Consider the following 111672-nt stretch of genomic DNA (forward strand, 5'->3'; position numbering starts at 1 on the left):
GGGGCGGCGGGGCCCGGGGGGGGGGGGGGGGGGGGGGGGGGGGGGGGCGGGGGGGGGGGGCGCGGGGGGGCCCCCCCCCGCCGGGGGGGGGCCCCCCCCGGGGGGGGGGGGGGGCCCCCCCCCCCGGCCGGGGCGCTGGTGCGCGGGGACGGTCACCGCCCGGTCAGCCGGCAACGGCGGACCGGGCGGGAGCGTGTTCCCTGCGCGCGTCGACGGTGTGCCGGTGCGCGGGTTCGCGGGCCGCGTCGTAGGCCGGGATGACGGGCACCGACACCGCCGGCTCGGACGCCGGAAGCGTGAACCACACAACCTTGCCCGTGTCGCCGTCCGGGCGCACACCCCAGCTCTCGCTCACCGCGGCGACCATGGCGAGCCCGCGTCCGCAGGTGTCGGACTGTTCCGCGTCCTGCACCTCGGGAAGGCGGGGGTCGTGGTCGCGCACGGAGACCGTGAGGCGGTCGAGCAGCAGCTCGATCTCCACGGTGCACGTCTTGTCGGGCTCGGCGTGCCGGTGGACGTTGCTCAGCAGTTCCGTCACGCCGAGCGCCGCCCGGTCTATCAGGGCGTCCATATGCCAGTAGCGCAACTGCGCAGATACGATTCTGCGGACCTGGCCGATCCGCGACGGCAGGGCTTGGAGCTCCACCGTGCAATGCCTGCTTGGCTCGCTGATCACGGCTGCGACTCCCCGAATGAGGTCCGGAAGAAGACGGAGATCGGATCCAGCAGAGTGGCTGAGTGGAACGGCCGCCTGCTGAGGTGGCCGGCGGGCTGGTTCTTCAGCGTTATCGCCGGTAAACCCAGAGTGATGTGGGACCAGCGTGGCCCAGCGGGTCCCGTCCCGCAACTCGCGGCACGCTCAGCCCCCACGCCCCGCCGCTCTGCGCACGGCCTCGATGAACCGGCTCGCCGGGGGCGGACCCGACTCGCCCGGGGCGGGGTCGTGGTCGCCCAGGGTGAGGAGATAGCGGGTTCCGTTGACGTCGGCGAGCGCGCGGTCGTCGTGGGCGAACCAGGGCTTCGACGCGCGCACCGCCTGCACCGGGGCGCTGTCGATCTCGCTGCCGTAGCTGGTCAGCAACTCCAGCCTGCCGTCGCTGATCCGGACCTGACCGGCCCGGGTGAGCGAACGCAGCCGCTTCCCGATCCGCACACCCCTGGCCGTGAACTCCGGCTCCGCCATGATGTCCCGCCCCCTTGCGCGGTTCGGCTGTGCTCGTGATCCAGCGTCATGCCCGGCGTCGCGACCCCTGCCGGGAGCCGCCGGGTTCCCCTTTTGTCCAGTGTGCGTCCCGTCCGGGAAGGCCGCCCCGTGCGGTGCAGTCTGCCCGCACCCGGCGCCCAGCACCAGTGCGCGAGACGAGGCGGCGGGGCTGGTGGGAGCACTCGCCGGGATGCGCCCCCCGGGCCCCTGCGCCCGCTCGCTCCCCAGGGGTCCCTTTGAGGCGCTCAAAGATGCGTTTATGCAGGTGAGAAGCGTGCGGAAGGTGTTTATGATCGAGGTGTCCGACCGCGTGAACCGGCGTCGGCGCTATCCGAAGGAGCCCCGCCGTGAGCACCACTCACCAGGCACGGCCCGCCCGCCCCAGGGCCACGCTCGACGTCGACCACAGCGACCCCGAGTACCGGAAGTGGCTCAAAGAAGCCGTCCGCAAGGTGCAGGCGGACGCCAACCGCTCGGCCGACACGCATCTGCTGCGCTTCCCGCTGCCCGAGAGGTGGGGCATCGACCTCTACCTCAAGGACGAGTCCACGCACCCCACCGGCAGCCTCAAGCACCGCCTCGCCCGTTCCCTGTTCCTGTACGGACTGTGCAATGGCTGGATCCGGCCGGGCCGGCCGGTCATCGAGGCGTCCAGCGGCTCGACGGCCGTCTCCGAGGCGTACTTCGCCGGACTCGTCGGGGTGCCCTTCATCGCGGTGATGCCGCGTACGACGAGCGCCGAGAAGTGCCGGCTCATCGAGTTCCAGGGCGGGCGGTGCCACTTCGTGGACGACCCCCGCACCATGTACGAGGAGTCGGCCGCCCTCGCGGTGGAGACCGGCGGCCACTACATGGACCAGTTCACCTACGCGGAACGGGCCACGGACTGGCGCGGCAACAACAACATCGCCGAGTCCATCTTCCGCCAGCTGGAGCTTGAGCGGTTCCCGGAGCCGGCCTGGATCGTCGCCACGGCCGGCACCGGAGGCACCTCGGCGACCCTCGCCCGGTACGTGCACTACATGCAGTACGACACCCGCGTCTGCGTCGCCGACCCGGAGAACTCGTGCTTCTTCGAGGGCTGGACGACCGGCGACACCACCGTCACCACGGAGCACGGCTCGCGGATCGAGGGCATCGGCCGGCCGCGCATGGAGCCGAGCTTCGTGCCCGGGGCCGTCGACCGGATGATGAAGGTCCCGGACGCGGCGAGCGTCGCGGCCGTACGGGCGCTGGAGCGGGCCATAGGCCGCAAGGCGGGCGGCTCCACCGGCACCGGCCTGTGGAGCGCGCTGAAGATCGTCGCCGAGATGGTCGCCGACGGCCGCACGGGCAGCGTCGTGACCCTGATCTGCGACCCCGGGGACCGTTACCTCGACAAGTACTACTCCGACGCGTGGCTCGCCGGACAGGGGCTGGACATCGCGCCCTTCGCCGCGGTCATCGACAACCTGCTGGCCACGGGGGTCTGGACGGACTGAGACGCCCGGCCCCGGGGGCCGGGCGGTCCGCCTACGCGCGGGCCGACGCCAGCCGCCGGTCCAGGGTGGTCACCGCGTCGCGGAAGGCCCGGCCCAGCCCCGTCCTCGCCGTCCCCAGGGCGAACCGGAACAACGCCGTCCCGTCGGCGGCGAAGATCCACCGCACGCGGGTGCCCGTCCCGACCGGCGTCAGCCGCCACTCCTCGGCCAGGGCGAGGGCACCGGGCACGTTCGTCGCGTCGACCCGGTACGCGTACACCTCGTCCGGCCGCGCGGCCAGCACGGTCTCCTGGAAACGGGCCCCGCCCCGCAGACGTACCTCGCGGCCCGCGCCGTCGTCCGTCGGCCGGGCCGAGACCACCGCGGAGAACCACTCGGACCAGCCCGCCGTGTCCTCGGCCAGCGCCCGGAACAGCGCCCCGGGAGGCGCCGCCACCTCACGTGCGAACACCAGACGCACCGGAGCGGTCTCGGTGAAGTCGACTCCGACCGGGCGCAGACGGCGTGCCATGGACGAGACCCCCTCGCGGGGATGGACCCCGGGCGTAGGCGAGCATCACGGACGGGTGGAGCGGCGCTGCGGGACAGCACGGGAGCGCGGCCGCGTGCCGGACGCGGCGGGGAGCGCCACGATAGCCGCCGTCCCGTCAGATGTCTGTACCGTCCCCCGGCGCACCGGCCACCACCAGACGCCTGAGGTGCTCGGAAACCTCCGCGCGCGCCTCGGCGGGCAGCCCCGCGTCCGTCACCAGCGTGTCGACCTGCTCCAGCGCGGCGAACGAACTCAGCCCGACCGTGCCCCACTTGGTGTGGTCGGCGACCACCACGACCCGGCGCGCGGACTGCACGAGCCGCCGGTTGGTCTCCGCCTCCGCGAGGTTGGGCGTCGACAGGCCCGCCTCCACCGATATGCCGTGCACGCCGAGGAACAGGACGTCGAAGTGGAGCGCCCCGATGGCCTGATCGGCGACCGGCCCGACCAGCGAGTCGGACGGAGTGCGCACCCCGCCGGTCAGCACCACCGTGGCCGCGCCCTGCCGCTGGCCGGAGGTGCGCTGCGCCGCGTGGAAGACGTCGGCCACCCGCACCGAGTTCGTGACCACCGTCAGATCGGGGACGTCGAGCAGCCGATGGGCGAGCGCGTAGGTCGTCGTACCACCGGACAGGGCGATCGCGCTGCCCGGCGCGACCAGCTCGGCGGCGGCCCGCGCGATGTCCTCCTTGGCGGTCAGCTCCAAACCCGACTTGGCCTCGAACCCCGGCTCGTGCGTGCTCGCCTCGACGAGCGGCACCGCACCGCCGTGCACCTTCTCCACCGCGCCCTGACGGGCCAGGGCGTCGAGGTCACGACGGACCGTCATGTCGGAGACGCCGAGCTTGCGGGTCAGCTCGTTCACCCGGACACCGCCCCGGCGCCGCACCTCGTCCAGGATCAGAGCGCGCCGCTGCTCCGCGAGGAGGTTCTGATTCTCACTCACGTCCGCTCCGGTCCTTTCGCCGCAGGTCTCCGCACCGCCCTGCGCACCGGCCGTGACGAGGACGTTCTCCCCGTCCCCCGCGCGAAGGACGTCCCATCCTCGCACGTGGCGCCGCCCACCGCGCCACTGCCCGCGTCCCCGCCACACCCGTCCCGCGGCACCCTCCGTACGCGCCCGTCACACGTATCGGGGAGATTCGGCGGCTTCAGGTGTAGGCGCACCCCGGAAAGGAGATCCTGATCCTGCACATGACACGCGCCGAACGGGCATCCCCCGGGGGAAGAGCGGAACAGTGGAACGTGCGCGAGAGCAGATTCCCACGGGAGCGCCCGACGCCCCCGCACAGCGGTCCGGACGAGCCGGGGCCGCCCTCGAACTCCTGGTCCACGGGGTGGGGGGCACGACGCCCCAGGAGATGCTGGACGATCCGCGCACGGTCCGGATCACGGGTGACGAGACGGCCGCCGTCTACCGGCGCGCCGCCGACGCCGACGCCGAGCGCCGACCCGGCGAGCGCGGAGACGAACCCGTCCCCGAGGCCTACGTCTGGTGCAACCTCACCTCCGGCAACGGCTCCCGCGCCCTGTGGCTCCTCCTGCTCCCCTTCATGGTCGTCAACCTCGCCCACTGGATGCGCCCCACCACCCGCGGCCGGCCGCGCACGGTCCGGCTGTACGGGCTGCTGGTCCGCCTCACCGGACTCAGCCTCACCGTGCTCTTCGTCGCCGGGGCCTGCGAGGTCGCCCTCGATCTGACGGCCTGGCAGTGCGCCGGGGCCCGCGCCTGCGCCGAGAGCCACAGCTGGCTGGGATTCCTGTCACCGGACGTGTCCCACGACGGCTGGTGGAGCCAGCCCGGACGGCGCCTCGCCCTGGCGGGACTCGTGCCCACCGCGCTCACCGGCCTCCTCTGGTACCTGTCGCACCGCACCTGGAGCGCCTACGAGTCGCAGCAGCCCCCCACCGGGGACACCGGGCCCGACGAGGAGACCACCGGCACCGGCCTCGGGCGGCCCGGATTCTGGTACGGACGCAGGCTCGTCGCCCGGCTGCGCGCCGCGCACACCGCCGTGGGTTTCCTGACCGTCGCGGCCGCCGTCGGCACCTCCGCCGCCCGCTACGACCGCGCCCCCGGCGGACCCGCCGCCCTGCGGACGCTCGGCGCGCTGATCGAGGCGGCGCTCGTCACCGGCGTCCTGGCCGTGGTCTGGGTCGTCGGCCGACGCGGCCGCAGCGAGCACCTGATCGACCGGCACCTGGACCGCGGCACGGTCCGCCTGCTGCCCCTCGGCTCGCTCGCCCTGCTCGCGCTCACCCTGGTGTACGCCGGATGGTCACGGCCCGGCTGGCACTCGCACGAGCGGCTGCCCGGCGACATGACGTTCGGCGCCATCGCCCTGGTCCAGGGCCTCATCGTCGTCGCCCTCGCGGTGGTCGCCCACGTCCTGTACCGCACCCGCCCCGACCGGCGCACCGCGATGCGGGGCCTCGCCGGGCCCGCCGTCGCCATGCTGGCCTGCGCGCTGGGCGGAGTGATGTCCGGCGGCGTCGCCCAGCGCGTCGCCGACTGGCTGGGCGGCACCGGCGAGTCCCTGCTCGGCCCGCCCGTCCTGCTGATCTGGCAGTCGTCCGTGATCCCGCCCCTGCTGATCGTGCTCCTGTGCCTCGTCGCCTGGCTGGCCCTGCGCACCCGGATGCTGCGGCGCCGCGAGACGGCCGTGGTCGAACTCGACTACGCGGGGGAACCCGAGGACCTCGCCCGCACCCGCCGCATCGCCACCGTCCGCGCCATGGCCTCCCTCACCGACCGCGCCCCCCGCGTCGTCGGCGTCACCTCCGCCGTGACCCTGTTCCTCGGCGCCGGCGCACTCGTCGGCGCCCTCGTCACCGAGGAGGCACCGGACGACGCCGCGCGCGGCACGTACGCCTTCGTGCGGGGCTGCGCCGAGACCGCGCAGGCCCTCGGTTCCTGGCTGATCGGCCTCGGCTTCCTCCTCTTCGTCACCTGGGGGCGGCGCGCCTACAAGGACGCCTCGGCCCGCCGCACCATCGGCATCCTCTGGGACGTCGGCACCTTCTGGCCGCGCGCCGCCCACCCCTTCGCACCGCCCTGCTACGCCGAGCGCGCCGTCCCGGACCTGACCTGGCGCATGGCGACCTGGACGCACGCCACCGGCGGCCGGCTGGTGCTCTCCGGGCACTCCCAGGGCAGCGTGCTCGCGGCAGCAGCCGCCTGGCAGCTGAAGCCGTCCGTGCGCAAGAGGGTCGCGCTGCTGACCTACGGCTCCCCGCTCGAGCGGCTCTACGGACGCTGGTTCCCCGCCCACTTCGGCGAGGCCTCGCTCAGTTCCCTGCACCGCGAGGTGGACTGCTGGCGCAACCTCTACCGCGCCACCGACCCCATCGGCGGCCCCGTCCGGCTGCCCGGCGACTGCGGCCCCCAGGTCGACCGGGAGGCCCTCAAGGACCCCCTCGCCTACGGACGCACCGCCCTGCACCCGCTGCCCGCGCCGATCCTCGGACACAGCGACTACCAGGCGGACCCGGCCTTCGCCGAGGAACGCGCGCGGCTGCTGGCACGGCTGAGACCTGACGTACCCGGCCCGCGCGACGGCGCGCCCGGGGAGACCGGCGGGGAGCCTCAGGGGAGCTCCGGCAGGTCCTCCGGGTAGAGCAGCGTCAGGTCGTCCTTGTCCGGCTCGGCGAACTGGGCGACCCGGCCCGCGTGCCGCTCCACCATCGCCTCGAACGTCTGCCGCGCCGTACGGCCGTTGCCGAAGGCGGGGCCCTTGGGGATCGCAGTGAAGTACTTCAGCAGCGCCTCGGCGGCGCCCGGGGCGAGCCGGTACTCGTGCTCCTCGGCCTGCTGCTCCACGATCCGCAGCAGCTCCTCGGGGACGTAGTCGCTGAAGGTGATGGTCCGGGAGAACCGTGACGCGACACCGGGGTTGACCGACAGGAAGCGCTCCATCTCGGCCGTGTAACCGGCCACGATCACCACCACGGACTCCCGGTGGTCCTCCATCAGCTTCACGAGCGTGTCGATGGCCTCCCGCCCGAAGTCGCGGCCCGAGTCCTCCGGGGACAGCGCGTACGCCTCGTCGATGAACAGCACACCGCCCCGCGCCCGGTCGAACGCCTCCTGGGTGCGGATCGCCGTCGAACCGATGTGCTCGCCGACCAGGTCCACGCGGGACACCTCGACGAGATGGCCCTTGTCCAGCACACCGAGCGACGCAAGAATCTCCCCGTACAGCCGGGCGACCGTCGTCTTGCCCGTACCGGGGGAGCCGGTGAAGACCAGGTGTCGGCGGGCGGACGCCGCCTTGAGACCCGCCTGCTGCCGGCGGCGGCCCACCTCGATCATGTCGGTGAGCGCGCGCACCTCGCGCTTGACGCTCTCCAGGCCCACCAACGCGTCCAGTTCACCCAGGACTGCCGTGGACGTACGGTCCGGCCGGTCGGGACCGGGGGCGCTCACCTGCGGTTCCTGCTCGGTGCTGCGCTGGCCCGGGATCGCGCCCAGCAGCCCCGGGGAGCGGTTCGCGGTCTGCACGGCGGTCTCCGGCACCGGGGGCCGCAGCCCCGCGCTCTCGTCACCGGCGCAGTCCTCGACGACGGGACCCGCGCCCGGTTCCTGCCCGGCGGCGTCGGCGAACTCGTAGCCGCCGCGCGCGCAGCGCTCCGTACGGCACTTGCGCAGCGTCGTCCGGCAGCCGTCTATGACATGGAAGCCGTAGCCACCGCTGTCCGTGACCCGGCAGTGGTGGAAGCTGCCGCGGCCCCCGGCCGACACGTAGAACCCGGCCTCGGCGGGCGAGATGACCGTGCAGCGCTCGACGGTCGGATCCGCGCCCTTGGTGACGATGATCCCGGTCTGGACGCCGTCCACGGTGCAGCCCGACAGGGTCCCGCCGCTGCCGTGGTCGCGGAACCACGCGCCCGTGGCGGCGTCCCGGATCCGGCAGTCGTCGAGCTGAGCGGTGGCGCCGTCGCTCACCGACACCGCCGTGTTGCGCACCTGCGTCAGATCGCTGTCGACGACGTCCACCCGGGAGCCCCGGTCGAGGACGAACAGGGCGTCCGGCACGTCGTGCACCCGGCAGGAGTCGAGCACCGCCGTCGCGCCGTCGCTGACCCAGACGGCCGGGTAGTCGCCGGTGCTGTCGAAGATCTCGCACTGGTTGGCGTCCACGCGCGTGCCCGGGTCCCACACCGACAGGCCGTTGCGCCCGAACTGCCGCACCGTGGTGCGCGTCAGCGTGAGCACCGAGCGCGAGCGCAGGTCGACCGCGTTCTCCGGGATGTCGTGGATGCGGCAGTCGGCGAGCGTCAGCACCGCGTCCGTGTCGAGCGTGACGCCGTCGCCGGTCGTACGGTGCACGTCGCAGTCCGTGAGGTGCGCCGTGGCCCGCCCGGTGATCTGCACCCCGGAACCCTTGACCTCGTACATCTCGCAGCCGACCGCTTCCAGCGAGGCGTTCTCACCGGTCGCCGACAGCCCCGCCCCGGAGGCGTGGTGGATCCGGCAGCGCTCCAGGCGGGGACGGCCGCCGCCGCGCACGGCGACGCCGGACTGGCCCGCGGCGACGACCTCGCACTCCTCGAACACCCCGCCGCCGCCGTCCACTACGGCGATCCCGATGCCCGCCGGATTGTCGACGGTGCACCGGCGCACGGTCGGGCGCGCGCCGCCGCGCACCTCGATCCCCGCGGCGGAGCGCGTCACGATCCGCACGTCCATGAGCTCCGGGGTGCCCTCCTCGACGAGCAGCGCGGGCGCGGCCGCGTCCTGCCCCTCGATGTGCAGGTCCTGGATCACGGCCGACGCCCGCACGGTGAGCGGCACACCGTCGACGGGCGCGATGCGCACGGAGCCGGGGGAGCCCTCGGGCCCGCGCAACGTCACCGCGCGCAGCACCACGAGGTTCTCCCGGTAGGTGCCGGCGGCGACGGTGAGGACGTCGCCGTCGCCCGCCGCCTCCAGGGCGGCGGCCAGCGATGCGTACTCTCCTGTGCGGCGCCGCCACCGCGAGGTGCCGGTGTGCGTCACCTGGACCGTGCCCTGTGCCATGGCGCTGCTGTGCCCCCACCTCGTCGTACGCGGGTTCTCGCGGAAATGCCGAACACTTCGGCCGGTCCACCGTAGCGTGCGCGGGCGCGGCGAGTTGACCGGAGCGGGAAGGCGGTCAGCAGCCGGTGCCGGTCCTGCCCCAGTCCGGACCGGCCCGGTCCCATGCCTGGTCCCAACGGGCGTACCGGCGGCGGACCATGCGCCACAGGACGAGCCGTCTGCCGGCCTCGACGAGTCCCGCCGACAGCACGGCGGCGCCCGTCCCGGCCAGGACGGCGTGGGTCGTCGCGGTGGCCGCGTCCAGCGGGCGGCCGACTATGCGGCCGCGCCGGTCGGTCCACAGGGTGAAGTGGTCGCCAGGACGCGGGGACTTGAGGGCGGCCAGGACCGTGCCGTGCCGCGCGGTGCCGTCCGGAGCGGTCCAGTCGGCGAGGACGCGGCTGCGGGTGTCGCGCGTCGAGGCGCTCTCCGGATCGGGGTCCAGAGGACCGCCTCTCAGCTTTCTGACCACGGTCGCGGGCACTTTGTGGCGGCCCTGGCGCTGCTCGCGCACCGAGCGCTGCAGGACGTCCTGGGCGGCGCTCCCGACGACCGCGCCCAGCACGGGTGCGACGACGAGGACGAGCACCATCGTGACCAGCGCCAGCCATGCCTCGGCGAGATCCGTCGTACGGCGCAGCGGGTTGTGCCGCCAGCGCCACAGGCCCCCGATCGCTCCCACCGTCCCGCGCCCCCTTCCGGTCCGTGACAACCCGTCGCGTGCCGTCCGCGTACGGGTCCGGCGCGGAGGCGGGGAGTCACCCCCGAGCCCCCGCCGGTCTCTCATGAACTTCTCACAAGAGTGAAACGACTGTGCTCCCGGTCGGGGTTCCCCTCGTACGGGTCCGGTCACGTCACGTCCGGATCCGTCCCCTCGGTGAGGACCACGACGGGATCGCCGACGCGCACGGTGCCGGTGGACTCGGGCACCAGGTTCTGGCCGAAGACGAGCCCGCGGCCGATCCGGCGGTGTTCGGCGAGGGTGCGCAGCGGCTCCCGTCCGCGCTCGGCGCTGTCCTGGTCGGTGGTGGTAACGACGCAGCGTCCGGACGGTTTGGCGACCCGGAAGACGACCTCGCCGACGGCGATGCGCGACCACCGGTCCTCTTCCCAGGGGTCGCATCCCGCCACGACCAGGTTCGGCCGGAAGCGGTTCATGGGCAGCGGGCCCTCGTGGGCGTGATCGCCCCGCGCGATCAGGGCGTTGAGCGCGTCCAGCGAGGCGAGCGTGGTGACCAGCAGCGGGAAGCCGTCCGCGAAGGAGACGGTCTCGCCGGGGCGCGCGTACTCCGGGTCGACGGGCCGGCGCGTGGCGGGGTCGTCGAGGTGGGCGAGGCGCACCTCGGTCCCCAGATGGTCGCTGCACCAGGCGTGCGCTTCGGTACCGGCGAGGACCGCCTCCACCTTGGTGCCGAAGATGTCCACCGTCGTCGTGCCGGCTGGGTCCGGGACCGGGACGGTGACCGGCTCGCGGCCGGGCGCGGACAGACGGACGCCGCCGCCGGGCAGAAGCCCGGCGGCGGCCAGTGCGAGGCGCGGCTGCTCGCGCTGAGTGACGACCCTTCCCCCGTGGTCGATCAGCGTCCAGCGCCGGTCTCCTGACAGCCCCCAGGGCTCCACGGCGGCCTCCCGGGGCGCGTGGCCCCGGAACGCCTTGACCGGATGAACGTGTATGGAGCTCAGTTCCGCGTGACCCATGACGCCATGGTGCCAGCAGTCGCCGACATCCGGCGTGACAGGCGCTCAGTACCCCCGGTACTGCTGCCCGTTGTACGGATCCTGGTAGGGAGCCGGACCGGGGCGGGGAGCCGCGGGGCGCATCGCCTCGTAGCCCGTGCCGGTCGCCATCGGACGCTGCGGCTGCTGGACGCCCGGGTATCCGCGGGGGCCGGCCGCCTGCTGCGGGATGTACGGCGCGGCCTGCTGCAGCGGTGCGGGCTGCTGGGCCTGCGGATAACCGTAGACGGGGGAGTGGTGGGACGGACCGGCCGGCAGAGCGGGAAGTGCCGACGGGAGCGCGGGCAGATGGCTGCCCGTGTCATACACGGAGGGGACCCGGATCGGGGCGATCTGAGGAGTGCCCCGCTCGGCGACGAGCGAGTCGTAGATCGGGGTGTCCGGGAAGGACGGCGCGGAGTAGTAACCGCCGCCATAGGTGGAGCGGGGGGAGGTCATGGCCATAAGTTAAGCCCACGATGTGCTGGTTGGGGAGACCGATAAGAGGGTTGTTTTCCGTGTCGGCGGTGACGCCGAATCCCCAATGTGAGCGAACTCGGTGAAAAAGGGCAGCAGGCGCCGCTCCGATCGGGTAAAAGCCGAGTTCCTGAGGGGTTACCGGCGGTCGGCCGCGGATCTTCCCGCGCAGGTGGGTGGGTGTTCGCCGTCGCGGGGGAATAGGTTGGCCGCCAACGGAACCGGGCGGGTGTCTGGACGCGGCCCGGCGGGTGACATGCGATGGGGGCCGACATGCCAATGTCCAAGGGATCGAACGTTCCGGTGCCGACCGGCGGACTCCGCGTCGAACTGGGCTGGCGCTCGGGCCCGGGCGTGCCCGACGCGGACGCCTCGGCGCTGCTGCTGGTCTCCGGCAAGGTCCGCTCGGACGACGACTTCGTCTTCTACAACCAGCCCGCGCACACCTCCGGCGCGGTGCGCCACGACGGCAAGCGCGACGCGGGCGGTCAGGTGACGGACACGCTCTTCGTCGACCTCGCGCGCGTGGAGCCCGCGGTCGAGAGCGTCGTCCTGGCCGCCTCTTCGGACGGCGGCACCTTCGGACAGGTGCCGGGCCTGTACATCCGGGTCCTCGACGCGGCACAGGGCAGCGAGGTCGCCCGCTTCGACAGCGCCGACGCGAGCGTCGAGACCGCGTTCGTGCTCGGTGAGTTCTACCGCAGGCAGGGCGCCTGGAAGTTCCGTGCCGTCGGGCAGGGCTACAGCAGCGGCCTTGCGGGGCTCGCCACGGACTACGGGATCACGGTCGACGAACCGCAGGCCCCGCCCGCCGCACCCCCCGCGCCCGTGGCCGGCGGGTTCGGCCCGCCGCCCACCGTTCCGCCCGTCATGATGCCGCCCCCGGTGGCGCCCCCCGTCACCCTGCCGCCGCCCGTACCGGCCGCCCCGCCCGCCGTGTCCGTCCGCCTCACCAAGGTCACGCTCACCAAGGAGGCCCCCTCGGTCTCCCTGACCAAGCAGGGCGGCACCACCGGCGCCATGCGTGTGAACCTCAACTGGCAGGTGCGCAAGCAGTTCTCCGGATGGGGCAGCAAGCGGGGCCGCGCCGTCGCCCGGCACGCCGACCTCGACCTCGACCTGTGCGCGCTGTACGAGCTCTCCGACGGCCGCAAGGGTGTCGTCCAGGCCCTCGGCAACGCGTTCGGGGCGCTGCACCAGCCGCCGTTCATCCACCTCGACGGCGACGACCGCACCGGCTCGCTGGAGAGCGGCGAGAACCTCAGCATCAATCTCGACCACAAGCAGAGCCTCAGGCGCGTCCTCATCTTCGTGACCATCTACGAAGGGGCCCGCTCCTTCGCGGACCTGCACGCCACGGTCACCCTCCAGCCCGGCAACGGCGCCCCGATCGACTTCTCGCTCGACGAGTGCACGGTGCCCTCGACCGTGTGCGCGCTCGCCCTCATCACCAACAACGGCGGCGACCTGGTCGTCCAGCGCGAGGCCCGCTACCTCGTCCCCGCGCGCGGGGTGAGCCCCCAGCGCACCGTCGACCACGCCTACGGCTGGGGCATGAACTGGACCCCCGGCAGGAAGTGAGCCCTCAGCCCCGCTCCGGCGCGGGGTCCGCCGGCTCCGGACGCGCATAGGTTCGGCCCTTCCAGGCCGCACCGCGTCCCCGGTGGTGCAGCACGGCGGAATCGACCGTCATCAGGAGGTACAGGAACGCGGTGAACGGCAGCAGCGGGGCCAGGGCGAGCGGCTGCCGGTAGTACCGCAGCATCGGCAGATACGTCGCGGTCATCACCAGCCACGCGAGGCTCCCCGCCGCCGCGGCCGGGGCGCTGCCCGAGGCGAGGCCCGCGAAGAAGGCCACCGGCGGCACCAGATAGACCAGCGCCAGCCCGAGGACCGTACCGGCGAGCAGCACCGGACTGTGCCGCAGCTGGGCGTACGCGCTGCGCGAGACCATGCGCCACAGGTCGGGCAGCCCGGGGTAGGGGCGCACGCTGTCCACGCGCTCGGCGAGCCCCAGCCAGATGTGGCCCCCGGAGCGCTTCACCGCCCTCGCGAGCGCGACGTCGTCGATGACGGCCTGGCGGATGGCGTCCGGAATCCGCGCCCGCTCGGCGGCCTCCAGACGCAGCAGGACGCAACCGCCGGCCGCGGCGGCCGTCCGCGAGCCCCGTACGGCGATCCGGCGGAACGGGTACAGCTGCGCGAAGAAGTAGACGAACGCGGGCACGACCAGGCGCTCCCACGCGCTCGCCACCCTCAGCCGGGCCATCTGAGAGACCAGGTCGAAGCCGCCGTGGCGTGCCGACGCCACCAGCTCCCGCAGGCTGTCCGGTGCGTGGGCGATGTCCGCGTCCGTGAGCAGCAGGTACTCGGGCGCACGCGCGCGTGCCCGGGCGATGCCGTGGCGCACGGCCCAGAGCTTGCCCGTCCACCCCGCCGGGGGCTCCCCCGGAGTCGTGACGGTGAGCGGCAGCCCGCCGTGCCGCCCGGCCAGCTCGCGGGCGAGGTCACCGGTGCCGTCGGAGCTGCCGTCGTCGACCAGGAACACCTCGGCCCGCCCCGGGTAGTCCTGGGCGAGCAGCGAGGGCAGGCTGTCCGCCAGCACGGCGGCCTCGTCCCTGGCCGGCACCACCACGCAGACGGCGGGCCAGTCCTCCGGGTCACGGCGCGGCGGCAGCCGCAGATCCGTACGCCAGAAGAAGCCCTGGCACAGCAGCAGCCACAGCCAGGCGGCCAGTGATCCGACAGCGGTCCACACGACGGCGCTCACGCGGGGCAGTCTGCCTCACCGTGGCAGCCCACGAGGCCGATCGTCTAAGGTGACCGGGTGAAGATCGCGCTCATGGACTCAGGAATCGGCCTCCTCGCGGCGGCCGCCGCGGTGCGCCGGCTGCGGCCCGACGCCGATCTCATCCTCTCCTCGGACCCCGCCGGCATGCCCTGGGGGCCCCGTACGCCCGAGGACGTGACCCGGCGCGCGCTCGCCGTCGCCGAGGCCGCCGCACGATACCGGCCCGACGCGCTGATCGTCGCCTGCAACACCGCGTCCGTGCGCGCCCTGCCGGCCCTGCGCGCCCGCCTCGAACCGGACCTGCCCGTCATCGGTACGGTCCCGGCGATCAAGCCGGCCGCCGCCGGGGGCCGCCCCGTGGCGATCTGGGCCACGCCCGCCACCACGGGCAGCCCCTACCAGCGCGGACTCATCCGGGAGTTCGCCGACGGCGTGCCGGTCACCGAGGTCCCGTGCCCCGGGCTCGCCGACGCCGTGGAGCACGCGGACGAGGCGGCCGTCGACGCCGCCGTCGCCGCGGCAGCGGCCCGCACCCCCGCCGACGTGAGCACCGTCGTCCTGGGCTGCACCCACTACGAACTGGTCGCCGAGCGCATCCGCGCCGCCCTCCAGCGCCCCGACCGTCCACCGCTCGTGCTGCACGGCTCGGCCGGAGCGGTCGCCGCGCAGGCGCTGCGCCGGATCGGTGAACAGCCCGCCGTGGACGCACCCGCCGACGGCTCGCTCACGGTGCTGCTCGCCGGCCGCGAGACGGCGCTGCCGGCCGCCGCGCTGGCGTACGAAGAGGGCAGGCTGCTGCCGGCGGTCGCCCCCGTCCGCTGACCCGCGTCACGGCCGGACGCCGGCGGCCCCCTCGTCGGCCGGAAAGTGACACTCTGTGACGTCGTGCCCGCGCAGCGGAACCTGAGTACTCTCATGGGCATGAGGGACGACCCCCACGGCGCGCACGTGCCGCATCCCGAAATCTGGATCGGACGCGCCACCAACCGCGTCCAGTGGCTGCTGGCGCTCGCCGGTGCGGCCTGTCTGGCGCTCGGCATCAAGCTGGCCGTCGATTCCGCGTGGACGTCCGGTGTCGCCGCGCTCGCCATGTCCGTCGTCGGCTGCATCGCGGCCGGGCTCCTGGTGCTGTTCGGCACCCTCGCCTTCGTGCACGTCGCCGTGAGGGTCGACAAGGAGTCCTTGGAAGTGCGCTGCGGTCACATGGGACTGCCGCGTCGCCGCATCCCCCTGTCGAGCGTCGTCGGCGCCGAGTTCGCGCCCCGCGTCACGCCCCGTCAGTGGGGCGGCTGGGGCTACCGGTGGCGGCCCGAGAAGGGCACCGCCGTCATCGTCCGCCGGGGCGAGGGTCTGGTGCTGCGTCTGGGCGACGGCCACACCTTCACCATCACGGTGGACAACGCGGAGACGGCCGTACGGATCATCCGCGACCGGCTCCGCCCGGGCAGCGCGCCCGCCGCGCCCTGACCGGCCGCGTCCCTGATCTGTCGCAGTCCTGATAGGCCGCGTCCCTGATCTGTAGCGTCTCCGGCCCTCCGCGTGTCTGACCCGGCGTGCCCCCGGCCCGGCGCCCCGGTCCGCGCCCGCTCACCCGGGTTCGCCGGTGTGCGCGTCCCGCTCGTCCGCCAGCGGCCGGGCGGTGGCGAGGCCCGCCAGCAGGCCCGCGCCCGCGGTCACCGTGGTGAAGCTCAGCGCGTTGCCGACCGAGGCGACGGCGGCCAGTGCGGTCAGGGCCGCCCCCGCGGTCAGCGCGACGGGCGTGGAGCGCGGCGACCGCCACAGCGCGAACAGAACCCAGCAGAACACCGTTCCGAGCAGGACGGCGCCGACCAGGCCCTGCTCGGCCGCCTGTTGCAGCGGAGCGGAGTGCGGCCGGTGGTCGGGCAGGAGCGACTGGCCGGCCGTGGGGCTGAGCTCCCCGAACCGCCCCGGCCCCACTCCCAGCACCGCGTTGTGGTGGACCATGCGCAGCGCGTCGCGCCACAGCTGGATCCGGTGGCCGGTGAGCTGCCCCTCCAGCGACGCCGCCGGTCCGTCCGGCAGCGCGTCCTCGGCGATCGCCCACGTGGCCGCCGCCACCAGGACCGAGGCGGACGCGAGCCCCGCGATCCCCAGCGCGCGGTGGCGCACGTGGTCGGCGGCGAGGGAGCAGAGCAGCACCCCGGCGCACGCGGCGAATCCCGTGGTCGACCCCAGCAGGGCGCCGGCCACCGCGATGCCGATGGCCAGCAGCCGCAGCGCGAGCCGCAGCGTCGGCGGGCTTGCCGACCAGGCGGCACAGCACGCGGCGCCGGCGGACAGGGCGAGCAGCGCCGCGGTGGCACCGGTGTGGCCGAGGGGCGGCGCGAGCTGCGGGCCGAGGGCGGTGTGCGGGCCGGTGACGGCGAGACCGAGCCCGGCCAGGGCCCCGGCGCAGGGCGCTGCGACCGGCAGAAGCGCCCCGCAGACCCGGCCGGCCGCGTACCCGGCGGCCACCGCGAGCACCGCGAGGAGCATGCCCTCGGGGCGGCCCCCTCGGGTGGCCGCCGTGATCAGGGACCAGGCCGCGCAGGCGCCGAGCACGAGCACGCCGGTCACGTCCGAAACGCTCCGTCCGGCATCCTCGGCAGCCGATTCCACCGCAGGCGTCCTCCCCGTGGACCTCACCCCGTCGCCCCCCGACGTATGACGGACCTCGGCCGCCGTGGCCGCGTCGGACCGCACGTCAGAGGCTCGGGCACACGGTAACGGGTGATGCGCCGGTTTGTGGACGAGTTGCGCAGAAACGTTGCGGCAGATCGGGGTGCCCAGCCCAGCGGGCCGCGGGCGGCCCGCCGCGCACGGCCGCGCGGACCGTGCTGTCCGCGCCCAGGTCACGCGCCGTAGACTCCCCGGGTGACCGCCACCGCCACCTCCGTAGACGAGCCGGAACAGCTCGCCCCCCAGACGGCGCCCGCCTCCCGGGGGGTCCGGCTGGCGCGACGGCTGGCTCCGGCCGCCGCCGCGGCGCTCTCCGGAGTCCTGCTCTACGTCAGTTTTCCGCCACGCACCCTCTGGTGGCTCGCCCTGCCCGCCTTCGCCGCCCTCGGGTGGCTGCTGCACGGCCGCACCTGGAAGGCGGGCCTCGGGCTCGGCTACCTGTTCGGTCTGGGCTTCCTGCTGCCGCTGCTGGTGTGGACCGGCGTGGAGGTCGGTCCGGGGCCGTGGCTGGCCCTGGCCGCGGTCGAGGCCGTGTTCGTCGCCCTCGTCGCCGCGGGCGTCACGGCCGTCTCCCGGCTGCCCGGCGGGCCGCTGTGGGCGGCCGCCCTGTGGACCGCGGGCGAGGCGGCACGCGCGCGCGTGCCGTTCGGCGGCTTCCCCTGGGGGAAGATCGCCTTCGGGCAGGCCGACGGGGTCTTCCTCCCGCTCGCCGCTCTCGGCGGGACACCGGTCCTCGGCTTCGCGGTCGTGCTGTGCGGCTTCGGCCTGTGCGACGTGGTCCGCCTGGTCGTCGAGGGGCGCGGTGCCGGTGCTCTGAGGCGCCCGGCCGCCGTGGTGGCGGCGCTAGGCGTGGCCGTGCCGGTGCTGGGGGCGCTCGCCGCCCGCTCACTGGTCAGCGACGACGCCGAGGACGGCACGGCGACCGTCGCCGTCGTCCAGGGCAACGTCCCGCGCGCGGGGCTCGACTTCAACGCCCAGCGGCGTGCCGTGCTCGACTACCACGTGCGGGAGACCGAGCGGCTGGCGGCGAAGGTCGCCTCCGGTGACGTCCCCAGGCCCGACTTCGTGCTCTGGCCGGAGAACTCCTCGGACATCGACCCCTTCGCCAACCCCGACGCGCGCGCGGTGATCGACGCCGCTGCCAGGGCCGTCGGCGCCCCGATCTCGGTGGGCGGCGTCGTCGAGCGCGACGGCAGGCTCTACAACGAGCAGATCCTCTGGGACCCCGACAAGGGCGCCGTCGACACCTACGACAAGCGGCAGGTCCAGCCGTTCGGCGAGTACCTGCCGCTGCGTTCCCTCCTCGGCGCCGTCAACGAGAACTGGACGACCATGGTGCGCCAGGACTTCAGCCGCGGCACCGAGGCCGGGGTGTTCACCATGGACGGAACCAGGGTCGGGCTCGCCACCTGCTACGAGGCCGCCTTCGACTGGGCCGTGCGGGACACCGTCACCCACGGCGCGCAGATGATCTCGGTGCCCAGCAACAACGCCACCTTCGACCGCAGCGAGATGACCTACCAGCAGCTCGCGATGAGCCGCGTCCGCGCCGTGGAGCACAGCCGGACCGTCACCGTGCCGGTCACCAGCGGCGTCAGCGCCGTGATCATGCCGGACGGGAGGATCACGCAGCGTACGGGGATGTTCGTGGCCGGCTCCCTGGTCCAGAAGGTGCCGCTGCGCTCCTCGAAGACGCCCGCCACACGGATGGGGGTGCTGCCCGAGGCGGTCCTGGTGCTCGTCGCGGCGGGCGGCCTCGGCTGGGCCGTCGTGGCCCGTCGCCGTGTAACCCGCCGGCCGTCCGCCGGGGCCCCCGCGACGGGACCGTCCACGACGGCCCGCTGAACGACGGCCTGCGACTGAGGGCCTGCGACTGACGGCCTGCGACTGAGGGCCGGTGACCGGCGGCCGGGCTTTCCCACCGGTGGCGGGGTGAGACGACGGGACCGTTAGGGTCGGTCCATGGCCACTCCCGACTTCATCCGCACGATCCGGGCCTCGGCGGGGCATCAGCTGCTCTGGCTGCCCGGGGTCAGCGCCATCGTCCTCGACGACGACGGAAGAGTGCTGCTGGGGCGCCGTTCGGACAACCGCAGGTGGTCGGTGATCGGTGGCATCCCGGAGCCCGGGGAGCAGCCCGCGGCCTGCGCCGTGCGCGAGGTGTACGAGGAGACGGCCGTGCACTGCGTCGCCGAACGGGTCCTGCTCGTCCAGGCCCTGCAGCCGGTCACCTACGACAACGGCGACACCTGTCAGTACATGGACATCACCTTCCGGTGCAGGGCCACCGGTGGCGAGGCGCGCGTCAACGACGACGAGTCGCTGGAGGTGGGCTGGTTCGAGGTCGACGCACTGCCCGATCTGAACGAGTTCGGGCTGCACCGGATCAAGCTGGCCCTGTCCGACACACCCACGTGGTTCGACCCTATGAGCTGAGAAGCAAGTATGGGTGTCGGCCACATGGGTCGGGGCATGGTGGCTGCCTAGGGTCGGGACATGACCGCGTCCAGCCCTCTCCCGGGCCTCCCCGCCTCCGCACCCGATCTCGGCGGCCGCACCGCACTCGTCACCGGCGCCGCGGGCGGCATCGGCCGCGCCTGCGTCCTGCGGCTCGCCGCCGCGGGAGCCAAGGTGAGAGCGGTGGACCGGGACGCCGCCGGCCTGGAGACACTGGCCGACGAGGCCCGGTGCCTGCCGGGGGCCGTCGAGCCGCACGCCCTGGACCTCACCGACCTGGACGCGGCGGAACTGGCGGCGGCCGGGACCGACATCCTCGTGAACAACGCCGGGCTGCAGCTCGTGCGGCCCATCGAGGAGTTCCCGCCCGACGTCTTCCACACCGTGCTCACCGTGATGCTGGAAGCGCCGTTCCGGTTGATCCGAGGTGCTCTGCCGCACATGTACGGACAGGGCTGGGGCCGCATCGTCAACGTGTCGTCGGTCCACGGACTGCGCGCCTCGGCGTTCAAGTCCGCGTACGTGTCCGCCAAGCACGGGCTGGAGGGCCTCTCCAAGACCGCCGCGCTCGAGGGCGCGCCCCACGGAGTCACCTCGAACTGTGTGAACCCCGCCTATGTGCGCACCCCACTGGTCGAGAAGCAGCTCGCCGATCAGGCGAAGGCCCACGGAATCTCGCGGGAGCGGGTTCTCTCCGAGGTGCTGCTGCACGACAGCGCGGTCAAGCGGCTCATCGAGCCGGAGGAGGTCGCCGAGGCGGTGGCCTACCTGTGCAGCGCTCAGGCGTCCTTCGTCACCGGTACGTCGTTCGTGCTCGACGGCGGCTGGACCGCTCACTGAGGTGGTCATGCCATGAGTTGTCCACAGGGCTGGCGGGGGCGGTCGTGCGACAGGTAATCCTGTGACCATGTCCCGCGATCACGTGCAGCCCGCGCAGAGCCCCACCGCGACCGGCCCCGGCGGTCCGGCCGACGCCCTTGCCGGCAGCCCGGCAGAGGACCCGGCCGACGGCTCGTCCCGCGGTCCGGCGACGGGCAGCGCCGACGCGCCGTTCCTGGAGCTGCTGGCCCGGGGCGCCTCCGCCGACGCGTACGAGCAGCCGGTGCTGCTCGCGCGTCTCCAGGGCCGGCCGCCGCAGCGGATCGCCGCGCTCGAGGACGCCAAGCGGCTCGCCCTGCGGGTGCGCTCGGAGATGGAGGGCAGGCGGCGCAGGGAGGCCGAGCTGTCCGCGCTCTTCGAGACCGCGCACGATCTCGCGGGACTGCGCGACCTAGACGCCGTACTGCAGGCGATCGTCCAGCGGGCCCGCTCGCTGCTCGGCACCGATGTCGCCTACCTGACGCTGAACGACCCGGCGCGAGGCGACACGCACATGAGGGTCACCGAGGGCTCGGTCGCCGCGGGCTTCCAGCAGCTGCGGCTCGGCATGGGGGAGGGCCTGGGCGGACTCGTCGCCCAGACCGCCCGGCCCTACGTCACCGACGACTACTTCAAGGACGCCCGGTTCCAGCACACCGGCACCATCGACACCGGCGTACGGGACGAGGGCCTCGTCGCCATCCTCGGCGTCCCGCTCATGATCGGGCCCCAGGTCATCGGCGTGCTCTTCGCGGCTGACCGGCGCGCCCGGGTGTTCGAGCGGGAGCAGATCGCCCTGCTCGGCTCCTTCGCGGCCCTGGCCGCGGCCGCCATCGACACGGCGAACCTCCTCACCGAGACCCGCTCGGCCCTGGACCGGCTGGAGCGGGCCAACGAGATCATCCGCGACCGCAGCTCCGTCATCGAACGGGCCTCCGACGTGCACGACCGGCTCGCGGAACTCGTCCTGCGCGGCGGTGGGGTCCACGACGTCGCCGCCGCTGTCTCCGAGATCCTCGACGGCACCGTGCGGTTCACCGAGGCGGGCGCGGTCCCGGACGCGGCCCTGGAGGCGTCCCGGGCGGACGGCCACGCCGTCCGGCACGGCACCGAATGGGTGGCCGCCGTGACGGCAGGCGGTGAACTGCTCGGCGCGCTGGTGCTGCGCGGCCAGCCGGGGCTCGACCCCGTCGACCAGCGCACCCTGGAGCGCGCCGCCATGGTCACCTCCCTGCTGCTGCTCGCCAGACGCTCCGCCGCCGAGGCCGAGCAGCGCGTCCGCGGCGAGCTGCTGGACGACCTGCTCGACGCCCGCGACCGCGACCCCCGCCTGCTGCGCGAGCGCGCGGCCCGGCTGCACGCCGACCTCGACGCCACCCACGTCGTCCTGGCCGCACGCCTCGACGGCGGCGCGGCCGACGCCGACCAGGAGGCGGCCGCCCGGCGCCGGCTGTGGTCGGCCGCCTCCCACCTCGCCGCGACCCGGCACGGACTGGCGGCCGCCCGCGACGGCGGCACGGTCCTGCTGCTGCCCCTCGGCCCCCGCGACACCGCCACCGGCCTGGCCCTCCGCACCGCCGGACAGCTCGGCAAGGCCGTCCACGAGCCCGTCACCGTGGGCGCCTCCGCGCCCGTCGAGGACCTCGTCACGCGGCCGGACGCCGTGGCCGCGGCGTACACCGAGGGGCAGCGCTGCCTCGACGCGCTGCGGCTGCTCGGCCGGGCCGGGGACGGCGCCGCTGCGGAGGACTTCGGCTTCCTGGGGCTGCTGCTCGCCGGCGACCGGGACATCCCCGGCTTCGTCGAGCGCACCGTCGGCCAGGTGGTCGCCTACGACGAGCGGCGCGGCACCGAACTGGTGCGGACCCTCGACGCGTACTTCGCACAGGGCATGAGCCCGGTGCGCACCAAGGACGCGCTGCACGTCCACGTGAACACGGTCGCCCAGCGTCTGGAGCGGGTGGGGCGGCTGCTCGGCGACGACTGGCAGAGCCCGGCCCGTGCGCTGGAGATCCAGCTGGCCCTGCGCCTGCACCGGTTGTCCGCCGCCCCGCGCCGCTGACCCTCACGCCGCTGACCCGCGCGCCGCCGGCCCTCACGCCGCCGGCCCCCGCACGCATGGGCGTACGGGGGCCGGCGGTACGGGGCGGACCGGGCTCAGACGGTGTGCACGTCCGCCGGGCGGGCCCCGGCGGGCTCCGGTTCCGGCGTGGCGTCCACGTCGGCCAGGTCGCGGTGGCGCGTCTCCTTGGCGACACCCACCGCGATCAGCGTCAGCAGGGCCGCGGCGATCACGTACAGCGCGATCGGGGTGGAGCTGTCGTAGTCGGCCAGCAGCGCGGTCGCGATGAGCGGTGCGGGCGCCCCGGCCGCCACCGACGCGAACTGGGCACCGATGGACGCGCCCGAGTACCGCATCCGGGTCGAGAACATCTCGGAGAAGAACGCCGCCTGCGGGGCGTACATCGCGCCGTGCAGGACCAGGCCGACGGTGACGGCGAGGAGCAGGTTCCCGAAGGTCCCGGTGTCGATGAGCGAGAAGAACGGGAACATCCACAGGCCGACCCCGGCCGCGCCCAGCAGGTAGACGGGGCGGCGGCCGAGCCGGTCGGAGAGGGCGCCCCAGCCCGGGATGACCGCGAAGTGGACGGCGGAGGCGATGAGTACCGCGTTCAGCGCCGTCTGCTTGGAGACACCGGCCGACGTGGTCGCGTAGACGAGGATGAAGGCGGTGATCACGTAGTAGCTGATGTTCTCCGCCATGCGCGCGCCGATGGCGACCAGCACGTCCCGCCAGTGGTCCCGCAGGACGGAGACCAGCGGCAGCTTCTCCGCCGTCGCGCCGCTCGTCGCCCTGCGTGCCTCGGCCTGCGCCAGCGCCTGCTTGAACACGGGCGATTCGTCGACGGACAGACGAATCCACAGACCGACGACGACCAGGACGCCGGAGAGCAGGAACGGGATCCGCCAGCCCCACGCACCGAAGGCGTCGTCCGACAGCAGCGCGGTCAGCAGCGAGAGCACACCGGTGGCCAGGAGCTGGCCGGCGGGCGCCCCCGTCTGCGGCCACGACGCCCAGAACCCGCGCCGCTTCGCGTCCCCGTGCTCGGAGACCAGCAGCACGGCGCCGCCCCACTCACCGCCGAGCGCGAACCCCTGGATCAGTCGCAGCAGGGTCAGCAGTACGGGCGCGGCGGCGCCGACGGTCGCGTGGGTGGGCAGCAGGCCGATCGCGAACGTGGCGCCGCCCATCATCAGCAGGCTCAGCACGAGCAGCTTCTTGCGGCCGAGCCGGTCGCCGTAGTGGCCGAAGACCAGCGCTCCCAGCGGGCGGGCGGCGAACCCCACCGCGTACGTCAGGAAGGACAGCAGCGTTCCGACGAGCGGGTCGGAGTCCGGGAAGAACAGCTTGTTGAAGACGAGTGCGGCGGCGGAGCCGTACAGAAAGAAGTCGTACCACTCGATGGTGGTGCCGATGAGGGAGGCGGCGACGATGCGTTTGAGGCTGGCGGGTGTCGGGGGAGCGGATGCTGCTGAGGCCATGTGCGCCACTTCCTCGTGTGCGGTGGGGACGGGTACGTGTCGGCACACGGTAGGAAGCAGCAGGTCAGGGGCACATGTGGCGGGGCACCATAGTTCTGGGACTGGGTATGCGCGCCGCCACCATGCCGGACGGTCGGCCGAAAGCTGTGAGGCGGATATGGCTTGGCGGGTGGGTTCTCGCCCGTCGGGCGGCGCCCTAGACTGCGACCGCTCCGAAATCTGGCGATCTTTGGAGGGTGTGCAGGATGAACCGAGCTTTCATGACCGCGGTGGTGGCAGCGGCGTTGGTCGCGTCCGGGGTCGGCACCGCCTCCGCCTCCGATGCCCCACCGCGCACCACGCACGGTCCCTGCCAGTACACCCAGACCCCGGACGAGCCGGCGGCGCGGCCGGTTCCCCTGCCGCCCGACCCGCGGCACACCCCCAGTCGCGGCACGGTCGACATGGCTGTCCCGACCAGCCAGGGCCCGCTCCCCCTGCGGCTGGACCGGGCGAAGGCGCCCTGCACGGTCCAGAGTTTCCTGCACCTGGCGCGGCACCGGTTCTACGACCGTACGGTGTGCCATCGGCTGACGGCGTATCCGACGCTGAAGGTCCTGCAGTGCGGTGACCCGACCGGCACGGGCGAGGGCGGGCCGGGGTACAAGTACAAGGACGAGCTGCCGGTGGACCTGCCGCCGGCACCGAGCGATCCGACCGGCGTCCGCCGCCTTTACGGGCGCGGCCTGCTGGCGATGGCCAACGCCGGATCTGACACCAACGGTTCGCAGTTCTTCGTCGTCTACGGCGACTCCGCGCTGCGACCGAACTACACGGTGTTCGGCACGGTCGGTGCCACCGGTCTGAAGACGCTCGACAAGATCGCCGCCGGCGGTATCGAGCCGACCACGCAGGACCCGGCGCCCGTCGACGGCACGCCCCTGCGGCGGACCGAACTGCTCAGCGTCCGGCCGTCCTGCCGGCCCTGATCGCCGGCATGCGGACGGCGAGCATGGGAACGAGCGCCGAGGTGCCGACCGCCGTCCGTGGAAGCGACCTCGGGACATCCGCGGGAGAACCCCGCGTCGGCTGATGGTCCGGGCCCGGAAGCGAAACCGGAGCACCGCCCCGTTCTGGGCAACACGTCACCCGGTACGTCGAGGACGGTGACGTCAGCGATGCCGACAGCGGAGAGTAGGGCGGGACCGCCGGGACCTTCGGCGGTCCCGGTCATCGCGGAAGCGGGTGGGGCCGCGGACCACCGTCATGCGGGGCGCCCATTGCTGTTTCAGATGCGAAGGCGAGTGCTCATCACCCGTTCGAGTGAGGGAAGTTCGAGTTGATTCGCTGGTTCCGTGAGTGAACTACGACACAGCAGTTCCTGCGAAGGCGTAGACCACTCGTCGGCGTCTGCGGGAAAATGGCTGCTCACTGTGCGTTACCAGCCGGTAGGTGATGACTTCATACAAGATTGAAGTAACTCTGCATGGGATTCGCTTGCCCGCCCATGCGTGTACGCCCGTTCGGCCGGGTTGCATAGGCGTCGTCAGGGGGCTCCGCCGGTACGCGTATTCGTATCGCGGAGCCGTTCGTATCTGCCTCAATGAAGAGGATTCATGACCGACGATGCCCGTGCGGGCTCCAGCGGCAGCCCGGTGGCGGTCACTGCGGTGCTTCCGTTCCCACTGGAATTCGAGGCGCTCTACGTGAAGAACCAGGAGGACTACCGCCGGTTCGCGCGAGCCGTTCTCAAGGACCGGCAGACTGCTGAGGACGCCGTCCACCGGGCCTTCTTCGAGATCCTCGCGCACTGGCCGGCGCTCCTGGCAGCGGGCAACGTCCATCAGCAGACCTGGGCGATACTCCGACGCACCGTCATCTCCGAGAAGCTGACGAACTACCGGGACAACCTCGCCGAACTGACCGAGGACAGCGACGTGGCGCGCGCTCTGTGCGCACTGCCCTCACGGCAGTTCGACGTCACGGTCCTGCGCTACCTGTGTGGTTGCCCCACCCACGACATCGCCTGGTACCTCGGCGTGACGACCAGCACCGTCGACTACCACGGCCGGAAGGCCAAGGAGCGCCTGGAGCAGGCCATGCCCGCCCGTATACGAAGGAGCAAGTGACATGACTGCAACGAAGGGGTCTCCGTCGCACACCGAACAAGTGCTGGCCGCGGCGGGCCGACGCCTGCGCGCCCGGCAGCCCGCGTTCGACGTGGTCGCCGGGCTGCACCGTCTGGGCCGGGACGCCGGCTACATCCCCGTGGCGGACGCCATGCCATCGGTCTTCCAAGCCCTGCGCGATCTCGGAGAGTTCGTCAGCTGGAGCCTGGACCAGCCCGGAGCCGCCGGCCACGTCGAGCGGCTCGCCGTCGCGATCGGAGAGCCCCCCTACAAGCTGCTGACCCGCGACCAGGACACCCAGGAGATCGACCTGGACGGCGCGCACATCTTCGCCTGCATGCTCTACGTGGCCAGCCATCCGGAAAGCGCCCAGTTCTGGTGGGCGTTCGCCGCCGGTGCCGGCAGTGGTGCCAGTGCCTTCTGCCTTCATCTGCTGCACCACGGCCGCGGTGAGACCGCGGAGGCCCGGCACTGGCGCGAGGTCCTGCTGAACCTGATCGACCTGGACGACGACCCTGACGTGGAGAAGACGTTCGTCACCGCGGTCGCCAGCTTCGCGGCCTACACCGGAAGTCACCGGCCTCCGACACCCGTCACACCCGTCCTGAAGGCCGAAGTGCGCCGACTGGCCACCCGTGATGACGCGGACGACCGCCTCGTGTGCCGACCCGATGCCGGCCTCGCCCGGCGCCTTCAGGGCTGCGCCCGAACCCACTGACTCCCGCGCTGACTCCCGTACAGACGAAAAACCTGCCCGCAGTCCCGGTTCCCAGGCCACTGACCGCCGGCAGGCTCTCCCACACGCCCTTGAAGGACGTATGCACCGTGAAGCGTAACCGCCGACCCGCTGTCCCGGCTATGGACTCGCGCCGCAGGCGCCGCCGTCGTGAGGCCGCCACCTTCTCCCTGCTGCGTGGCCTGGCCTACGGCCTGGGCGCCGGAGCGGGCGGACTCTTCCTGCACTGGCTTCAGCAGTTCCTGTGAGTTCTCCGACCAAGGTGCCAGAGCCAGAGCCAGAGCCAGAGCGGGAGCCGGAGCACGGCGGTCCGGCGGTGACGGGGCCCGTTTACCCGGGCCCCGTCACCGCGTGCCGTCGCGGAACACGACGACCGGGCAGGAGGCGTGCTGGGCGCAGTGCTGGGCGACCGATCCCAGCATCAGCCCCGCGAAGCCGCCGAGGCCCCGGCTGCCGACGACGAGCAGGGACGCGCCGTGCGAGGCGTTGAGCAGCACACTGGCGGGGGTGCCGTAGCGCACGTCCGTACGCACCTCGGCCGACGGGTCCGGGCCCACGGCCTCCTCGACGGCCTGCTTGAGCTCCGCGCGGGCCCGGCCCTCCAGCGCCGCCTCGTCGCCGCTCGACGGGGGCAGCCAGCCGAGCGCGCCGTGGAACTGGGGGAAGTCCCAGGCGGTGACCGCCTCCACCACACCGCCGGTGAGTTCTCCCTGGCGGACGGCCCAGCGAAGGGCCTGCTTGGACGAGTCGGAACCGTCCACCCCGACCACGATGCGGCCCGGTTCCTCGCGCTGGTCGGCCATGGTTCCTCCTCGACTGGACGGCGGGGGACGACCGCGTGGGGCAGCGGCCCGCCGTCACGGACTCGGCTTCCAGCTTCCGGCCTGATCCGCCGTCCGCGCAGCCCGGGAGGTCCGGACGCCGTGAGCCGTCACCCGATGGCCGCAGCGCGCCGACGTGTGCCCTCCGGCCCGCCGTCGATCCGGCCCGCAGTCGATCCGGCCCGCCGCCGACCCGGCCCCGGCCGTGCGCGTCGGGTCCGCTCAGCCGATGCCGTCCAGGTCGTTCAGCTCCCGCCCGGTGACCACCGTGGACTCGATCCGGAGGAACACGTCGTCCCGGATCGGCATCCAGGACCGGGGGCCGGACCGCAGCAGTCGCTCGTGCTCCGCCGGATCGGTGACCACGGTCGCCTGCCCGGTGACGACCACGCTCCAGCCCGACCGGCGCGCGGTGTCGAACTCGTCCGCCTCGAAGGCGACCACGAAACCGTCGACCGCCTTGACGAGGTCGGACCCGGCCGAGGTCCGCACCAGTACGGACGCGTCCGCGTCCAGGGCGAAGTTCACCGGCAGCACCGCCGGAAGCGCCTGCCTCGTGTACACGACGCGGCCGACCGGAACGTCGGCCAGCAGGCGCAGGCACTCCTGTCGGTCCATCGGCCGAAGGCCGTCGTTCTGCTGCATCCCTCCATGGTCCCCCGTGTCCCCCGCACGCCGTTAGGGCCGGACGGCCCTCAGCGGTGTCCGAAGGTCCGCGTCCGAAGGTCCGCGAGCGGCGCCCGCGGAACACCGGGTCGGGCGGGCGGCCGGTAGGGCATCCTGGTGTGAGCGGGCCGGGGCCGACCGGCCCTGGTTTTCCGGCGGCGCTTGGGGAAGGGTCTCCCTCGTATGCCCCACACACAAGGAGCGACCGATGGCGGACCGTGAGCAGGCCGGACCCGACACCCCGATCCGGGTCTTCCTCCTCGACGACCACGAGGTGGTACGGCGAGGGGTGCACGACCTGCTGGACGACGAGACCGACATCACGGTGGTCGGCGAGGCCGCCACCGTGGAGCAGGCCCTGGTGCGCGTACCCGCCCTGCGGCCCGACGTCGCGGTGCTCGATGTCCGGCTGCCCGACGGCGACGGCGTGACCGTCTGCCGGGAACTGCGCTCGGCGCTCCCGGAGCTGGCCTGCCTGATGCTGACCTCGTTCGACGACGAGGAGGCGCTGCTGGACTCGATCATGGCGGGCGCCTCCGGCTACGTGCTGAAGCAGATCCAGGGCTCCGACCTGGTGTCGGCGGTGCGCACCGTGGCTCGCGGCCAGTCACTGCTCGACCCGACCGCCACCACCAAACTGATGGCCCGGCTGCGCGGCGGTGAGCAGCCGAAGGAGGAGGAGCCGGACGCCCTGCCCGGACTGACCGAACGGGAGCGGGAGATCCTCCTCCTGATCGGTGAGGGCCTGACCAACCGCCAGATCGGGCAGCGCCTCTACCTGGCCGAGAAGACGGTGAAGAACCACATCTCCCGCCTGCTCGCCAAGCTCGGCGTGGAGCGGCGTATCCAGGCCGCCGTCATCGCCACCCAGGCCCAGGACCGGCTGCGGGGCCGGACGCACTGATACACCGATCACCGATCAGATCACCGATCACGGGGACATCCGCGTCCTCCTCGTCCTCTCACTCCTCCCGGTGCCGCGGCCTGGACCCGGCTCCCGCTCCCACCGTGAAGGGCATGTGCCGCCGTCCTTTCCCAACAGCTAATCTGACTGCTTGAGCGAACCGCTCACGACATGGCACTTCAGACGGGCTCGGAGGATCAGCGGTGGCAGACTCCCAAGAGTCGGGGGAGGCGCAGGTGCGGCTGCCGCAGCTGCGGCTGGACGAGCTGCTGGAGGAGCTGCAGGCGCGCCTCGACGCGGCGCGCGGCACCCGGGACCGGGTGCACAGTCTGCTGGAGGCGGTCCTCGCCGTCGGCCGGGAGCTGAACCTGGAGCAGGCGCTGCGCCGGATCGTCGAGGCCGCCGCGGTCCTGGTCGACGCCGAATACGCGGCCCTGGGCGTGATCGGGCCGGACGGCAGGAGGCTCTCTGAATTCGTCACCGTCGGCATCGACGAGGCGGGGATCGCGGCGATCGGCCACTACCCCGAAGGGCACGGCATCCTGGGCGAGCTGATCCGGCATCCGGAGCCGTTGCGGCTCCCGAAGCTGTCGGAGCACCAGTCGTCCTACGGTTTCCCGGCCCACCACCCCCCGATGAACAGCTTCCTCGGCGTCCCGATCCGGGTGCGGGAGCAGGTCTTCGGCAACCTGTACCTGACCGAGAAGCGCGGCGGCCTGGCGTTCGACGAGGACGACGAGTCGGTCCTGTCCACGCTCGCGGTGGCGGCCGGAGTGGCGATCGACAACGCGCGGCTGTACGAGGAGTCGCGGCTGAGGGAGCGCTGGCTGGGGGCGAACGCGGAGATCACCCACACGCTGATGTCCGGCGCGGACCAGGCCGAGATCCTCCAGCTGATCGCCGAACGCGCGCAGGAGATCACCGGCTCCGCCCTCGCCGCGATGTCCACGCTCGTGAAGGGCACCGACACGCTCACCGTGGAACTGGCCATCGGCCGGCAGGCGCAGGCCCACCGCGGCCTGGTGCTGCCCGTGACGGGCTCCCTGACCGGGCAGGCGTTCACCGACGGCGCCCCGGTGACCAGCGTGGACATCGCCAACGACGACCGCGTGTCGGCCGGGCCGCCGCGGTTCGTCGGTCTCGGCCCCGCCGTCGCCGTGCCCATCGGCGCCGGCGACCGCATACGGGGAGTGGTCCTGCTCGCCCGGGAGACGGGCGCCAGGAACTTCTCCGAGAAGGAGGTCGACCCGCTCAAGACCTTCGCCGCGCAGGCGGCGCTGGCGATGGAGCTGGCCGACCGCCGGCAGGACGCGGAGCAGATCGCACTGCTGGAGGACCGGGACCGGATCGCCCGGGACCTGCACGACCTGGCCATCCAGCGGTTGTTCGCGACCGGCATGACCCTGCAGAGCGCCGGGCGGCTCATCGAGCACAGCGGGGCCAAGGAGCGGGTGCTGCGGGCCGTCGACGACCTGGACGAGACGATCAAGATCATCCGGTCGACGATCTTCGGCCTGCGCACCCGGGACGACGAGGCCGCCCCCGGACTGCGGGCGCGGGCGGTGCGGGTGATCGGGGAGGCCGCGCGGGTCATCGGGTTCGCGCCCAGTGTGCGGATGGAAGGGCTCCTGGACACGCATCTGTCCCAGGAGACCGCCGACCACGTGGTCGCGGTGCTGTCGGAGTCGCTGACGAACATCGCCCGGCACGCGCACGCCGGCCGGGTGGAGGTGGCGCTGGAGACCGACGGCAGGACCGTCCGGCTCGCGGTGACGGACGACGGCGTGGGCATCCCGGCCGAGGGCCGCCGCAGCGGCCTCGCCAACATGGCCGAGCGGGCCCGCGGCCTCGGCGGCGACATGGAGTGGAGCACACCGGACGGCGGGGGCACCAGACTCGTGTGGCACGCGCCGGTGACCGGGGCGGAGGCCCCGCCCGGCCGGTGACGTGCCTCAGGTTGTCCCTCCGGCCGTCCCTCAGGTCGTGCCTCCGGCCGTCCCCCCCCTCGGCGGGGGCGACAGCCGCGGAGCCGTGTCAGCGGCGGATGAGCCCCAGACCGGAGGCCGTGGCCACGGCGGCGGTACGGGAGTCGACGCCGAGTTTGGCGTACACGCGGGCCAGGTGCGACTTGACGGTGCCCTCGGTGAGGTGCAGCCGGGCGGCGACGGCCTGGTTGGACAGGCCCTCGGCGACCAGGGCGAGCACCTCCGTCTCCCGGCGGGTGAGCGTGGTCAGCGGGGTGCGCAGCCGGTTCATCAGCCGGTCGGCGACGGTGGGGGCGAGGGCGGCGCGGCCGGTGGCGGCGGTCCGTACGGCGGCCGCCAGATCCTCGGGCGGCGCGTCCTTGAGCAGATAGCCGGTGGCGCCCGCCTCGATGGCGGGCAGGGTGTCCGCGTCGGTGTCGTACGTGGTGACGATGAGCACCCGCGGGGCGCCGGGGCGCGCGGTGATCGCCGCGGTGGCCTCGGCACCGCCCATCCCCTTGCCGAACCGCAGGTCCATCAGCACGACGTCGATGTCGCCCTCGGCCGCGCGGGCGACGGCCTCCTCGGCTGTGACGGCCTCGGCCACCACCGCCAGGCCGGGCTCGGTCTCCAGTACGGCGCGCAGTCCGGCGCGCACCACCGGGTGGTCGTCGGCGAGCAGCAGTCGGACGGGGGTTCCGGTGTCGGTCACGGGCGGGCCTCGGGTCGGTCGTCGGCGGGCGGGGCGAGGGGGTGTCTGACAGACGAGCGGGGGAGAAGGAGCGTGCGTGCCGGGCGCCGCGACGCCGCGGGCATATGTCAGAGACCCCCCAGGGGGAGCCGGACGGCCAGCGTGGTGCCGTGGCCGGGAGCGGACTGAACGGTGAGCGTGCCGCCGAGCGCCTGCGCGCGTGCGCGCGCGGCGGCGAGCCCGAAGCCACCGCCGTCCGGGCCGGGGCTGGCCAGCAAGCCGGGGTCGAAGCCGCGGCCGTCGTCCACGACGTCCAGACGGACGGCCCGGCCGTCCGGGAAGCCGAGCGTGACGTCGGCCGTCGCGGCACCGGCGTGGCGGACCGTGTTGGACAGGGCGGACTGGGCGATGCGCAGCAGGGCGACCTCGTGACCCGTGGGCAGGGGCACGGCCGTGCCGGTGAGGCGGAAGCGGGCGGTCAGCGGATGCCGGGCGGAGACGGTGGTGCACAGGCGTTCCAGCGCGTCGGCCAGGGTGATGCCCTCCAGCGAGGGCGGGACGAGCGCCGCGACGAAGCGGCGGGCCTCGGCGAGATTGTCCACGGCGGACTGGCGCGCCTGCTCCACATGGCGGGCGGCGAGCTCCGGCCGGCCGGGCAGGGCGCGCTCGGCGGCGCGCAGCAGCAGCTGGATGCTGGTCAGCCCCTGGGCGAGGGTGTCGTGGATCTCGTGGGCCAGCCGCTCGCGTTCGGCCAGCACCCCGGCGGTGTGCTGGGCGGCCGCCAGATCGGCACGGGTGAGGGTCAGCTCCTCGATCAGTCTCCGGCGCCGCTCGCTCTCCCGGTACAGGGCCTGGTAGCCCCGGACCACCGCGACGGCCACCGCGGCGCCGAGTGCCGGGCCGACCGCGGTCGCCAGGGTGAGGGCGCCGCTGTGGGCGGCGAACGCGACGATCGCCGCGAGCGCCGTGGCGACGACGACGGCCGGACCGGTGCGGCGCGGGAGCAGATGGAGCTGGAGGAAGTACAGCGGGAACGCGATCCACACGCCGTCGGCGGTCAGGACCAGCAGCGCCAGCCAGACGACCCCCACGGCGGCCAGCCACACCGCCGCGGCCCGCCGGGAGACGTGGGTGCTGCGCATCGACGGGCCCGCGGCGTACACCAGTCCCAGTACGGCGGCCACCGCGACGACGGCCGGGGCGTGCGGCTCGCCGTCGGCGACGGCCCTCCCGGCGGCCAGCGCCAGCAGTCCGGCGACCAGCAGGTGCAGGCACCAGGCCAGCAGCCGGGTGGTGGGGACGGGGGAGGCGGGGGCGGTGGTGTTCACGGTGCTGTCCACCCTATGAGCCCGGCCCGTGCCGTGGCCTCCATCGAAAGTTACAAACCGTCCGCCCTCCTTCGTTCCCCGAGGTCAGGCCCTGTGCCGGATGCCCGGACGGGGTGCCTGGGGCGACGGTGGAGCCGTACCGCTTCCACCGTGTGAAAGGTCGGGCCCACCCCGTGTTCGTCGCCTGGAGAGACCTGAAGTTCGCCAAGGGGCGCTTCGCCCTGATGGGCGGCGTCATCGTGCTGATCACCCTGCTGGTCGGGCTGCTGTCCGGGCTGACCGCCGGGCTCGGCCGGGAGAACGTCTCCGCGATCACCGGCCTGGACGCCGACCGGATCTCCTTCGACCGGCCCAGCGGCGGGCAGAGCCTGTCGTACTCCACGTCCGTCGTCACCGAGGACCAGTGGCGGCGATGGGCTCGCACGCCCGGCGTCACCCGGGCCGAACCGCTGGGCATCGCCACCACCAAGGCCACCGCGGGCGACCACAGCGCCGGGGTCTCCGCGTTCGGCGTACGGCCCGGTTCCCCGCTGGCCCCGGACGGCGACCGGATCGACGACACCTCGGCCGTCCTGTCCACGGCGGCCGCCGACGAGCTCCGTCTGCGCGCCGGTGACACGTTCCTGATCGGCGGGCGGAAGCTGACCGTCGCCACCGTGAAAGGCGACGCCTCCTTCAGCCACACCCCGGTGATCTGGACCAGTCTGCGCACGTGGCAGCGGACCGCGCCCCCGGCGGCGGGCGCGGACGGGCCCACCGCCTCCGTCATCGCCCTGACCACCGCGTCAGGCGCCGACGTGGAGGCCGCCGACCGGGCGGCCGGCACCCGGACCGTCTCCCGGGACGACTCGCTGTCCGCGATCGGCTCCTACACCTCCGAGAACGGCTCCCTGCAGCTGATGCGCGCCTTCCTGTTCGCCATCTCCGCCCTGGTCGTCGGCGCCTTCTTCACCGTGTGGACCATCCAGCGCGGAGCGGACATCGCCGTGCTGAAGGCCCTCGGGGCCTCCACCGCCGCGCTGCTGCGCGACGCCCTCGGCCAGGCCGCCGTCCTGCTCACGGGCGGCACCCTCGTCGGTACGTCGCTCGCCGCGGGGATCGGCACCCTCGTCGGTGACTCCGTGCCCTTCCTCCTCGATCCCGCCACCGTCCTCGTCCCGGCCGCCGTGATGATCCTGCTCGGCGTGCTCGGGGCCGCGCTGTCGATCCGCCGGATCACCTCCGTCGACCCGCTGACCGCCCTGGGGAGCATCCGATGAGCCTCGAACTGAACGACGTCACCCTCACCTATCCCGACGGCGACGGGAGGCTGACCGCGCTGGACCGGGTCAGCCTGGACGTGCCCAGGGGGAGCCTGGCCGCCGTGATCGGCCCCTCCGGCTCCGGCAAGTCCAGCCTGCTCGCGGTCGCCGCCACGCTCGTCACACCCGACTCGGGCACGGTCACCGTCGACGGCGTGCGCACCACCGGCCTGAGCCGCGGCGAACTGACGAGGCTGCGCCGCCACCGGATCGGGATCGTCTTCCAGCAGCCCAACCTGCTGCCCTCGCTCACCGCGGCCGAACAGCTCCAGGTGATGGCGCGGATCGACGGCCGCGGCGCGGCCGGGGCCCGGCCGCGGGCGATGGAACTCCTGGACGCCGTGGGCCTCGCCGACCGCGCGGGGCGGCGCCCGCACCAGCTCTCCGGCGGCCAGCGGCAGCGTCTCAACATCGCCCGCGCGCTGATGAACGAACCGACCGTGCTCCTGGTCGACGAGCCGACCAGCGCCCTCGACCACGAGCGGGGCGCCGCCGTCATCGACCTGATCGCCCGGCTCACGCGCCGACAGGGCACCGCCACGGTCCTCGTCACCCATGATCGCGCCCACCTCGGCGTGACCGACCGGGTTTACGAGGTCCACGACGGGCGCCTCACCTCAGCCGAGGCCGACGCCGAGGCCGACGCCGAGGCCGCCGGCGCCGGTGAACCCGTGCGGTGAAGGCAGGTCAGCGGTGGGCGGGGCCGGCGCGTGAGGTCAGTGGCGGGCGGAGCCGGTCGGGTCCGCGCGGTGCCGGTCCAGCTCGCCGCGGATCTCCGCGGGAAGCCGGCCGGTGGTGCCCCAGTCGACGATCAGCTCCGCCACGTGGCGGAGCTTGATGCTGGTGCGCATGGACGTCTCCCGCATCAGGTCCCAGGCCTCGGCCGGGGTCATGCGGCCCACCGCGACGAGGACACCGCACGCCTGGTCGATCGTGGCGTTCGCGTCCACGGCCTGTTCCAGCCGGGACACCCGCTCCTGCAGCTGCTTGACCTGATCGCTCTCCGACTCCGGCCGCGCCGCGGGAGTACGACCTTCATTGACATGGCCCCACATGGCGACTCCTGAATGGCGGGTCGGTGTCCGGGACTGCTCTTCCCCCGCGTTACCGCTGCTAGCCGTCAAGCTGGACTATAAGGCTGGTTATCACCCTTTGCAGGGCATGGCTGGCCGCCTTCCGACGCCCGCCGGGTGTGTTTGGGCGCCGCCGCCCCGGCAACCCGGCAGGACGGCGGCGGCCTCCCGGCCCCGTCCACCGTCCCGAGACGCGGCGGCCCCGGCCCCGCACACACCCAGCGATGTGGAGCCGACGACCATGGCACGCTACGGCTACTTCCTGTCGAGTGAGGAGTTCACCCCGGCTGAGCTCCTGGACCAGGCCCGTGCGGCGGAACAGGCCGGCTTCGAGGCGCTCGCCATCTCCGACCACTTCCATCCGTGGAACGGGGAACAGGGGCAGAGTTCGTTCGTCTGGTCGATGATCGGCGCCCTGTCGCAGGTGACCTCCCTCCCGGTGACCACCTTCGTGACCTGCCCGACGGTACGGATGCACCCGGCCGTGAACGCGCAGGCGGCGGCGACCGCGGGCGTCCTCACCCAGGGGCGGTTCCGGTTCGGCATCGGCAGCGGGGAGGCCCTCAACGAGCACATCCTCGGCGACGCCTGGCCCACCGCGGACGTACGGCTGGACATGCTGGAGGAAGCGGTCCAGGTGATCCGCAACCTCTTCACGGGCGAGGAACTCACCCACCGGGGCCGCCACTACACGGTCGAGAACGCCAGGCTCTACACGCTGCCCGAGCAGCCGGTCCCGCTGTACGTCTCCGGCTTCGGCCCCAAGGCCGCCGCACTGGCCGGCCGCATCGGCGACGGCTTCGTCACCATGGCGCCGGACGAGGAGCTGGTGGGGCAGTTCCGCCGGGCGGGAGGCGGCCGGAAGCCGGTGCTGGGCGGACTCAAGGTGTGCTGGGGAACCGACCGGCAGCAGGCGGTCAAGACCGCGCACCGCCTGTGGCCCAACGAGCAGCTCCCCGGCGAGCTGGCGCAGGTCCTGCCCGTGCCCGCCCACTTCGAGCAGGCGTCGACGCTGGTGACGGAGGAGATGATCTCCGAGGGCGTGGTCTGCGGCGACGACGCGGCCGAACACACCGACGCCGTGGGCGCGTTCGCCCGGGCCGGCTTCGACGAGGTGTACGTCAACCAGATCGGACCCGACCAGCAGGGCTTCTTCGACTTCTACCGCAGTACGGTGCTGCCCCGGCTGCGGGAAGAGGACACGCCGTGAGGCGCACCTGACACGGGGCGCGCGTGCCCAACGACCCGGGACCCCGCTGAGGGGCCGACTGCTCGGGGCGTACCGCTCCGGGATCGCCGGACGTCGGCTGCGCCCCCCTGCGCAGCTCCGCCGGCCGCGCCGTCGGCAGCTCGGCCATGGATCTCACATCCCTCGGTACAGGAATGCCCGTTTCCCGTTCGGGTACGCGACGGGGGTTGCGCCCGGGGCGGCTCCCGCCCTGGGAGACCTGCCACCACTACCTGGGAAGCTGCCATGGACACACCCTCGAACACTCCCCGCGACAACACCCCGCCCGGGGCCGCGACGCCGGCCCAGGAGGCGCTGGACACGCTGGCCGCGAACACCGAGGACGCGGCGGCGCTGGCCACGCTGGCCGGCAGCCAGGTGCTGATCCCCGTGCCGGACGACGCCGTCGAGGAGGCGGAGGACTCGACCGCGGTGGCACTGCCCGTTCTGGAGCAGCCGAGCGGCGAGCAGGTGGTGCCGGTCTTCACCTCGGAGCTGGAGATGGCCGAGCTGCTGCCGTTCGTCTCCCGCTACCGGCTGGTTCCCCTGGGGGCGCTCGCGTCGCAGTGGCCCTCCGGTGACCTGTCGCTCACCATCGACGCCAGCTCGCCGCACGGTCTGACGCTCAACTCCGAGGGCGTAAGGACCCTGCTCGCGCGGCCCTGAGACGAACCAGCCGTTCGCGGTCCGGCCACCGGACGGGAAGGGACGCGTCCCGCCCCCGCGCCCGGCGGCCGGGCGCGTGAGCGGGCTCCGAGGATCCCGGGATCCGTGAACCGGCGCGGTCGACCCGTGAACGAGCCCTGCGGAACCTGGCGCGGGCGGTCAGCCGTCGCGAGCCCCGCGGAACCTCGCGCGGGCGGTCAGCCGTCGAGCATGCGGGCGAGCGCGGCGCGCTGCAGCGGCCGTACCTCGGCGTGCAGGTCGCGGCCCTTGCGGGTGAGTGCGACCCATACTCCGCGACGGTCCTCCTGGCAGACGGTGCGCTCCAGCAGACCGTCCTTCTCGAGCCGCCCGATGAGACGTGACAGGGCGCTCTGGCTCAGGTGGACCCGGTCGGCGATGTTCTGCACGCGGCACTGCTCGGCGGAGGACGTGATCTCGCCCGAGGCGAGGATGTCGAGCACCTCGAAGTCACTGGCGCCCAGGCCGTACGCGTGCAGGGCGCGGTCGATCTCGCACATCGTGCGCGCGTGCACGGAGAGGATGTCCCGCCACTGGTCCTCGAGGCGGGTGCCGGCCGTTTTCGCTGCCATGTCCTCACGGTAACAGAGATCGGGCCATTCGTTGACTGTGCAACTAGTTCCGTTGCAACCAGTGCGAGCCGGCCTCAGGCGCCCGCCCGGACGCCCCTCTCGCGCGTCCCGGCCGCCCCGTCCTCCGACGCTCCCGCCCGGACGGTCAGGATCGGAGAAGCCGGGTGCACGTCCCCGGGCTTAGCGTGAGAAACACCGACGGCGAACGTCGGCGCGGCGCGGCCCGGGCGCCGGGTAACGCCACCCCGCACCGGCCCCCGCCGGTCCACCACTGAGAACCCCACAGGAGTCGCCATGACCGCCGGCCTGCAGACCATCGTCTACCCCGTCAAGGACATCGCCCGGGCGAAGGCGCTGTTCACGGCCCTGCTCGGCGTGGAGCCCTACGCCGACGAGCCCTACTACGTCGGCTTCAAGGACGCCGGCCAGGACGTCGGCCTCGACCCCAACGGCCATTCCAAGGGGATGACCGGACCGGTGCCGTACTGGCACGTCACCGACCTCAAGGAGCGGCTGGCGAGCCTCGTCGACGCCGGGGCCGAGGTGCTTCAGGACGTCCAGGACGTGGGCGGCGGCCGGCTCATCGCCTCGGTCAAGGACGCGGACGGCAACCTCGTCGGCCTCGTCCAGGACCCCGCCTCCGCCTCCTGACCGCGCGCCCGGCGCTACCCTGTTGACCGGCCGCGATCGCGTGCCCATGACACGGTCGCGGACCGGCAGCAGACGGCCGTGGCGCCCGTAGGAGATGGACGTACATGACAGTCCCGCACCCGGAGCGGGCCGGGACACCGGTGTCGCCGGACGCGCCCGTGCCCGTCCGGCACCGGCCCCAGTGGCGCGGTCAGGCCCCGATCGTCGCCGTCGTCGCGCTCGGCGGCGCCCTCGGCGCCACGGCGCGGTACGGCGCCGCCCGGCTGTGGCCCGTCGAACCCGGCGGATTCCCCTGGACGACCCTGGGTGTCAACGCCGTCGGCTGCGCCGTGATCGGCGTCTTCATGGTCGTGATCACCGACGCGTGGGCGGCCCACCGGCTGGTGCGCCCCTTCTTCGGTACGGGCGTACTCGGAGGGTTCACCACGTTCTCCACGTACGCCGTCGACACCCAGCGGCTGCTCGACGCCGGGCACACCGGGAAGGCGCTCGGCTGTCTCGCCGGGACCGTGGCGGTGGCGCTCGCGGCGGTGTGGCTCGGAGCGACGGCGGCCCGGCGCGCACTGGCAGGGAGACGACGATGACGAGACGGACGGGCAGCGCCCTGAAACTGACGGTCTTCCTCTCGGAGAACGACACCTGGCACCACCGGCCGCTCTACACCGAGATCGTGCACCGGGCCCACCGGGCGGGTCTCGCGGGCGCCAGCGTCTTCCGGGGCATCGAGGGCTTCGGCGCCTCCGCCATGATCCACACCTCCCGGCTGCTCACGCTCAGCGAGGACCTTCCGGTGGCCGTGGTCGTCGTGGACACCGAGCAGCGCGTACGGGCCTTCCTGCCCGAGCTCGACGAGCTGGTCACCGACGGGCTCGTCACCCTCGAGGCGTGCGAGGCCGTCCGGTACACCCCCGGTGACGGCAGCCCGGGCGACGCGCCCGGGGAGGGTGAGAATTCGTCGTGAACTGGCTGCTGGTGATCGCCGGCGCGATGGTCGGCGCCCCGCTGCGCCATCTGACCGACCGCGCGGTGCAGAGGAGACACGACACGCTCTTCCCCTGGGGCACCTTCACGGTCAACGTCACGGGCAGTCTGATCCTCGGTCTGCTCACCGGCGCCGCGAGCGCACATGTCCAGCTGCTCCTCGGCACCGGTCTGTGCGGAGCGCTGAGCACCTACTCCACGTTCTCCTTCGAGACACTCAGGCTGGCCGAGGACGGGGCCGGGATCTACGCTCTCGCCAACGTGGCCGGGAGTGTGGCGGCGGGGCTCGGTGCCGCGTTCGCGGGGGTATGGGCCGCCGGAATGTTGTGGGCGTAGTCGCCGGACGTTCACCCGGACGTAGTAATACTGGCCCCGCGTCCGCGCCGGGCCCCGCACCCCGTGCCGGCCGCACCGGCCTCCCGTACGGGGGCCGCTCCGCAACCTGAGCAGAACTGGATCCCATGAGCGCCATCTCCGTCGGTCAGGCCGTCGTCCTCGGAGCCGTCGAGGGGGTGACCGAATTCCTTCCCGTGTCCTCCACCGGCCATCTCAAGATCGTCGAGGGCCTGATGGGCATTCCCGTGGACGACGACGCCGTCGTCGGCTTCTCGGCGGTCATCCAGGTCGGCGCCATCGCCGCCGTGCTCGTGTACTTCTTCAAGGACATCGTGCGGATCGTCTCGGCCTGGGGGCGTGGCCTCGCCCACCGCGAGGAGCGCTACCACCACGACTACAAGTTCGCCTGGTGGGTGATCTACGCGACGATCCCCATCGTGATCGTGGGACTCGCCGCGAAGCCGCTCATCGAGGGACCGCTGGCCTCGCTCTGGGTGGTCGCGGGCTCGCTGATCGTCGGCAGCGGGGTGATGTGGGCGGCGGACCAGATGGGCCGGCACAAGCGGGGGGAGGACGACACGACCTTCAAGGACGCGATGCTCGTCGGCGGCTCGCAGATCCTCGCCCTGCTCTTCCCCGGCTTCTCGCGCTCCGGCGCGACGATGTCCACCGCGCTGATGCTCGACCTGGACCGGGTCGCGGCCACCCGGCTCTCCTTCTTCCTCGGTATCCCCGCACTGACCGGCGCCGGGCTGTACGAGCTGAAGGACGCCCTGGGCACGGGCGCGGGCGCCGCCCCGCTCGTCGTGGGCACCCTGGTCTCCTTCGTGGTCGCCTACGCCTCGATCGCCTGGCTGCTGAAGTTCGTCGCCAAGCACTCCTTCAACGCGTTCGTCGTCTACCGCGTCGTCGTGGGACTGCTGCTGTTCGGCCTGCTCGGATCCGGTGTGATCGACTGACCCCGGCCCTTGACACGCAGGGCCAGCGCCACGGCCGCCGCGCCCAGCCCGCCCGCACCGCAGATCCACACCGCCTTGCGCCAGCCCCGTACGGGACCGGCCGCCGGTGCGGCGGACGCGGCCCGGGCGGCGGGTGGTCCGGCCTGGGCGGCGGGCGGCGCGGGCGGGGTGAGCGAGTCCACGGGGTCGACGTGCCCGGAGGCCGCGAAGCCCCAGTCGAGCAGGGCACGGGCCTCCTCGTACACGGCGTGGCCGCCCCCCGAGCGGGGATCGAGCACAGTGACGACGAGAGTCCGGTCGCCGCGCCGGGCGGCGGCCATCAGTGTGTTGCCCGCCCCGCTGGTGTAGCCGTTCTTGATGCCGATCAGACCGGGGTAGCGTGCGACGCCGTCGGCGCCGGTCAGCAGGCGGTTGGTGTTCTGGATCCGGATCGTCCGGCCGGGCGCCGCGGGGAACTCCGCGTCGACGGTGGCGCAGTAGCGCGCGAAGTCCGCGTTGCGCAGTCCCTCCCGGGCGAAGAGCGCGAGGTCGTACGCCGACGACACCTGACCGGGCGCGTCGTACCCGTCGGGCGAGACGACGTGGGTGTCGCGGGCGCCCAGGGAGTGCGCCTTCTCCTGCATCTCGCCCGCGGTGACGGTCCAGCCGCCGTTCATCGCGGCCAGGACGTGCACGGCGTCGTTGCCCGACTTGAGGAAGACCCCGCGCCACAGGTCGTCGGCACGGTAGCTCTCCCCCTCCACGACGCCCACCAGGCTGCTGCCGGCGCCGATGCCCGCCAGGTCCCCGGCCGTGACGGTGTGCCGGACGCCGCCGGGCAGCTTCGGGAGCAGGGTGAGGGCGAACAGCGTCTTCAGCGTGCTGGCGGGGGGCAGCTCGCGGTGCGCGTCGTGCGCGGCGAGCACCTCGCCGCTGTCCGCGTCGGCCACCAGCCACGACCGTGCGGAGACGCCCTCCGGGACGGCCGGTGCCCCGTCGTGGGGCCGCACCTGCGTCTCCGGTCCGTCCGGCGCGGCGGACGTGGCCGCCGGCTGGGGCGTGCCCGGCCCCGCGTCGGTGCGGGTGGCCGCGGATGCGGGCGCCAGTGCGAGGGTGCCGAGTACACAGAGAACGGAGCACGAGACGGCCGCACGCGAAGAGAGTCCGATGGTCATACTGCAAACGTAGGAACGGCCGCGCCGTACGCGGCTCTGCCAGGGCCGAGTCACGGGATCGAACACCCGGATGCCGCAGCAGGAGCGTGCCGTGGGCCTCTGAGCCGCGCGAGGGAGGGCGTCTGAGGGCCGGTGCCGGGCGGGGCGACGGCGCGCCGGAGCGCGTGTGCTGACGGGGCGTCGGGCCGGTGGCGCCGTTCAGCCGGTGGGCAGCGTCGGCTGGATCCGGCGGACGAAGGCCGCGTTGTCCGGGGTGGCGCGCATGCGCTCGAGGATCGTTTCGAGGTTGGCCTGCCCGTCCCGGCTCCGCAGGGCCCGGCGCAGTCCGCGTACGGCCGTCAACTCGGCCTCGTCCAGCAGCAGTTCCTCGCGGCGGGTGCCGGACGGGGTGATGTCCACCGCCGGGAAGACCCGGCGGGCGGCGAGGGCGCGGTCGAGGCGCAGCTCCATGTTGCCGGTGCCCTTGAGTTCCTCGAAGAACAGGTCGTCGGCGCGGGAGCCCGTCTCCACCAGGGTGGTGGCGAGGATGGTGAGCGAACCGCCCTCCTCGGCGAGGCGTGCGGCCCCGAAGAGCCGCTTGGGGCCCTGGAGCGCGCCCGCGTCGACGCCTCCGCTGAGGGTGCGGCCGCCGGCGGCGGCCGCGTTGTTGTGGGCGCGGCACAGCCGGGTGAGGGAGTCCATGAGGATGACCACGTCCTGGCCCTGCTCGACGAGCCGCTTGGCGCGTTCCACGACGAGTTCGGCGAGCGCGATGTGCTGTGCGGGGGCCTGGTCGAACGTCGAGGCGTACACCTCGCCGCGCACCGAGCGCCGCATGTCGGTCACCTCCTCGGGGCGCTCGTCGAGCAGCATCACCATCAGCCGGCACTCGGGATGGTTGCCGGCGACGGCCGCGGCGATCTGCTGGAGGAGCACGGTCTTGCCGGTCCTGGGCGGCGCCACGATCAGGCCGCGCTGGCCCTTGCCGACCGGCGCGATCAGGTCGATCAGCCGGGTCGTCAGCCCGCCCGCCGGGTGCTCCAGGCGCAGCCGCTCGCGCGGGTGCAGCGGGGTGAGGTCGCGGAAGTGCGGGCGGTGGCGCAGCGTTCCGGGGGCGCGGCCGCCGACGAGGAGGACGTCGGTGAGAGTGCGCTGCCCGCCGCGTTCGCCTTCCACGAGGTCGCCGCGGCGCAGGCCGTGACGGCGGATCAGGGCGGCGGGCACCTGGACGTCGGCCGGTGAGGGCAGGCAGTCGGACGCCCGGAGACGGCCCTGTCCGTCCGGCGCGATGTCCAGGACGCCGGCGACCCGGATCCGGGTCCGCTGCTGTACGGGAGGGTGTTCGAGTGTGGTGGTCATGGGAGGTCCTTTCACGGACGGGAGTCATGGGGGTGTCGGGAGGGGGTCACCGGGAAGGCGGCGTGTTCACGCCTTCGGGCGGCGGAGAGGACACACACGGGCGGTCACGGCGGAGGGGGTGACCCGAGGCCGTCTGCGCGGAATGTCGCTGGGAAGCTGCTGGACCGGTCACCGAGGACCTGGGCCGCAGCCGGAGAGGGGAAGTCCGCACCGGCGCCCACAACGGGGCGTACACGAATGCTGTCTGCACATTAGCACACCGCCGTGAGGCGCCCTCTCTCCGGCCGTTTCACCCGCTTCGGCGCACCGGGCGGAAAAGAATGCGGTGGGGGAGTGTCGATTCCGCGCGGACCCGTTCGTCGGTGAGGTGAAAGGCCCCCCGGACCGACACCCGGAGCACCGGGCACCGAGCACCTGTCATCAGGAGGAACCATGAAGTACATGCTGCTGGTCTGCGGCGACGACACCGCCGACGCCTCCGGCATGGCACCCGTCGGACCCTGGGCCGAGGAACACGGCGTCCGAAGCGGCGTCCGTCTGCACGGACACCGCCTCGCCCTCCCCGCCGACGCCGTCACCGTACGGGTGCGCGGCGGCGAGGTGCTGCGCACCGACGGGCCGTTCGCCGAGACCAAGGAGTACGTCGCCGGTTACGACGTCCTCGAGTGCGACAGCCTGGAGGAGGCGGTCGAGGCGGCCGCGAAGCACCCCGTTGCGGCCATCGGAGCCCTTGAGGTCCGCCCCTACTGGGAGGACGAGGACGTCGAGGGCGCCGTCCGCCGGGTCGACGCGGAACTCGGCCGGGCCGTCCAGGAGAGGGATCTCGACCGGATGACCGCGCTCTACACGCCCGACGCCGAGGTGTTCCACCCGATGAGCGGCTTCGGGCAGCGCGGCGCCGACGCACTCCGCAAGGCCCGGGAGTGGTGGTTCTCCACCGTGGACGGCCCCGTGCGGCGGGAGGTGCTCGACCTCCGTGTCCGCGTCGACGAGAGCGTCGCGTTCAGCCACGCGCTCGTCCGGACGCGCGCCACCCTCACCACCGGCGGGACGCTGGAGAGCGAACTGCGGGTGACCACCGGCTACCGCGCCGTCGGCGACCGGTGGCTGATCACCCACGAACACGCGTCGGTACCCTTCGACGCCGGCGTCGCGGGCGCCGGCACCCCCCAGGAGCGGTCATGAGGTACGTACTGTTCATCTGCACCCCCGTCGACGGCGAGGAGCTCAGCCCGGAAGAGATCGCCGAGGACCCCCGCTTCGCCTCGTACATCGACGAGGTGCGCGGCAGCGGGGTGGTGAAGGGCGGGGCGCGGCTGCGGCCGCACACCGACGCCACCACCGTGCGCGTCAAGGGCGACGAGGTTCTGCTCACCGACGGGCCGTTCGCCGAGTCCAAGGAGTACGTCGCGGGCTTCGACGTCATCGAGGTCGACGACCTGGACGCCGCGATCTCGCTCGCCTCGCGGCACCCCGCCGCACTGGGCGGCGGCTCGGTCGAGGTACGGCCGGTCTGGGAGTGAACCGGACGTGAACGAGGTCGAGGAGGCGGTCGCCGCCGCCTTCCGTGAGGAATGGGGCCAGGTCGTCGCCACCCTGATCAGGGTGACCGGCGACTGGGACCTCGCCGAGGAGTGCGCGCAGGACGCCTTCGCGCAGGCCCTCGACCGGTGGCGGCGTGACGGCGTGCCGCGCCGCCCCGGGGCCTGGCTGACGACGACCGCGCGCCACCGCGCCCTGGACGTGCTGCGGCGCGAGGCGGTGGGAGCGGAGAAGCTGCGGGAGGCGGCGGTGCTGGCACGCGACGAGGAACCCTTCGACCCCGAACGGGAGTACGACGCCGTCGACAGCGGAGTCGAGGACGACCGGCTGCGGCTCGTCTTCACCTGCTGCCACCCCGCACTGCCCGTCGAGGCACGCGTGGCGCTGACCCTGCGTACGCTCGCGGGGCTGACCACGGCAGAGATCGCCCGCGCCTTCCTCGTCCCCGAGGCGACGATGGCGCAGCGCCTGGTGCGGGCCAAGCGGAAGATCCGCAACGCCGGCATCCCCTACCGGGTGCCGCCGGCCCATCTGCTGCCCGAACGCACCACGGGTGTGCTCGGCGTGGTGTACCTCCTGTTCAACGAGGGGTACGCGGCGACGTCGGGCACCGGTCTGACACGCGCCGACCTGTGCGCGGAGGCCGTCCGGCTGGCCCGTGTCCTGGCCCGCCTCATGCCCGACGAGCCCGAGGTCCTCGGTCTGCTCGCCCTCCTGCTGCTGCACGACGCACGGCGCGGCTCCCGGACCGACGCGGCCGGCGAGCTGGTGACCCTGGAGGACCAGGACCGTACGGCCTGGGACCGGGCCGCGATCGACGAGGGCGCCCGCCTGCTGGAGACGGCACTGCGCCGCGGCCGCCCCGGCCCGTACCAGATCCAGGCCGCCATCTCGGCGTGCCACACGACCGCGGCCACGGCCGAGGAGACGGACTGGGCCGACGTCGCCGCGCTGTACGGGGAGCTGGCCCGGTATGTGCCGTCCGCGGTGGTGCGGTTGAACCGTGCGGTGGCGGTCGGCATGGCCGAGGGACCCGAGGCGGGACTGGCGCTGGTGGCGCGGCTGGAGGAGGAGGGCGAGCTGGACGGCTACCACCTGCTGCCCGCCACCCGCGCCGACCTGCTCCGCCGCCAGGGGCACCGGGCGGCGGCCGCGGAGGCGTACGCGAGGGCGCTGGACCTGGTGGAGAACGACGCGGAGCGGCGCTTTCTGGAGCGGCGGCTGGCCGAGTGCCGTGCGGCGTAGCACCCGGGCGGCCGCCCGGAGACCCGAGCGGCCGCCCGGGTGCTACGCCGCCGGCCTCCCGGCTAACCGTCGAGCTCGAAGATCCCGTACCCGAAGCCGCGGGCGGTGATCGTCGCACCGTCGGCACGCACCCCGCTGACCTCGTGCTCCCGTACGGCCCGGGTGTCGTCGAAGGGGCAACTCGCCCCCTCGCGCCCCGGGTTGACGACCACGAGGAAACGCCCGCCGCGTACGTACACGAACGGGTGACCCGCGTTGAGCACGTCCACGGAGCCGTGCGCCCCGAGCTCCGGGGTGCGGGCGCGCAGGGCGAGGAGACGCCGCACGAGGTGGAGGAGGGAGCCCTCGTCGGCGCGCTGGGCGGCGACGGTCGGGCGGTCGGGGGACGGGTCGACCGGGAGGTAGAGCCGCTCGGCCGGAGCGGTGGAGAATCCGGCGTTCGGGCTGTCGTCCCACTGCATCGGGGTGCGTGAGCCCGCCCGGTTGTAGCGCGGGCCGAGGACGCTGCCCTCCTTGTCGGGCAGCCCGTCGAGGTGGCGCATGCCGATCTCGTCGCCGTAGTAGATCGCGGGAAGAGTCGGCCAGGTCAGCTGGAAGGCGAAGGCGGCCGGAAGCTGCTCCGCCGAGCGCGGACCGCAGTTGAGGCGCGAGAAGTCGTGGTTGGAGGTCGGCAGGGAGATGAACCCCCGGTCGCCGAGAGCCGTGGAGGCCCGGTGCCAGGCCTCGACGAACGGGCGGGGCGAACCAGCGCCGCCCGCGTCGAAGAAGCAGTCGAGCGGGTCCCAGGTCTCGTCGACCGTGCCCGTCCCGTTGCTCCACAGCGACCGCAGGGGCAGGCCGTTCGTCTCGCCGCCGAACTGCAGGAAGAAGTCCGTGTGGAATCCGGCGGGCACGGACACCTCCGGGTCGCCCCACTCCGACAGCATCACCGCGTCCGGATGCGCGTCGTCCAGCCAGTGCCGCAGCCCCGTCCAGATCCTGGCCGTCTCCGCCCGGCCGGGGTCGTCCTTGACCAGGGAGGCGGCCATGTCGACGCGGAAACCGGCGAGGCCCAGCCGCAGCCAGTGGTCCATGACCAGACGCAGCGCCTCGCGGTTCGCGCGCGGTCCCTCGGCGTCGGGCGGCTGCCGCCACGGCTGCGCGGGATCCTCCCGCGCGTAGCCGAAGTTGAGGGCGGGCTGGGAGTCGAAGAAGTTCGGGAGGTAGGCGCCGGGGCGGGGACCGGGGGAGGCGACGAATCCTTCGGGACGGCCCTCGGGGGCCCAGATGTACCGGTGGTCGTCCGGGTCCTCCAGCGCGGCGCGGAACCACGGGTGCTCGTCGGAGGTGTGACCGGCGACCAGGTCCAGCAGCACGCGGATGCGCCGGCGGCGGGCCAGGTCCACCAGCTTGGCCAGATCGTCGTCGGAGCCGTAGCGGGGCGCCACGCTGAGGTAGTCGCAGACGTCGTACCCGGCGTCGCGGAACGGCGAGGCGAAGCAGGGGTTGAGCCACACGGCGGTGACACCCAGCCACTCCAGGTGGTCGAGGTGCTCGGCGATCCCGTCGAAGTCGCCGATGCCGTCGCCGTTCCCGTCGGCGAACGACTGCGGATAGATCTGGTAGAAGACGGCGTCGGCCAGCCAGCCGGGGGCGGGACGGAACGAGGTCATGCACTCGACGATAGGCCCGCGCGCACGCGGCGCGCTGCTCCTAGACTGTGCCCGGTGTTCACCTCGCAACGTCCCTCCCTCCGCGAACTCGCCGTGCAGGCACTCTCCTCCGTCGAACGCGGGTACGACCTGCTCGCTCCGAAGTTCGACCACACGCCCTTCCGGACACCGGACTCCGTCCTCGACGCGGTGGCCGCGGTGCTGGAGACGACCGGACCGTACGAGAACGGCCTCGACCTGTGCTGCGGAACGGGCGCCGGCATGGACGTCCTGGCGCGGGTGTGCCGTACCGGCATCACCGGGGTCGACATCAGCGCGGGCATGCTGGCGGTGGGGCGGGAGCGCACGCGCGGCGGGCAGCCACCGCGTACCGGCCCCGGCGCGCGCGACGTCACGGGCTCCGGCGGACCGGGGCACGGGAGGGACGGCGGTCGTGAACCGGCGCCCGCCGACGGGCGGCCCGCGCGCCCCGGTACCGGGTCCCTGACCGGGCCGGGTGCCGCCGGGGCGGCGCGGGCCGGGGGTGAGCCGCGGGTCGCGTGGGTGCGGGGTGACGCGCGCGCCCTCCCGTTCCCGGCCGCCTTCGACCTGGTGGTCAGCTTCGGCGCGTTCGGGCACTTCCTGCCGGCCGAGCTGCCGGGGCTGTTCGGCCAGGTCCACTCCGTGCTGCGCCCCGGCGGCCGTTTCGTCTTCCCTGTCGCGGCCCCCGCTCCGCCCACGTCACCCTGGTACTGGGCGATGCTGGGCTTCGACGCGGTGATGCGGGTGCGCAACGCCGTCCGGCGTCCGCCGTTCGTCATGTACTACCGGACGTTCCGGCTGGGCGAGGTGCGCCGGGAGCTGGAGCGGGCCGGTTTCGCCGTCGAGCTCCACGTGCTGCCGGAGTTCGGCCGCAGGCGGGACGGCGGGCCGCGGTGCCGGGCGGTGGTGGCCACCCGGCCGGACGCGGCGCGTCACCCGGCCGAGGGCAGTGTGAACTCGTAGACCAGGGCGTCCTCGCACGCGTCCACCGTCAGGTCGGTGATCTCCAGCGGCCGTTCGTACTGGTCGTGGACGCGCCTGGTGACCCGCACGGACCGCGGCAGCCCGGTGATGGCGTCGCGGTGGTGCAGCGTCAGGCCGGCCTTGCGCATCCAGTCGTACACCCGGCGCAGATGCGCCGCTCCGCTGCCGTCCGCGCGGTCCCGGTACCGGGCGAGTTCCTGGACCTCGGTCACCGCCACGGCGGAGAAGGAGGTCACGGCCGTGCGCAGCCCGCTGCCGTCGGGGGCGGTCGCCTCGTAGCGGTGGACCAGGGTCGGCCGGCGGGGCGCGAGGCCGAGGGCGCGGGCGTGTTCCGCCGGGGGCGCCTCCCAGGTCACGGCGGTCCGGTGCACGGCGCACGGCTCGGCGGTGTGCGCTCCGACCGGGAAGTCACCCGAGGGCACGTGCCCGGCCGGTGCGCCGGGCAGGGTGGCGTGGGTGCCCCGCCGGTCGGTGCAGACCAGCCCGCTGTCGCGCAGGAGCTTCAGGGCCTGCCGCACGGTCTCCCGGCTGACGTGGAAGTGCGCGGCCAACTGGCGCTCTCCTGGGAGGCGTTCACCGGGAGGGATGGATCCGCCGCGCAGTCCGGCGAGTATCTCGGTGGCGATCCGCCAGTACAGCGGCTCGCCGCCGGACAGCTGGGGGGTGTGGTCGGTGGGGGTGGTGCGGTTCATGTCCGCGCCTCCTGTTGGTCACATTACGTAGCCGTACCGGCTCATTGCGCGACCAGACTTACCATTGGTCTAAACCACAAGGGAAGCCCGGTCCGGCAAGTCGGCCGATTCCCGCCGCGCCGGTTCGCGGGCCGAGCGGCGGGAATTTCCCTCGCGATCTCCCGGAAGTCGCCCAACACCCCTACCCTGCAATCCAGTTGACCACTGAGGCGCAGGAGGCTGGGGCACATGCGGAGACCTGTGAGGGTGCTGACACGCGCCGGGATCACGCTGACGGCGGCGACCGTGCTGGCGCTGGCCACCGGACCCGAGGCGACGGCCGCCGACCCGGCGTACTCGTCCACCACGTGGGTGGGCGTCCACAACGCCTACGAGAAGAGCAAGTACCCGTACTTCGCCGACGCGCTGGACTCCGGCGCCGGAATGCTCGAACTCGACGTCTGGACCAACGTGTTCGGGTCGTCGTGGCGCGTCTCGCACAGCAACCCGGTCGGCAACGACAACAACTGCGAGAACGCGGCCGACGCCTCCCAGCTGCGCACCCGGTCCGGCAACCACGACCTCGGCGGCTGCCTCGCCGACATCAGGGCCTGGCACGACGCGCACCCCGGCCACCGCCCGATCCAGCTGAAGATCGAGATGAAGGACGGCTTCCAGGGCAGAAACGGCCGCGGACCGGCCCAACTGGACGCCCTGCTCGGCTCGAAGCTCGGCGACAGCCTGCTGCGCCCCGCCGACGTCGTCGGCTCGCACTCCGACCTCGACTCCGCCGTCCGCGCCGACGGCTGGCCGGCCCGCTCCGCCCTCGCGGGCAAGTTCGTCGTCGAACTCATCCCCGGCACCGTCGAGGAGGGCAACCCTCTCGACTCCCTGTGGACGGACCGCGAGTACGCCACGCATCTGCGGGACCTGTCGGCGGCCGGACGGCTGCGGGAGGCGGCGGCCTTCCCCGCCGTGCACAAGGCCACGGCGGGCGACCCGCGCACCCGCTACGCCGACACCGCGATCCGCCCCTGGTTCGTGGTCTTCGACGGGGACGCCGCGGCCTACACGAACGGCTCCGTCGACACGGCCTGGTACGACAGCCGGCACTACCTGCTCGTCATGACCGACGCCCAGAACGTGCCCCCGGCCATCGACGGCACCAGCCCCACCGCGGACCAGGCCCGGGACAGGGTCGCCCTGCTGGCCGGACAGCACGCCAGCGTGGTGTCCGCCGACTGGTACCCCCTGCCCGGCGTCCTGTCCTCGGTCGTGCCGAGGGGGACGGCGGGCTGAACGGGCGGCGGGGGCGGCCCGCCCCCGCCGCCCGCCCGCATCAGGCGTACGACGGCAGCCAGCCCAGCTTGACCGCCTCCTGGTGGGGGCCGCCGCCCTCGTGGTCGTTGAAGTCGTACACCTCGATCCGCTTGTCGTCGTGCGCCCACGCGTTGAACGCGGCGAACACCGTGGACGGCGGGCAGGTCTCGTCCTCCAGGGCCGTCGAGAACAGCGCGGGCGCCCGGCCGCGGGCCGCCAAGTGCACGCCGTCGAAGTAGGAGAGCGTGCGCATGACCTGCCCGGTGCGGCCGCGATGGGTCCTCAGGTACTTGCCGATCTCCCGGTACGGGTCCCGGTCCGTGAGGGTCGTGGCCCGCGGGAAGTCGCACAGGAACGGCACGTCGGGCGCGACGGCCGCCAGGTCCGGGACCAGACCGCCCACGGCGATCGCGATGCCGCCGCCCTGGCTCGTGCCGATCGCGGCGGTGCGCGCCGGGTCGGTCAGCGGGTGGGCGCGGGCGGCCTCCACCGCCCGGACCGCGTCCGTGTACAGCCGCCGGTAGTAGTAGCCCTCGGGGTCCTCGACACCCCGCGTCATGAACCCGGGGAACGCGGGCGCGCTGCCGACCGGGTCCGGGGTCCCGCCGCCGCCCCAGGCGCTGCCCTGCCCCCTGGTGTCCATGACGAAGTGCGCCCGGCCGCTCGACGCCCACAGCAGATGCGTGTGGGGCAGCCCGCGTCCGCCGCCGTACCCGATGAACTCCACCACCACGGGAAGCGGCGCGGCGACCTCGGTGGGCAGGGTCAGCCAGCCCTTCACCGGGTGGCCGCCGAACCCGGCGAAGGTCACGTCGTACACCTTGACCGTCGTCAGCCCCGTGTCGACCAGCTCGAAGCGGGCGCCGAGTTCGTGCTCGCGGGCCTCCTGGAGCGTCTTGGCCCAGAACGCGTCGAAGTCCTCGGGCTCCGCTGACGTGCTCCGATATTCGCGGAGTTCACCGAGAGGCAGGTCGAACAGGGCCATGGAGGACCTCCTTTGAATCGTTTTTCCGGGTGATCACACCGTACGGGTGTCGAGGAAGGGTCGCCAGGGCATGTCTCGAGGGCCGGATGGCCCCTGCTCACCGGCGGCGCCACGGACCAGAGTGGAGAGACACGCCTCAGAGGGGAGAGCCGGGATGCGGGAGCATGTGGTGGCCGGTGCCGACGGGTCGGCAGGCAGCCGCGAGGCGGTGGACTGGGCGGCCCGGGAGGCGGCGCTGCGCGGGGTGCCCCTCCTGGTCGTCCACGCCGTGACACCGGCCGGGGACGCGGCCGGAGAACCGGACCGCACCGCGCACCGACTGGCCGGGTGGCACCCGGAGTTGCGGGTCGGCGTCCTGCGCCTCACCGGTGACCCCGTGGCCGGGCTGCTGTCGTCCGCCCGTGCCGGCGACCTCCTGGTCCTCGGCGCCGGCGGCGGTGACGCGGGAGCCGACGGCACGGGCCGGTCCGGCTCCGCCGCCCCGGGCCCGGTGGCCCTCGCGGTCGCCGAACAGGCCGACACCGCCGTGGTGCTGATGCCGGACGGGCGCGCGCGGACGCACGGGGGAGGAGATCCGGCCACCGCGGAAGGCCGCGAAGCGGTGGCGGGGGACGAGGACGGACGGCACGCGAAGGGGTCCGGTGCGGCCGGGTATGTCAGGGACGGCTGGGACACGGGCGGGCCCGCCGCCGGACTCGACCCGTCCGGCGGCCGTCGTGAGATCGCCGTGGGCGTCGACGCCCGCCGCCCCTCGGGCACCGTCGGCCCCGACACGGACCTCGCCCTCGGCTTCGCCTTCGACGAGGCGGCCCGCACCGGTGCCCTGCTGCGCGCGGTGCGCGCCTGGGAACTGCCCGCCGGGGCCGCCGCCCGGTTCCCCTTCGGGCTGCCCGAACAGGACCGGGGTGCATGGGAGGACCAGGAGACGCACGGCCTCATGGACGCCCTGCGCCCGTGGCGCGAGAAGTACCCGGACGTCCCGGTGTGGGAGGACACCGTGCTGCTCGGAGCGGCCGGCGCCCTGGTGCACGCCGCCGGCCGCTCCGCGCTCGTCGTGGTGGGACGCGAGGGCGGGACGCTGGGCCCGGTCGCGCGCGCCCTGGTCGCCGGCGCCGCATGCCCGGTGGCCGTGGTGCCCGGCTGAGTCGCCGGACAGCACGGCCGTGCCCGGCGCGACGGTCACGGGCGTGGTGTCCGGCTCAGCCCTTGATCTCGGTCCAGGCCTCGACCCACTTCGCGTACGGCACGCAGTTCACGTTGGTGCGGCCGTCGAGGCACTGCTCGATGGGCGTGGTCCAGAAGGCGACCTTCTTCCAGTAGTTCTCGTCGGTCGCGTGGAAGTTGTCGCAGAAGGCCGGGTCGCTGGTCTCCTGGCAGGCCTTGATGTTGGAAGGGGCCTCACCGTAGTACTCGGCCACCTCGGCGTTCACCTTCGGCGAGATGATCCAGTCCATCCACTTGTAGGCGCAGTTGGGGTGCTCGGCCTGCGCGGAGAGCATCCAGGTGTCGGACCACCCGGTGGCGCCCTCGAGGGGCAGAACCGCCTCGACCTCGGCACCCTCGCTCTCGGTGAGGTTGGCGATGACCTGCCAGGTGGTGCCGACCACGGAGTCGCCGCTCTTGAAGGCGGAGACCTCCTTCAGATAGTCGCTCCAGTACTCGCCGACATCCCGGTTCTGCCTCTTCAGCAGGTCGACGGCCGCGTCGAACTGGTCCTGGTCGAGCGCGTAGGGGTTCTTGATGTCCAGGCCCGGCTGGGTCTCGCGCAGGTACAGCGCGGCGTCGGCGATGTAGATCGGCGAGTCGTACGCCGTGACCTTGCCCTTGTACTTGGAGGAGTCCTCGAAGACCGCCGACCAGGAGTTGGGGGCCGGTGACACCTTCCGGGTGTTGTACATCAGCAGGTTGGCGCCGCGCCCGTGCGGAATGCCGTACGGCTGGTCGTCCACCGAGTTCCAGGGCTGCCTCTTCAGGCCGAAGAAGACGTCCTCGTAGTTCGGCACCAGATCCGTGTTCACGGGAGCCGCGTCGCCGGAGGCTATGAGACGCAGGGAGGCGTCGCCGGACGCGGAGACGGCGTCGTAGCGGCCCGTCTTCATCAGCTTGACCATCTCGTCGGAGCTGGCGGCGACTTTGGTGTGAACCTGACATCCCGTCTTCTTCTCGAAGCCGCTCACCCAGTCCACCTTGGGGTCGGTGGAACCGTCCTCGACGTATCCGGCCCAGGCGATCAGGTTGACCGCGCCCTCGGTGTCACCCAGCTCGGACTGCATCTCGATGTCGGGCGGGTTGAGACCGCTGGAGGAGGAGTCGGAATCCTCCATTAACCCGCAGGCGGCGACGAGAAGCAGGGAACCGGCGGCGGCCGCCGCCTTGAGTGAGCTGTTGGAACGCAACGGAGATCTCCACGGGAACTGGGCTTGGTGGGGGGCGGAGGAAGGCTGGGAGACGGCGGGGGCAAGTGCGGGGGGACACGCAGGCCGCCCGTACGAGCGGTACCCGGACCGCGAGGACGGCGGCGGGGCGTCCGGCGGTCGGCTCCGCGACGGTGCCACGGAGTCAGAACCGGACGTCACGGATCACGGCGTCCTCGGAAAGGGGCTCCTGGTGCTGCCGGAGGACCAAAGGCCGCGCCCAGCATCGCGTCCGCCGAGAAGGCGGGGTGGCGCCTTCGGGGCGTACGACGTGCCGCACAGCGTACGGAGCAATGTCATCTACAGCAACTGCAGTAAATTTCATGCGAGTTGTGTCCAGGGGGTGAAGACAGGGGGCGAGATGCGGCCCAGCACCCGCGCGTTGTACGGTCGTCGCCATGGTCGACTCCCTGCCGCGGTCCGGTTTACTGCCCGGTCCGGCGCCGAACCCGGATTCCGCCCACGTCAGGGCGACGGCACCCGGGGGGCACGGTCCGGGAGGCGTCGCGACCGCGACGCTCGACGCGCCCGACGAGGCCGTCGCCGCGCAGGTCCGGCGCACTCTGGAGGCGGTGTTCGACACCGTCGCGGACACCCGCGCCGCCACCACCGCCCTGCTCGACCGGATCGCCGCCGGCGGACGCCGCCCGGCGACCGCCGACCTGGCGGCGCTGCGCCCCGGCCTCCACGACCAGCTGCGCAGCCGGGAGCTGGTCTCCGGCGTCGGATTCGTCGCCGCCCCCGGTCTGCTCACCGACGTACCCGCGTGGCTCGAGTGGTGGCAGACCCGCTCCGACGGAGGACTGCGTCCGCTTCTGCTGGACCTCGACCCGGACCGGTCCGCCTACTCCGACTACACGCACTGGGACTGGTTCACGCTGCCCCGCGACACAGGGCAGCGCGCGGTCGCGGGCCCGTACGTCGACTACCTCTGCTCCGACGAGTACAGCCTCACCCTGTCCGCCCCCGTGCACACCGAGGGCCGCTTCGCCGGGGTCGCCGCCGCCGACGTCTACCTGCGCCACTTCGAGACGGCCGTACTGCCCCTGCTCCAGCGGCTGCCCCACCCCGCGCACCTGGTCAACGCCCGTGGCCGCGTGGCGGCCTCGGCCGATCCCGCGCACCTCGCCGGCTCCCTCACCAAGGGCCCCGACTTCGCCGCCGTCCTCCACCGGGCGGCCCCGTCCCACCACGACGGTCTGCGTCTCATCCCCTGCGAGGGCATCCCCCTGGTCCTCGTCCTCGCCGAGCACTGAACGGGGCGGGTACCGGGCGGATCCCGCGGCGCGCGTTCAGCCGAAACGCTCGACGCGGATCCGGTCCACGGGCTGACCGGCCTCGACGAGGAGCCGTGAGGCGTGTTCCGCGAACGCGTTGGAGCCGCACACGTACGCCTCCCAGCCGCCGGCGGGGCGCGCGGCGACCAGCGGAGCCACGTGCGCGGCCGACAGTCGGCCCACGGGCACCCCGGCAGGCGCCTCGCGGGTGAAGACGGGCGTCGTCTCCTCGCCGAACTCCCGTGCGTAGACGAGCTCTTCGGGGCCGCGCGCCGAGACGAGCAGACGCAGCGGCACGGTCAGGCCCCGCGCCCGGTGGTGACGCAGCATGGACATCAGGGGTACGACGCCGGAGCCGCCGCCGACGAGCAGCGCGGGCCGGTCGCCCGACCAGGCGAAGAAGCCGCTGAGCGGACCGCGCACCTCGACCCGGTCGCCGGGTTCGGCCACCGTGTGGAACCAGCCGGAGACCTCGCCTCCGTCGACGTGGTCCAGGGTGAGTTCGATGTGCCCGCTGTCGTCGGGCGCGGACGCGATGGAGTAGTGGCGCTGGGCCGTGTAACCGTCCGCCGCCGTGAGCCGCAGCAGCAGGTGCTGGCCGGGCAGATGACCCGTCCAGCCCGGCACGGCGAGGCGGAACGTGGTCGCGCGGGGGGTCTCCGGGCGGATGCCCGTGACGGTCGCGGTCCGCCAGGTCGAGGCGGCGCGGCTGTCCACCGAAATCCGGCCGGGCACCGCGAACGCCGCCACCGGGCCGGACGCTGTCGTCGCCGCCGGGCCGGGAACGGGGGCCGTGAGGTGCGGCGGGGTCGTGGATGCGGAGGTCTCAGTCACCGGAGTAGCGCTGCTCTTCCCAGGGGTTGCCGCGTGCGTGGTAGCCGTTGCGCTCCCAGAAGCCCGGCTCGTCGTGACCGAGGAGGCGCAGGCCCGCGATCCACTTCACGCTCTTCCAGAAGTACAGGTGCGGCACGATCAGCCGTGCCGGCCCGCCGTGCTCGGCGGGCAGCGGCTCCCCGTCGTACTCCCACACGATCCAGGCGCGCCCGCCGGTCAGGTCGGCCAGCGGCAGATTCGCCGTGTACCCGGTGTGGGAGCGGGCGACGGCGTGTGTGGCGGACGCGTCCGGGCGCGCCCGGTCGAGGAACGCGTCCAGCGAGACACCCCCGAAGCGCACACCGAACTTCGACCAGCCCGTCACGCAGTGGATGTCGCCCTCGTACGCCGAAGCGGGCATCGCGTGCGCCCCGGCCCAGTCCCAGGTGCGCGGGCCGGACACCAGGCCGTCGACCCGGAAGGTCCAGTCGGCGGGGGTCAGCGCGGGGGTGACCTCGGCGGACAGGACGGGCCAGTCGTCGCCCGCGTCGTACTGGCCGGGCGGCAGCCCGGGGTTGTGGACGCGCGGGCGGCCGGTGAAGCCTCGCGTGACGTTCATGACGGTGGTGCCTCCAGGCCGTCCGCGGGCGGCCCGCCGGTTGAATCGGTGCGTACCGGGTCAACGGTACGCGTTGCCGGGGCGGGCGTGCTCCGAGGGGCAGGGTGGTCGGGCGGTGCCGGTGGGGCAGGGGCGTCGGGACGGGTTCCCGGACGGTGCAGTCGTCCGGGAACCCGTCCCGTCCCCCGGCGTGCCGGCGATCCGTGGGGGCCGTCGGCACGCGCTTCCTCGGGGGCGCGGCGGGTCAGGTCACCGCGCCCCCGGGTCTCATCGGCCCCGTGCGAGCCTCCGCCCGGCGAGGACCACGCCGAGAGCGAGCGCGGCGCCGGCGGTGCCGAGGCCGGCCGTCGTGCCGGCGTCGGTGCCGGACTCCCGCCCGGTGTCCGCGGCGGCGGTGGTGGCGGCACGGACGGAGGCCTTGCCGAACCCGCCCGCGTAGCCGTCGCGGTCGTACTGCGAACCGGCCTGCCGGGAGCCGTACGCCTTGTGGACCAGACGCCGGTAACGGGCCACGGTGGTGCCGTGGTCGCCGACCGAGGCCCGCGCCTCCGTGTTGAGCGGCAGCACCCGGTTGCCGCGCAGCACGTACCAGGCGTTGATCTGCGGCTCGCGGAACACCGTGCCGCCGCCGTGCGCCTTGGCGGCGTACGCGGTCTCGTCGGTGCCGCTGGCGATGTTCACCACCTGCCAGCCGTCCTTGGTGCGCATGCTCCACACCGAGGCGGTCCGGCCCGTCGCGGAGACCGCGTCGGTGGCGACGAACGCCGGCTCGGCGACCGGCGCGTCCTTGTGCCCCGCGACGAAGTCGGCGTTCAGGGTGTAGACGGTGGTGGCGTCGCCGGTGAGGCGCGGCGCCTTCCCGGATCCGCCGGACCGCTGCGCGGACGCGGCGGGGGCGCCGTGCCCCGGGGCGTGGGCGAAGAAGTCGGCGAGCACGTCGAGCGTGGTGTCGCTGCCGGCCGCGGCCCGCGCCGCGGCGACCTGGCCGGTGCTGTAGGCGGGCGGCTCGGGGGAGGCGGCGACGGCGGTGGCGGCGCCGCCCAGCACGAGCGCGGTGACGGCGAGCGTCCCGGCGGCGGCCGGGGCGGCCAGCGTACGGATCCTCTTCACGGCGTTCACGCCCCTATTCCGTAGAGCGTGTGCGTCCACGCGAAGTCCGGGTTGTTCGAGTAGTAGCCGTACGTCGACCAGTTGTAGCGGTAGTCGTCTGGCCACGGATCGCCCCAGTACACCCAGCTCCGGGAGGTGTCGTAGCCGTAGAGCACCTCCATGTGGCCCCCCCCGGAGCTCCACTGGATGCGGGTCTGCACCGGGCGGCCCGCGTTGATCTCGTTCTGCAGCCCCGAGTAGGAGAGGCGGCCCTGGATGTAGGAGCCGGGGTTGAGGCCCATCCAGTCGTACGCCCGCTGGTCGTTGGCCAGCGTGGCCTGGTCGTTGGGGCAGCTCGTGTTCTGGCTGTATCCGAACGCCGCGTCGCAGAACGAGTTCTGGCTGTAGTCGTGGCCGTGCCAGGACGCGATGGTGGCGCCGCTGGCCGCCCAGCACCAGTTGGTCCGCTGCTGGGCCTGCATCGTGATGTCCAGCTGCAGGGAGCCGTCGGCGGCCGCCGACGTGGCGGCCGCGGGGCCGGCGGCCGCGGGCCGGGGAGCGGCGGCGGTGGCGGCGCTCGCCGTGGTGAGCGACAGGGCGGTGGCGAGCAGGCAGCCGGCGAGGGCTGTCCCGCGTGTGCGGCGTCGCCGCGGCGGGCGTGGAGCGGTGGAAGACATGGGGCGGTCCTCCCTGGTGAGGGGCCGGTGGGAAGGAGCGCGTCCGGACGCTTGCGGATGAGCATCAGGGAGTGACGGTGCATGGTCAACGTTTGAAATACTGGCCCCGACGCCGATGTGAACGGACGGCGTACGCATGTGAACGGCGGGAGTCCCGCGCTGCTTTTACCGCTGGTAACATCGCGCTCCGCCGGGCCCGGCAGTGGACCGGAAGTGAACGTTCACCCCGCCCGGCGGGTGCGAAGGGCCGAAAGGAGGCCCCCGTGGCGAGAACAGCAGGTGACCGGCCGGAAGCGGAACGTACCGGGCCGGGCGCCGCACCGCAGGCCTCACATGCCTCGCACCTCGCCCACGCCTCCCACGCCTCGCAGGGCGCGGCGGAGGCGCGGCTCGCCGAGGCGCTGCGCACCGGCCCGTTCCCGGTGGCGCTGCGCGCCGCGCTGGCCGCCCGCGGGCTGGCGCTGCACCGGGTGCGGCACCGGCTGGCGCAGCGCGGTGTCACGGTCGGCGTCACCAGCCTGAGCTACTGGCAGCGCGGCCTGCGCCGTCCGGACCGCCCGGAGTCGCTGCGCGCCGTGACCGCGCTGGAGGAGGTGCTGGAGCTGCCGGAGCACGCCCTGACCCGGCTGCTCGGGCCGCGCGCGGCCGCCGAGCACCCGGCGGCGCGGCCGCTGCGGATGCTGGTCGGCGCGAGGTCGGCGCTCGAAGGGCTGCTCGCCGAGCTGGAGGCGCCCCGGGACGGCGGTCTGCACACCGTTCTGCAGTGCGAGCGGGTGGAGATCGACGGTGAGCGGCGCCTCGCCGCCCGCGAGGCCCAGCACGCGGTGCGGGCGCACCGGGACGGGGTGGACCGCTATCTGGCGATCCACTGCGGAGAGTCCGGCTGCGACACCGGGCGGGTACGGGTGGCGGGCCTGGAGAACTGCAGGATCGGACGGGTGCGGCGGGCGCCGGAGGCCGGACTGGTCGTCGCGGAGCTGCTGCTGGACGCACGGCTGGCGGTGGGCGACACGGCGGTGCTGCGCTACCGCTTCGAGGACGGCACGGGCGAGCCGAGCCGTGAGTACCACCGGGGCTTCACGTACGGGGGCGGGGGATACGTGCTGCAGGTCGCCTTCGACCGGTCGGCGCTGCCGGTGCGGTGCCGGCGGTTCGGCCGGCCCTCCGTGCAGGCGCCCTGGGAGTTCGCTGCGGAGCTGACACTGAACGCGCACGGCACGGTGCACCTCGTGGAACCGGAGATCCATCCTGGACTCGTGGGCGTGGCGTGGGACTGGGAGTGACCGTGTCCCCGGCGCCTTGCCAGGGCCCCGCCGCGCGTCCCCGGGCGACCGCCCGCCGGAGGACGCGCGGTCGCCGGGCGGCCGTCCCCCGGGGCGCCGAGCGGGTGGCCGGCGCCCCGGCCGGGTGTGCCCCTACCCGAGCCGTGGACGCGGCAACTCACGTACGTCTGGAGCGAGTTCACCGACTGCGCCGGTCGGGGCGGTCGGCGCACCCGATGCCCACGGCGTGGCCGGTCGTGTGACGCGCTCCTGTACAGTGACCGTTCCGGCCGTGGACGTACCCGGTCGAGCAGTCGCCGAGGAGGTGGGACCCATCACCGCTGTGTCAGATCGGGTGCTTCCCCCTTGTCGAGGCAGTGCGGCTCACCGCCCGTAGGTGACCGTGGGAGCGCCCTTCGGCTTCTCGAAAGGCTCCCCGCCCTCCATGCCTTCCTTCGTTCCCCCGGTCCCTTCCGCCTCCCCCGAGGCCGTCGTCGCCGCGCTCCGCTCCGCGGGCTGTGTCTTCGCCGAGGACGAGGCGGAGCTGATCCTCTCCACCGCCCGCACCCCCGGCGAAGCCGCCGCCATGGTGGAACGGCGCGCCGGGGGACTGCCGCTCGAACACGTCCTGGGCTGGGCCCGGTTCCGCGGTCTGCGCGTCGCCGTGGAAACGGGCGTGTTCGTGCCCCGCCGTCGTACCGAGTTCCTCGTCGAGCAGGCGGTCGCCCTGGCGCGGGGCGCCTCGGTCGTCGTGGACCTGTGCTGCGGGTCGGGCGCGGTCGGCGCGGCCCTCGCCACGGCCCTGGCCACCGGTGCCGGCCGCCCCGTGCTGCACGCCGCCGACATCGACCCCACCGCGGTCCGCTGCGCCCGCCGCAACGTGGCACCCCTCGGCGGCCGGGTCCACGAGGGCGACCTCTACGCGGCCCTGCCCGGCGCGCTGCGCGGACGCGTCGACGTCCTGACCGCCAACGTGCCCTATGTCCCCACCGGCGAGGTCGGCCTGCTGCCCCCGGAGGCCCGCGACCACGAACCGCTCGTCGCCCTCGACGGAGGAGCGGACGGCCTGGACGTCCTGCGGCGCGTCGCGGCAGGGGCGTCCCCCTGGCTGGCCCCCGGCGGCCATCTCCTCGTCGAGACCAGCGAACGCCAGGTGGACCGGGCGCTGGCGGCCTTCACCGCCGGCGGCCTGGACGCGCGTGCGGTCACCTCGGACGAGCTGTACGCCACCGTCGTGATCGGCACCAAGGGGTAGCCGCTGCCCGGCGTCCAGGGGCCGGCCGAGCCCGGCCCCGGCGTTGCCTGCCTCACATCGGCCCCTTCCGTTTATGCAACTAGTTGCACAAGGCGCGAGCCGTCGTCTACAACAGAGACCACGACACCGCGTACGGAGGGGCCGATGAGCCGTTACCCGCACCTGCTGAGCCCGCTCGACCTGGGCTTCACCACCCTGCCCAACCGCGTGATCATGGGCTCCATGCACGTCGGCCTCGAGGAGGCCGATCGCGGGTTCGAGCGCATGGCGGAGTTCTACGCCGCCCGGGCCCGCGGCGGCGTGGGCCTCATCGTCACCGGCGGCATCGCCCCGAACGAGGCGGGGCGACCCTACGAGGGCGGCGCCAAGCTGACCACCGAGGCGGAGGCCGGACAGCACGCCGTGGTCACCGCCGCGGTGCACCGCGAGGGCGGCAGGATCGCGATGCAGATCCTGCACTTCGGCCGGTACGCCTACCACCAGGACCTGGTCGCGCCGAGCGCCCTGCAGGCGCCGATCAGCCCCTTCGCGCCGCACGCGCTCACCGACGCCGAGGTCGAGCAGACCATCGACGACTACGTGCGCGCGGCCCTGCTGGCCCGCGAGGCCGGCTACGACGGCGTCGAGATCATGGGCTCCGAGGGCTACCTCGTCAACGAGTTCATCGCGACCCACACCAACCGGCGCGAGGACCGCTGGGGCGGCTCGTACGAGAACCGCACCCGCTTCCCCCTCGAGATCGTCCGCCGGGTGCGCGAGGCGGTCGGCGAGGACTTCGTCATCATCTACCGGCTGTCGATGCTCGACCTGGTGCCCGGCGGATCGACCCTCGACGAGGTGATCACGCTCGCCAGGGCCGTGGAGGCCGCCGGAGCCACGATCATCAACACCGGCATCGGCTGGCACGAGGCGCGCATCCCCACCATCGCGACCTCCGTCCCGCGCGGCGCGTACGCCTGGGTGACCAAGAAGGTCATGGGCGCGGTCTCCGTCCCGCTGGTGACGACCAACCGCATCAACACCCCCGAACTCGCGGAGCGGTTGCTCGCCGAGGGCCACGCCGACATGATCTCCCTGGCGCGGCCGATGCTCGCCGACCCCGACTTCGTGGCCAAGGCCGAGGCCGGGCGCCCCGAGGCCATCAACACCTGCATCGGCTGCAACCAGGCCTGCCTGGACCACACCTTCAGCGGCAAGATCACCTCCTGCCTGGTCAACCCGCGGGCCTGCCACGAGACGGAACTCGTCCTCGCTCCGACCCGGCTGCGCAAGCGCGTCGCCGTGGTGGGCGCCGGGCCCGCCGGACTCGCCTGCGCCGTCCACGCCGCCGAGCGCGGCCACGACGTCACGCTCTACGACGCGGCCGACGCCATCGGCGGCCAGCTCAACGTGGCCCGCCGGGTTCCCGGCAAGCAGGAGTTCGACGAGACGATCCGCTACTTCCGCACCCAGCTCCGCGACCACGGGGTCGATGTCCGGCTGAACACCCGCGTCACCGCGGCGGACGTCGCCGGATACGACGAGGTGGTCGTCGCCACCGGCGTCAGCCCGCGCGTCCCCGAGATCCCCGGCACCGACCACCCCACCGTCGTCGGCTACCTCGACGTCCTGCGCGGCACCGCCACCGTCGGCGAGCGCGTCGCCGTCCTCGGCGCGGGCGGCATCGGCTTCGACGTCGCCGAGTTCCTGACCGACGGCGGTGACAAGGCGAGCGAGGACCCTGCCACGTACTTCCGGCACTGGGGCGTCGACATGGACTACCGGGCGCCCGGCGGACTCGCCGCGCCCGAACGGCCCGCGCCCCCGCGCACCGTCCACCTCCTGCAGCGCAAGACGTCCAAGGTGGGCGCCGGGCTCGGCAAGACCACCGGCTGGATCCACCGCGCCGAACTCAAGCACCGCGGCGTCACCATGATCCCCGGAGTGCGCTACGACCGGATCGACGACGCGGGCCTCCACATCACCGTCGAGGGGGTCTCCCAGGTGCTCGAGGTCGACACCGTCGTCCTGTGCACAGGACAGGACCCGTGCCGCGACCTGTACGAGGAACTGCGCGCGGCGGGCCGCGAGGCGCACCTCATCGGGGGCGCCGACGTCGCCGCCGAACTCGACGCCAAGCGCGCCGTCAAGCAGGGCACCGAACTCGCGGCTGCGCTGTAGAAAATCCGCCGGGGCCGTCGTCGGGAGCCGTCGTCCGGAGCCGGGTGACGGCTCCGGACGACGGCTTCGGCGCCTCCCTAGGATGACTCCATGTCACTCCCGCACGCGATCCTCACCGCCCTGCTCGAGAAGCCGTCGTCGGGGCTCGAACTGACCCGCCGCTTCGACAAGTCGATCGGCTACTTCTGGTCGGCGACGCATCAGCAGATCTATCGCGAGCTGGGGAAACTCGAGGGCGAGGGGTACATCCGGGCGCTCGCGGACCAGCAGCCGGCCCGGGGGCAGAAGAAGAGCTACGAGGTGCTGCCCGCGGGCCGTGCCGAGCTGGCCCGCTGGACCTCCGCGTCCCAGGACCCCAAGCCGATGCGCGACACCATGCTGCTGCGGCTGCGCGCCTCGGCCGTGGTCGGCACCTCCGGCGTCGAGGCCGACCTGCGCCGCCATCTGGAGCTGCACCGGCGGCAGCTGGCGGAGTACGAGGCGATCGAGGAGCGGGACTTCCCGCCCGGCAGGGACACGGCGCCGAGCCGCCTCCAGCACCTGGTGCTGCGCGCCGGGATCGACCTGGAGACCTTCTGGACCCAGTGGCTCACCCACGCGCTGGAGGAGTTCGCGCACCTGCCCGCGGACGAGTAGCCGCCGCGCGCACGCCCACCGCCCGCACGCGCGGCGGCGGCCCGGCCGGAGTCGGTGCGGTCAGGGGCGGTGCGGTCAGAGGCGGCGCGGTCAGAGGCGGCGCGGTCAGGGGCGGTGCGGCTTCGTGCGGCGGCGCAGGAACCAGGCCGTCGCCAGGGCGCCCGCCGCGACCAGGGCGCCACCGCCCGCGAGGGTGACGGTCCCGTAGTCCCTGCTGGCTCCGCCGAGCCCGCCCATGACACCGCGCGAGGGCGAGGCCGACGGGGAGGGGGAGCGGGAGGGGGCCGGACTGGAGACCACGATGGACTGGGTGCCGGCGGTCGTCCCGTTCTGGCAGACCACGATGACGGTGTACGTGCCGGGGCTCACGCCCGACCAGGCGGCGGACTGGGTGGCGCTCGTCCCCGAGAGCGCCGCCTGGCGCCCCTGGGCGAAGCTCGTCTGTCCGCTGGAGAGCAGCGAGGCGTTGCCGAAGCTGCTGCCGTTGCTCGGGCAGGCGCTGGTGGTGACCGAGACGGTGGATCCGCTGGTGCTCACCGAGATCCCCGACGTCCGCGCGGCGGCCGAGGGCGACAGGGTCAGCGGCAGCGCGGCGGCCGCGGCCGCGGTCAGGCCGGTGCGGAGAAGTATCTGAGTGGTACGCATGTGGCTGCCCTCCGGCGGCACGGTCGGCGGGACGTCCGATGTGCCGCCAGGGGTCGGGTGGGCCCGTGCTGCCTCAGGGGAAGCCAACGTGTCCCGCGGCGGGCCCGCACCCGGAGGGCACCCGGCCAGGTGACGGACTCCGTCGTCCGGCGGACGCCCGCCCGTGATCCGCGCCCGTGCCCCGCGCTCGTGCCCGGCCGCTCACCGTGCGCCCCGTCCGCCGCTCACCAGGTGCGCCCCGCCCGCAGCAGCTCCTCCCGTACGAGGTCCGCGTGCGGGTGGTCGCGGCCGCCGGGACGCCGGACGAGATACGAGGTGTTGATCGGCGGGTCCTCGGGCGACAGCAGCGCGACCAGGGCGCCGGAGGCGAGTTCGTCCGCGCACAGATAGCGGGGGAGGACCGTGACGCCCGCGCCGGCGGCCACCGCCGCCAGCACGCCCCGCAGGTCCGGGACGGTGACCGCGGCCGGCCCGGTCAGCCGGGTGCCGAAGACGTGCCGCCAGTAGCGGCGGGCGATGGGCAGATCCTCGGCGTACGTCACCAGCGGCACCCCGCGCAGGGCGGCGGGCCCCTCCTCGGCCGGCCGTCCGAGGCCGATGCGACCGGCCCAGCCTGGAGAGGCGACGAGCACGAACTCCTCGTCGCTCAGCGGCTCGGAGAGCAGGGACCGGCCGCGCGGCCGGGTCGTGGCGATCACCAGGTCGAACCGGCCGCCGAGCAGCCCGTCGAGGAGGTCGTCGGTGAGCCCCGTGGCGATCCGCAGCCGCACGCCCCGCTCGGTGAGCGGCGCAAGCGCGGGCAGCGCCCGGGTGCACAGCAGCTCCGCCGGTCCGGCCACGCGGACCGGGGCCGGCGGCTCGCCCTCGCCGGACGAGCCGTGGCCGGCCACCTCGGCGAGGGCGTCCAGTGGCGCGGCGACCCGCTCGGCCAGCTCGTCCGCGGCCGGCGTGGGCAGCACGCCGCGCGGCACCCGCCAGAACAGCTCGCTGCCCAGCCGCTCCTCCAGGGCGCGCATCTGCGTCGTCACCGTCGGCTGTGACAGTCCCAGCAGCCGGGCGCCCCCGGTGAACGAGCCCGCGCGGTGCACCGCGAGGAAGGTGCGCAGCAGTGTCAGGTCGAGCGGCGCCGCCGGGGAGGCGGTCCCATCGGTGTTCCTATGGTGCATGCCGCGCATCCTAGAGGTGCGGCTATGACTCCGCCGGACGGTCCCGTCGCCCGGTAGTGACCGTCCGCTCCGCCGAGAACGCCCCCCAGGTGCCGTCCGGGAGCCTCGCCCGCAGCCGCACCCGGTGGGTGACCCCGGACTCGCGCCCGGTGTAGAAGCTGTACGTGGCCCGGCCCCGGGGAGCCTTGCCGCCCCACATCAGAGAGGTGGCCGGCCGCCCGTCCAGGCGGATCTGGTACTCCGTGATCACCCCGTCGGCGCGCGGAGGGTCCCAGGACAGGTCGAGGTAGTAGGCGCCGTCCGCCCGGTGGCTCCCCGCGCGGAAACCGGTGGGGGCCGTCGGTGCCGTGCCGCGGCCGCCGTCGGCGTCGCGCGGGGTGGTGAGCCGGACGGCCGCGCTCGCCCGGGAGACGTTGTCCGCCGCGTCCCGGGCCCGCACGGTGAAGGAGTAGCGGGTACCTGGGCGCAGCCCGGTGACCACGGCCGCTGTCTGCGCGCCGCCCACGCTGTGGATCTTCGTCCCGCCCTGGAGGATGTCGTACGAGGCCACGCCGAGGTCGTCCGTCGAACGCCCCCAGGACAGCTGGACCGCCCTGCTCCCGGCCGCCCGCGCGTGCGGCCGGCCCGGGCGGGTCGGCGCCGCGCCGTCGGCCGCGACCGCGGCGGGCGTGGTGGCGCGCACCGGTCCGCCCGCGGGCCCGAGGTCCCCGTCCGCGTTCCGGGCCCGGACGGTGAAGGTGTAGCGGGTGGACGGCCGCAGGCCGGTGACGTCCACCATGTGCTCCGCGCCGGGGACCCGGGCGACCCGGGTGGTGCCGCGGTACACCTCGTATCCCGTGATTCCGGCGTCGCCGCCGGGCCGGTTCCACATGACGTGGACCGTGGTCGCGCTGCCCGCCGCGGCCGTGACGCCCGCCGGGGCAGGGGGTGGCCGTCCGCCGCGCCCGTCGTCCTGCCCGCCCGGTCCGCAGGCCGCCAGGGCGAGCAGCGAGCCGCAGCACACCCCGACGAGTACACGTCGCACGGCACAGCCTCCCCACGCCGGGATTGGTCTGTACCTGTATGCCATGTCCGGGGAACCGCAGCAAGGGGGAGCCCCTCGCATGGCCGCCGGGCGGCTCCGTATGCTGGTGGCCGACGCGGCATGAACTCGCCGTGCGCGCACACGAGTTCATGCCGACGGCGCGGACCCGCTGTCGTCGCTGATCCCGCGCCGGGCAGGGCGGTCGGGTGGCCGGGGCCGACTCGGCCCGGACCATCCGACCGCGTGGCCCGTCGGACCGCCGCGTCACTCCTTCCGGTACGCGTACGCCTCCGCCGCGGCGGACCGCACCGCCGCGAGGTCCGCGCCCGCCGACGCCGTGACCGTCGCGGCGACGGCGCCCTCCACGAAGGGGGCGTCCACCAGCACGGTGTTCGCGGGCAGTTCGCCGCCCTCCGCGAGCAGCGCCTTCACCGTCAGGACGGCGCTGCCCAGGTCCATCAGCACGGCGACCCCGGCGCCCCGGTCCACCGAGGCGGCCGCCGCCGAGATCAGCTCGGAACTCGTACCGAGGCCGCCGTCCTCGGTACCGCCCGCCGCTGCCACCGGTGCCGTCGTGCCGCCGCCCGCGAGTCCCCTCGCCAGCTCGGCCACCGAGGTGGCGACGGCGGCGCTGTGGGAGACGAGGACGATCCCGACCAGCCCTTCCGTGCCGGTCCGCTCCGCGCCGTCACTCATCGGCGGCCTCCACGAGAGCCGCGACGAGCAGCGCCGCCGACGTGGCACCGGGGTCCTGGTGCCCGACGCTGCGCTCGCCCAGATAGCTGGCCCTGCCCTTGCGGGCCCGCAGCGGCGTCGTCGCGATCGCGCCCTCCTCGGCGGCGGCGGCCGCCGCCGCGAACGACTCGCCCAGGGTGTCCACGGCCGGCACCAGCGCGTCGATCATGGTCTTGTCCCCGGGCGCCGCCCCGCCGAGCTGTCGCACGGCGTCCACCCCGGCGCGCAGCGCGTCCGCGAACTGCTGTTCACCGACCTCGGCCGCGTCCCCGAGCGCCTTGCCGGTGCGGCGCAGCAGGGTCCCGTACAGCGGCCCGGACGCGCCGCCGACCGTCGAGATCAGCTGCCGCCCCGCGAGCGTGAGCACGGCACCCGGTGATTCCGGCGCCTCCTTCTCCAGCGTGGCCACCACGGCGTTGAACCCGCGCTGCAGGTTGCTTCCGTGGTCGGCGTCGCCGATCGGCGAGTCCAGGTCGGTCAGGCGGTCCGCCTCCCGGTCCACGGACCGGGCGGCCACCGTCATCCAACGGCGGAAGAAATCGGTGTCGAGCACAGAATCTCCTTGCGTGGTACGTGCGTTGATTCCGCTCACATGCCCCAGCGCAGACCCGCCGTCCGCACCGGCGCGTCCCACAGCCGCAGCAGCTCCTCGTCGGCCTGGCACAGCGTCACCGAGGCGCCCGCCATGTCCAGGGAGGTGACGTAGTTGCCGACGAGCGTGCGGGCGACCGGCACGCCGCGCTCGGTCAGGACCCGCTGCACCTCCGCGTTGAAGCCGTACAGCTCCAGCAGCGGCGTCGCACCCATGCCGTTGACCAGGACGAGGACGGGGTTGCGCGGGTTCAGGTCCTCCAGGATCGCGTGCACCGAGAAGTCGGCGATCTCCCGCGAGGTCATCATGGCCCGGCGCTCGCGGCCCGGCTCGCCGTGGATGCCGACGCCCAACTCCAGCTCTCCCGGCGGGAGGTCGAAGGTGGGGCTGCCCTTCGCCGGTGTGGCGCAGGCGCTCAGGGCGACCCCGAAGCTGCGCGAGCTCTCGTTGACCTGCCGGGCCAGCGCCTCGACGCGCTCCAGCGGCGCGCCCTCCTCGGCGGCGGCCCCGGCGATCTTCTCCACGAACAGCGTCGCGCCCGTGCCCCGCCGGCCCGCCGTGTACAGGCTGTCGGTGACGGCCACGTCGTCGTCGATGAGGACCTTCGCGATCCGGACGCCCTCGTCCTCGGCGAGCTCCGCCGCCATGTCGAAGTTCAGCACGTCACCGGTGTAGTTCTTCACCACGAACAGCACCCCGGCCCCGCTGTCCACGGCGGCTGCCGCGCGCACCATCTGGTCCGGCACCGGGGAGGTGAAGACCTCTCCCGGACAGGCCGCGGACAGCATTCCCGGGCCCACGAAACCGCCGTGCAGCGGTTCGTGCCCCGATCCGCCGCCGGACACCAGCCCGACCTTCCCGGCGACCGGCGCGTCCCGCCGCACGATCACCCGGTTCTCCACGTCCACCGTCAGCTCCGGATGGGCGGCGGCCATACCCCGCAGCGCGTCCGCGACCACCGTCTCCGCGACGTTGATGAGCATCTTCATGGGTACCTCCTGGTGAGCGTGGCAGGCATCCCCGCCAGTATCGGCCGTGCGGCGGCGAAGGTCACGTGGTCGGGGGCGCTCCCGCCGCGCCGCCTCACCGTCCCGCCCCCTCCGGCTTCCCGAGCCGGGTGAGCGCCGCGGTGACCAGGGCACGTACCCCGGTGTCGAGGGTGGGCCGGAGGACCGGGGCGAAGCGGGGGCTGTGGTTGACGGGGACGTCCTGCGACACCGTGCCGCGCCGCAGGGCGTCCCGGTAGGTGTCCGGGTCGGCGCAGCCGACGGCCCAGTAGGTGTACGGGATGCCGAAGGCGTCCGGGATCCGGCTGAAGTCCTCGCTGGAGCTCTGCAGTTCGGCCGTGCCCGCGTCCTTCCCGAAGACCTCCCGGAAGGCCGCGGAGACCTCGGCCGTCACCGCCTCGTCGTTGACGGTCGGCGGGAAGCGGGTGCCCTCCTCGAACTCCGGCTCGCGCGGCGCCCCCGAGGCCGCGCACTCGGCACCGACGATGCGCCGTACGGCGGCCAGGACGGTCCGGCGGGTCCCCTCGTCGTACGAGCGCACGTTCACCAGCAGTTCGGCGGAGTCCGGGATGACGTTGCTGCTCGTGCCGGCCCGGACGGAGCCCACCGTGAGCACCGCGGGCCGGGTCGCGGCCAGCTCGCGCGAGACGACGGTCTGGAGCCGTACGACGATCATCGCGGCCATCACCACGGGGTCGACGGCGGCCTGCGGTGCCGACCCGTGGGCGCCCCTGCCGTGGACGGTGATCCGCAGATTGTCCGCCGCGGAGAGGAAGGACCCGGCGCGGGTGCCGACCCATCCGGCGGGATAGGGCAGCACGTGCTGGGCGAAGGCGACGTCCGGGCGGGGCACCCGGCCGGTGAGCCCGTCGCCGAGCATCCGGTCGGCGCCGTCCCCGGGTTCCTCGCCGGGCTGGAACAGGGCCAGCAGGGTGCCCTGCCACGGACCGCGGGCCCGCGCCATCAGCTCCGCCGCCCCCAGCAGGCAGGTGACGTGCATGTCGTGGCCGCAGGCGTGCGCCACGGGCACCTGCCGGCCGGAGGAGTCGGCGGCCTCGGCCGTGCTCGCGTACGGCAGACCGGTCTCCTCGCGCACCGGGAGGGCGTCGCGGGTGATGCCGCCGCCCAGGCCGGAGACGATGCCGATGGCCAGGAAGCCGAACAGGTCCAGACGCCGGTCGCGGGCCAGGACCCCACCGAGCGTGCCGTTGACGAACACCCCGCTCAGGTCCAGCACACGGGTCACCTCGTTCACGTTCTCCGGCGCCAGCGGGCCCGTCACCGGCGCACGCCTCCGTGCTCCTCCCCTTCCTAGGGGAGGAGGGTGACGGCGCTCGACCAGCCGAGGCCCAGGCGTTCCTGGGACGCCATGTGGAGGAACTGGAAGCCCTCCAGCTCCCGTGCCCGGCGCAGCGGCCCGACGTCGAGGGGGCGCATGCCTCCCGAGGTGACGAGGGCGCACACGGTCTCCTTGGCGGCCTCGTCGTCACCCGCGACGAAGACGTCCAGGGGCCGTCCGGCGACGACGCCCGTGACGAGCGGCCCGGCGAAGGTGGTGTTGAAGGCCTTGACGACGCGCGCCTGCGGTACGGCGGCCGCGATCTCCTCGGCCGCCGAGGTGCCCGGCGGTACGACCAGTGAGTCGAACGTGGCGAAGTCCACGGGGTTGCAGATGTCGACGACGACCGTGCCGGACAGCGCGGAGCCGAGGGAACCGGCCACCTCGCGCCCGGCGGGATGGGGCAGAGCGAGCACCACGACGTCCGCGGCGGCGGCCCCGTCCGCGTCGCACGCCCGCGCGTCAGCCCCGTCCACCGCCTCGGACAGGGCGCCGGCCAGTTCCTCCGCCCTGCCGGGGTTGCGGTCGTGCACCCGCAGGGAGTGACCGCCCGAAAGGACGCGTGTGCCGATGCCCCTGGCCATGTTCCCCGCGCCGACGATGCCGATGATCACTGTCGCTCCAGGATAAGGTGAAGGCCCCTCTCCACCCTCACACCCCCGGCTGTCCTCCGCCATCGGAGGTGGCCGGCCGGCCACGGGGCGCGGGCGAGGGCGTGTGCGCCCGGCCGTACGCCGGGTACCCGGGGAGCCCGAGGGGTCCGGTGACGGCGGCGAGGAAGGGCGGGGCCCATGCGGCAGGTCGACGCGAAGACGGTGGTCACCCTGGTCACCGAGGCCACGCTGGCCCCGTCCATGCACAACGCCCAGCCGTGGCGCTTCCAGTACGCGGCCGACGAGGGTGTCCTGCGGCTGCGCGGTGACGCGGACCGGGCCATGCCGCGCTCGGACCCCGGCGACCGGGCTCTGCACATCGGCTGCGGAGCCGCCCTGTTCAACCTCCGGGTCGCGGCGGCCGGAGCCGGCTTCGTCCCCACGGTCACGCTCCTGCCCGACCCCGCCGAGCCCCTGCTGTTCGCCGCCGTCCACCTCGCCGGACGCACCGGGCCCGAGGGGGACCCGGACGACCTCGCCCGGCTGCGCCCGGCGATCCGCCGGCGGCACACGAGCCGCCATCCCTTCGCCGAGACCGACCTCTCGGAGGACGTACGGGACGACCTTCGGGCGGCCGCCGAACAGGAGGGGGCGAGTCTGGTCTTTCCCGGCGCCTGGCACGTCGAGTCGCTGCTGGACCTCGTCCACGACGCGGAGGACCAGGAGGCGCTGGACCCCGGCACCCGACAGGACCTGGAGCGCTGGACCCGGCTCGGCCCGGACGCCGACACCGCGGTCGACGGCGTACCCGAGTACGCGTTCGGGCCGCGCAAGAAGGACGGGAGCGCCCCGTGGCGGGACTTCGCGGGACGCAGGCAGGTCGCCGACCGGGGAAGCACCGCGTTCGAGAAGAACCCGCATCTGGCGGTGCTCAGCACGCCCGAGGACACCCCCGCCGACTGGCTGTGCGCGGGGCAGGCCCTGGAACGCGTCCTGCTGGAGGCCACCCTCGCGGGTCTCGCCACCTCGCTCACCTCGCACCCGCTGGAGAGCGCCGGCCTGCGCCCGCTGGTCCGCGACCCGGTGTCGGGCCGGGGCAGCGTCCAGATGGTGCTCCGCCTGGGCTACGGCCCGCAGGGCCCGGCCACGCCCCGCCGGCCGGTGCGGGACGTCCTGGACCTGGGCTGAGCCCGGCGGCCGGGACCGCTCTCAGCCGTCGGACGCGGGAGCCGCCGGGGCGCCGGGCCGGTCGGCCACGAGCATGGTCAGCAGCATGACGGAGGGCTCGACGGCGTACACGGAGTGCGGCATGCGGGCGGGCATGTGGACCCAGGTGCCGGGCACGGCCTGCGTCTTCCGGTCGCCCAGGACGAGGTCAAGACGGCCCTGGACGACCTGGATGATCACGGGCAGCGCCGAGGTGTGCTCGGTCAGTTCCTCGCCCGCGGCGAACGAGAAGCCGACCACGCGCACCCGGTCGTCGCGGTACAGCACGCGGCTGAGGGTGCCGTCCTCGGACAGCGGGAGTTCGGCGGCCAGGTCGCCGAACACGGTGGCGGACGTCTCGGCGGGGGGCATGTCGGTGGCGGTCACGGGGTGTCTCCTCAGGACGTGGGCTCAGGACGTGGGGGTGGTGGGGACGGCGACCAGGGCGATCGCGCCCAGATGCGCCCGATGGTGACGGAAGGCGCGGCGCATGCGCAGGACCCGGTGCCGGGCGGCGGGGTCCCGCAGGGCCCGGAACACGATCCGCAGCGCGCCCGCGAGACCCTCGTCGGCGATCAGCCGGCGCGGCTCCAGCAGGGCCATCGGCGCCGTCCTGACGGCGGTGACGGTGAAGCCCTCCGCGGTGAGCAGCTCGCTCCAGCCGTCCGGCGTCAGCGGACGGGCACCGACATGGATGGCGTCCTTGAGGTCGGAGGCGATCCGTTCCGCGAGAGCGGGGTCGATGTCGTCGGGCAGCAGGCACATCTCGTGCACGCCGTAGCGGCCGGGGGAGTCGGCGATCAGCCGGTGCGCCTCCCGTACGACGCGGCGCTTGGCGGGCTCCGGATGCATCGTCAGCATCGCCTCCCCGTACACGACGGTGGCGCTGCCGCCCGGCATCCCGGTGTCCGAGGCGTCGGCCCGCACCGCGCAGATCTCGGTGCCGCCGGGGCCGGTCAGCATTCCGAGGCGCGCCACCGCGGCCGCGTCCCGGTCCACGGCCGTGTACGCGGCGGGGCCATGGCCGAGGGTGCGCCGGGCGGTGGCTCCCAGCCCGGCGGCCAGCTCCACGACGCGGTCGTCACGGCCGATGCGCAGCGCGCCCAGCATCCAGTCCGTCAGCTCCACCCCGCCGGGGCGCAGGACGCGCTTGCCCAGCCGGGCCAGGAGCCAGTGGCCGGGCATCCGCGCGGTGTCCAGTCCCTCTCCGGGTACCGGCGCCGCCTGCCCGCCCGGCCGGCCGTGGTCCGTCGTCGTCATCTTGGTGCCTCGCTTCCTGCCGCCCCTCGCCACACGCCGTGGTGTGGGCCGTCGGCCTTACTGAGGTAAACCTAACCAGGCGTTCCGCCGGTGTGACGGGGCCGAACGGCCCGGGGGGAAGGGCCGGGCGGCCCCCTCAGAGCAAGGTGCTCCAGTACGTCCAGAAGCGGGTGAGGACGAGCAGCGCGATGACGGCGTACCAGCCGCCGAGCAGCATCCAGTGCGTCTCCAGCACCAGGCGCAGCGCCATGCGGCAGCGCGCCGGTACGGGGATGACGCCGTGCCGGAGGTTGTGCAGGGTCACGCCCCAGAACAGGGCGATGGTGGCGACCCAGACCACGCCGCAGTACGGGCAGAGCCGGTTCAGCTCGTACAGCGACTGGACGATCAGCCAGTGGACGAACACCACCCCGGCGAGCGCCCCGGCGTTCAGCCCGAGCCACAGCCCCCGGTGCAGCCGGGACCCGGTGGCCACGGCCAGACCGAGGGCCACGACGGCGGCGAACGCGCCGAGGCCGAGCAGCATGTTGGGGAAGCCGAACACGCTGCCCTGGGCGCTGGACATGACGCTGCCGCAGCTGATGACCGGGCTGATGTTGCACGGCGGCCGGTAGGACGGGTCCTTCAGGACGCGCCAGTCGTCCAGGGTGAGCTGGAAGGAGGCCAGCCAGCCGACGAGACCGGTCACGGTCATCAGCAGGCCGGCCCGCCGCCCCTGCCCGCGGACCGGCGGGGACGGCGGGACCGGCGGCGCGGGCCGTGCGACGGGCGCGGTCACGGACGGCGCTCCGCGACGGGCGGGAACAGGTCGGTGCTCAGGTACCGCTCCCCGGTGTCGGGCAGCACGACGACGATCAGCGCGTCCCGGTGCCGGGGCCGCTGCGCCAGCGTGGCGGCGGCGTGCAGGGCGGCCCCGCCGGAGACGCCCGCGAGGATGCCCTCCGTACGGGCCAGCCGGCGGGACGCGGCCTGCGCCTGGGCGAGGGACACCCGGCACACGCTGTCGTACACCTCCGGGTCGAGGACGTCGGGGACGAAGCCCGCGCCGAGCCCCTGGATCCGGTGCGGGCCCGCGGAACCGCCCGACAGCACGGCCGACTCGGCCGGTTCCACGGCCACCACGGTGACGTCGGGCTTCTTCTCCCGGAGCACCCGGCCCACGCCCGTCACGGTGCCGCCGGTGCCGACCCCGGCCACCAGGACGTCGACCCGCCCGGCGGTGTCCTGCCAGATCTCCTGAGCGGTGGTCCGGCGGTGCGCGTCGGGGTTGGCCGGATTGCGGAACTGCTGCGGCATGAACCAGCCGCGCCGCTCGGCCAGCGTCTCCGCCCGCTGGATCGCGCCCGCCATGCCCTCGGCCGCCGGGGTCAGGACCAGCTCGGCCCCGTACGCGCCCAGCAGCTTCCGCCGTTCGACGCTCATGCTCTCCGGCATCGTGAAGACCACCGGGTATCCCTTGGCGGCGGCGACCAGGGCGAGACCGATGCCGGTGTTGCCGCTGGTCGGCTCCACGATGTGCTGGCCGGGCCGGAGCGCCCCGGTGGCCTCCGCGTCCTCGATCATGGCGAGCGCGATGCGGTCCTTGACGCTGCCGCCCGGGTTGGCGGACTCCAGCTTGGCGACGAGCCGCGCCGGAAGGCCGTCACCGTACCGGGACAGCGCCACCAGCGGGGTTCGGCCGATCAGCGCCGTGATGGAGGGATGAATCGCCGTCATGCTCGTCCTCATTTTCCGAAGAGGGCCCCTCGTCGAGGGGCCGTGGTGCGTCGGGGACGCGGGTGATGGTGTCCGGCAGCGCGGCACGCACGGTGGAGTGGGCGGGGACGTCCCGGACGACGAGGGCGTGCGCGCCGACGACCGAGTCGTGGCCGACCCGCACCGGCCCCAGCACCGTCGATCCCACACCGAGGACGACCCGGTCTCCGACGACCGGATGCCGCCGCCCGCCCGCGACGGGCGCGGCCCACCAGCCGGTGCCGCCGAGGGTCACGCGGTGGTACAGCATCACGTCGTCGCCGAGCACGGCGGTCTCGCCGATGACCACGCCCATGCCGTGGTCGATGAAGCAGCGGCGGCCGATGACGGCGCCCGGGTGGATCTCGATCCCGGTCGCCGCGCGGGACACCTGCGACAGGAACCTCGGCACCAGCGGCATGCCGAGCCGGTGCAGCCGATGGGCGACCCGGTGTGCCCAGATCGCCCACAGCCCCGGATACAGCAGCACCTCGACGGCGTGCGCGCCGCGCAGCGCCGGATCCTTGCGCCAGGCCGTGCGGAGGTCTTCGAAGATCACGTGCGTCGTCCTTCCGCGGCCGGTCGACGGGCACACCGGCGCGGCGGCGCCGGCACGTCGGTGCGTCCGTCGTGGTCCATGCACGGGAACGCTAGACGGGCCCGCGCGCCGGCACCGGGGCCGAAGCGCCCCACCCGGACCGCCGGTCGGCCCCGCCCCGGGGGCCGAGAGGGGACGAGCGGCCCAGGGGGAAGGTCCGCTCGGCCCCGGTGCCGGCGCCCGCGGCGCCGTGATACTGGCCAGTGACCGGCCGGGAGGTGACACGGACCGCCGCGTCGGGCCGCTGCCCGTGTCTTCTCTCACCGAGGGCCGAGGCGGACGCGGCGTACCTCCCGGGCCGTTCATGTCCGGTCGCCTCGCGGCGGCCGGACACGCGACCCCGACGCCTCCGTTCCGGTGCCCGCTCCGTCGGCCCGGCCGGGCGCCCCCCGGTCCCTGCCGGTCACCCGGCACACCCCGGTACGCCCCGGACGCGGCGGACGGCCGTACACAGCCCGCGCCGGTCGACCGACCGGCCGAATCAGCTGGAGGCACCACCATGAACGCTCTCACCCTCGCGTCGGACCCGAAGGAGGCGGCGGCCGTAGAGGCCGTCGAGACCCATCACGCCCGTCTCGCGGGCGAACTCGCCGGACGCGTGGCGATGCTGATCACCGCCGCGGACCGCGACCCCGCCACGGCCGGCCGCATCCGTGACGGCCTCGTGGACTTCTGCGACCGGGAGATCCTGCCGCACGCCACCGCCGAGGAGGAGACGCTCTACCGCGCCGCCCACGGCACCGTGGACGCCCGGCTGCTCGTCGAGAGCCTGATCGCCGAACACCACTGCCTCATCGGCCTCGTCGACGCCCTGCGCACCACCACGGGACCCACCGCCGCGGCGACCGAGGCCCGCGCCCTCCAGGTGCTCTTCGAGGAGCACGTGGCGAAGGAGAACGGCCTGGTGCTCCCGCTGCTCGCGGTGACCCCCGGCGTCTCCCTGGCCGCTCTCCTCGGCGACATGCGCGAGGCCCTCGCCGCGTCCGGGCCCGCCCGGACGGAGCGGGACGCCCCGGACGACGAGGAGGACGCCGAGGCCTGCTGCGGAGGGTGCGCCTGCGGAGCCGGCGACGAGGAGCCCGAGCCCGAGCTGGACGTCCGGGAGGTCCCGCACGCCATCCGGCACGCCACCGTCTTCGGCGCCCTCGACGCCGTACCGTCCGGCAGCGCCCTGGTGCTGGTCGCCCCGCACGACCCCGTCCCGCTGCTCGCCCAGATCGAACAGCGCCACCCCGGCCGGTTCGAGGTCACCTACCTGGAGCGCGGCCCGCGGGACTGGCGGCTGCGCCTCAGCCACCGCTGACCGGCCGTCACCGGCACATGCGGGTACAGATGTAGACGTACGCACGCGAACACGGAGGAAGGCACGTCATGCACGATGCGCATCGCGGGACCGGGGCCCTGGTGGGGCTGGTCGGCGCGGCTCTGACCGTGGCCGGTCCGGTCATGCTGTGGCGCGGCCGCGGCGGACGCGAGGAGATCCGCGGAGAACTGGCCGCCCAGAAGATCACGTTCCCCGGCCGGGGACTGCCCGCCGGACTCACCGCGTACGCGGGCCGGCGGGTGGAGACCGGACCGGAGGCGCACGCCTACGCCGAGCTGATCAAGGACCACCTCGCGCACGCCACCGGCGGCCGCACGTACGCGGAGATCACCGAGGAGCTGTACGCCGCGGGTGACGACGACGAGAAGCTGTCCCGGCTGCGGCAGACCGCGTTCATGGGGGAGTCGCTGCGCGGCTCGCTGATGTCCGCCTACCAGGCGTGGCACCTCACCACGCTGGTCATCGGCCTCGGCTCCCTGCTGACCGGCGTCGGCGCGGCGCTGATGGCCACCGCGGAGGCGCTGGCGTCGCAGGGCGAGGACCGGCGCTGACGGCCTCGCCCCAGGGCGTGTCTCCCGCCTCCCGGCGGAAGGCACGCCCTTCCCCTTGCCCGGGTCCCCGCCGGTCCCGCCCTCCCGGCCGTCCCGCCCTCTCCGCCGCCCCCGGCCGCTCTCCGCCCTCCCGTACTGCGGACTGCGGACTGCGTGACAGCGGACAGCGCGGCACCGCTGGCCCGTACGTCCGACGGGTCAGGGGTGCCGCGCTGTCCGGGGCGCGCGGCCGGGGGTCAGGCGACCCGGCGGCCCGAGCCGCGGCCCCGGGGCCCGGTCGCCGCGGGGGCGGCGGTGCGGCGCCGGTAGACCACGTACGGGCGGGCGAGATAGCCGACCGGGGCGCTCCACACGTGCACGAGCCGGGTGAACGGCCAGGCCGCGAAGAGCAGGCAGGCGGTGAGCGCGTGCAGCTGGAAGAGCAGGGGCGCGGAGGAGATCGCGTCCGGGTCCGGCCGCAGGGTGAAGATCCCGCGGAACCACACGGAGACGGTGGACCGGTAGTCGTAGCCGCCGCCGAGCACGTTGTGGACACTGGTCGCGGTGATGCCGAGCAGCACCGTCGCGGCCAGCAGCGGGAACAGCACCTTGTCGGTGCGGTCGGTGGTGGGCCGGATCCGGGGCGTCAGCAGCCGGCGGGCGCACAGCATGCCGAGCCCGGTGACCATCGCCACCCCGGCCACCGAGCCGAGCCAGACGGCCGTGGTGTGGTAGGTGTGCTCGCTGATGCCGACGGCCTCCGTCCAGGAGGCGGGCACCGCCAGCCCCACCACGTGGCCGCCGATCACGGCGAAGGCGCCGAGGTGGAACAGCGGGCTGCCCCAGCGCAGCCAGCGCCGCTCGAGCAGCTGGCTGGTGCGGGAGGTCCAGCCGAACTGGTCCTGCCGGTAGCGCCAGACGTGCCCGACGACGAACACGGCGAGGCACGCGTAGGGGAAGGCGACCCACAACAGGAGTTCTGCTCCCGGGGAGTTCATCGGTGGTCTCCGGTCGGTTGTGCTGGCGCGTGAGGTGCGCCGGGTGTGTGAGGTGCGGAGTGGGTGTGGGGTGCGGAGTGTGCGTGCGACCCGCAGGATGAGGCGGACGGGGCGCCGGGCGGCGGTGCGAGGGTCGGCGCCGCCAGCTCCGGGGGGACGAAGGTGCCCGGCGGGGCGAACGCGCCGCCCGCGTACGGGTCGAGGCCGACGTCCTCGGCGGGCGGGCCCTCGGCGGCGAGCCGGGCCACCGCCTCGCGGTCCGCGTCGGTGGCCGGCGGCAGCAGGGTGAGCAGCGCCGCGAGCAGATGCCGGTAGGGGGAGTCCGCGGTGGTCAGCGCGTGCTGGATCAGTTCGAGACCGCGCCGGTGCTGCCGCAGCGGGGCCTCGCCCGCTCCCGGCCCGGCGAGCGCCGCGAACTCCAGCACCACCGGCAGGTGGTCGGGGAGTTCGCCGCCGCCGTTCTCCCACCCGAGGGCCCGGTAGCGCTGGGCCAGGGTGAGCAGGGCCATGCCGCGGCGGCGGGTGTCGCCGTGCAGGTAGTAGGTCAGGTAGAGGCTGCTCTTGCGGCGAAGGTCGAACATCTCGACGTAGTGCTTCTCCAGCACCTCGGCGTCCTGCTCGGTGAACCACCCGGTGAACGCGCGCACGTGCTCGGCCGCGGGAGAGGGCGGCAGGGCCAGCGCGGTCGCCGTCAGCACCGGCCGGGCGGCCTCGAGTTCGGCGTCTGGGTACTGCACGAGCAGCGACAGCAGCCGCAGCATCAGGGCCCGCTCTCGGGTCTCCTCCGGGGTGAGGGCCGCCGCCCGGCGGGCGGCGGGGCGGACCCGGGCCCGCAGGGGCCGGCGCAGGGCGGAGGGCAGCGGGCTCACGGGGTACCTCCCGGGTGGGCGGCGCCGGGCGCCGGGTCGGGTGTGCGGCGGCGCAGGGTGGGGATGCCGAGCATGACCTTGCCGCCGGCGGCCGGGTCGTCGCCGGAGGTCTCCACCGGGCAGCGGTCCTCCAGCGCGCTCAGGGCCGCGGCGTCCTCCTTGTGCGCGGCGGGCACCACGTACCGGTCCTGGTACTTGGCGACGGCGAGCAGCCGGTGCATGTCCTCGGCCTCGCGCGCGGTGAGCCCGACGGCCTTGAGCACTGCCTCGTCCCCCTCCTCGCCGAGGGTGCGCTCACGCATGTACGAGCGCAGGGCGGTGAGCTTCATCAGCACGCCGGCCACCACGTCGGTGTCCCCGGCGGCGAACAGTTCCGCCAGGTACTCCAGGGGGATGCGCAGCCGGGTGACGGCGGCGAAGACGTGGTCCGGGTCGTCCTGGTCGCCGCCCGCCGCGTCCACGGCGTCCAGCACCGGGGACAGCGGCGGCACGTACCAGACCATCGGCAGCGTGCGGTACTCCGGGTGCAGCGGCAGCGCCACCTTGTACTGGGAGACCAGCGCGTACACCGGGGAGCGGCGGGCGGCCGTCAGCCAGTCCTCGGGGATGCCCGAGGCGCGGGCGTCCGCGACGACCTGCGGATCGGACGGGTCGAGGAAGACACGGCGCTGGGCGTCCAGCAGGTCCTTCTCGTCCGGGGTGGCCGCCGCCTCGCCGACCTGGTCGGGGTCGTAGAGGATCAGGCCGAGGTAGCGCAGCCGGCCGACGCAGGTCTCCGAGCAGACGGTGGGCTGGCCCGCCTCGATGCGCGGGAAGCAGAAGGTGCACTTCTCGGCCTTGCCGGTGGCGTGGTTGACGTACACCTTCTTGTACGGGCATGCCGTGACGCACATCCGCCAGCCGCGGCACTTGTCCTGGTCGACCAGGACGATGCCGTCCTCGACCCGCTTGTACATGGCGCCGGACGGACAGGCGGACACGCAGGCCGGGTTGAGGCAGTGCTCGCACAGCCGGGGGAGGTGGAAGAGGAAGGTCTGCTCGAACTCGAACTTGACCTTCTCGGCCCACTCCCCGGTGAGGTTCGGGTCCGCGCCCGCGTTCTCGGGGGCGCCGCCGAGGCCGTCCTCCCAGTTGGCGCCCCAGGTGATGGCGGTGGGCTTGCCGGTGAGGACCGAGCGGGGCTGGGCCACCGGGACGTCCTGCCCGGCTGGGGCGTTGACCAGGGTGTCGTAGTCGTAGGTGACCGGCTCGTAGTAGTCCTCGATGCTCGGCAGGTCGGGGTTGGAGAACAGCGACATCAGCCGCCGGACGCGGCCACCGGAGCGCAGCACCAGCCGGCCGCGCCGGTCCAGCATCCAGCCGCCCTTCCACTGCTCCTGGTCCTCGTACCGGCGCGGGTAGCCGACGCCGGGCTTGGTCTCGACGTTGTTGAACCAGGCGTACTCGACGCCGGTGCGGTTGGTCCACGTCTGCTTGCAGGTGACCGAACAGGTGTGGCACCCGATGCACTTGTCGAGGTTCATCACCATCGCGACCTGGGCCATCACCCGCCGGGCGGGGGCTTCGCCACGGGGCATGTCAGTACTCCACACTCTGGGCGCGGCGACGGATGACGGTGACCTCGTCGCGCTGGTTGCCGGTCGGGCCGTAGTAGTTGAAGGCGTAGGTGAACTGGGCGTAGCCGCCCGCGAGATGGGTCGGTTTGAGCAGCAGCCGCGTCAGGGAGTTGTGGATGCCGCCGCGCTTCCCGCTGACCTCGGTCTTCGGGACGTTCACCGTGCGGTCCTTGGCGTGGTACATGTACACGGTGCCCTCGGGCATCCGGTGCGTGACCACGGCCCGGGCGGCGACGACGCCGTTGCGGTTGTAGGCCTCGATCCACTCGTTGTCCTTGACGCCTATCTTCTCGGCGTCGGCGGTGGACATCCAGATCACCGGGCCGCCGCGGGACAGCGCGAGCATGTAGGCGTTGTCCTGGTACTCGGAGTGGATGGACCACTTGGAGTGCGGCGTCAGATAGCGCACCGTCACCTCCGCGCGGCCGTCGTGCAGATGCTCGTCCCCGTAGTGGCGGCGGGCGTCCAGCGGAGGCCGGAAGACGGGCAGTTGCTCGCCCAGCTCCGCCATCCAGTCGTGGTCGACGAAGAAGTGCTGGCGGCCGGTGAGGGTGTGCCAGGGCTTGCGGTGCTCGACGTTGATGACGAACGGCGAGTAGCGGCGCCCGCCGGCCTCCGAACCCGACCACTCGTACGAGGTGATGACCGCCCGGGGCTGCGTCCGCGTGTCGGCGAACGTGATCCGCTCCGCCTCCCGCTCCGAGGCCAGCTCGACCATGCCCTCACTGCCGGTCTGCCGCTCCAGCTCCCGGAAACCCTCCGTCGCCAGCCGCCCGTTGGTCGTGCCCGACAGCGCGAGGATCGCCTCGCACATGTCGGTCGCGGTGGCCAGCGAGGGACGCCCGGCGCCCACCCCGTCACGGACGGTGCCGCTGCGCCGGCGCAGTTCGTCCAGCTCCCGGTCCGGCTTGACGGTCACGCCCTTCGTGGTGGTGCCCAGGGTGTCGAGGAGGGGACCGATGGCCCGCATCTTCTCGGCGACCGCCCCGAAGTCGCGCTCCACGGTGACCAGTTTCGGCATCGTGCGGCCCGGTACCGGCTCGCACTCCCCGTACTTCCAGTCCCGTACGACCCCGCCCGGCTGGGCGAGTTCGTCGGGGGTGTCGTGCGTCAGGGGAACGGTCATCACGTCGGTGCGCGTCCCCAGGTGCTCGCGGGCCAGCTCGCTGAACCGGTCCGCGATCGCCAGGAACGAGTCGTAGTCGGTACGGGCCTGCCAGGGCGGGGCGATCGCCGGGGTGAAGGCGTGCACGAAGGGGTGCATGTCCGTGCTGGACAGGTCGTCCTTCTCGTACCAGGTCGCCGCGGGCAGCACCACGTCCGAGTGCAGGGTGGTCGACGTCATCCGGAAGTCCATGGTGACCAGCAGGTCGAGCTTGCCCTCCGGGGCCTCCTCCCGCCACACCACGTCCTTCGGGCGGGCCTCGGGCGGGGCCTCCTCGCTGCGCACGGCGTGGTCGGTGCCGAGCAGGTGACGCTGGAAGTACTCGCTGCCCTTGCCCGAGGAGCCGAGCAGGTTCGCCCGCCAGACGGTGAGCACCCGGGGGAAGTTCGCCGGGTCGTCGGGGTCCTCGGCGGCGAACTTCAGCCGTCCCGACGTGAGTTCGTCGACGATGTGGTCGGCGACCGGGCGCCCGGCCGCGGCGGCCTCGTCGGCGAGGTCCAGCGGGTTGCGGTTGAACCCGGGGTGGCCCGGCGTCCAGCCCAGCCGGACCGCCTGCGCCAGGCAGTCGGCGAACGCCTGCCCCTTGAAGCGGCCCTCACCGAGCGGAGAGGCCAGCTCATCGGGGCCGAACGCCTCGTACCGCCACTGGTCGGTGTTCAGGTACCAGTAGGAGGTGCCGGCCATGTGCCGGGTGGGCCGCTGCCAGTCGAAGGCGAAGGCCAGGTGCTGGAAGCCGGTCAGGGGGCGGACCTTCTCCTGCCCGACGTAGTGCGCCCAGCCGCCGCCGTTGACGCCCTGGCAGCCGGTCATCGTGGTGAGCGCCAGGAACGCGCGGTAGATCGTGTCCGAGTGGAACCAGTGGTTGGTGCCCGCGCCCATCGCGATCATCGACCGGCCGTTCGTCCGCTCGGCGTTGCGGGCGAACTCGCGGGCGATCCGGGCCGCCTGCTCGGCCGGCACCGAGGTGATGGTCTCCTGCCAGGCGGGCGTGTACGGCTCGGCGGCGTCGTCGTAGGACGACGGCCAGGTGCCCGGCAGCCCGGGCCGCTCGACACCGTACTGGGCGAGCATCAGGTCGAAGACGGTGGTGACGAGCCGGCCGCCGACGCGGCGGACCGGAACCCCGCGCACCATCACGGAACCGCCCTCGGTCGCGCCCTCGTCGAACCGGGGCAGCGCGACCGCGACGGTGTCCTCGGCCCGCTCCAGCAGGCTCAGTTCGGGCTCGACGTCGCCCAGGTCGAGGTTCCAGCGGCCCCGCTCGGTCTCCCCCCACCGGAAACCGAGCGAGCCGCCGGGGACCACCGGTTCGCCGGTGGCCCGGTCCAGAAGGACGGTCTTGAACTGGGCGTTCTCCTCGTCGCGGCCGAGGTCGGCGGCGGTCAGGAACCCGTCAGGCACCAGGCCGTCCGCGTGCTCGCGCAGGGTGATCAGGAACGGCGCGTCGGTGTACGTCCGCAGATACCGCTGGAAGTAGGGCACCTCGCGGTCGACCAGGAACTCGCGCAGGATCACGTGCCCCATGGCCATCGCCAGCGCGCCGTCGGTCCCCGGGTGCGGGGCCATCCACTCGTCGGCGTGCTTGACGTTGTCGGCGTAGTCGGGGCTGACCGCGACGACCTTCGTGCCGTTGTAGCGGGTCTCGGTCAGGAAGTGCGCGTCCGGGGTCCGGGTGACCGGGATGTTGGAACCCCACATGATCAGATAGCCGGCGTTCCACCAGTCGGCGGCCTCCGGCACGTCCGTCTGGTCGCCGAACACCTGTGGGGAGGCGACGGGAAGGTCCGCGTACCAGTCGTAGAACGACAGCAGCGTCCCGCCGATCAGCGACATGAACCGCGAGCCCGCCGCGAACGACGCCATCGACATCGCCGGGATCGGCGAGAAGCCGGCCACCCGGTCCGGGCCGTACTTCTTGATGGTGTGCACCTGGGCGGCGGCGACCAGCTCCGTCACCTCGTCCCACTCGGCGCGCACCAGCCCGCCCTTGCCGCGCGCCCGCTTGTAGGCCCGCGCCTTCGCCGGGTCACCGGTGATCTCCGCCCAGGCCGCGACCGGGTCACCGAGCCGGCGGCGCGCCTCGCGCCACATCTTCAGCAGCACACCCCGCACGTACGGGTAGCGGACCCGGCTGGGCGAGTACGTGTACCAGGAGAACGAGGCGCCGCGCGGGCAGCCGCGCGGCTCGTACTCGGGGCAGTCCGCACCGATCGACGGATAGTCGGTCGCCTGGTGCTCCCAGGTGATGATGCCGTCCTTGACGTACACCATCCACGAGCAGGAGCCCGTGCAGTTGACCCCGTGGGTGGAGCGCACCACCTTGTCGTGGGACCAGCGGTCCCGGTAGAAGCTCTCCCACTTCGGGTCGCCCTCGGTGATCACCGAACGCCCGTCTGCCGCCACCTCGCGGCGCGTCAGCAGCCTGCGGGCGGCCAGCGGCCAGCCCTGTCCGGGAGCGGCACCCGGGGGGACCGCGGTCTCGTCGTTCTCCATGGACGGAACGCTAGAAACAATGCCGGGTTTCCTCTGGGGCCGAAGGTCCCGGACGCGACGCCCGTCCGGCCCGGGCGTCCGCCCCGAACAGGGCCTTTCGGCCCCACGACCTGGGCCCATCGGCCGACGTGGCCGGGGGGAGCGGAGCCGCATGCTGGCAGCGACCGATCCGGAGGTACCACCGTGTACGACCGCAACGGGCACCCGCCCGGCCCAATCCCCCGTCCCGGCCCGCGGCAGGTGTGTCGTACGGCCCGGACCGGTCACCGTCCGGCCGCCCCGCACGTCAGCCCTGACGCCCGGGCGGCCGGACACACTCCGGGGGCGCGGCGATGAGCGAGCCCGAGGCCCGGCCGGCCGGCCGCGTGGTCCGGCGGCAGCACCAGGACGCGTCCGACCGGCCGTTCATCGTCATCTGGGAGTCGACGCGTGCCTGCCCGCTGGCGTGTCTGCACTGCCGCGCCGACGCCGTCCCGAACCGTGATCCGCGGGAGCTGGACACCCGGGCCGCCAAGGACCTGCTGCGCCAGGTGGCCGCGTTCGGCAGCCCCTCCCCGCTCTTCGTCATCACCGGCGGCGACCCCTTCCAGCGCCCCGACCTGCTCGAACTCATCGCCTACGGCGGCGAGGTGGGCGTGCCCGTCGCGGTCTCCCCGTCCGGCACCCCCACCCTGACCGCCGACCGGCTGCGCGAGGTGCACGAGGCCGGCGCGCGCGGGCTCTCCCTCAGCCTGGACGCCTCCACCCCCGAGCTCCACGACGGGTTCCGAGGCGTCCCCGGCGTCTACCGCTGGACCCTCGACGCCTGGGACACCGCGCGCGCACTCGGCATGAAGGTCCAGATCAACACCACCGTCACCCCGCACAACCTGCACGACCTGCCCGACGTCGTCCGGCTCGTGCGCGAGCACGGCGCCATGCTGTGGAGCGCCTTCTTCCTCGTCCCCACCGGACGCGGCCGCCGGCTCGGCGTACTCACCCCGGAGCAGACCGAGGACGTACTGAACTTCGTGTACGACATCGGGCTGACCGTCCCCGCCAAGACCACCGAGGCCCACCACTTCCGCCGGGTCGCCGTCCAGCGCCGGATCATCGAGGACGCCGGCGACGACCACGTCGCGGTGCTGGGACTCGGTCCGCTCTACGCGAGCCTGCGGGAGCGGACCGCCGAACTCGGCCTGGACCGCGGTGAGCGCCGCACCCGGCGCCCGCCCCTCGACGTCAACGCCGGGCGCGGCTTCGTCTTCGTCTCGCACACCGGCACCGTGCACCCCAGCGGCTTCCTGCCGCTGGACGCGGGCAGCGTGCGGACCAGGCCCCTGACCGACATCTACCGCACCTCCGAGCTGTTCACCGGCCTGCGCGACCCCGACCGTCTGGGCGGCCGGTGCGGCCAGTGCGAGTTCCGCCGGATCTGCGGCGGTTCGCGCTCACGGGCGTACGGCGTCACGGGCGACGCGTTCGCCGAGGAACCGTGGTGCGGCTACCGGCCGGGGTCCTTCCCCTACCGGGACGAGGTGGAGGCGCTGCTGGGCACCACGGGCCCGGTGCGAGGACGAGGAGCGGTGTGAACATCGAACCAGGGCCCCCGGCACGGCCGGAGCCCCCAGCGGTGCCGGGCCACACGGCCAGGCAGCAGGCCCTCAAGGAGCGGACCCTCAGGCATCTGGCCCTCCGGCAGCAGGCGGCGGACGCGGAGGAATCCGGTGCGGGGCAGCCCGCCACGAGGGAACCCGCGCCGAAGACGCCCGCGCCGAAGGAATCCGGACCGAAGGGTTCCGGGCCGAAGGGGCCCGGCGGGCCGCGGGACGGGGACGGAGCTTCCAAGACGGCCGACGGTCCCTACCGCAGCCGGTTCAAGCCCTCCGGCGTGCGGGCCCGGCATCTGCGCGCCCACCTCGTGGTCGCGGCGTGGATCGGCCTGGCCCTGCTCGCGGCGACCGCGCAGCAGTCGCTGCCGGTGGCCCGCTGGCTGGCGATCCACCTCTTCCTGCTCGGCGCCGCCACGACCGCCGTCCTGGTCTGGAGCGAGCACTTCGTGGTCGCCCTGCTGCACGCCAAGCTGCCCGACGAGCGCTGGAGCGACCTCCGGCTGGCCGCCGTCAACGTGGCGGTCGTCGGCGTCCTCACCGGCGTGTGGGCCGGGATCGCGCCGCTGACCGGCGCCGCCTGCCTGCTGCTCGTCGCCGCCGTCGCCGCCCACCTGGTGGCGCTGACCCGGATGGGCCGGGGCGCGCTGGGCGGACGGCTCAGGCCGGTCGCCGCCTACTACAAGGCCGCCCCGCCCGCCCTGATCGCCGGGGCCGTGGTGGGCTGGCTGCTGGCCACCGGCACCGCGGGCCCCTCCCACTACGCCGGGCTGCGGATGGCCCACGTCCATCTGATGCTGCTCGGCTGGATCGGACTGCCGGTCCTCGGCACCCTGTTCATGCTCTGGCCGACCGTCCTGGGCGTGCGGATGGCGGAGCCGACGACCAGGGTGGCCCGGCGGGTCCTGTGGCTCACCGGCACCGGACTGACGCTCGCCGCCGGCTCACTGGCGGCGGGCTGGGGCCGGCCGGCCGCGGCCGGGGTCGCCGTGTACGCCGTCGCCGCGGGCTACGCGGTACGGCTGTTCGCCGGCACCGTCCGCAGGCGGCGGCCCGTGTCGGCGGCCGCCGCGGCGGCACTCGCGGGCGCGGCGGTGTGGCTGCTGATCGGCGTGGCCGTGGACCTGGTCTCCCTCGCCGTGCGGCCCCTCGCGGACGCGGGGGCCGTCTTCGACTCCCTCCTGCCGCTGTTCCTCGTCGGCTTCGTCGCCCAGGTGCTGATGGGGGCGCTGACCTATCTGCTCCCGATCGTGCTGAGCAGGGGACCGAAGAACCGCACGGAGCTGCGTACGGTCCTGGAGCGGCGGTGGCTGCCCCGCGCGGTGGTGCTCAACCTCGCCGTGGCGCTCCTCGTCCTCCCGCTGCCGGGCCTCGCCGGCACCGTCGGCACGGTGCTGGCCGCGCTGGCAGGGTGCGTGTTCCTCGCCCTGGTGGTCACGGTGCTCGGCCGGGTCGGCGACCGGGCCGCCGCGGCCCGTCGGCGGCCCCTCGCCGTGGGGTCGGCGGCCGGCGCGGTGCTGGTCCTCCTCGCCGTCCTCGTGGTGAACGGCGGCACCGGCACGACCGGTGAGCAGGCCGCCGGCGGCGGGGCGGTGTCCGCCACCGGGACCCGCACCGTGAGCGTGTCGCTCCGGAACATGCGGATCACCCCCAACCGCGTCGAGGTCCCCAAGGGCACCGACCTGCGGCTGAAGGTCACCAATCAGGACGCCATGCGCCACGACCTCAAGGTGGAGGGCGGCGCCTCCACACCCAGGCTCGCCGAGGGAAGGACCGCCACCCTGCACGTCGGGGTGGTCACCGCCGACCTCGCGGCCTGGTGCACCGTCCCGGGCCACCGCGCGGCCGGCATGACCCTCGACATCGTGGTGACCGGCGCCGCCTCCGGCACCGTGGAGGCGGGCGGCACGGACGGATCCATGGACGGCATGGACCACTCGGGTCACGCCTCCGGCACGACCGGCACCGGCGGCCTGGACCTCGGCGCCGGCTTCTCCAGCGGCTGGAAGCCGCGCTCCGCCACCCTGCCCGCCGCGAGCGACGAGACCGTGCACAGGATCGAACTGCACGCCGCCCACACGAAGGTGGAGGTCGCCCCGGGCGTGTTCCAGCAGCGGTGGACCTTCGGCGGCACCGCCCCCGGCCCCACGCTGCGCGGCAAGGTGGGTGACGTCTTCGAGATCACCCTCGTCAACGACGACACCGGGATGGGCCACGGCATCGACTTCCACGCCGGCTCCCTGTCCCCGGACCGAGCCATGCGCACCCTCCAGCCCGGCGAACGCCTCGTCTACCGCTTCCGCGCCGAGCGCGCCGGCGCCTGGCTGTACCACTGCAGCACCGCGCCGATGCTCCAGCACATGGGCAACGGCATGTTCGGCGCCGTCGTCATCGACCCGCCCGGCCTGCCCGCGGTGGACCACGAGTACGTGCTGGTCTCCTCGGAGCTGTACCTCGGCACGCCGGGCAGCGCGGCGCAGGTCGCCAAGATGCGCGAGGGGAAGCCGGACGCCTGGGCGTTCAACGGCGTCGCCGCCCAGTACGCCGCCGCGCCGCTGACCGCGAAGGCCGGCGACCGGGCGCGGTTCTGGGTCGTCGCCGCCGGACCGGCCGACGGAATCGCCTTCCACGTCGTCGGTACCGTCTTCGACACCGTGTACAAGGAGGGCGCCTACACCCTGAGGCCCGGACAGCCGGGCGGGTCGCAGGTGCTCGATCTGGCCCCGGCGCAGGGCGGCTTCGTGGAGACGGTCTTCCCGGCGGCCGGCCACTACTCCTTCGTCGACCACGACATGGTCCACATGGAGTCCGGTGCCCACGGCGTGGTGGAGGTGAAGTGATGGACGGGATCACCCTGTGGTCGCTGGTGCGGTTCGCCCACGTCATCGGAGCGGTGCTCTGGGTCGGCGGCCAGCTCGCCCTGTCCCTGCTGGTGCTGCCGCTGGCCCGCCGGATGCTCGACGAGGAGCCCAGGGACCGGTTCGCCGCGTCGGCGGGGCGCCGCTTCGGGATGCTCACGGGCGCCGTCTTCCTGCCGGTGCAACTGGGCACCGGCTGGGCGATGGCCTGGCACAAGGGCGTCACCTGGTCCTCGCTCGCCGAACCCGGCTACGGACGCACCCTGGCGACCAAGCTCGGCCTGTTCGTCGCGGTCATGCTGGTCGCCGCCGCCCACGGCTGGGCCCACTCCAAAGGCCGTACGGAACTGGCCAGGGCCCTGGCGGTCACCTCGCTCGTCGGCTCGGTGGGCGTCGTCCTCGTCGCCACCGCCCTGCCGTCCACCTGACAGGAGGCATCATGCGCGCACCGGACATCGACGCCGCCGCCCTGGAGACGCTGCTGGCCGCGGCGACGGCGGCACCGTCCATCCACAACACCCAGCCCTGGCGGTTCCGCCTCGACGTGGCGACCGGCATCCTCCAGGTCCGCGCCGTCCCCGAGCGGGCGCTGCCGCGCACCGACCCGAACCGCTGCGCGCAGCATCTGTCGGTGGGCGCGGCCCTGTACAACCTCCGGGTCGCCGCACGGCACCAGGGCCGGCAGCCCGCGGTGCGGCTGCTGCCCGACCCGACCGACCGGGACCTGCTGGCCGAGGTGGCGCTGACCGGTCACGGTGAGGAACCCGACCCGTGGACGAGGGAGCTGTACGACGCCATCGGGCGCCGGCACTCCAGCAGGCTGCCGTTCACCGGCCGCCCCGTACCCGAGGCGATCGTGTCGGAGATGGCGGAGGCCGTGCGGTCCGAGGGGGCGCGCCTGTACGTCCCCGGCATCACCGGAGCGCGGCGCCTGCTGAGGGCGACCGCGATCGCCGAACTGCGCAACACCCGAGAGCCGGCCCGCGTCGCCGAGAGCCGCGCCTGGGTCGCCCGCCCGGGGGCGGCCCCGTACGGCGTGCCGGCCTGCGCGCTGGGCGCCCGGGACACGGCGGGGCGGATGCCGATGCGGGACTTCACGGGCGCGCTGCCCTTCCCGAGGGTGCCCGCCCTGCGCTTCGAGCGCCATGTGCAGGTGGCTCTGCTGTGGACCCGGTGCGACCGGCCGGAGGACTGGCTGCGGGCGGGCCAGGCACTGCAGCACGCACTGCTGGTCGCCACCGTGCACGGCGTGCGCACCTCGATGTTCCACCAGGCGATGGAGTGGGCCGACCTGCGGGAGGCGGTGCGCGAACCGGACCACGGCAGGAGCCACCCCCAGCTGCTGATCCGCTTCGGCTACGGCCCGGAGGGCGGCCGGACGCCGCGCGCGTGACGAAGGCGCGGGCCCCGCGGTGACGCGGGGCCCGCACCGGGCCGGGGGAGGCGCTCACGGCGCTCAGAGCGCGATGTCCATCCCGTAGAGCGTGCGGCCGCCGACCAGGTGCCTGCCGGTGACCATCGACGCCTCGATCGTCACGAAGACCTCGTCACGCGACGTCACCCAGGAGCGCGGGCCGGTCCGCGACAGCCGTTCGTGCTCGGCCGGATCGGTCACCACGGTGGCCCGCCCGGTGACCACGACGCTCCAGCCGGAGTGCTCCGCCGCGTCGAACCGGTCCGCCTCGAACGCCACCACGGCGCCGTCGACCGCCCGCGCCAGCTCCGAGGACGCGGACGTGCGCAGCACTACGGAGCCGTCCGCGTCGAGGGAGAAGTTGAGCGGGAGCACCGCCGGCATCGCCCGTCGGGTGAACACGATGCGGCCGACCGGCGCCCCGGCCAGCAGCCGCATGCACTCCGGCCGGCCCAGTGAGTGGAAGCCGTCGTTCTCGTCCATACGGCCAGGGTCGTCCCGGACGGGCTCCGGCGCCAAGGGCCGACAGTCCCTACGTCGGGTCCGCCCGGACCCGGACCCGCGAGGGCGCCCGGCGGCCGGGTACTCATACGGGTCCGGGTCCGCCGCGTGGGCGACGCGCCGCCGCAGGGGACGGCCGAGGACGTGGGGCGGCGCGGCCGGGGCCCGGGACGAACGGCCCTGCAGGCCCCCGCGACGGGGACCGCTCGGCGGGACGACGGGGGCCCAACGGCCCACCTCACACGCGTACGCCGGCACCGATCCTGACAGTGGGCCCCGCCCCGTGCGACACGGACGGGGGACGGAGCCCGAACCCACCCCCACGCGGCGGATGGCCGCCGCGCGCAGAAGGGAACGACACGATGCTCCAGCAGACGAAGGAGAGGGACCGCGTCCCGGCGCAAGGCGCCCCGGCGACCGGCCGCGCCTGGCTCATGCTGGCCCTGGCAACCCTGGGCTTCGCCGTCAACTTCTGGGCCTGGGCGCTGCTCAGCCCGCTCGGCCCCCGTTTCAAGGACGGCCTCGACCTGACCTCCTTCCAGCAGTCGCTGCTGGTCGCGGTGCCGGTGGTGGTCGGATCGCTCGGCCGTATCCCGGTGGGCGCGCTGACCGACCGGTTCGGCGGGCGGGTGATGTTCCCGCTCGTGTCGGCCGTCACCATCGTGCCCGTGCTCTACCTGGGCCTCGCCGGCCACGACTCCCTGGCGGCCCTCCTCACCGGCGGCTTCTTCCTCGGTGTCGCCGGCACCTCGTTCGCCGTCGGCGTGCCCTTCGTCAACGCCTGGTTCCCGCCCGAGCGGCGCGGCCTCGCGATCGGCGTCTTCGGGGCCGGCATGGGCGGCACCGCGGTCAGCGCGCTGACCACCGTCAAGCTCGTCGACGCCCACGGCATGGCCAACCCGTTCCTGCTCACCTCGGTGGCGCTGGCGCTCTACGCCGTGGTCGCCGCCCTCGTCCTGCGCGACGCGCCCGGCCGTACGGTGCCCACCCGGCCGCTGGCCCAGCGGCTCGCGACGACCCTGCGCCTCGGTGTCACCTGGCAGGCCTCGGCCCTGTACGCGGTGACCTTCGGCGGCTACGTGGCCTTCTCGGTCTACCTGCCCACGTATCTGAAGACGGGGTACGGGCTCAGCCAGGCGGACGCCGCCAACCGGATGGCCGGGTTCGTGCTGCTCGCGGTCGCCATGCGACCCATCGGCGGCTGGCTGTCGGACCGGATCGGTCCGGTGCGCGTCCTGGCCGGGTCGCTGACCGTGGTCGTGGTGGGCGCCCTCGCGCAGTCCTTCACCCCCGCGCTGGCCCCGTCGGGCACGATCGCGTTCCTCGCGATGGCCGCCGCGCTCGGCGCCGGCAGCGGCGCGACCTTCGCCCTGGTGGCGCTGCTGTCGCCCGCGAACATGGTCGGTTCGGTCACCGGAGTCGTCGGCGCGGCGGGCGGCCTCGGCGGGTTCGTACCGCCGCTGGTGATGGGCTCGCTCTACGGAACCTACGGCTCGTACGCCCTCGGCCTCCTGCTCCTGGCCGCGGTGTCGGCCGCCGCCCTGGTCTTCACCGGCATGGGCGTCCGCAAGGCCCTCGTCCGACGCGCCCCGGCGGCGTGAGCACCCCGAAGGAGATCGCACGATGTGTGAGTACTGCGGCTGCCAGTCCCTGGCCACGATCGACGAACTCACCCGGGAGCACGACGCCGTGGTGGACCTGATCGCCGGGGTGGAGAGCGCCTACGCCGCTCAGGACGTCGTCCGGATGGCGCAGACCGCCCGCGAGATCGCGGCGGTCCTCGCCCCGCACACCGAGGTCGAGGAGCACGGGCTGTTTCCCGTGATGGCCGAGGAGTTCCCCGACCACATCGCCGCCCTGGAGGAGGAGCACCGGCGGATCGAGTCCGTCCTCGGCGAGGCCGCCGGCCGGACCCCGGCCGACCCCGCCTGGCCCGGCCGGCTGATGACCGTCCTGGCCATGCTGCGCGACCACATCCTCAAGGAGCAGGACGGCGTGTTCCCGGCGGCCCTGGCGAGTCTCAGCACGGAGGAGTGGGAAGCGGTCGAAATGGTCCGCTCCCGCGTGGGTACCCTCCTGCCGGCGGCGGCCACGGAACGGAACTGATCGTCCAAGGGCTTGCACACGGGTCACTCAGGGCGTTACGTAGTAGCCGTCGAAGATCTAGATCGATCCGAGCAAGGCCAGCGTCACTTCCCCCAGGAGAGACACCACTGTGAGTACGGAGACCGGCCCGGGGCCGGGGCACGCGGGAATGGACAGCGGACTGACGGACGCTCTGGTGCGTTCCCGGCGGTTCTTCACCCGGGCGGAGGTCTCCGACGACCTGCGCACCCTGCACAGAACCGGCGGGCGCTCCGCGGACGACTTCTACCGGGACCGCTGGTCCCACGACAAGGTGGTCCGCTCCACCCACGGGGTCAACTGCACCGGCTCCTGCTCGTGGAAGGTGTACGTCAAGGACGGCATCATCACCTGGGAGGCCCAGCAGACCGACTACCCGTCGGTCGGCCCGGACAGTCCGGAGTATGAGCCGCGCGGCTGCCCCCGGGGCGCCGCCTTCTCCTGGTACACCTACTCGCCCACCCGCGTCCGCTACCCGTACGTGCGCGGGGTGCTCCTGAGGATGTACCGGGAGGCGAAGGCCCGGCTCGGCGACCCGGTCGCCGCCTGGGCCGACATCGTCTCCGACCCCGAACGCTCCCGCGTTTACAAGGCAGCACGCGGCAAGGGCGGCCTGGTGCGGGCCACTTGGGAGGAGGCGACCGAGATGGTCGCCGCCGCCCACGTGCACACCATCAAGGAGTACGGTCCCGACCGGCTGGCGGGCTTCTCGCCGATCCCGGCCATGTCGATGGTCTCGCACGCGGCAGGGGCCCGCTTCTACTCGCTGCTCGGCGGCGTGATGCTCTCCTTCTACGACTGGTACGCGGACCTCCCCGTCGCCTCCCCGCAGGTGTTCGGCGACCAGACCGACGTACCGGAGTCGGGGGACTGGTGGGACGCCGGATACCTGATCATGTGGGGCTCCAACCTGCCGGTGACCCGGACCCCGGACGCGCACTGGATGGCCGAGGCCCGCTACCGCGGCCAGAAGGTCGTCGCGGTCGCCCCGGACTACGCCGACAACGTGAAGTTCGCCGACGAGTGGCTGCCCGCGCAGCCCGGCACGGACGCCGCCCTCGCCATGGCGATGGGGCATGTGATCCTCAAGGAGTTCTTCGTCGACCGGGAGACGGAGTACTTCACCTCGTACGTGAAGCGCTACACCGACCTGCCGTTCCTGGTCGGCCTGGAGGAGCGGGAGCCGGGCGTCTACGCGCCGGGGAAGTTCCTGACCGCCGAGGACCTGGGCGGCACGGAGGCCCAGGCGGAGCACGCGGCGTTCCGCACCGTGCTCCTGGACGCGGCCACCGGCCGTCCGGTGGTGCCGAACGGCACGCTCGGCGACCGCTTCGGCGAGTCCGGCGCCGGCAAGTGGAACCTCGACCTCGGTGACACCGATCCGCTGCTGTCCGCCGCCGGCGGCACCGAGGCCCCGGTGACGGTCGAACTCCCGCGCTTCGACGCCCCGGACGGCTCGGCCGGACGGCTGCTGCGCGGGGTACCGGTCCGCCGCGTCGCGGGCCGGCCGGTCACCACGGTGTTCGATCTGCTGCTGGCCCAGTACGGGGTCGCCCGCGAGGGCCTGCCCGGCACCTGGCCCACCGGCTACGACGACCCCGACGAGCCGTACACCCCGGCCTGGCAGTCCGCCATCACCGGGGTCGCGGGGGAGACGGCGGCCAGGATCGCCCGGGAGTTCGCGGCCAACGCCGAGGAGTCGCGCGGCCGTTCGATGATCATCATGGGTGCCGGCGCCAACCACTGGTTCCACTCCGACACCATCTACCGCGCCTTCCTCACCCTGACCACCCTCACCGGCTGCCAGGGCGTCAACGGCGGCGGCTGGGCGCACTACGTCGGCCAGGAGAAGGTCCGACCGATCACCGGCTACTCCCTGCTGTCCACCGCCTCCGACTGGAACCGGCCCGCCCGCCAGATGATCCAGACGGCGTACTGGTACCTGCACACCGACCAGTTCCGCTACGACCACTTCTCCGCCGACACCCTCGCCGCCGCCGGGGCGGGCGGCACGTTCGCCGGGCGGAGCACCGCCGACGTCATCGCCGCCTCGGCCCGGATGGGCTGGATGCCGTCGTACCCCACCTTCGACCGCAACCCGCTCGACCTCGCCGACGAGGCCGAGGCGGCCGGACGCCCGGCCGGCGACCACGTCGTCGGCGAACTCAAGGCCGGACGGCTGAAGTTCGCCGGGGAGGACCCGGACGCCCCGGAGAACTTCCCCCGGGTGCTGACCGTCTGGCGCTCCAACCTGCTGGGCTCCTCCGCCAAGGGCAACGAGTACTTCCTCAAGCACCTGCTCGGCGCCGACGCCTCCCTCAGCGCCACCGAAGCGCCCCCCGGCGCCCGCCCGCGCGACGTCGTCTGGCGGGACGAGGCCCCGACCGGCAAGCTCGACCTGCTGCTCACCCTGGACTTCCGGATGACCAGTACCACCGTCTACTCCGACGTCGTGCTGCCCGCCGCCACCTGGTACGAGAAGCACGACCTCAACACCACCGACATGCACCCCTTCGTGCACTCCTTCAACCCGGCCATCGCTCCGCCCTGGCAGACCCGCACCGACTGGGACGCGTTCAACACCCTGGCGCGCGCCTTCAGCGACCTGGCCGCCGGCCACCTCGGCACCCGCAAGGACCTGGTCGCCGCGCCGCTGCTGCACGACACCCCGGACGCCATGGCCAACCCCCACGGCCGGGTCCAGGACTGGAAGAACGGCGACTGCGAGCCGGTGCCGGGCCGCACGATGCCCAAACTCCTCGTCGTCGAGCGGGACTACGCCGCCGTCGCCGACAAGATGACCGCGCTCGGCCCGCTCCTCGACACCCTGGGCGCCACCACCAAAGGCGTCACCTTCAAGGTCGGGCGCGAACTGGAGTACCTGCGGCACAAGAACGGCACCGTACGCGGCGGAGCGGCCGACGGCCGGCCCTCCATCGCCCGGGACGTGCACGCCTGCGAGGCGATCCTCGCCCTGTCCGGCACCACCAACGGCCACCTCGCCACCCAGGGCTTCCACACCCTGGAGGCGCGCACCGGCACCCGGCTCGCCGACCTCGCCGCCGAACACGAGGGCAAGCAGGTCACCTTCGCCGACACCCAGGCCGCGCCCGTACCCGTGATCACCTCACCGGAGTGGTCCGGATCGGAGTCCGGCGGACGCCGCTACTCGGCCTTCACCATCAACGTCGAACGCCTCAAGCCGTGGCACACCCTCACCGGGCGCCAGCACTTCTTCCTCGACCACGACTGGATGACCGAGCTGGGCGAACAGCTCCCCGTCTACCGGCCCCCGCTGAACATGAACGCCCTCTTCGACGAACCGCCCATCGGCGACGTCGGCGAACTCGGCGTGACCGTCCGCTACCTCACCCCGCACAACAAGTGGTCCATCCACTCCGAGTACCAGGACAACCTGTTCATGCTGTCGCTCTCCCGCGGCGGGCAGACCATCTGGATCAGCAAGGAGGACGCGGCCAAGATCGGCGTCCACGACAACGACTGGATCGAGGCCGTCAACCGCAACGGCGTCGTGGCCGCCCGCGCCGTCGTCTCGCACCGGATGCCCGAGGGCACCGTCTACATGCACCACGCCCAGGACCGCCTGATCGACGTCCCCCGCACCGAGACCACCGGGAAACGCGGCGGCATCCACAACTCCCTCACCCGGCTGCTGGTCAAGCCCAGCCATCTCATCGGCGGGTACGCCCAGCTGTCGTACGCCTTCAACTACCTGGGCCCCACCGGCAACCAGCGCGACGAGGTCACTGTCATCCGGCGCCGTAAGAACCAGGAAGTGGAGTACTGATGGCCCGCGGTGATGCCCCCATCGGACGCGTCATGGCCCAGATGGCGATGGTGATGAACCTCGACAAGTGCATCGGCTGCCACACCTGTTCCGTCACCTGCAAACAGGCGTGGACCAACCGGCCGGGCGTCGAGTACGTGTGGTTCAACAACGTGGAGACCCGCCCGGGCCAGGGCTACCCGCGCCGCTATGAGGACCAGGAGACCTGGAAGGGCGGCTGGCAGCTCAACAAGAACGGCCGCCTCGCCCTCAAGGGCGGCGGCCGGTTCAAGAAGCTGATCACGATCTTCTCCAACCCCAAACTCCCCAGCATCGACGACTACTACGAGCCGTGGACGTACGACTACGAGACGCTCATCAACGCCCCGCTCCAGGAGCACACTCCCGTCGCCCGCCCCAAGTCCCTGATCTCCGGCAAGGACATGAAGATCAAGTGGTCGGCGAACTGGGACGACGACCTCGGCGGCTCTCCCGACCACGGTGACAAGGACGTCCTGCTCGCGGGACTCGCCGAGAAGGTCAAGTTCGAGTTCGAGCAGACCTTCATGTTCTACCTGCCGCGCATCTGCGAGCACTGCCTCAACCCGTCGTGCGCGGCCTCCTGCCCCTCCGGAGCCATCTACAAGCGCGAGGAGGACGGCATCGTCCTGGTCGACCAGGACCGCTGCCGCGGCTGGCGGATGTGCGTCTCCGGCTGCCCGTACAAGAAGGTGTACTTCAACCACCGCACCGGCAAGGCGGAGAAGTGCACCTTCTGCTTCCCGCGCATCGAGGTCGGCATCCCCACCGTCTGCTCCGAGACCTGCGTCGGCCGGCTGCGCTACATCGGCCTGGTCCTCTACGACGCCGACCGGGTGCTCGAAGCCGCCTCCACCCCCGACGACACCGATCTGTACGAGGCGCAGCGCGATGTCTTCCTCGACCCGAACGACCCCGACGTCGTCCGCGCGGCCGAGGAGGCGGGCATCCCCCGGGACTGGATCGACGCCGCCCAGCGCTCCCCGATCCACGCCCTGATCAACACGTACAAGGTGGCCCTGCCGCTGCACCCGGAGTACCGCACCATGCCCATGGTCTGGTACATCCCGCCGCTCTCCCCGGTCGTCGACGTCGTCCGCGACACCGGGTACGACGCGGAGGACCGCGGCAACCTCTTCGCCGCCATCGATGCCCTGCGCATCCCCGTCGACTACCTCGCCCAGCTGTTCACCGCCGGCGACCCCGCGCCCGTGAACGCCGTGCTGCGCCGCCTCGCCGCGATGCGCGCCTACATGCGCGACATCAACCTCGGCAGAGAGCCCGACGCCTCCATCCCCGCGTCGGTCGGCATGGAGGAGGAGGCGGTCTACGACATGTACCGCCTGCTCGCCCTCGCCAAGTACGACGAGCGCTACGTCATCCCGCCCGCCCACGCCGAACAGGCCCACAAACTGGAGGAACTGGCCACCGAGTGCAGCCTCGACTACGAGGGCGGCCCCGGCATGGGAGGCTCCGGGCCCTTCGGTGAGACGTCCGGGGGACCGGCGCCCATCGCCGTGGAGAACTTCCACGCCCTGCGCGACCGCCAGACCGCCGACACCATCGCCACCCCCGAGGACAAGAACACCCGCGTCAACCTCCTCAACTGGGACGGCAGAGGCCGCCCGGCGGGACTCTTCCCGCCCGGCGACGACGGGGGACCGGACGGCACGGACCGGGGCACCGGCACGGGTACGGACGCCGGGCGGGGCGGCGAAGGCGGGTCCCCGTCATGAGGTTCGCCACCAAGCGCCGGCCCCCGGCCACCGACCCGCACACCGTCCGCGCCTGGCAGGTCCAGTCGCTGCTGCTGGGCTACCCCGACGACGGACTGCTCGGCCGGCTCCCGCTCCTGGACCGCGCCGCGGCCACCCTCCCGGACGACGTCGGCGCTCCACTCGTCCGCTTCCTCGGCCACCTCCGGGCCACCCCGCCGCACGAGCTCGCCGCCGACTACGTCGCCACCTTCGACCACCGCAAACGCTGCTGTCTCTTCCTCACCTACTATGCCCACGGCGACACCCGCAAGCGCGGCCAGGCCCTGCTGAACCTCAAGCAGACCTACACCGCCGCCGGACTGCGGCTGAGCGACGACGAACTCCCCGACCACCTCTCCGTGGTTCTGGAGTTCGCCTCCGCCTCGGGCGACGGGACACTGCTGCGCGAGCACCGCGCCGGCCTCGAACTGCTCCGCCTCGCCCTGACCGACGCGGACTCGCCCTGGGCCCACGTCCTCGACTCCGTGTCCGCCACCCTGCCACCGCTCGCCGGGGACCAGCGCGAAGCCGTCGCCCGCCTCGCCGCCGAAGGACCGCCCGAGGAACAGGTGGGCCTCGCCCCCTTCGGCGCCCCGCCGTCCCAGCCGTCCCAGCCGTCCCCGGTGTTCCTGCCCGACCCCGCCATGCCGAGAGGCCGCCGATGAACGACACCGCAGCAGCCGTCGCCGGGCAGAGCGCCTGGGACGTCCTCCTCTTCGTGGCCGTCCCCTACATCGCCCTCGCCGTCTTCGTCCTCGGCCACTACTGGCGTTACCGCTACGACAAGTTCGGCTGGACCACCCGCTCCTCCCAGCTCTACGAGAACCGGCTGCTGCGCCTCGGCAGCCCCCTGTTCCACTTCGGGATCCTGCTGGTCGTCGTCGGCCACGTGGGCGGACTGCTCGTCCCGGAGAGCTGGACCGAGTCCGCCGGCATCAGCGAGACCGCTTACCACGCCGTCGCGTTCAGCCTGGGCACCGCCGCCGGCATCTGCACCCTGGGCGGCGCCGCCATCCTCATCTACCGGCGCCGCACCACCGGACCCGTGTTCTCCGCGACCACCCGCAACGACAAGGCGATGTACGTCCTGCTGATCCTCACGATCTGCCTGGGGCTCGGCACCACCGTCCTCGGCAACGTCACCGGGGACCCGCACAACTACCGGCAGACCGTCTCGCCCTGGTTCCGCTCCCTCTTCTACCTGCACCCCGACACCGACCTCATCCTCAAGGCCCCGATCGGCTTCCGCCTCCATGTGCTGTCCGCCTGGGTGCTGTTCGCGTTCTGGCCCTTCAGCCGCCTGGTGCACGTCTTCTCCGCGCCCGTCGGCTACCTCACCCGGCCGTACATCGTCTACCGCAGCCGCGACCAGCGGCTCGGCTCCCGTGCCCCCCGCCGCGGCTGGGAGCGCATCGGCTGACCCGGCCGGCCCGCCTCAGCCGGTGTCCGAGGCGGCCGACGGGAGGGGTACGGCCCACTCGACGACGGTGCCGCTCGGCTCGTTCGCGTGCAGGCCGCACGTGCCGCCCAGCTCCTCGGCGCGCCGGCGCATGTTGGCGAGCCCGCTGCGCCGGGTGACGGCCGGGTCGATCCCGCGGCCGTTGTCGGCCACCCGCAGCCGCAGCGTCGTGGACGTGACGTCGACGCCCACGTCCACCGCGGTGGCGCGGGCGTGCCGGGTCGCGTTGGACAGGGCCTCGCCGAGCACGGCCAGCAGATGCCCGGCGTGCCCGGCGGGGACGTTCGTGTCCAGCAGGCCGGTCATCCGCAGCGCCGGGGTGAAGCCGAGTGCCTGCGCCGCCGGTTCGACCGCCGCCACCACCCGGGAGCGCAGCCGGCCGCCCCCGCGCGTCCGGTCCTGCTCGCTCAGCGCGTAGATCGTGGAGCGGATCACCTTGATCGTGTCGTCCAGGTCGTCCACCACCCGTTCGATCCGCTCGCCCACCTCCGGCCGGTCGGCGACCCGGCCGAGCGTGGACTGCAGGGACAGGGCGCTCGCGAACAGCCGCTGGATGACCAGGTCGTGCAGGTCACGGGCGATCCGGTCGCGGTCGTCGAGGACGAGCACACGCTCGGCGTCCCGCCGGTGCTCGGCGACGTCCAGGGCGAGCGCCGCCTGGTTGCCGTACCCGATGACCATGTCCACCACGGCGTCGGGGAAGGGGCGCCCGTCCGGTTCGCCCGCGACCTGCAGTACGCCGCGGACGTGCTCATGGGTGCCGAGCGGCACCAGGAACGCCGGTCCCTGCTCCACCGGCGGGGCGCTCCCGCCCGTGGAGCGCGGGCCGGCGGTCATCGCCTGGTCGCGGATCACCTCGCCGGAGGCGAACACCTTCGCGGCGGGCGCCGAGGCGGGCAGTACGAGACCGCGCACCTGTTCGGCCCGGGGGCCGGAGGCGGCCTCCACGACGAGTTCGCCGCTGTCCCCGACCGGCACCGCGAGCGTCACCAGGTGCGCGTCGGCCATCTCCCGCGCGGTGCCGGTGACGGACGCGAGGACGGCGGCGGGCTCCGCCCCCGACAGCAGACTGCGGGTGAGTTCGTTGCTCGCCGCCAGCAGACGCTGGCGGCGGCGGGCGTCGTCGTACAGCCGGGCGTTGTCGATCGCCACGCCGGCCGCGGCGGCCAGGGTGCGCAGCACCGCCTCGTCGGTGGCGTCGAACTCGCCGCCGCCCCGCTTGTCGGTCAGGTACAGGTTGCCGAATACCTGCTCGCGCACCCGGACGGGTGCGCCGAGGAAGCTGGTCATCGGCGGGTGGCCGGGCGGGAAGCCCACCGACCGCGGGTGCCGCGAGAGGTTCGCCAGGCGCAACGGCTCGGGGTGGCTGATCAGCAGGCCCAGGATGCCTTCGCCGCGCGGGTAGTGGCCGATCCGGGCCACGGCCCGCTCGTCGATGCCCACGGTGAGGAACTGCTTGATCGTGCCGTCCTCGCCGAGCACGCCCAGCGCCCCGTAGCGGGCGTCGACCAGGGTCGCGGCGGAGCGCACGATCCGTCGCAGCACCACCTCCAGGTCCAGTTCGGATCCGACGGTCAGCACGGCGTCCAGCAGGGTGTCCATCCGGTCCCGGGCGGCCCGTCCCTGCCGGACCTGTGCCTGGAGGTCCTCCAGCAGCCGCTCCAGTCGCTGCTCGGGGGAGGGCTGCGCGGCCCCCGCGCCGGGGCCGTCCTGTGCGCGCTCGTTCACCCAAGCTCCCCTCACGGCGTCATCGGCCGCTTCCAGCATGCCCGACGGTCCGGTGCCGCGCGGCGGCACCCCCGGACGTCCGGGACCGGGGGACGGGCGGGCACGGGCTCGCGTCCCGGGCGCCGGTGGCCGTCCCCGTGCGAGTCACCCCGCGTGACGGTCCCGGCGGGGCCCGGGCGGCTCGGGCCGCTCCAGGTGGGAGGCGAGGACCGCGGCCTGCACCCGTCGCTGGACACCCAGTTTCGCCAGGAGCCGCGAGATGTGGTTCTTGACGGTCTTCTCCGACAGATACAGCTTCGCGCCGATCTCCCGGTTGGTGAGCCCGTCGCCGACGAGCGCGAGGATGTCCTGCTCACGGGGCGACAGCCTCGCCAGTTCGGGTGCCACCTCCGGAGTCTCAACGGGGTCCGCGCGCAGCGAGCGCATCAGCCGGGCGGTGGTGGCGGGATCCAGCATGGACTGTCCGGAGGCGACGGTGCGCACCGCGGACACCAGGTCGGACCCCTTGATCTGCTTGAGCACGTAGCCGGAGGCCCCGGCCATGATCGCGTCCAGCAGGGCGTCCTCGTCGTCGAACGAGGTGAGGATCAGCACCGCGAGGTCCGGCATGCTGTCGCGCAGCTCGCGGCAGACCGTGATGCCGTCGCCGTCCGGCAGGCGTACGTCGAGGACGGCCACGTGCGGGCGCAGCGCCGGTCCGCGCACCAGCGCCTGCGCGACCGTGCCGGCCTCGCCCGCCACATGGATGTCCGCTTCGGCGTCCAGCAGGTCGGACAGGCCGCGCCGGACCACCTCGTGGTCGTCGAGCAGGAAGACCCTGATCGGATTCCGCTCCGTGAAGACGCGTGCCTCGGCCATGACGACCCCTCGTTCGCCGGTGGGATCCCGGGCCGCGCTTGCCCGGGAGCACCATCCTCACTCTCCGGGGCCGTGCGCACCAGGGCCGACCGGCCCCAGTCGGGGCCGGCCGGCCCTCCGCCGCCTCAGCCGAGCTTCTTCAGCAGTTCCCCGGCCAGCGGGGCGGAGGAGGCCGGGTTCTGACCGGTGACCAGGTTGCGGTCGACGACCACGTACGGGGCCCACGGCTCGCCCTCCTGGAAGTCGGCCCCCGCCTCGACGAGACGGTCCTGGAGCAGCCAGGCGGCCTTGTCCGCGAGCCCCGCCTGGGTCTCCTCGGCGTTGGTGAAGCCCGTCAGCCGGTAGCCGGCGAACGCGTTGGAGCCGTCCTCGGCGGTGGCGGCGAGGAGCGCGGCGGGCCCGTGGCAGACCACGCCGAGCGGCTTGCCGGAGGCCAGGGCGCGGGTGAGCAGCGCTCCGGAGGCGGTGTCGACGGCGAGGTCCTCCATCGGGCCGTGGCCGCCGGGGTAGAAGACCGCCGCGTAGTCGTCCAGGTCCACGTCGCCGAGGCCGACCGGCTCGTGCAGCGCGGTGAGGGAGGCGAGTGTCTTCGCCACACGGTCGGCGCCCTCCTGGCCGCCGTTGGCCTCGGGTGCCAGACTGCCCCGGTCCACGGTGGGCACGACCCCGCCCGGTGTGGCCACGACGACCTCGTGGCCCGCCGCCTCGAAGGCCTCGTACGGGGCGACGACCTCCTCGGCCCAGAAGCCGCTGGGGTGACGGGTGCCGTCGGCCAGCGTCCAGTGGTCGACGCCGGTGATCACGAAGAGAATCTTCGACATGGTGCGCTTCTCCGGGTGTGCGGGCCCTCGACGGGCGCTGCGGAAGGGACGGTGCCGCCCGGCCCGGACGTGAGCCGGGGGCCGTCGGCGACACCTCGAAGGTAGGCAGATCGGGCCGGGGCTGGCCAATAGGGGAGCGGCGGCCGCCATAGGGCATCCGATGGGTCCACCGGGAATGCGCGGACGGGAGCGCGCGGGGCGGGGCCGGCGGATCACGTCGCCGTGCGTCGGCGGCGCGTGACCGGCGCCGGTCCCCGCGTCCGCGACACGATCCGCCGGGCAGCCCTCAGCGCGGTACGGAGGCGCGCCGCTCCAGGACGGCCAGCACCTGCTCGGCCCAGCGGATCGTCTGCTGCTCCAGGGCCCGGCCGCCCATCAGCGTGAGGTACGGCCCGATCCGCTCGGCCCCGGCCAGGTACGCGTCCTCGGTCCGGCCGTCGAGGAGACGTGCCCGGAGCCGGTCGTAGCGGGCCAGCTTGGCGCGTGACCAGGCCAGACGTTCGGTGATGGCCTCCCGTACGGCGTCGCCGTCGCCCTCGTCGACGGCGTACAGCTTGACCAGCAGCTCGTCGCGCAGCGCGGCCGGTCTCGCGGGGGCGGCCGTGAACTCGCGCAGCGACCGGCGGCCGGCCGGCGTGAGGGAGAACAGCCGCTTGTCGGGGCGGCGCTCCTGCCGCACGAGCCGGGCCTCGATGAGGCCCTCGGCCTCCATGCGCTCCAGCTCCCGGTAGAGCTGCTGGGGCGTGGCCATCCAGAAGTTGGCCACGGCCGCGTCGAAGTCCTTGGCCAGGTCGTAGCCCGAGGCCTCGCCGTCCAGGAGCGCGGCCAGGACCGCGTTGCGCAATGCCATGGGGCAAGGCTAGACCGTGCTCACCGCGGCGAGTATGGTCATCCGCACCTAATCAATTAGTTGACTATGTCGACTCGGCGGACGGACCGGCGGGCGGCGGGGAGAGGCGGACGTGATGCGTTCCTTCCGTGCGGCGGTGGAGGCGGGCGACCTCGCGGCCGTCGAAGAACTGCTGGCCGACGACGTCGTCTTCACCAGCCCGGTCGCCTTCCGGCCCTACCGCGGCCGGGCCGTCACGGCCGCGGTCCTGCGGGGCGTCAGCCGCGTCTTCACGGACTTCCGGTACGTGCGCGAGGTGACCGGCGCCGACGGCCGTGACCAGGTGCTGGTCTTCACGGCGAAGGTGGGTGACAAGGAGATCAACGGCTCCGACTTCCTGCACCTCGACGAGGACGGGAGGATCGACGACCTGATGGTCATGGTCCGTCCGCTGTCGGCGGCCCGGGCGCTCGCCGAGGCCATGGGCGCCGAGTTCGGCCGGATCTCCCGTGAGGCCGCCGAGGCGGACGCGGCCGCCACGGACGCATAGGCGCGGCCGGCATATAGGCGCCCCGACGGCAACCGGTGCGCGAAACCGCCGGTTTGACACGGTTCCCCGCGGCTACCCGCACAGAGTGACCTCAACGACATCTCAGCAGGATCTCTTCCGCTTCCTGGAGGACCGTTTCGCCTGCGCGCAGGCGTGCGCCGACTGTGCGCGGGCGTGCGCCGCGCGCGCGAGTTTCTGGGACCCGGAGGGGGCGGAGGAGCAGTCTCTCGTCCGGCGCAAGGGTGTGCTGTGCGCCGAGGTGTGCGAGGCGACGTGCCGGATGCTGGCCGAGCAGACGCAGCAGGACGAGGACAGCGTCCGCGCCCAGCTGGAGTGGTGCGGCACCGTGTGCCGCGAGGCCGCCGACGTCTTCGACGAGCACGCCGGCGCGGCCGACAGCGCGAAGGCGTGCCGTGCCTGCGCCGACGCCTGCCGCGAGTTCGCCGCCACCCTGGTCTGACCCCACCGCGACACCGGCCCTGTCTGCACGGCTCCGTACGCAGCTAACCTGACGGCATGGACGTGGACCGCGCTCCGCACCCCGACCCCGGCCTCTTCGGGCCCCGCTCGGTGACCTGGCAGATGCACGGCGACCCGATGATGTGGGTCGCCGGACTCCGCGCCCTGTACCTGCAGGCTTTGCATCCGCGCGCGGTCCGCGGCGTCATGCAGAACTCGGACTTCCGGCGCGACGCCTGGGGACGCCTGATGCGCACCGCCGGCTTCGTGGGGACCACGACCTACGGCACCACCGAGGCCGCCGAACGCGCCGGCGCCTGGGTACGGAAGATCCACACCATGCTCGGGGCGACGGACCCCGACACCGGCGAGCGGTACGGCGTCGACGAACCCGCGCTGCTGCTGTGGGTGCACTGCGCCGAGATCGACTCCTACCTCCACGTGCTGCGCCGCTCGGGGTTCCCGCTCACCGACGCCCAGGCCGACCGCTACCTCCGCGAACACCGCGTCAGCGCACGCCTCGTGGGCCTCGACCCCGACGGCGTGCCCGCCGACCGCGCACAGCTCGCGGCCTACTTCGACTCGGTGCGGCCCCAGCTGGCGGCCGGCCCCGAGGCGCGGGACGTCGACGCCTTCCTGCTCCGCCCGCCGGTCCCCACGCCGCTCGTCCCGGCGCGCGCACTGCTGTGGCGGCGCGTGGCGCTGCTGGCCTACGCCTCCCTGCCGCCGTACGCCCACGCGCTGTACGGCAGACCGGCCCCGCCACCCGCCGTGGTCACCCGGCGTCTGCGCCTCACGGGCGCCTCGCTGCGCCGCGTCCCCGCACGTCTGCGCTGGCAACTGCCGCCCCGGCACATCCTCCGCGCCATGGCACGGCTCGGTCCCGGCTCGCGCCCGGCACCGCACCGGGCCGGGGGATAGCCCGCGGCACGGGCGGTCCGAAGGAGGCACACCTCGGCGCCCCCGTCCCCGGCCCCGCGCCGGCGGCGCGCACCCGGTGGCCAGGCCCCCGCCCCACACGCCGTCACCCGGGACACGCGCCCGCCCCTTACGGCTGCCCGCCGGCTGCCGCGCACCCCTGGTCGGCGTGGATCACCGCGTGCTACCAAGAACCATGACCGCACACGAGGGACACGACGTCGTGATCGTCGGCGGAGGACACAACGGCCTGGTCGCCGCCGCCTACCTGGCCCGGGCCGGACGTTCCGTCCTCGTCCTGGAGCGGCTCGGGAACACCGGCGGCGCCGCCGTCTCCAGCCGCCCCTTCACGGGCATCGACGCACCCCTGTCCCGCTACTCGTACCTGGTCAGCCTGCTGCCCCGGAAGATCGTCCGCGACCTCGGGCTGGACTTCCGCGTCCGCGCGCGCACCGTGTCCTCCTACACACCCGTCGAGCGGGACGGCCGGCCCACCGGGCTGCTGGTGGGCGGCGGGGAGCGGCGCACCCGGGAGGCCTTCGCGCGCCTGACCGGCTCCGACGCCGAGTACGAGTCCTGGCGGCGCTTCTACGGGATGACCGGCCGCGTCGCCCGCAAGGTGTTCCCGACGCTCACCGAGCCGCTGCCGACGCGTGACGCGCTGCGCCGCCGCATCGACGACGAGGACGCGTGGCGCCTGCTCTTCGAGGAGCCCATCGGCGCGGCCGTCGAGGAGCACTTCGCCGACGACCTCGTCCGCGGCGTCGTGCTCACCGACGCCCTCATCGGCACGTTCGCCGACGCCCACGACCCGTCCCTGCGGCAGAACCGCTGCTTCCTCTACCACGTGATCGGCGGCGGCACCGGCGACTGGGACGTGCCCGTCGGCGGCATGGGCGCGCTCACCGACGCGATCGCCGGCGCGGCCCGCCAGGCCGGGGCCGTCCTCGCCACCGGCCACGAGGTGCTGCGGATCGACACGGACGGGCGGAGCGCCGAGGTCACCTACCGCGGCCCGGACGGCGAGGGGACCGTCGCGGCCCGGCACGTCCTCGTGGGTGCCTCGCCGAAGGAACTCGCCGCCCTCACCGGCGACGAGCCGCCCGCCCCCGCCGAGGGCGCGCAGCTCAAGGTGAACATGCTGCTCGCACGTCTGCCGAGACTGCGCGACCCCTCCGTCGACCCGCGCGAGGCGTTCTCCGGGACCTTCCACATCGCCGAGGGCTACGAGCAGCTGGCGGCCGCCCACGCGCAGGCCGCCTCCGGCGCGCTGCCGACCGCCCCGCCCTCCGAGACCTACTGCCACTCCCTCACCGACCCGACCATCCTCGGCCCGGACCTGGCCGACCGGGGCTACCAGACCCTCACGCTCTTCGGCCTGCACGCACCGGCCCGGCTGTTCGCCCGGGACAACGACGCCGCCCGCGAGGAACTGCTGAAGTCGACACTGGCCCAGCTGGACGCGCACCTCGCCGAACCGCTCGCCGGCTGCCTGGCCACCGACGCGGACGGCCGCCCGTGCATCGAGGCGAAGACCCCCCTCGACCTGGAGCGCGACCTGCGGCTGCCCGGCGGCAACATCTTCCACCGCGACCTCTCCTTCCCCTACGCCCAGGAGCACACCGGGCGCTGGGGCGTCGAGACCCGGCACGCCAACGTCCTGCTGTGCGGGGCGGGCGCGGTGCGCGGCGGCGGGGTGAGCGGGGTGCCCGGACACAACGCGGCCATGGCCGTCCTGGAGGCGTCGGCGCCCGGCTGAACCGGCCGCCCGCCATCCGCGCCCGATGCTTGACCCGGTACGCCGGGCGCCACGAGGATCACGCCAGGACAGGCGGACGAAGGAGCGGGGCATGACGGCGGGACGAAGCGTCACGGTCGACGGGGTGCTGCGCCGCAGCGCCGGGCGGATGCCCCAGCGGATCGCCATCCACTACCGCGAGCGGGCCTGGACCTACGCGGAGCTGGACGAGGCGGTCTCCCGCGCCGCGACCGTCCTGCGGGAGGAGGGGCTGAGGCCCGGCGACCGCGTCGGCTCCTACGGCCACAACTCGGACGCCTATCTGATCGGCTTCCTCGCGGCGGCGCGGGCCGGCCTGGTGCACGTACCGGTCAACCAGAACCTCACCGGGGACGACCTGGCGTACATCGTCGGCCAGTCCGGCTGCGGCCTCGTCCTGGCGGACCCGGACCTCGCCGGCGGGCTCCCCGGCGGGACCCGCGTCCTCGCGCTGCGCGACGCGGACGACTCCCTGCTCGTACGGCTGGCGCAGGCCGCCCCGTACGACGGGCCCGAGCCGCGCGGCGAGGACCTGACGCAGCTGCTGTACACCTCGGGCACCACCGCGCTGCCCAAGGGCGCGATGATGACGCACCGGTCGCTGGTGCACGAGTACCTGAGCGCGATCACCGCACTCGACCTCCGGGCGGGCGACCGCCCGGTGCACTCGCTGCCGCTCTACCACTCGGCCCAGATGCACGTGTTCCTGCTGCCGTATCTCGCGGTGGGCGCCGAGAACGTCATCCTCGACGCGCCCGACGCCGAGACGATCTTCGACCTGGTCGAGGCGGGCCGCGCGGACAGCCTGTTCGCGCCGCCCACGGTCTGGATCGGTCTGTCCAACCGCCCCGACTTCGCTACCCGGGACCTGACCGGGCTGCGCAAGGCGTACTACGGGGCGTCGATCATGCCGGTGCCCGTGCTCGAACGGCTGCGGGAACGGCTGCCGGACCTGGCCTTCTACAACTGCTTCGGGCAGAGCGAGATCGGTCCGCTCGCCCTGGTCCTCGGCCCCGACGAGCACGAGGGGCGGATGGACTCCTGCGGGCGGCCGGTGCTCTTCGTCGAGGCCCGCGTCGTCGACGAGTCCGGCGCCGACGTGCCCGACGGCGAGCGCGGCGAAGTCGTCTACCGGTCACCGCAGTTGTGCGAGGGCTACTGGGACCGGCCCGAGGAGACGGCGGAGGCCTTCCGCGACGGCTGGTTCCACTCCGGGGACCTGGCCGTCCGGGACGCCGAGGGGTACTTCACCGTCGTCGACCGGGTGAAGGACGTCATCAACTCCGGCGGGGTGCTCGTCGCCTCACGGCAGGTCGAGGACGTGCTGTACACCCACGAGCGGGTCGCCGAGGTGGCGGTGATCGGTCTCCCCGACGAGCGGTGGATCGAGGCGGTCACCGCGGTCGTCGTCGCGCGCGGCGAGGTCACCGAGGCGGAACTGGTCGCCCACGCGCGCGAGCGGCTCGCCCACTTCAAGGCGCCCAAGCGGATCCTGTTCGTGGACGCGCTGCCGCGCAACGCCAGCGGGAAGATCCTCAAGCGTGAGCTGCGGGACCGCTTCGGCGCCGTCCCCGAAGCGGTCCCCGAGGCGCGTGGCTGACCTGGCCTAGCGCGGGCGCAGGTCCACGATCCGTCTGATCTTCCCCACCGACCGCTCCAGCGACTCCGGTTCGACGATCTCGACGGCCACGGACACGCCGATGCCGTCCTTCACGGCCGCCGTGATGGCGCGCGCCGCCGCGTCCCGGGCCTCGGGTGCGGCACCGGCGCGGGCCTCGGCCCGCACCGTGAGCGCGTCCATCCTGCCCTCGCGGGTCAGCCGCAGCTGGAAGTGCGGCGCGACACCGGGCGTCCGCAGCACGATCTCCTCGATCTGGGTCGGGAAGAGGTTCACCCCGCGCAGGATCACCATGTCGTCGCTGCGGCCGGTGATCTTCTCCATGCGGCGGAACACGCGGGCCGTGCCGGGCAGCAGCCGGGTGAGGTCCCGCGTCCGGTAGCGGATCACGGGCATGGCCTCCTTGGTCAGCGAGGTGAAGACGAGCTCGCCCTCCTCGCCGTCCGGCAGCACCTCCCCGGTGACCGGGTCGACGACCTCCGGATAGAAGTGGTCCTCCCAGACGTGCAGCCCGTCCTTGGTCTCCACGCACTCCTGGGCGACGCCGGGGCCGATCACCTCCGACAGGCCGTAGATGTCGACCGCGTCGATCGCGAACCGCTCCTCGATCTCCCGGCGCATCTCCTGCGTCCACGGCTCCGCGCCGAACACGCCCACACGCAGCGAGGTGCCCCGGGGATCCACGCCCTGCCGCTCGAACTCGTCCAGCAGCGTCAGCATGTACGAGGGGGTCACCATGATGATCCGGGGCTTCAGGTCCTGGATCAGCTGGACCTGGCGCGCCGTCATGCCGCCGGACGCGGGGACCACCGTGCAGCCGAGCCGCTCGGCGCCGTAGTGCGCGCCGAGACCGCCGGTGAACAGGCCGTAGCCGTAGGCGATGTGGACCGTGTCGCCGGGACGGCCGCCCGCGGCCCGCAGGGAGCGTGCCACCATGTCCGACCACATGGACAGGTCGTTCTCCGTGTAGCCGACGACCGTGGGCCGGCCGGTGGTGCCGCTGGAGGCGTGCAGACGCCGGATGCGCTCCCGCGGCACCGCGAACATCCCGTACGGGTAGTTCTCCCGCAGATCCGCCTTGACGGTGAAGGGGAACCGGGCCAGGTCGCCGAGCGTGCGGCAGTCCTCCGGCCGCAGCCCCGCCTTGTCGAAGGAGTCCCGGTAGAACGGAACTTTCTCGTACGCGTGCCGCAGCGAGGCCCGCAGCCGCTCCAGCTGCAGCGCCCGCAGCCCTCCGGCGTCGAGCCGCTCACCGGCGTCGAGGAGTACCCCCGAGCCCAGCGGGTCGCGCGTGTCCGTGGCATCCACCATCGGGACGTCTCCCTCACCCATCGCACCCAGCGTCCGTCCGGCGGATCAGCGCCGGTCCACCGCGACTTCGATCCGCCGGACGGACCCTGGACGACCGATCATTCGGTCGTGCTGTTCCCGATCAGTAATTCAGGGGCTCGCGCGGCCGTCAAGACATGGACGGAAGTCAATCCGCGCGTCCTCCCGGCGGGGGAGGGGGACGGCGCGGACGCCGGGGAGACGTGTTGCGGCGCACGCGCCGCGGGCCGGAGGATCGCGGTATGCCCACATGCACCGCGCCCGACGGGACCGAGCTCGCCTACCACCTGAGGGGCGAGGGCGAACCCCTTCTCGTCCTGCCCGGCGGGCCGATGCGCGCCTCCGCCTACCTCGGCGACCTGGGCGGCCTGACCGCACACCGCCGCCTCGTCCTGCTCGACCTGCGCGGCACCGGCGACTCGGCCGTGCCGCGTGACCCGGCGACGTACC

At 73.5% G+C, this 111672-nt stretch carries 104 protein-coding genes (1 of these 104 only partly in view); 54 read left to right on the top strand and 50 right to left on the bottom strand.

The genetic code is table 11. From position 1 onward, the window contains the following. Positions 1 to 163 precede the first annotated feature (163 nt). Positions 164 to 676, bottom strand: a complete 513-nt coding sequence (locus ACFY93_RS14985; protein WP_391358057.1) for an ATP-binding protein — start codon at positions 674 to 676, stop codon at positions 164 to 166. Between the two features lie 183 nt (positions 677 to 859). After that, positions 860 to 1183: a hypothetical protein gene (locus ACFY93_RS14990; RefSeq protein WP_391358060.1), complete on the bottom strand. Its 324-nt coding sequence runs from the start codon at positions 1181 to 1183 to the stop codon at positions 860 to 862. Between the two features lie 368 nt (positions 1184 to 1551). Here ACFY93_RS14990 and ACFY93_RS14995 point away from each other — a divergent pair, with 368 nt between their 5' ends. Next, complete coding sequence (locus tag ACFY93_RS14995) at positions 1552 to 2685, top strand: pyridoxal-phosphate dependent enzyme (RefSeq protein WP_391358063.1); 1134 nt, start codon at positions 1552 to 1554, stop codon at positions 2683 to 2685. 31 nt (positions 2686 to 2716) lie between these two features. Here the strand turns inward: ACFY93_RS14995 and ACFY93_RS15000 are convergent, their stop codons facing one another. Together ACFY93_RS15000 and ACFY93_RS15005 are read right to left on the bottom strand one after the other, a co-directional pair. Further along, positions 2717 to 3196, bottom strand: coding sequence for an SRPBCC family protein (locus ACFY93_RS15000; protein ID WP_391358066.1), 480 nt, complete (start codon positions 3194 to 3196; stop codon positions 2717 to 2719). A gap of 136 nt (positions 3197 to 3332) precedes the next feature. Beyond that, on the bottom strand, positions 3333 to 4163 hold the full coding sequence (locus ACFY93_RS15005; protein WP_391358069.1) for a DeoR family transcriptional regulator: 831 nt from the start codon (positions 4161 to 4163) through the stop codon (positions 3333 to 3335). Positions 4164 to 4455: 292 nt separating this feature from the next. Between ACFY93_RS15005 and ACFY93_RS15010 the strand changes: the two genes are divergently transcribed. Continuing rightward, positions 4456 to 6834 (top strand): hypothetical protein, encoded by a 2379-nt coding sequence (locus tag ACFY93_RS15010; RefSeq protein ID WP_391358072.1) that lies wholly within the window; start codon positions 4456 to 4458, stop codon positions 6832 to 6834. Here ACFY93_RS15010 and ACFY93_RS15015 read toward each other — a convergent pair. The 4 genes from ACFY93_RS15015 to ACFY93_RS15030 all read right to left on the bottom strand — a co-directional run bounded on the left by ACFY93_RS15015 (position 6804) and on the right by ACFY93_RS15030 (position 11450). After that, positions 6804 to 9236: a right-handed parallel beta-helix repeat-containing protein gene (locus tag ACFY93_RS15015; RefSeq protein ID WP_391358074.1), complete on the bottom strand. Its 2433-nt coding sequence runs from the start codon at positions 9234 to 9236 to the stop codon at positions 6804 to 6806. The genes ACFY93_RS15010 and ACFY93_RS15015 overlap by 31 nt on opposite strands. A gap of 115 nt (positions 9237 to 9351) precedes the next feature. Next, positions 9352 to 9957: a hypothetical protein gene (locus ACFY93_RS15020; protein ID WP_391358077.1), complete on the bottom strand. Its 606-nt coding sequence runs from the start codon at positions 9955 to 9957 to the stop codon at positions 9352 to 9354. Positions 9958 to 10124: 167 nt separating this feature from the next. Then, on the bottom strand, positions 10125 to 10973 hold the full coding sequence (locus ACFY93_RS15025) for an MOSC N-terminal beta barrel domain-containing protein (protein ID WP_391358080.1): 849 nt from the start codon (positions 10971 to 10973) through the stop codon (positions 10125 to 10127). A gap of 45 nt (positions 10974 to 11018) precedes the next feature. Further along, positions 11019 to 11450: a DUF6643 family protein gene (locus tag ACFY93_RS15030; RefSeq protein WP_391358082.1), complete on the bottom strand. Its 432-nt coding sequence runs from the start codon at positions 11448 to 11450 to the stop codon at positions 11019 to 11021. A gap of 297 nt (positions 11451 to 11747) precedes the next feature. Between ACFY93_RS15030 and ACFY93_RS15035 the strand changes: the two genes are divergently transcribed. Beyond that, a complete protein-coding gene (locus tag ACFY93_RS15035; protein WP_391358632.1) occupies positions 11748 to 13049 on the top strand; it encodes a TerD family protein in 1302 nt (433 codons plus the stop codon). 4 nt (positions 13050 to 13053) lie between these two features. Here ACFY93_RS15035 and ACFY93_RS15040 read toward each other — a convergent pair whose 3' ends face one another. After that, positions 13054 to 14238, bottom strand: a complete 1185-nt coding sequence (locus tag ACFY93_RS15040) for a glycosyltransferase (RefSeq protein ID WP_391358084.1) — start codon at positions 14236 to 14238, stop codon at positions 13054 to 13056. Between the two features lie 57 nt (positions 14239 to 14295). Between ACFY93_RS15040 and ACFY93_RS15045 the strand changes: the two genes are divergently transcribed. Next, positions 14296 to 15081 (top strand): aspartate/glutamate racemase family protein, encoded by a 786-nt coding sequence (locus ACFY93_RS15045; RefSeq protein WP_391358087.1) that lies wholly within the window; start codon positions 14296 to 14298, stop codon positions 15079 to 15081. A 99-nt stretch (positions 15082 to 15180) separates the two neighbouring features. Then, a complete protein-coding gene (locus tag ACFY93_RS15050; RefSeq protein WP_391358090.1) occupies positions 15181 to 15726 on the top strand; it encodes a hypothetical protein in 546 nt (181 codons plus the stop codon). A 120-nt stretch (positions 15727 to 15846) separates the two neighbouring features. Here ACFY93_RS15050 and ACFY93_RS15055 read toward each other — a convergent pair whose 3' ends face one another. Beyond that, the gene (locus ACFY93_RS15055) at positions 15847 to 16827 is read right to left on the bottom strand and encodes an O-antigen ligase family protein (RefSeq protein WP_391358635.1); all 981 of its coding nucleotides are present in this window, start codon (positions 16825 to 16827) and stop codon (positions 15847 to 15849) included. A gap of 306 nt (positions 16828 to 17133) precedes the next feature. Between ACFY93_RS15055 and lnt the strand changes: the two genes are divergently transcribed. From lnt to ACFY93_RS15075, 4 genes are all read left to right on the top strand, one after another. Further along, complete coding sequence (gene lnt, locus ACFY93_RS15060) at positions 17134 to 18783, top strand: apolipoprotein N-acyltransferase (RefSeq protein WP_391358093.1); 1650 nt, start codon at positions 17134 to 17136, stop codon at positions 18781 to 18783. A gap of 117 nt (positions 18784 to 18900) precedes the next feature. Beyond that, on the top strand, positions 18901 to 19374 hold the full coding sequence (locus ACFY93_RS15065; RefSeq protein WP_391358096.1) for an NUDIX domain-containing protein: 474 nt from the start codon (positions 18901 to 18903) through the stop codon (positions 19372 to 19374). A gap of 60 nt (positions 19375 to 19434) precedes the next feature. Then, positions 19435 to 20235: a 3-hydroxybutyrate dehydrogenase gene (locus ACFY93_RS15070; protein ID WP_391358099.1), complete on the top strand. Its 801-nt coding sequence runs from the start codon at positions 19435 to 19437 to the stop codon at positions 20233 to 20235. A gap of 67 nt (positions 20236 to 20302) precedes the next feature. Next, positions 20303 to 22315 carry a GAF domain-containing protein gene (locus tag ACFY93_RS15075; protein WP_391358102.1) on the top strand — a complete coding sequence of 671 codons (2013 nt, stop codon included), beginning with the start codon at positions 20303 to 20305 and terminating at the stop codon, positions 22313 to 22315. A gap of 95 nt (positions 22316 to 22410) precedes the next feature. Here the strand turns inward: ACFY93_RS15075 and ACFY93_RS15080 are convergent, their stop codons facing one another. Continuing rightward, the gene (locus tag ACFY93_RS15080; protein WP_391358106.1) at positions 22411 to 23796 is read right to left on the bottom strand and encodes an MFS transporter; all 1386 of its coding nucleotides are present in this window, start codon (positions 23794 to 23796) and stop codon (positions 22411 to 22413) included. A gap of 245 nt (positions 23797 to 24041) precedes the next feature. On the opposite strand from ACFY93_RS15080, the gene ACFY93_RS15085 reads away from it, so the two are divergent. From ACFY93_RS15085 to ACFY93_RS15100, 4 genes are all read left to right on the top strand, one after another. Beyond that, positions 24042 to 24764, top strand: a complete 723-nt coding sequence (locus tag ACFY93_RS15085; RefSeq protein ID WP_391358109.1) for a peptidylprolyl isomerase — start codon at positions 24042 to 24044, stop codon at positions 24762 to 24764. A gap of 627 nt (positions 24765 to 25391) precedes the next feature. Next, the gene (locus ACFY93_RS15090; protein WP_391358111.1) at positions 25392 to 25904 is read left to right on the top strand and encodes a sigma factor-like helix-turn-helix DNA-binding protein; all 513 of its coding nucleotides are present in this window, start codon (positions 25392 to 25394) and stop codon (positions 25902 to 25904) included. Position 25905: 1 nt separating this feature from the next. Further along, on the top strand, positions 25906 to 26622 hold the full coding sequence (locus ACFY93_RS15095; protein ID WP_391358114.1) for a hypothetical protein: 717 nt from the start codon (positions 25906 to 25908) through the stop codon (positions 26620 to 26622). Positions 26623 to 26729: 107 nt separating this feature from the next. After that, complete coding sequence (locus ACFY93_RS15100) at positions 26730 to 26888, top strand: hypothetical protein (protein WP_391358116.1); 159 nt, start codon at positions 26730 to 26732, stop codon at positions 26886 to 26888. A 96-nt stretch (positions 26889 to 26984) separates the two neighbouring features. On the opposite strand, the gene ACFY93_RS15105 is transcribed toward ACFY93_RS15100, so the two are convergent. Beyond that, positions 26985 to 27443, bottom strand: coding sequence for a universal stress protein (locus ACFY93_RS15105; RefSeq protein ID WP_391358119.1), 459 nt, complete (start codon positions 27441 to 27443; stop codon positions 26985 to 26987). 240 nt (positions 27444 to 27683) lie between these two features. Further along, positions 27684 to 28106 (bottom strand): pyridoxamine 5'-phosphate oxidase family protein, encoded by a 423-nt coding sequence (locus ACFY93_RS15110; protein ID WP_391358121.1) that lies wholly within the window; start codon positions 28104 to 28106, stop codon positions 27684 to 27686. A gap of 229 nt (positions 28107 to 28335) precedes the next feature. Between ACFY93_RS15110 and ACFY93_RS15115 the strand changes: the two genes are divergently transcribed. Continuing rightward, a complete protein-coding gene (locus tag ACFY93_RS15115; protein WP_391358124.1) occupies positions 28336 to 29031 on the top strand; it encodes a response regulator in 696 nt (231 codons plus the stop codon). 203 nt (positions 29032 to 29234) lie between these two features. Then, positions 29235 to 30977 carry a GAF domain-containing protein gene (locus ACFY93_RS15120; RefSeq protein ID WP_391358128.1) on the top strand — a complete coding sequence of 581 codons (1743 nt, stop codon included), beginning with the start codon at positions 29235 to 29237 and terminating at the stop codon, positions 30975 to 30977. Between the two features lie 88 nt (positions 30978 to 31065). Here the strand turns inward: ACFY93_RS15120 and ACFY93_RS15125 are convergent, their stop codons facing one another. Then, complete coding sequence (locus ACFY93_RS15125; protein WP_391358131.1) at positions 31066 to 31707, bottom strand: response regulator; 642 nt, start codon at positions 31705 to 31707, stop codon at positions 31066 to 31068. Positions 31708 to 31814: 107 nt separating this feature from the next. Then, the gene (locus ACFY93_RS15130; RefSeq protein WP_391358134.1) at positions 31815 to 33014 is read right to left on the bottom strand and encodes a histidine kinase; all 1200 of its coding nucleotides are present in this window, start codon (positions 33012 to 33014) and stop codon (positions 31815 to 31817) included. Positions 33015 to 33187: 173 nt separating this feature from the next. On the opposite strand from ACFY93_RS15130, the gene ACFY93_RS15135 reads away from it, so the two are divergent. Beyond that, positions 33188 to 34273, top strand: a complete 1086-nt coding sequence (locus ACFY93_RS15135) for an FtsX-like permease family protein (RefSeq protein ID WP_391358137.1) — start codon at positions 33188 to 33190, stop codon at positions 34271 to 34273. Further along, positions 34270 to 34995 carry an ATP-binding cassette domain-containing protein gene (locus ACFY93_RS15140; protein WP_391358140.1) on the top strand — a complete coding sequence of 242 codons (726 nt, stop codon included), beginning with the start codon at positions 34270 to 34272 and terminating at the stop codon, positions 34993 to 34995. Before ACFY93_RS15135 ends, ACFY93_RS15140 begins: the two co-directional genes overlap by 4 nt. Before the next feature lie 36 nt (positions 34996 to 35031). On the opposite strand, the gene ACFY93_RS15145 is transcribed toward ACFY93_RS15140, so the two are convergent. Beyond that, complete coding sequence (locus tag ACFY93_RS15145) at positions 35032 to 35370, bottom strand: ANTAR domain-containing protein (protein WP_391358143.1); 339 nt, start codon at positions 35368 to 35370, stop codon at positions 35032 to 35034. 259 nt (positions 35371 to 35629) lie between these two features. On the opposite strand from ACFY93_RS15145, the gene ACFY93_RS15150 reads away from it, so the two are divergent. Next, the gene (locus tag ACFY93_RS15150) at positions 35630 to 36598 is read left to right on the top strand and encodes a TIGR03557 family F420-dependent LLM class oxidoreductase (protein ID WP_391358145.1); all 969 of its coding nucleotides are present in this window, start codon (positions 35630 to 35632) and stop codon (positions 36596 to 36598) included. Positions 36599 to 36862: 264 nt separating this feature from the next. After that, on the top strand, positions 36863 to 37282 hold the full coding sequence (locus ACFY93_RS15155; RefSeq protein ID WP_391358148.1) for an SseB family protein: 420 nt from the start codon (positions 36863 to 36865) through the stop codon (positions 37280 to 37282). Between the two features lie 197 nt (positions 37283 to 37479). Here the strand turns inward: ACFY93_RS15155 and ACFY93_RS15160 are convergent, their stop codons facing one another. Next, complete coding sequence (locus ACFY93_RS15160) at positions 37480 to 37872, bottom strand: MarR family transcriptional regulator (RefSeq protein ID WP_391358151.1); 393 nt, start codon at positions 37870 to 37872, stop codon at positions 37480 to 37482. A gap of 294 nt (positions 37873 to 38166) precedes the next feature. Here ACFY93_RS15160 and ACFY93_RS15165 point away from each other — a divergent pair, with 294 nt between their 5' ends. From ACFY93_RS15165 to ACFY93_RS15185, 5 genes are all read left to right on the top strand, one after another. Next, positions 38167 to 38523 carry a VOC family protein gene (locus tag ACFY93_RS15165; RefSeq protein ID WP_391358154.1) on the top strand — a complete coding sequence of 119 codons (357 nt, stop codon included), beginning with the start codon at positions 38167 to 38169 and terminating at the stop codon, positions 38521 to 38523. A 104-nt stretch (positions 38524 to 38627) separates the two neighbouring features. Beyond that, the gene (gene crcB / locus ACFY93_RS15170; RefSeq protein WP_391358157.1) at positions 38628 to 39107 is read left to right on the top strand and encodes a fluoride efflux transporter CrcB; all 480 of its coding nucleotides are present in this window, start codon (positions 38628 to 38630) and stop codon (positions 39105 to 39107) included. After that, positions 39104 to 39484, top strand: a complete 381-nt coding sequence (locus ACFY93_RS15175) for a DUF190 domain-containing protein (RefSeq protein WP_391358160.1) — start codon at positions 39104 to 39106, stop codon at positions 39482 to 39484. The genes crcB and ACFY93_RS15175 overlap by 4 nt, the downstream gene beginning before the upstream one ends. Then, positions 39481 to 39840, top strand: coding sequence for a CrcB family protein (locus ACFY93_RS15180; protein WP_391358163.1), 360 nt, complete (start codon positions 39481 to 39483; stop codon positions 39838 to 39840). Before ACFY93_RS15175 ends, ACFY93_RS15180 begins: the two co-directional genes overlap by 4 nt. Positions 39841 to 39965: 125 nt before the next feature. Next, positions 39966 to 40799 (top strand): undecaprenyl-diphosphate phosphatase, encoded by an 834-nt coding sequence (locus tag ACFY93_RS15185; RefSeq protein WP_391358166.1) that lies wholly within the window; start codon positions 39966 to 39968, stop codon positions 40797 to 40799. On the opposite strand, the gene ACFY93_RS15190 is transcribed toward ACFY93_RS15185, so the two are convergent. Both ACFY93_RS15190 and rho read right to left on the bottom strand, forming a co-directional pair. After that, the gene (locus ACFY93_RS15190; protein ID WP_391358169.1) at positions 40739 to 41953 is read right to left on the bottom strand and encodes a D-alanyl-D-alanine carboxypeptidase family protein; all 1215 of its coding nucleotides are present in this window, start codon (positions 41951 to 41953) and stop codon (positions 40739 to 40741) included. The genes ACFY93_RS15185 and ACFY93_RS15190 overlap by 61 nt on opposite strands. Positions 41954 to 42151: 198 nt before the next feature. Next, positions 42152 to 43291 (bottom strand): transcription termination factor Rho, encoded by a 1140-nt coding sequence (rho, locus tag ACFY93_RS15195; RefSeq protein WP_391358171.1) that lies wholly within the window; start codon positions 43289 to 43291, stop codon positions 42152 to 42154. Between the two features lie 432 nt (positions 43292 to 43723). Between rho and ACFY93_RS15200 the strand changes: the two genes are divergently transcribed. The 3 genes from ACFY93_RS15200 to ACFY93_RS15210 are packed head-to-tail and all read left to right on the top strand — an operon-like array spanning position 43724 to position 46078. Next, positions 43724 to 44476, top strand: coding sequence for a nuclear transport factor 2 family protein (locus ACFY93_RS15200; RefSeq protein WP_391358174.1), 753 nt, complete (start codon positions 43724 to 43726; stop codon positions 44474 to 44476). Continuing rightward, complete coding sequence (locus ACFY93_RS15205; RefSeq protein ID WP_391358176.1) at positions 44473 to 44814, top strand: YciI family protein; 342 nt, start codon at positions 44473 to 44475, stop codon at positions 44812 to 44814. The genes ACFY93_RS15200 and ACFY93_RS15205 overlap by 4 nt, the downstream gene beginning before the upstream one ends. A gap of 7 nt (positions 44815 to 44821) precedes the next feature. Further along, entirely contained in the window at positions 44822 to 46078 is a 1257-nt protein-coding gene (locus tag ACFY93_RS15210; RefSeq protein WP_391358178.1) for a sigma-70 family RNA polymerase sigma factor, read from the top strand. A gap of 62 nt (positions 46079 to 46140) precedes the next feature. Here ACFY93_RS15210 and ACFY93_RS15215 read toward each other — a convergent pair whose 3' ends face one another. After that, entirely contained in the window at positions 46141 to 47730 is a 1590-nt protein-coding gene (locus ACFY93_RS15215; RefSeq protein ID WP_391358180.1) for an alpha-amylase family glycosyl hydrolase, read from the bottom strand. 54 nt (positions 47731 to 47784) lie between these two features. On the opposite strand from ACFY93_RS15215, the gene ACFY93_RS15220 reads away from it, so the two are divergent. Next, positions 47785 to 48714, top strand: a complete 930-nt coding sequence (locus tag ACFY93_RS15220; RefSeq protein ID WP_391358182.1) for a methyltransferase domain-containing protein — start codon at positions 47785 to 47787, stop codon at positions 48712 to 48714. On the opposite strand, the gene ACFY93_RS15225 is transcribed toward ACFY93_RS15220, so the two are convergent. Next, positions 48684 to 49427 (bottom strand): GntR family transcriptional regulator, encoded by a 744-nt coding sequence (locus ACFY93_RS15225; RefSeq protein WP_391358184.1) that lies wholly within the window; start codon positions 49425 to 49427, stop codon positions 48684 to 48686. The two genes, ACFY93_RS15220 and ACFY93_RS15225, sit on opposite strands and share 31 nt — an antisense overlap. A 228-nt stretch (positions 49428 to 49655) precedes the next feature. Between ACFY93_RS15225 and ACFY93_RS15230 the strand changes: the two genes are divergently transcribed. Further along, on the top strand, positions 49656 to 50705 hold the full coding sequence (locus tag ACFY93_RS15230) for a Ca2+-dependent phosphoinositide-specific phospholipase C (protein ID WP_391358187.1): 1050 nt from the start codon (positions 49656 to 49658) through the stop codon (positions 50703 to 50705). Positions 50706 to 50745: 40 nt separating this feature from the next. Here ACFY93_RS15230 and ACFY93_RS15235 read toward each other — a convergent pair whose 3' ends face one another. Continuing rightward, positions 50746 to 51711, bottom strand: a complete 966-nt coding sequence (locus ACFY93_RS15235) for an acetylxylan esterase (protein WP_391358190.1) — start codon at positions 51709 to 51711, stop codon at positions 50746 to 50748. 154 nt (positions 51712 to 51865) lie between these two features. Between ACFY93_RS15235 and ACFY93_RS15240 the strand changes: the two genes are divergently transcribed. Continuing rightward, positions 51866 to 52855, top strand: a complete 990-nt coding sequence (locus ACFY93_RS15240; RefSeq protein WP_391358192.1) for a universal stress protein — start codon at positions 51866 to 51868, stop codon at positions 52853 to 52855. A gap of 55 nt (positions 52856 to 52910) precedes the next feature. On the opposite strand, the gene ACFY93_RS15245 is transcribed toward ACFY93_RS15240, so the two are convergent. Beyond that, positions 52911 to 54107, bottom strand: coding sequence for an extracellular solute-binding protein (locus tag ACFY93_RS15245; protein WP_391358195.1), 1197 nt, complete (start codon positions 54105 to 54107; stop codon positions 52911 to 52913). A 416-nt stretch (positions 54108 to 54523) separates the two neighbouring features. Here ACFY93_RS15245 and ACFY93_RS15250 point away from each other — a divergent pair, with 416 nt between their 5' ends. Continuing rightward, entirely contained in the window at positions 54524 to 55381 is an 858-nt protein-coding gene (locus tag ACFY93_RS15250; RefSeq protein ID WP_391358197.1) for a cache domain-containing protein, read from the top strand. A gap of 36 nt (positions 55382 to 55417) precedes the next feature. Here ACFY93_RS15250 and ACFY93_RS15255 read toward each other — a convergent pair whose 3' ends face one another. The 4 genes from ACFY93_RS15255 to ACFY93_RS15270 all read right to left on the bottom strand — a co-directional run bounded on the left by ACFY93_RS15255 (position 55418) and on the right by ACFY93_RS15270 (position 58600). Then, complete coding sequence (locus ACFY93_RS15255; protein WP_391358637.1) at positions 55418 to 56137, bottom strand: FAD-binding oxidoreductase; 720 nt, start codon at positions 56135 to 56137, stop codon at positions 55418 to 55420. A 91-nt stretch (positions 56138 to 56228) separates the two neighbouring features. After that, on the bottom strand, positions 56229 to 56834 hold the full coding sequence (locus ACFY93_RS15260; RefSeq protein WP_391358199.1) for a molybdopterin-dependent oxidoreductase: 606 nt from the start codon (positions 56832 to 56834) through the stop codon (positions 56229 to 56231). A 267-nt stretch (positions 56835 to 57101) separates the two neighbouring features. Further along, a complete protein-coding gene (locus ACFY93_RS15265) occupies positions 57102 to 57953 on the bottom strand; it encodes a hypothetical protein (protein ID WP_391358202.1) in 852 nt (283 codons plus the stop codon). Beyond that, the gene (locus ACFY93_RS15270; RefSeq protein ID WP_391358204.1) at positions 57950 to 58600 is read right to left on the bottom strand and encodes a papain-like cysteine protease family protein; all 651 of its coding nucleotides are present in this window, start codon (positions 58598 to 58600) and stop codon (positions 57950 to 57952) included. Before ACFY93_RS15270 ends, ACFY93_RS15265 begins: the two co-directional genes overlap by 4 nt. Positions 58601 to 59001: 401 nt before the next feature. Here ACFY93_RS15270 and ACFY93_RS15275 point away from each other — a divergent pair, with 401 nt between their 5' ends. The 4 genes from ACFY93_RS15275 (at position 59002) to ACFY93_RS15290 (ending at position 63913) form a co-directional block, all read left to right on the top strand. Further along, a complete protein-coding gene (locus tag ACFY93_RS15275; protein WP_391358639.1) occupies positions 59002 to 59883 on the top strand; it encodes a hypothetical protein in 882 nt (293 codons plus the stop codon). A gap of 424 nt (positions 59884 to 60307) precedes the next feature. Beyond that, the gene (locus tag ACFY93_RS15280) at positions 60308 to 61117 is read left to right on the top strand and encodes a putative protein N(5)-glutamine methyltransferase (RefSeq protein WP_391358206.1); all 810 of its coding nucleotides are present in this window, start codon (positions 60308 to 60310) and stop codon (positions 61115 to 61117) included. Positions 61118 to 61261: 144 nt separating this feature from the next. Next, positions 61262 to 63277, top strand: a complete 2016-nt coding sequence (locus tag ACFY93_RS15285) for an FAD-dependent oxidoreductase (RefSeq protein WP_391358208.1) — start codon at positions 61262 to 61264, stop codon at positions 63275 to 63277. Between the two features lie 90 nt (positions 63278 to 63367). Continuing rightward, the gene (locus ACFY93_RS15290; protein ID WP_391358210.1) at positions 63368 to 63913 is read left to right on the top strand and encodes a helix-turn-helix transcriptional regulator; all 546 of its coding nucleotides are present in this window, start codon (positions 63368 to 63370) and stop codon (positions 63911 to 63913) included. 105 nt (positions 63914 to 64018) lie between these two features. On the opposite strand, the gene ACFY93_RS15295 is transcribed toward ACFY93_RS15290, so the two are convergent. From ACFY93_RS15295 to ACFY93_RS15330, 8 genes are all read right to left on the bottom strand, one after another. Further along, complete coding sequence (locus ACFY93_RS15295; protein ID WP_391358213.1) at positions 64019 to 64558, bottom strand: hypothetical protein; 540 nt, start codon at positions 64556 to 64558, stop codon at positions 64019 to 64021. 224 nt (positions 64559 to 64782) lie between these two features. Continuing rightward, positions 64783 to 65724 carry a LysR substrate-binding domain-containing protein gene (locus tag ACFY93_RS15300; protein ID WP_391358216.1) on the bottom strand — a complete coding sequence of 314 codons (942 nt, stop codon included), beginning with the start codon at positions 65722 to 65724 and terminating at the stop codon, positions 64783 to 64785. Positions 65725 to 65746: 22 nt separating this feature from the next. Further along, positions 65747 to 66793, bottom strand: coding sequence for a fibronectin type III domain-containing protein (locus tag ACFY93_RS15305; protein ID WP_391358218.1), 1047 nt, complete (start codon positions 66791 to 66793; stop codon positions 65747 to 65749). Positions 66794 to 67012: 219 nt separating this feature from the next. Beyond that, entirely contained in the window at positions 67013 to 67444 is a 432-nt protein-coding gene (locus ACFY93_RS15310; RefSeq protein WP_391358221.1) for a PTS-dependent dihydroxyacetone kinase phosphotransferase subunit DhaM, read from the bottom strand. Continuing rightward, positions 67437 to 68036 (bottom strand): dihydroxyacetone kinase subunit DhaL, encoded by a 600-nt coding sequence (gene dhaL / locus ACFY93_RS15315; RefSeq protein WP_391358224.1) that lies wholly within the window; start codon positions 68034 to 68036, stop codon positions 67437 to 67439. Before dhaL ends, ACFY93_RS15310 begins: the two co-directional genes overlap by 8 nt. Positions 68037 to 68071: 35 nt before the next feature. Continuing rightward, entirely contained in the window at positions 68072 to 69064 is a 993-nt protein-coding gene (dhaK, locus tag ACFY93_RS15320; protein ID WP_391358225.1) for a dihydroxyacetone kinase subunit DhaK, read from the bottom strand. 94 nt (positions 69065 to 69158) lie between these two features. After that, a complete protein-coding gene (locus ACFY93_RS15325; protein WP_391358640.1) occupies positions 69159 to 70424 on the bottom strand; it encodes an amidohydrolase in 1266 nt (421 codons plus the stop codon). Next, positions 70394 to 71035 (bottom strand): NAD(P)-binding domain-containing protein, encoded by a 642-nt coding sequence (locus tag ACFY93_RS15330; protein ID WP_391358228.1) that lies wholly within the window; start codon positions 71033 to 71035, stop codon positions 70394 to 70396. The genes ACFY93_RS15325 and ACFY93_RS15330 overlap by 31 nt, the downstream gene beginning before the upstream one ends. A gap of 177 nt (positions 71036 to 71212) precedes the next feature. On the opposite strand from ACFY93_RS15330, the gene ACFY93_RS15335 reads away from it, so the two are divergent. Next, positions 71213 to 72202 (top strand): Acg family FMN-binding oxidoreductase, encoded by a 990-nt coding sequence (locus ACFY93_RS15335; RefSeq protein ID WP_391358231.1) that lies wholly within the window; start codon positions 71213 to 71215, stop codon positions 72200 to 72202. Positions 72203 to 72223: 21 nt separating this feature from the next. Here ACFY93_RS15335 and ACFY93_RS15340 read toward each other — a convergent pair whose 3' ends face one another. The 5 genes from ACFY93_RS15340 to epsC all read right to left on the bottom strand — a co-directional run bounded on the left by ACFY93_RS15340 (position 72224) and on the right by epsC (position 75773). Further along, positions 72224 to 72607, bottom strand: a complete 384-nt coding sequence (locus ACFY93_RS15340; RefSeq protein WP_391358234.1) for a cupin domain-containing protein — start codon at positions 72605 to 72607, stop codon at positions 72224 to 72226. Between the two features lie 24 nt (positions 72608 to 72631). Next, entirely contained in the window at positions 72632 to 73480 is an 849-nt protein-coding gene (locus ACFY93_RS15345) for a methyltransferase domain-containing protein (RefSeq protein ID WP_391358236.1), read from the bottom strand. A 136-nt stretch (positions 73481 to 73616) separates the two neighbouring features. Beyond that, positions 73617 to 74258, bottom strand: coding sequence for a vitamin K epoxide reductase family protein (locus tag ACFY93_RS15350; RefSeq protein ID WP_391358239.1), 642 nt, complete (start codon positions 74256 to 74258; stop codon positions 73617 to 73619). Next, entirely contained in the window at positions 74255 to 75196 is a 942-nt protein-coding gene (gene cysK, locus ACFY93_RS15355) for a cysteine synthase A (RefSeq protein ID WP_391358241.1), read from the bottom strand. The genes ACFY93_RS15350 and cysK overlap by 4 nt, the downstream gene beginning before the upstream one ends. After that, positions 75123 to 75773: a serine O-acetyltransferase EpsC gene (epsC, locus tag ACFY93_RS15360; protein ID WP_391358244.1), complete on the bottom strand. Its 651-nt coding sequence runs from the start codon at positions 75771 to 75773 to the stop codon at positions 75123 to 75125. Before epsC ends, cysK begins: the two co-directional genes overlap by 74 nt. Positions 75774 to 76311: 538 nt before the next feature. Here epsC and ACFY93_RS15365 point away from each other — a divergent pair. Together ACFY93_RS15365 and ACFY93_RS15370 are read left to right on the top strand one after the other, a co-directional pair. After that, positions 76312 to 77115, top strand: a complete 804-nt coding sequence (locus tag ACFY93_RS15365) for a DUF2249 domain-containing protein (RefSeq protein ID WP_391358246.1) — start codon at positions 76312 to 76314, stop codon at positions 77113 to 77115. A 68-nt stretch (positions 77116 to 77183) separates the two neighbouring features. After that, complete coding sequence (locus ACFY93_RS15370; protein WP_391358247.1) at positions 77184 to 77687, top strand: hypothetical protein; 504 nt, start codon at positions 77184 to 77186, stop codon at positions 77685 to 77687. Positions 77688 to 77923: 236 nt separating this feature from the next. Here ACFY93_RS15370 and narI (ACFY93_RS15375) read toward each other — a convergent pair whose 3' ends face one another. Genes narI (ACFY93_RS15375) through ACFY93_RS15390 form a run of 4 tightly spaced genes read right to left on the bottom strand, consistent with a single transcriptional unit; the run spans position 77924 to position 84807 of the window. After that, entirely contained in the window at positions 77924 to 78664 is a 741-nt protein-coding gene (gene narI, locus ACFY93_RS15375) for a respiratory nitrate reductase subunit gamma (RefSeq protein ID WP_391358250.1), read from the bottom strand. Next, positions 78661 to 79533 (bottom strand): nitrate reductase molybdenum cofactor assembly chaperone, encoded by an 873-nt coding sequence (gene narJ, locus ACFY93_RS15380; RefSeq protein WP_391358253.1) that lies wholly within the window; start codon positions 79531 to 79533, stop codon positions 78661 to 78663. The genes narI (ACFY93_RS15375) and narJ (ACFY93_RS15380) overlap by 4 nt, the downstream gene beginning before the upstream one ends. Continuing rightward, positions 79530 to 81110, bottom strand: coding sequence for a nitrate reductase subunit beta (narH, locus tag ACFY93_RS15385; RefSeq protein ID WP_391358255.1), 1581 nt, complete (start codon positions 81108 to 81110; stop codon positions 79530 to 79532). Before narH (ACFY93_RS15385) ends, narJ (ACFY93_RS15380) begins: the two co-directional genes overlap by 4 nt. Before the next feature lies 1 nt (position 81111). Next, positions 81112 to 84807 carry a nitrate reductase subunit alpha gene (locus ACFY93_RS15390; protein ID WP_391358258.1) on the bottom strand — a complete coding sequence of 1232 codons (3696 nt, stop codon included), beginning with the start codon at positions 84805 to 84807 and terminating at the stop codon, positions 81112 to 81114. Between the two features lie 332 nt (positions 84808 to 85139). On the opposite strand from ACFY93_RS15390, the gene ACFY93_RS15395 reads away from it, so the two are divergent. From ACFY93_RS15395 to ACFY93_RS15410, 4 genes are read left to right on the top strand one after another with little or no spacing between them, the layout of a single operon-like run. Beyond that, complete coding sequence (locus tag ACFY93_RS15395; RefSeq protein WP_391358261.1) at positions 85140 to 86378, top strand: TIGR04053 family radical SAM/SPASM domain-containing protein; 1239 nt, start codon at positions 85140 to 85142, stop codon at positions 86376 to 86378. Next, complete coding sequence (locus ACFY93_RS15400; RefSeq protein ID WP_391358263.1) at positions 86375 to 89236, top strand: multicopper oxidase domain-containing protein; 2862 nt, start codon at positions 86375 to 86377, stop codon at positions 89234 to 89236. The genes ACFY93_RS15395 and ACFY93_RS15400 overlap by 4 nt, the downstream gene beginning before the upstream one ends. Beyond that, complete coding sequence (locus ACFY93_RS15405; RefSeq protein WP_391358265.1) at positions 89236 to 89682, top strand: hypothetical protein; 447 nt, start codon at positions 89236 to 89238, stop codon at positions 89680 to 89682. Before ACFY93_RS15400 ends, ACFY93_RS15405 begins: the two co-directional genes overlap by 1 nt. Before the next feature lie 11 nt (positions 89683 to 89693). Then, complete coding sequence (locus tag ACFY93_RS15410; protein ID WP_391358267.1) at positions 89694 to 90647, top strand: Acg family FMN-binding oxidoreductase; 954 nt, start codon at positions 89694 to 89696, stop codon at positions 90645 to 90647. A 63-nt stretch (positions 90648 to 90710) separates the two neighbouring features. Here the strand turns inward: ACFY93_RS15410 and ACFY93_RS15415 are convergent, their stop codons facing one another. After that, positions 90711 to 91151 carry a pyridoxamine 5'-phosphate oxidase family protein gene (locus ACFY93_RS15415; RefSeq protein WP_391358270.1) on the bottom strand — a complete coding sequence of 147 codons (441 nt, stop codon included), beginning with the start codon at positions 91149 to 91151 and terminating at the stop codon, positions 90711 to 90713. Between the two features lie 380 nt (positions 91152 to 91531). On the opposite strand from ACFY93_RS15415, the gene ACFY93_RS15420 reads away from it, so the two are divergent. The 6 genes from ACFY93_RS15420 (at position 91532) to narI (ACFY93_RS15445) (ending at position 100296) form a co-directional block, all read left to right on the top strand. Continuing rightward, positions 91532 to 92770, top strand: coding sequence for an MFS transporter (locus tag ACFY93_RS15420; protein ID WP_391358273.1), 1239 nt, complete (start codon positions 91532 to 91534; stop codon positions 92768 to 92770). Positions 92771 to 92792: 22 nt separating this feature from the next. Then, positions 92793 to 93275: a hemerythrin domain-containing protein gene (locus tag ACFY93_RS15425; RefSeq protein ID WP_391358276.1), complete on the top strand. Its 483-nt coding sequence runs from the start codon at positions 92793 to 92795 to the stop codon at positions 93273 to 93275. A gap of 148 nt (positions 93276 to 93423) precedes the next feature. Further along, complete coding sequence (locus tag ACFY93_RS15430) at positions 93424 to 97101, top strand: nitrate reductase subunit alpha (RefSeq protein WP_391358642.1); 3678 nt, start codon at positions 93424 to 93426, stop codon at positions 97099 to 97101. Continuing rightward, positions 97101 to 98855, top strand: a complete 1755-nt coding sequence (narH, locus tag ACFY93_RS15435) for a nitrate reductase subunit beta (protein WP_391358277.1) — start codon at positions 97101 to 97103, stop codon at positions 98853 to 98855. Before ACFY93_RS15430 ends, narH (ACFY93_RS15435) begins: the two co-directional genes overlap by 1 nt. Beyond that, on the top strand, positions 98852 to 99541 hold the full coding sequence (gene narJ, locus ACFY93_RS15440; RefSeq protein WP_391358281.1) for a nitrate reductase molybdenum cofactor assembly chaperone: 690 nt from the start codon (positions 98852 to 98854) through the stop codon (positions 99539 to 99541). The genes narH (ACFY93_RS15435) and narJ (ACFY93_RS15440) overlap by 4 nt, the downstream gene beginning before the upstream one ends. After that, positions 99538 to 100296 (top strand): respiratory nitrate reductase subunit gamma, encoded by a 759-nt coding sequence (narI, locus tag ACFY93_RS15445; RefSeq protein WP_391358282.1) that lies wholly within the window; start codon positions 99538 to 99540, stop codon positions 100294 to 100296. Before narJ (ACFY93_RS15440) ends, narI (ACFY93_RS15445) begins: the two co-directional genes overlap by 4 nt. 15 nt (positions 100297 to 100311) lie before the next feature. Here narI (ACFY93_RS15445) and ACFY93_RS15450 read toward each other — a convergent pair whose 3' ends face one another. The 4 genes from ACFY93_RS15450 to ACFY93_RS15465 form a co-directional block, all read right to left on the bottom strand. Beyond that, entirely contained in the window at positions 100312 to 102063 is a 1752-nt protein-coding gene (locus ACFY93_RS15450; RefSeq protein WP_391358285.1) for a GAF domain-containing protein, read from the bottom strand. Between the two features lie 144 nt (positions 102064 to 102207). Next, positions 102208 to 102921, bottom strand: coding sequence for a response regulator (locus tag ACFY93_RS15455; protein WP_391358287.1), 714 nt, complete (start codon positions 102919 to 102921; stop codon positions 102208 to 102210). 125 nt (positions 102922 to 103046) lie between these two features. Continuing rightward, positions 103047 to 103742, bottom strand: a complete 696-nt coding sequence (locus tag ACFY93_RS15460) for a DJ-1/PfpI family protein (protein WP_391358288.1) — start codon at positions 103740 to 103742, stop codon at positions 103047 to 103049. A gap of 286 nt (positions 103743 to 104028) precedes the next feature. Beyond that, entirely contained in the window at positions 104029 to 104592 is a 564-nt protein-coding gene (locus tag ACFY93_RS15465; RefSeq protein WP_391358290.1) for a helix-turn-helix transcriptional regulator, read from the bottom strand. A 115-nt stretch (positions 104593 to 104707) separates the two neighbouring features. Here ACFY93_RS15465 and ACFY93_RS15470 point away from each other — a divergent pair, with 115 nt between their 5' ends. From ACFY93_RS15470 to ACFY93_RS15490, 5 genes are all read left to right on the top strand, one after another. Next, entirely contained in the window at positions 104708 to 105121 is a 414-nt protein-coding gene (locus tag ACFY93_RS15470) for a nuclear transport factor 2 family protein (RefSeq protein WP_391358293.1), read from the top strand. 85 nt (positions 105122 to 105206) lie between these two features. Continuing rightward, positions 105207 to 105581: a ferredoxin gene (locus ACFY93_RS15475; protein WP_391358295.1), complete on the top strand. Its 375-nt coding sequence runs from the start codon at positions 105207 to 105209 to the stop codon at positions 105579 to 105581. Between the two features lie 56 nt (positions 105582 to 105637). Next, on the top strand, positions 105638 to 106501 hold the full coding sequence (locus ACFY93_RS15480) for an oxygenase MpaB family protein (RefSeq protein WP_391358298.1): 864 nt from the start codon (positions 105638 to 105640) through the stop codon (positions 106499 to 106501). A gap of 193 nt (positions 106502 to 106694) precedes the next feature. After that, positions 106695 to 108257, top strand: a complete 1563-nt coding sequence (locus ACFY93_RS15485) for an FAD-dependent oxidoreductase (protein WP_391358301.1) — start codon at positions 106695 to 106697, stop codon at positions 108255 to 108257. Positions 108258 to 108348: 91 nt separating this feature from the next. Then, positions 108349 to 109875: a fatty acyl-CoA synthetase gene (locus tag ACFY93_RS15490; protein WP_391358304.1), complete on the top strand. Its 1527-nt coding sequence runs from the start codon at positions 108349 to 108351 to the stop codon at positions 109873 to 109875. A 6-nt stretch (positions 109876 to 109881) separates the two neighbouring features. Here the strand turns inward: ACFY93_RS15490 and paaK are convergent, their stop codons facing one another. Beyond that, positions 109882 to 111204 carry a phenylacetate--CoA ligase PaaK gene (gene paaK / locus ACFY93_RS15495; RefSeq protein WP_391358307.1) on the bottom strand — a complete coding sequence of 441 codons (1323 nt, stop codon included), beginning with the start codon at positions 111202 to 111204 and terminating at the stop codon, positions 109882 to 109884. A gap of 260 nt (positions 111205 to 111464) precedes the next feature. On the opposite strand from paaK, the gene ACFY93_RS15500 reads away from it, so the two are divergent. Beyond that, positions 111465 to 111672, top strand: the beginning of a protein-coding gene (locus ACFY93_RS15500) for an alpha/beta fold hydrolase (protein ID WP_391358309.1). 650 nt of this gene lie beyond the right edge of the window; only the first 208 of its 858 coding nucleotides appear in the window; its start codon is at positions 111465 to 111467; its stop codon lies beyond the right edge, outside the window.

It is taken from the genome of Streptomyces sp. NPDC008313, assembly GCF_042956125.1.
Lineage (GTDB): Bacteria > Actinomycetota > Actinomycetes > Streptomycetales > Streptomycetaceae > Streptomyces.

Bases quoted from the DNA above. Each gene is read 5' to 3' on its own strand.
- ACFY93_RS15225 (WP_391358184.1), bottom strand. From the start codon at position 49,427: ATGAACCGCACCACCCCCACCGACCACACCCCCCAGCTGTCCGGCGGC.
- ACFY93_RS15050 (WP_391358090.1), top strand. From the start codon at position 15,181: ATGAGGGACGACCCCCACGGCGCGCACGTGCCGCATCCCGAAATCTGG.
- ACFY93_RS15160 (WP_391358151.1), bottom strand. From the start codon at position 37,872: ATGGCAGCGAAAACGGCCGGCACCCGCCTCGAGGACCAGTGGCGGGAC.
- ACFY93_RS15305 (WP_391358218.1), bottom strand. From the start codon at position 66,793: ATGGCATACAGGTACAGACCAATCCCGGCGTGGGGAGGCTGTGCCGTG.
- ACFY93_RS15470 (WP_391358293.1), top strand. From the start codon at position 104,708: ATGCGTTCCTTCCGTGCGGCGGTGGAGGCGGGCGACCTCGCGGCCGTC.
- ACFY93_RS15310 (WP_391358221.1), bottom strand. From the start codon at position 67,444: ATGAGTGACGGCGCGGAGCGGACCGGCACGGAAGGGCTGGTCGGGATC.
- ACFY93_RS15145 (WP_391358143.1), bottom strand. From the start codon at position 35,370: ATGTGGGGCCATGTCAATGAAGGTCGTACTCCCGCGGCGCGGCCGGAG.
- ACFY93_RS15485 (WP_391358301.1), top strand. From the start codon at position 106,695: ATGACCGCACACGAGGGACACGACGTCGTGATCGTCGGCGGAGGACAC.
- ACFY93_RS15280 (WP_391358206.1), top strand. From the start codon at position 60,308: ATGCCTTCCTTCGTTCCCCCGGTCCCTTCCGCCTCCCCCGAGGCCGTC.
- ACFY93_RS15080 (WP_391358106.1), bottom strand. From the start codon at position 23,796: ATGGCCTCAGCAGCATCCGCTCCCCCGACACCCGCCAGCCTCAAACGC.
- ACFY93_RS15420 (WP_391358273.1), top strand. From the start codon at position 91,532: ATGCTCCAGCAGACGAAGGAGAGGGACCGCGTCCCGGCGCAAGGCGCC.
- ACFY93_RS15115 (WP_391358124.1), top strand. From the start codon at position 28,336: ATGGCGGACCGTGAGCAGGCCGGACCCGACACCCCGATCCGGGTCTTC.
- dhaK (WP_391358225.1), bottom strand. From the start codon at position 69,064: ATGAAGATGCTCATCAACGTCGCGGAGACGGTGGTCGCGGACGCGCTG.
- ACFY93_RS15070 (WP_391358099.1), top strand. From the start codon at position 19,435: ATGACCGCGTCCAGCCCTCTCCCGGGCCTCCCCGCCTCCGCACCCGAT.
- narH (WP_391358255.1), bottom strand. From the start codon at position 81,110: ATGCCCCGTGGCGAAGCCCCCGCCCGGCGGGTGATGGCCCAGGTCGCG.
- ACFY93_RS15490 (WP_391358304.1), top strand. From the start codon at position 108,349: ATGACGGCGGGACGAAGCGTCACGGTCGACGGGGTGCTGCGCCGCAGC.
- cysK (WP_391358241.1), bottom strand. From the start codon at position 75,196: ATGACGGCGATTCATCCCTCCATCACGGCGCTGATCGGCCGAACCCCG.
- narJ (WP_391358281.1), top strand. From the start codon at position 98,852: ATGAGGTTCGCCACCAAGCGCCGGCCCCCGGCCACCGACCCGCACACC.
- ACFY93_RS15270 (WP_391358204.1), bottom strand. From the start codon at position 58,600: ATGTCTTCCACCGCTCCACGCCCGCCGCGGCGACGCCGCACACGCGGG.
- ACFY93_RS15335 (WP_391358231.1), top strand. From the start codon at position 71,213: ATGCGGCAGGTCGACGCGAAGACGGTGGTCACCCTGGTCACCGAGGCC.
- ACFY93_RS15075 (WP_391358102.1), top strand. From the start codon at position 20,303: ATGTCCCGCGATCACGTGCAGCCCGCGCAGAGCCCCACCGCGACCGGC.
- ACFY93_RS15395 (WP_391358261.1), top strand. From the start codon at position 85,140: ATGAGCGAGCCCGAGGCCCGGCCGGCCGGCCGCGTGGTCCGGCGGCAG.
- ACFY93_RS15230 (WP_391358187.1), top strand. From the start codon at position 49,656: ATGCGGAGACCTGTGAGGGTGCTGACACGCGCCGGGATCACGCTGACG.
- ACFY93_RS15250 (WP_391358197.1), top strand. From the start codon at position 54,524: ATGGTCGACTCCCTGCCGCGGTCCGGTTTACTGCCCGGTCCGGCGCCG.
- ACFY93_RS15165 (WP_391358154.1), top strand. From the start codon at position 38,167: ATGACCGCCGGCCTGCAGACCATCGTCTACCCCGTCAAGGACATCGCC.
- ACFY93_RS15410 (WP_391358267.1), top strand. From the start codon at position 89,694: ATGCGCGCACCGGACATCGACGCCGCCGCCCTGGAGACGCTGCTGGCC.
- ACFY93_RS14990 (WP_391358060.1), bottom strand. From the start codon at position 1,183: ATGGCGGAGCCGGAGTTCACGGCCAGGGGTGTGCGGATCGGGAAGCGG.
- narI (WP_391358282.1), top strand. From the start codon at position 99,538: ATGAACGACACCGCAGCAGCCGTCGCCGGGCAGAGCGCCTGGGACGTC.
- ACFY93_RS15415 (WP_391358270.1), bottom strand. From the start codon at position 91,151: ATGGACGAGAACGACGGCTTCCACTCACTGGGCCGGCCGGAGTGCATG.
- ACFY93_RS15345 (WP_391358236.1), bottom strand. From the start codon at position 73,480: ATGACGACGACGGACCACGGCCGGCCGGGCGGGCAGGCGGCGCCGGTA.
- ACFY93_RS15025 (WP_391358080.1), bottom strand. From the start codon at position 10,973: ATGGGTCACGCGGAACTGAGCTCCATACACGTTCATCCGGTCAAGGCG.
- crcB (WP_391358157.1), top strand. From the start codon at position 38,628: ATGACAGTCCCGCACCCGGAGCGGGCCGGGACACCGGTGTCGCCGGAC.
- ACFY93_RS15300 (WP_391358216.1), bottom strand. From the start codon at position 65,724: ATGCACCATAGGAACACCGATGGGACCGCCTCCCCGGCGGCGCCGCTC.
- ACFY93_RS15105 (WP_391358119.1), bottom strand. From the start codon at position 27,443: ATGGCCGACCAGCGCGAGGAACCGGGCCGCATCGTGGTCGGGGTGGAC.
- ACFY93_RS15065 (WP_391358096.1), top strand. From the start codon at position 18,901: ATGGCCACTCCCGACTTCATCCGCACGATCCGGGCCTCGGCGGGGCAT.
- ACFY93_RS15405 (WP_391358265.1), top strand. From the start codon at position 89,236: ATGGACGGGATCACCCTGTGGTCGCTGGTGCGGTTCGCCCACGTCATC.
- ACFY93_RS15465 (WP_391358290.1), bottom strand. From the start codon at position 104,592: ATGGCATTGCGCAACGCGGTCCTGGCCGCGCTCCTGGACGGCGAGGCC.
- ACFY93_RS15295 (WP_391358213.1), bottom strand. From the start codon at position 64,558: ATGCGTACCACTCAGATACTTCTCCGCACCGGCCTGACCGCGGCCGCG.
- ACFY93_RS15155 (WP_391358148.1), top strand. From the start codon at position 36,863: ATGGACACACCCTCGAACACTCCCCGCGACAACACCCCGCCCGGGGCC.
- ACFY93_RS15000 (WP_391358066.1), bottom strand. From the start codon at position 3,196: ATGGCACGCCGTCTGCGCCCGGTCGGAGTCGACTTCACCGAGACCGCT.
- ACFY93_RS15200 (WP_391358174.1), top strand. From the start codon at position 43,724: ATGAAGTACATGCTGCTGGTCTGCGGCGACGACACCGCCGACGCCTCC.
- ACFY93_RS15235 (WP_391358190.1), bottom strand. From the start codon at position 51,711: ATGGCCCTGTTCGACCTGCCTCTCGGTGAACTCCGCGAATATCGGAGC.
- narH (WP_391358277.1), top strand. From the start codon at position 97,101: ATGGCCCGCGGTGATGCCCCCATCGGACGCGTCATGGCCCAGATGGCG.
- ACFY93_RS15110 (WP_391358121.1), bottom strand. From the start codon at position 28,106: ATGCAGCAGAACGACGGCCTTCGGCCGATGGACCGACAGGAGTGCCTG.
- ACFY93_RS15150 (WP_391358145.1), top strand. From the start codon at position 35,630: ATGGCACGCTACGGCTACTTCCTGTCGAGTGAGGAGTTCACCCCGGCT.
- ACFY93_RS15240 (WP_391358192.1), top strand. From the start codon at position 51,866: ATGCGGGAGCATGTGGTGGCCGGTGCCGACGGGTCGGCAGGCAGCCGC.
- paaK (WP_391358307.1), bottom strand. From the start codon at position 111,204: ATGGTGGATGCCACGGACACGCGCGACCCGCTGGGCTCGGGGGTACTC.
- ACFY93_RS15425 (WP_391358276.1), top strand. From the start codon at position 92,793: ATGTGTGAGTACTGCGGCTGCCAGTCCCTGGCCACGATCGACGAACTC.
- ACFY93_RS15035 (WP_391358632.1), top strand. From the start codon at position 11,748: ATGTCCAAGGGATCGAACGTTCCGGTGCCGACCGGCGGACTCCGCGTC.
- ACFY93_RS15370 (WP_391358247.1), top strand. From the start codon at position 77,184: ATGCACGATGCGCATCGCGGGACCGGGGCCCTGGTGGGGCTGGTCGGC.
- ACFY93_RS15455 (WP_391358287.1), bottom strand. From the start codon at position 102,921: ATGGCCGAGGCACGCGTCTTCACGGAGCGGAATCCGATCAGGGTCTTC.
- ACFY93_RS15285 (WP_391358208.1), top strand. From the start codon at position 61,262: ATGAGCCGTTACCCGCACCTGCTGAGCCCGCTCGACCTGGGCTTCACC.
- ACFY93_RS15085 (WP_391358109.1), top strand. From the start codon at position 24,042: ATGAACCGAGCTTTCATGACCGCGGTGGTGGCAGCGGCGTTGGTCGCG.
- ACFY93_RS15260 (WP_391358199.1), bottom strand. From the start codon at position 56,834: ATGAACGTCACGCGAGGCTTCACCGGCCGCCCGCGCGTCCACAACCCC.
- ACFY93_RS15185 (WP_391358166.1), top strand. From the start codon at position 39,966: ATGAGCGCCATCTCCGTCGGTCAGGCCGTCGTCCTCGGAGCCGTCGAG.
- ACFY93_RS15190 (WP_391358169.1), bottom strand. From the start codon at position 41,953: ATGACCATCGGACTCTCTTCGCGTGCGGCCGTCTCGTGCTCCGTTCTC.
- ACFY93_RS15460 (WP_391358288.1), bottom strand. From the start codon at position 103,742: ATGTCGAAGATTCTCTTCGTGATCACCGGCGTCGACCACTGGACGCTG.
- ACFY93_RS15095 (WP_391358114.1), top strand. From the start codon at position 25,906: ATGACTGCAACGAAGGGGTCTCCGTCGCACACCGAACAAGTGCTGGCC.
- ACFY93_RS15215 (WP_391358180.1), bottom strand. From the start codon at position 47,730: ATGACCTCGTTCCGTCCCGCCCCCGGCTGGCTGGCCGACGCCGTCTTC.
- ACFY93_RS15365 (WP_391358246.1), top strand. From the start codon at position 76,312: ATGAACGCTCTCACCCTCGCGTCGGACCCGAAGGAGGCGGCGGCCGTA.
- ACFY93_RS15390 (WP_391358258.1), bottom strand. From the start codon at position 84,807: ATGGAGAACGACGAGACCGCGGTCCCCCCGGGTGCCGCTCCCGGACAG.
- narI (WP_391358250.1), bottom strand. From the start codon at position 78,664: ATGAACTCCCCGGGAGCAGAACTCCTGTTGTGGGTCGCCTTCCCCTAC.
- ACFY93_RS15290 (WP_391358210.1), top strand. From the start codon at position 63,368: ATGTCACTCCCGCACGCGATCCTCACCGCCCTGCTCGAGAAGCCGTCG.
- ACFY93_RS15140 (WP_391358140.1), top strand. From the start codon at position 34,270: ATGAGCCTCGAACTGAACGACGTCACCCTCACCTATCCCGACGGCGAC.
- ACFY93_RS15205 (WP_391358176.1), top strand. From the start codon at position 44,473: ATGAGGTACGTACTGTTCATCTGCACCCCCGTCGACGGCGAGGAGCTC.
- rho (WP_391358171.1), bottom strand. From the start codon at position 43,291: ATGACCACCACACTCGAACACCCTCCCGTACAGCAGCGGACCCGGATC.
- ACFY93_RS15430 (WP_391358642.1), top strand. From the start codon at position 93,424: ATGGACAGCGGACTGACGGACGCTCTGGTGCGTTCCCGGCGGTTCTTC.
- ACFY93_RS15090 (WP_391358111.1), top strand. From the start codon at position 25,392: ATGACCGACGATGCCCGTGCGGGCTCCAGCGGCAGCCCGGTGGCGGTC.
- ACFY93_RS15480 (WP_391358298.1), top strand. From the start codon at position 105,638: ATGGACGTGGACCGCGCTCCGCACCCCGACCCCGGCCTCTTCGGGCCC.
- ACFY93_RS15030 (WP_391358082.1), bottom strand. From the start codon at position 11,450: ATGACCTCCCCCCGCTCCACCTATGGCGGCGGTTACTACTCCGCGCCG.
- ACFY93_RS15175 (WP_391358160.1), top strand. From the start codon at position 39,104: ATGACGAGACGGACGGGCAGCGCCCTGAAACTGACGGTCTTCCTCTCG.
- ACFY93_RS15015 (WP_391358074.1), bottom strand. From the start codon at position 9,236: ATGGCACAGGGCACGGTCCAGGTGACGCACACCGGCACCTCGCGGTGG.